Annotated in this window: 106 protein-coding genes, 2 tRNA genes and 3 riboswitches (2 of these 111 running past the window's edge); of the genes, 61 read left to right on the top strand and 47 right to left on the bottom strand. The window is 57.1% G+C overall.

Annotated features, from left to right (window positions below; genetic code table 11):
- The 5 genes from JHC09_RS02660 to JHC09_RS02640 all read right to left on the bottom strand — a co-directional run.
- Positions 1–378: the 5' end (the start) of a PQQ-binding-like beta-propeller repeat protein gene (locus tag JHC09_RS02660; protein ID WP_248308838.1), read on the bottom strand. Its footprint begins 1,377 nt before the window's first position; the window shows 378 of its 1,755 coding nt (coding positions 1–378); its start codon is at positions 376–378; the stop codon falls past the left edge of the window.
- Positions 379–502: 124 nt separating this feature from the next.
- Positions 503–946, bottom strand: coding sequence for a cytochrome c (locus tag JHC09_RS02655; RefSeq protein WP_199530679.1), 444 nt, complete (start codon positions 944–946; stop codon positions 503–505).
- Between the two features lie 576 nt (positions 947–1,522).
- Positions 1,523–8,110, bottom strand: coding sequence for a DUF5801 repeats-in-toxin domain-containing protein (locus JHC09_RS02650; protein WP_199530678.1), 6,588 nt, complete (start codon positions 8,108–8,110; stop codon positions 1,523–1,525).
- A gap of 382 nt (positions 8,111–8,492) precedes the next feature.
- Entirely contained in the window at positions 8,493–10,406 is a 1,914-nt protein-coding gene (locus JHC09_RS02645; protein WP_199530677.1) for a TonB-dependent receptor, read from the bottom strand.
- A 36-nt stretch (positions 10,407–10,442) separates the two neighbouring features.
- Positions 10,443–10,632, bottom strand: a riboswitch (cobalamin riboswitch).
- A gap of 136 nt (positions 10,633–10,768) precedes the next feature.
- Entirely contained in the window at positions 10,769–10,984 is a 216-nt protein-coding gene (locus tag JHC09_RS02640; protein WP_169196044.1) for a cold-shock protein, read from the bottom strand.
- A 445-nt stretch (positions 10,985–11,429) separates the two neighbouring features.
- Here JHC09_RS02640 and JHC09_RS02635 point away from each other — a divergent pair, with 445 nt between their 5' ends.
- A complete protein-coding gene (locus tag JHC09_RS02635) occupies positions 11,430–12,623 on the top strand; it encodes a Zn-dependent hydrolase (RefSeq protein WP_248308837.1) in 1,194 nt (397 codons plus the stop codon).
- Positions 12,624–12,684: 61 nt separating this feature from the next.
- Here the strand turns inward: JHC09_RS02635 and JHC09_RS02630 are convergent, their stop codons facing one another.
- On the bottom strand, positions 12,685–13,077 hold the full coding sequence (locus JHC09_RS02630) for a RidA family protein (protein WP_169196046.1): 393 nt from the start codon (positions 13,075–13,077) through the stop codon (positions 12,685–12,687).
- 135 nt (positions 13,078–13,212) lie between these two features.
- On the opposite strand from JHC09_RS02630, the gene JHC09_RS02625 reads away from it, so the two are divergent.
- Positions 13,213–13,809, top strand: coding sequence for a TetR/AcrR family transcriptional regulator (locus JHC09_RS02625; RefSeq protein ID WP_199530675.1), 597 nt, complete (start codon positions 13,213–13,215; stop codon positions 13,807–13,809).
- A 71-nt stretch (positions 13,810–13,880) separates the two neighbouring features.
- Here JHC09_RS02625 and JHC09_RS02620 read toward each other — a convergent pair whose 3' ends face one another.
- The 6 genes from JHC09_RS02620 to JHC09_RS02595 are packed head-to-tail and all read right to left on the bottom strand — an operon-like array spanning position 13,881 to position 20,360.
- Positions 13,881–14,792 carry a carbohydrate kinase family protein gene (locus JHC09_RS02620; protein ID WP_199530674.1) on the bottom strand — a complete coding sequence of 304 codons (912 nt, stop codon included), beginning with the start codon at positions 14,790–14,792 and terminating at the stop codon, positions 13,881–13,883.
- 2 nt (positions 14,793–14,794) lie between these two features.
- Entirely contained in the window at positions 14,795–15,796 is a 1,002-nt protein-coding gene (locus JHC09_RS02615; RefSeq protein WP_199530673.1) for an ABC transporter permease, read from the bottom strand.
- Positions 15,793–16,911: an ABC transporter permease gene (locus tag JHC09_RS02610; RefSeq protein ID WP_199530672.1), complete on the bottom strand. Its 1,119-nt coding sequence runs from the start codon at positions 16,909–16,911 to the stop codon at positions 15,793–15,795. The genes JHC09_RS02615 and JHC09_RS02610 overlap by 4 nt, the downstream gene beginning before the upstream one ends.
- Positions 16,908–18,515, bottom strand: a complete 1,608-nt coding sequence (locus JHC09_RS02605; protein WP_199530671.1) for an ABC transporter ATP-binding protein — start codon at positions 18,513–18,515, stop codon at positions 16,908–16,910. Before JHC09_RS02605 ends, JHC09_RS02610 begins: the two co-directional genes overlap by 4 nt.
- Positions 18,516–18,541: 26 nt before the next feature.
- Positions 18,542–19,597, bottom strand: a complete 1,056-nt coding sequence (locus JHC09_RS02600) for a BMP family ABC transporter substrate-binding protein (RefSeq protein ID WP_169196052.1) — start codon at positions 19,595–19,597, stop codon at positions 18,542–18,544.
- A gap of 13 nt (positions 19,598–19,610) precedes the next feature.
- Positions 19,611–20,360, bottom strand: coding sequence for a GntR family transcriptional regulator (locus JHC09_RS02595; protein WP_199530670.1), 750 nt, complete (start codon positions 20,358–20,360; stop codon positions 19,611–19,613).
- A 154-nt stretch (positions 20,361–20,514) separates the two neighbouring features.
- Here JHC09_RS02595 and JHC09_RS02590 point away from each other — a divergent pair, with 154 nt between their 5' ends.
- Complete coding sequence (locus JHC09_RS02590; protein ID WP_199530669.1) at positions 20,515–21,165, top strand: phosphoribosylanthranilate isomerase; 651 nt, start codon at positions 20,515–20,517, stop codon at positions 21,163–21,165.
- Between the two features lie 60 nt (positions 21,166–21,225).
- Here JHC09_RS02590 and JHC09_RS02585 read toward each other — a convergent pair whose 3' ends face one another.
- The 5 genes from JHC09_RS02585 to JHC09_RS02565 all read right to left on the bottom strand — a co-directional run bounded on the left by JHC09_RS02585 (position 21,226) and on the right by JHC09_RS02565 (position 28,068).
- The gene (locus JHC09_RS02585; RefSeq protein ID WP_199530668.1) at positions 21,226–24,309 is read right to left on the bottom strand and encodes an efflux RND transporter permease subunit; all 3,084 of its coding nucleotides are present in this window, start codon (positions 24,307–24,309) and stop codon (positions 21,226–21,228) included.
- A complete protein-coding gene (locus JHC09_RS02580) occupies positions 24,306–25,394 on the bottom strand; it encodes an efflux RND transporter periplasmic adaptor subunit (protein WP_199530667.1) in 1,089 nt (362 codons plus the stop codon). Before JHC09_RS02580 ends, JHC09_RS02585 begins: the two co-directional genes overlap by 4 nt.
- Complete coding sequence (locus tag JHC09_RS02575) at positions 25,391–26,464, bottom strand: efflux RND transporter periplasmic adaptor subunit (RefSeq protein ID WP_210338080.1); 1,074 nt, start codon at positions 26,462–26,464, stop codon at positions 25,391–25,393. Before JHC09_RS02575 ends, JHC09_RS02580 begins: the two co-directional genes overlap by 4 nt.
- A 5-nt stretch (positions 26,465–26,469) precedes the next feature.
- Entirely contained in the window at positions 26,470–27,081 is a 612-nt protein-coding gene (locus JHC09_RS02570) for a TetR/AcrR family transcriptional regulator C-terminal domain-containing protein (RefSeq protein ID WP_199530665.1), read from the bottom strand.
- 75 nt (positions 27,082–27,156) lie between these two features.
- Positions 27,157–28,068 (bottom strand): N-acetylmuramic acid 6-phosphate etherase, encoded by a 912-nt coding sequence (locus JHC09_RS02565; protein ID WP_282567642.1) that lies wholly within the window; start codon positions 28,066–28,068, stop codon positions 27,157–27,159.
- Between the two features lie 114 nt (positions 28,069–28,182).
- Here JHC09_RS02565 and JHC09_RS02560 point away from each other — a divergent pair, with 114 nt between their 5' ends.
- From JHC09_RS02560 to JHC09_RS17150, 5 genes are all read left to right on the top strand, one after another.
- The gene (locus JHC09_RS02560; protein ID WP_199530663.1) at positions 28,183–28,944 is read left to right on the top strand and encodes a GntR family transcriptional regulator; all 762 of its coding nucleotides are present in this window, start codon (positions 28,183–28,185) and stop codon (positions 28,942–28,944) included.
- Between the two features lie 59 nt (positions 28,945–29,003).
- The gene (nagA, locus tag JHC09_RS02555) at positions 29,004–30,164 is read left to right on the top strand and encodes an N-acetylglucosamine-6-phosphate deacetylase (protein WP_199530662.1); all 1,161 of its coding nucleotides are present in this window, start codon (positions 29,004–29,006) and stop codon (positions 30,162–30,164) included.
- A 379-nt stretch (positions 30,165–30,543) separates the two neighbouring features.
- Positions 30,544–31,938 (top strand): hypothetical protein, encoded by a 1,395-nt coding sequence (locus JHC09_RS02550; RefSeq protein WP_199530661.1) that lies wholly within the window; start codon positions 30,544–30,546, stop codon positions 31,936–31,938.
- A 606-nt stretch (positions 31,939–32,544) separates the two neighbouring features.
- Positions 32,545–33,915 (top strand): hypothetical protein, encoded by a 1,371-nt coding sequence (locus JHC09_RS02545; RefSeq protein WP_199530660.1) that lies wholly within the window; start codon positions 32,545–32,547, stop codon positions 33,913–33,915.
- Between the two features lie 166 nt (positions 33,916–34,081).
- Complete coding sequence (locus JHC09_RS17150) at positions 34,082–34,870, top strand: OmpA family protein (protein WP_199530659.1); 789 nt, start codon at positions 34,082–34,084, stop codon at positions 34,868–34,870.
- Between the two features lie 4 nt (positions 34,871–34,874).
- Here the strand turns inward: JHC09_RS17150 and JHC09_RS02535 are convergent, their stop codons facing one another.
- Positions 34,875–35,822, bottom strand: a complete 948-nt coding sequence (locus JHC09_RS02535; RefSeq protein ID WP_248308836.1) for an alpha/beta fold hydrolase — start codon at positions 35,820–35,822, stop codon at positions 34,875–34,877.
- Positions 35,823–35,994: 172 nt separating this feature from the next.
- Here JHC09_RS02535 and dapA point away from each other — a divergent pair, with 172 nt between their 5' ends.
- Positions 35,995–36,870, top strand: a complete 876-nt coding sequence (dapA, locus tag JHC09_RS02530; RefSeq protein WP_199530657.1) for a 4-hydroxy-tetrahydrodipicolinate synthase — start codon at positions 35,995–35,997, stop codon at positions 36,868–36,870.
- 5 nt (positions 36,871–36,875) lie between these two features.
- Positions 36,876–37,376, top strand: a complete 501-nt coding sequence (gene smpB, locus JHC09_RS02525) for an SsrA-binding protein SmpB (protein WP_169196067.1) — start codon at positions 36,876–36,878, stop codon at positions 37,374–37,376.
- 31 nt (positions 37,377–37,407) lie between these two features.
- Here the strand turns inward: smpB and JHC09_RS02520 are convergent, their stop codons facing one another.
- A complete protein-coding gene (locus JHC09_RS02520; RefSeq protein WP_169196068.1) occupies positions 37,408–37,962 on the bottom strand; it encodes an NYN domain-containing protein in 555 nt (184 codons plus the stop codon).
- 202 nt (positions 37,963–38,164) lie between these two features.
- Here JHC09_RS02520 and rpoZ point away from each other — a divergent pair, with 202 nt between their 5' ends.
- From rpoZ to parC, 10 genes are all read left to right on the top strand, one after another.
- Complete coding sequence (gene rpoZ / locus JHC09_RS02515; protein ID WP_169196069.1) at positions 38,165–38,533, top strand: DNA-directed RNA polymerase subunit omega; 369 nt, start codon at positions 38,165–38,167, stop codon at positions 38,531–38,533.
- Between the two features lie 119 nt (positions 38,534–38,652).
- Positions 38,653–40,935, top strand: a complete 2,283-nt coding sequence (locus JHC09_RS02510; protein ID WP_199530656.1) for a bifunctional (p)ppGpp synthetase/guanosine-3',5'-bis(diphosphate) 3'-pyrophosphohydrolase — start codon at positions 38,653–38,655, stop codon at positions 40,933–40,935.
- Positions 40,928–41,518 carry an orotate phosphoribosyltransferase gene (pyrE, locus tag JHC09_RS02505; RefSeq protein WP_199530655.1) on the top strand — a complete coding sequence of 197 codons (591 nt, stop codon included), beginning with the start codon at positions 40,928–40,930 and terminating at the stop codon, positions 41,516–41,518. Before JHC09_RS02510 ends, pyrE begins: the two co-directional genes overlap by 8 nt.
- A gap of 70 nt (positions 41,519–41,588) precedes the next feature.
- Positions 41,589–41,996, top strand: coding sequence for a holo-ACP synthase (gene acpS / locus JHC09_RS02500; RefSeq protein WP_169196072.1), 408 nt, complete (start codon positions 41,589–41,591; stop codon positions 41,994–41,996).
- A 52-nt stretch (positions 41,997–42,048) separates the two neighbouring features.
- Positions 42,049–42,852 (top strand): signal peptidase I, encoded by an 804-nt coding sequence (gene lepB, locus JHC09_RS02495; RefSeq protein WP_169196073.1) that lies wholly within the window; start codon positions 42,049–42,051, stop codon positions 42,850–42,852.
- Positions 42,852–43,559, top strand: coding sequence for a ribonuclease III (gene rnc / locus JHC09_RS02490; protein ID WP_169196074.1), 708 nt, complete (start codon positions 42,852–42,854; stop codon positions 43,557–43,559). Before lepB ends, rnc begins: the two co-directional genes overlap by 1 nt.
- Positions 43,556–44,479 carry a GTPase Era gene (gene era / locus JHC09_RS02485; protein WP_169196075.1) on the top strand — a complete coding sequence of 308 codons (924 nt, stop codon included), beginning with the start codon at positions 43,556–43,558 and terminating at the stop codon, positions 44,477–44,479. The genes rnc and era overlap by 4 nt, the downstream gene beginning before the upstream one ends.
- A gap of 20 nt (positions 44,480–44,499) precedes the next feature.
- Positions 44,500–45,204 (top strand): DNA repair protein RecO, encoded by a 705-nt coding sequence (gene recO, locus JHC09_RS02480; protein ID WP_199530654.1) that lies wholly within the window; start codon positions 44,500–44,502, stop codon positions 45,202–45,204.
- Positions 45,205–45,265: 61 nt separating this feature from the next.
- On the top strand, positions 45,266–45,661 hold the full coding sequence (locus tag JHC09_RS02475; protein WP_169196077.1) for a DoxX family protein: 396 nt from the start codon (positions 45,266–45,268) through the stop codon (positions 45,659–45,661).
- Positions 45,662–45,826: 165 nt separating this feature from the next.
- Positions 45,827–48,124, top strand: a complete 2,298-nt coding sequence (parC, locus tag JHC09_RS02470; RefSeq protein ID WP_199530653.1) for a DNA topoisomerase IV subunit A — start codon at positions 45,827–45,829, stop codon at positions 48,122–48,124.
- Positions 48,125–48,176: 52 nt separating this feature from the next.
- Here parC and JHC09_RS02465 read toward each other — a convergent pair whose 3' ends face one another.
- The 4 genes from JHC09_RS02465 to JHC09_RS02450 form a co-directional block, all read right to left on the bottom strand.
- Positions 48,177–49,694 carry a hypothetical protein gene (locus tag JHC09_RS02465; RefSeq protein ID WP_199530652.1) on the bottom strand — a complete coding sequence of 506 codons (1,518 nt, stop codon included), beginning with the start codon at positions 49,692–49,694 and terminating at the stop codon, positions 48,177–48,179.
- A gap of 7 nt (positions 49,695–49,701) precedes the next feature.
- A complete protein-coding gene (locus JHC09_RS02460) occupies positions 49,702–50,727 on the bottom strand; it encodes a glycosyltransferase family 2 protein (protein ID WP_199530651.1) in 1,026 nt (341 codons plus the stop codon).
- 61 nt (positions 50,728–50,788) lie between these two features.
- Complete coding sequence (locus JHC09_RS02455; protein ID WP_199530650.1) at positions 50,789–51,544, bottom strand: arginyltransferase; 756 nt, start codon at positions 51,542–51,544, stop codon at positions 50,789–50,791.
- 61 nt (positions 51,545–51,605) lie between these two features.
- Positions 51,606–52,118, bottom strand: coding sequence for an RDD family protein (locus tag JHC09_RS02450; protein ID WP_169196083.1), 513 nt, complete (start codon positions 52,116–52,118; stop codon positions 51,606–51,608).
- A 161-nt stretch (positions 52,119–52,279) separates the two neighbouring features.
- Here JHC09_RS02450 and JHC09_RS02445 point away from each other — a divergent pair, with 161 nt between their 5' ends.
- Positions 52,280–53,218: a DMT family transporter gene (locus tag JHC09_RS02445; protein ID WP_199530649.1), complete on the top strand. Its 939-nt coding sequence runs from the start codon at positions 52,280–52,282 to the stop codon at positions 53,216–53,218.
- Positions 53,219–53,238: 20 nt separating this feature from the next.
- Here JHC09_RS02445 and JHC09_RS02440 read toward each other — a convergent pair whose 3' ends face one another.
- Positions 53,239–54,663 (bottom strand): MFS transporter, encoded by a 1,425-nt coding sequence (locus tag JHC09_RS02440; RefSeq protein ID WP_199530648.1) that lies wholly within the window; start codon positions 54,661–54,663, stop codon positions 53,239–53,241.
- 212 nt (positions 54,664–54,875) lie between these two features.
- On the bottom strand, positions 54,876–55,886 hold the full coding sequence (hemB, locus tag JHC09_RS02435; RefSeq protein WP_199530647.1) for a porphobilinogen synthase: 1,011 nt from the start codon (positions 55,884–55,886) through the stop codon (positions 54,876–54,878).
- A gap of 180 nt (positions 55,887–56,066) precedes the next feature.
- Here hemB and JHC09_RS02430 point away from each other — a divergent pair, with 180 nt between their 5' ends.
- From JHC09_RS02430 to JHC09_RS02395, 8 genes are all read left to right on the top strand, one after another.
- Positions 56,067–56,453 (top strand): hypothetical protein, encoded by a 387-nt coding sequence (locus JHC09_RS02430; protein ID WP_199530646.1) that lies wholly within the window; start codon positions 56,067–56,069, stop codon positions 56,451–56,453.
- 242 nt (positions 56,454–56,695) lie between these two features.
- On the top strand, positions 56,696–57,208 hold the full coding sequence (locus tag JHC09_RS02425) for a MarR family transcriptional regulator (protein ID WP_169196086.1): 513 nt from the start codon (positions 56,696–56,698) through the stop codon (positions 57,206–57,208).
- Positions 57,209–57,478: 270 nt separating this feature from the next.
- The gene (locus tag JHC09_RS02420; RefSeq protein WP_199530645.1) at positions 57,479–58,717 is read left to right on the top strand and encodes a L,D-transpeptidase family protein; all 1,239 of its coding nucleotides are present in this window, start codon (positions 57,479–57,481) and stop codon (positions 58,715–58,717) included.
- Between the two features lie 192 nt (positions 58,718–58,909).
- Positions 58,910–59,122: a hypothetical protein gene (locus JHC09_RS02415; protein ID WP_199530644.1), complete on the top strand. Its 213-nt coding sequence runs from the start codon at positions 58,910–58,912 to the stop codon at positions 59,120–59,122.
- A gap of 41 nt (positions 59,123–59,163) precedes the next feature.
- A riboswitch (ZMP/ZTP riboswitch) is annotated at positions 59,164–59,246 on the top strand.
- A gap of 119 nt (positions 59,247–59,365) precedes the next feature.
- Entirely contained in the window at positions 59,366–60,655 is a 1,290-nt protein-coding gene (gene glyA / locus JHC09_RS02410; protein WP_199530643.1) for a serine hydroxymethyltransferase, read from the top strand.
- A gap of 15 nt (positions 60,656–60,670) precedes the next feature.
- The gene (gene nrdR, locus JHC09_RS02405; RefSeq protein ID WP_169196091.1) at positions 60,671–61,147 is read left to right on the top strand and encodes a transcriptional regulator NrdR; all 477 of its coding nucleotides are present in this window, start codon (positions 60,671–60,673) and stop codon (positions 61,145–61,147) included.
- Between the two features lie 20 nt (positions 61,148–61,167).
- Complete coding sequence (nusB, locus tag JHC09_RS02400; protein ID WP_169196092.1) at positions 61,168–61,650, top strand: transcription antitermination factor NusB; 483 nt, start codon at positions 61,168–61,170, stop codon at positions 61,648–61,650.
- 93 nt (positions 61,651–61,743) lie between these two features.
- On the top strand, positions 61,744–62,730 hold the full coding sequence (locus JHC09_RS02395; RefSeq protein WP_199530642.1) for an acyltransferase: 987 nt from the start codon (positions 61,744–61,746) through the stop codon (positions 62,728–62,730).
- 20 nt (positions 62,731–62,750) lie between these two features.
- Here the strand turns inward: JHC09_RS02395 and bamE are convergent, their stop codons facing one another.
- Entirely contained in the window at positions 62,751–63,188 is a 438-nt protein-coding gene (gene bamE, locus JHC09_RS02390; protein ID WP_169196094.1) for an outer membrane protein assembly factor BamE, read from the bottom strand.
- 167 nt (positions 63,189–63,355) lie between these two features.
- Between bamE and JHC09_RS02385 the strand changes: the two genes are divergently transcribed.
- From JHC09_RS02385 to JHC09_RS02360, 6 genes are all read left to right on the top strand, one after another.
- The gene (locus tag JHC09_RS02385; RefSeq protein WP_199530641.1) at positions 63,356–63,877 is read left to right on the top strand and encodes a ubiquinol-cytochrome C chaperone family protein; all 522 of its coding nucleotides are present in this window, start codon (positions 63,356–63,358) and stop codon (positions 63,875–63,877) included.
- 3 nt (positions 63,878–63,880) lie between these two features.
- Complete coding sequence (locus JHC09_RS02380) at positions 63,881–64,426, top strand: YceD family protein (protein WP_199530640.1); 546 nt, start codon at positions 63,881–63,883, stop codon at positions 64,424–64,426.
- A gap of 74 nt (positions 64,427–64,500) precedes the next feature.
- Positions 64,501–65,562, top strand: a complete 1,062-nt coding sequence (gene plsX, locus JHC09_RS02375) for a phosphate acyltransferase PlsX (RefSeq protein WP_199530639.1) — start codon at positions 64,501–64,503, stop codon at positions 65,560–65,562.
- 5 nt (positions 65,563–65,567) lie between these two features.
- The gene (locus JHC09_RS02370; protein ID WP_199530638.1) at positions 65,568–66,545 is read left to right on the top strand and encodes a beta-ketoacyl-ACP synthase III; all 978 of its coding nucleotides are present in this window, start codon (positions 65,568–65,570) and stop codon (positions 66,543–66,545) included.
- Between the two features lie 212 nt (positions 66,546–66,757).
- Positions 66,758–67,069, top strand: coding sequence for an integration host factor subunit alpha (locus JHC09_RS02365; protein WP_169196099.1), 312 nt, complete (start codon positions 66,758–66,760; stop codon positions 67,067–67,069).
- 27 nt (positions 67,070–67,096) lie between these two features.
- The gene (locus tag JHC09_RS02360; RefSeq protein WP_169196100.1) at positions 67,097–67,552 is read left to right on the top strand and encodes a MerR family transcriptional regulator; all 456 of its coding nucleotides are present in this window, start codon (positions 67,097–67,099) and stop codon (positions 67,550–67,552) included.
- A gap of 33 nt (positions 67,553–67,585) precedes the next feature.
- Here JHC09_RS02360 and JHC09_RS02355 read toward each other — a convergent pair whose 3' ends face one another.
- From JHC09_RS02355 to JHC09_RS02345, 3 genes are all read right to left on the bottom strand, one after another.
- Positions 67,586–67,834, bottom strand: a complete 249-nt coding sequence (locus JHC09_RS02355) for a hypothetical protein (RefSeq protein WP_199530637.1) — start codon at positions 67,832–67,834, stop codon at positions 67,586–67,588.
- Positions 67,835–67,910: 76 nt separating this feature from the next.
- On the bottom strand, positions 67,911–68,873 hold the full coding sequence (locus JHC09_RS02350; RefSeq protein ID WP_199530636.1) for a DMT family transporter: 963 nt from the start codon (positions 68,871–68,873) through the stop codon (positions 67,911–67,913).
- 94 nt (positions 68,874–68,967) lie between these two features.
- Positions 68,968–69,109, bottom strand: a riboswitch (FMN riboswitch).
- Between the two features lie 191 nt (positions 69,110–69,300).
- Positions 69,301–69,504: a YMGG-like glycine zipper-containing protein gene (locus JHC09_RS02345; protein ID WP_169196103.1), complete on the bottom strand. Its 204-nt coding sequence runs from the start codon at positions 69,502–69,504 to the stop codon at positions 69,301–69,303.
- A 234-nt stretch (positions 69,505–69,738) separates the two neighbouring features.
- Here JHC09_RS02345 and JHC09_RS02340 point away from each other — a divergent pair.
- Positions 69,739–69,815, top strand: a tRNA-Pro gene (locus tag JHC09_RS02340).
- A 266-nt stretch (positions 69,816–70,081) separates the two neighbouring features.
- Here JHC09_RS02340 and JHC09_RS02335 read toward each other — a convergent pair.
- From JHC09_RS02335 to JHC09_RS02325, 3 genes are all read right to left on the bottom strand, one after another.
- Entirely contained in the window at positions 70,082–71,593 is a 1,512-nt protein-coding gene (locus tag JHC09_RS02335; RefSeq protein WP_199530635.1) for an undecaprenyl-phosphate glucose phosphotransferase, read from the bottom strand.
- Between the two features lie 74 nt (positions 71,594–71,667).
- Complete coding sequence (locus JHC09_RS02330) at positions 71,668–72,759, bottom strand: glycosyltransferase family 4 protein (RefSeq protein ID WP_349236506.1); 1,092 nt, start codon at positions 72,757–72,759, stop codon at positions 71,668–71,670.
- 44 nt (positions 72,760–72,803) lie between these two features.
- The gene (locus tag JHC09_RS02325) at positions 72,804–73,316 is read right to left on the bottom strand and encodes a polysaccharide biosynthesis/export family protein (protein WP_248308866.1); all 513 of its coding nucleotides are present in this window, start codon (positions 73,314–73,316) and stop codon (positions 72,804–72,806) included.
- Positions 73,317–73,505: 189 nt separating this feature from the next.
- Here JHC09_RS02325 and JHC09_RS02320 point away from each other — a divergent pair, with 189 nt between their 5' ends.
- Positions 73,506–75,782: a GumC family protein gene (locus JHC09_RS02320; RefSeq protein WP_199530632.1), complete on the top strand. Its 2,277-nt coding sequence runs from the start codon at positions 73,506–73,508 to the stop codon at positions 75,780–75,782.
- Between the two features lie 11 nt (positions 75,783–75,793).
- A complete protein-coding gene (locus tag JHC09_RS02315; RefSeq protein WP_199530631.1) occupies positions 75,794–76,834 on the top strand; it encodes a polysaccharide deacetylase family protein in 1,041 nt (346 codons plus the stop codon).
- Here JHC09_RS02315 and JHC09_RS02310 read toward each other — a convergent pair.
- Positions 76,831–77,049, bottom strand: coding sequence for a DUF2842 domain-containing protein (locus JHC09_RS02310; protein ID WP_169196109.1), 219 nt, complete (start codon positions 77,047–77,049; stop codon positions 76,831–76,833). The genes JHC09_RS02315 and JHC09_RS02310 overlap by 4 nt on opposite strands.
- 89 nt (positions 77,050–77,138) lie before the next feature.
- Here JHC09_RS02310 and JHC09_RS02305 point away from each other — a divergent pair, with 89 nt between their 5' ends.
- From JHC09_RS02305 to JHC09_RS02285, 5 genes are all read left to right on the top strand, one after another.
- Complete coding sequence (locus JHC09_RS02305) at positions 77,139–78,191, top strand: COX15/CtaA family protein (RefSeq protein ID WP_199530763.1); 1,053 nt, start codon at positions 77,139–77,141, stop codon at positions 78,189–78,191.
- 159 nt (positions 78,192–78,350) lie between these two features.
- On the top strand, positions 78,351–78,815 hold the full coding sequence (gene rplM, locus JHC09_RS02300) for a 50S ribosomal protein L13 (RefSeq protein WP_169196110.1): 465 nt from the start codon (positions 78,351–78,353) through the stop codon (positions 78,813–78,815).
- A gap of 1 nt (position 78,816) precedes the next feature.
- The gene (gene rpsI, locus JHC09_RS02295; RefSeq protein ID WP_169196111.1) at positions 78,817–79,299 is read left to right on the top strand and encodes a 30S ribosomal protein S9; all 483 of its coding nucleotides are present in this window, start codon (positions 78,817–78,819) and stop codon (positions 79,297–79,299) included.
- 163 nt (positions 79,300–79,462) lie between these two features.
- On the top strand, positions 79,463–80,071 hold the full coding sequence (locus tag JHC09_RS02290) for a hypothetical protein (RefSeq protein ID WP_199530630.1): 609 nt from the start codon (positions 79,463–79,465) through the stop codon (positions 80,069–80,071).
- Between the two features lie 166 nt (positions 80,072–80,237).
- Positions 80,238–81,605: a dicarboxylate/amino acid:cation symporter gene (locus JHC09_RS02285; RefSeq protein WP_199530629.1), complete on the top strand. Its 1,368-nt coding sequence runs from the start codon at positions 80,238–80,240 to the stop codon at positions 81,603–81,605.
- A gap of 94 nt (positions 81,606–81,699) precedes the next feature.
- Here the strand turns inward: JHC09_RS02285 and JHC09_RS02280 are convergent, their stop codons facing one another.
- Positions 81,700–82,959, bottom strand: coding sequence for a cytochrome P450 (locus JHC09_RS02280; protein WP_199530628.1), 1,260 nt, complete (start codon positions 82,957–82,959; stop codon positions 81,700–81,702).
- 184 nt (positions 82,960–83,143) lie between these two features.
- Here JHC09_RS02280 and JHC09_RS02275 point away from each other — a divergent pair, with 184 nt between their 5' ends.
- The 3 genes from JHC09_RS02275 (at position 83,144) to clpX (ending at position 85,681) form a co-directional block, all read left to right on the top strand.
- Complete coding sequence (locus tag JHC09_RS02275; RefSeq protein ID WP_169196115.1) at positions 83,144–83,371, top strand: hypothetical protein; 228 nt, start codon at positions 83,144–83,146, stop codon at positions 83,369–83,371.
- Between the two features lie 228 nt (positions 83,372–83,599).
- Positions 83,600–84,229 carry an ATP-dependent Clp protease proteolytic subunit gene (locus JHC09_RS02270; RefSeq protein WP_169196116.1) on the top strand — a complete coding sequence of 210 codons (630 nt, stop codon included), beginning with the start codon at positions 83,600–83,602 and terminating at the stop codon, positions 84,227–84,229.
- Between the two features lie 174 nt (positions 84,230–84,403).
- On the top strand, positions 84,404–85,681 hold the full coding sequence (gene clpX, locus JHC09_RS02265; RefSeq protein ID WP_169196117.1) for an ATP-dependent Clp protease ATP-binding subunit ClpX: 1,278 nt from the start codon (positions 84,404–84,406) through the stop codon (positions 85,679–85,681).
- A 210-nt stretch (positions 85,682–85,891) separates the two neighbouring features.
- Here the strand turns inward: clpX and rocF are convergent, their stop codons facing one another.
- A complete protein-coding gene (gene rocF / locus JHC09_RS02260; protein ID WP_199530627.1) occupies positions 85,892–86,872 on the bottom strand; it encodes an arginase in 981 nt (326 codons plus the stop codon).
- Positions 86,873–87,123: 251 nt separating this feature from the next.
- Here rocF and lon point away from each other — a divergent pair, with 251 nt between their 5' ends.
- Positions 87,124–89,547, top strand: a complete 2,424-nt coding sequence (gene lon, locus JHC09_RS02255) for an endopeptidase La (RefSeq protein WP_199530626.1) — start codon at positions 87,124–87,126, stop codon at positions 89,545–89,547.
- A gap of 165 nt (positions 89,548–89,712) precedes the next feature.
- Here the strand turns inward: lon and JHC09_RS02250 are convergent, their stop codons facing one another.
- Positions 89,713–91,008: a glycosyltransferase gene (locus tag JHC09_RS02250; RefSeq protein ID WP_169196120.1), complete on the bottom strand. Its 1,296-nt coding sequence runs from the start codon at positions 91,006–91,008 to the stop codon at positions 89,713–89,715.
- 420 nt (positions 91,009–91,428) lie between these two features.
- Between JHC09_RS02250 and JHC09_RS02245 the strand changes: the two genes are divergently transcribed.
- From JHC09_RS02245 to JHC09_RS02200, 10 genes are all read left to right on the top strand, one after another.
- Positions 91,429–92,649 (top strand): LL-diaminopimelate aminotransferase, encoded by a 1,221-nt coding sequence (locus JHC09_RS02245; RefSeq protein ID WP_169196121.1) that lies wholly within the window; start codon positions 91,429–91,431, stop codon positions 92,647–92,649.
- Positions 92,650–92,702: 53 nt separating this feature from the next.
- A complete protein-coding gene (rlmC, locus tag JHC09_RS02240) occupies positions 92,703–93,848 on the top strand; it encodes a 23S rRNA (uracil(747)-C(5))-methyltransferase RlmC (protein WP_199530625.1) in 1,146 nt (381 codons plus the stop codon).
- 77 nt (positions 93,849–93,925) lie between these two features.
- A complete protein-coding gene (locus JHC09_RS02235; protein WP_199530624.1) occupies positions 93,926–94,894 on the top strand; it encodes an ABC transporter substrate-binding protein in 969 nt (322 codons plus the stop codon).
- 121 nt (positions 94,895–95,015) lie between these two features.
- The gene (locus JHC09_RS02230; RefSeq protein WP_182395383.1) at positions 95,016–95,852 is read left to right on the top strand and encodes a DMT family transporter; all 837 of its coding nucleotides are present in this window, start codon (positions 95,016–95,018) and stop codon (positions 95,850–95,852) included.
- 222 nt (positions 95,853–96,074) lie between these two features.
- Entirely contained in the window at positions 96,075–97,415 is a 1,341-nt protein-coding gene (locus JHC09_RS02225; RefSeq protein ID WP_248306596.1) for a homoserine dehydrogenase, read from the top strand.
- Positions 97,416–97,453: 38 nt separating this feature from the next.
- Positions 97,454–98,440 carry a class II fructose-bisphosphatase gene (gene glpX, locus JHC09_RS02220; RefSeq protein WP_199530623.1) on the top strand — a complete coding sequence of 329 codons (987 nt, stop codon included), beginning with the start codon at positions 97,454–97,456 and terminating at the stop codon, positions 98,438–98,440.
- Positions 98,441–98,498: 58 nt separating this feature from the next.
- A complete protein-coding gene (gene recJ, locus JHC09_RS02215) occupies positions 98,499–100,289 on the top strand; it encodes a single-stranded-DNA-specific exonuclease RecJ (protein ID WP_199530622.1) in 1,791 nt (596 codons plus the stop codon).
- A gap of 165 nt (positions 100,290–100,454) precedes the next feature.
- The gene (locus tag JHC09_RS02210; RefSeq protein WP_169196127.1) at positions 100,455–101,690 is read left to right on the top strand and encodes a cyclopropane-fatty-acyl-phospholipid synthase family protein; all 1,236 of its coding nucleotides are present in this window, start codon (positions 100,455–100,457) and stop codon (positions 101,688–101,690) included.
- Between the two features lie 207 nt (positions 101,691–101,897).
- Positions 101,898–102,161, top strand: coding sequence for a hypothetical protein (locus tag JHC09_RS02205; protein ID WP_248306572.1), 264 nt, complete (start codon positions 101,898–101,900; stop codon positions 102,159–102,161).
- A 179-nt stretch (positions 102,162–102,340) separates the two neighbouring features.
- A complete protein-coding gene (locus JHC09_RS02200; RefSeq protein ID WP_199530621.1) occupies positions 102,341–102,793 on the top strand; it encodes a GreA/GreB family elongation factor in 453 nt (150 codons plus the stop codon).
- Between the two features lie 133 nt (positions 102,794–102,926).
- Here JHC09_RS02200 and JHC09_RS02195 read toward each other — a convergent pair.
- The 3 genes from JHC09_RS02195 to JHC09_RS02185 all read right to left on the bottom strand — a co-directional run bounded on the left by JHC09_RS02195 (position 102,927) and on the right by JHC09_RS02185 (position 104,116).
- Positions 102,927–103,001: transfer RNA gene (locus JHC09_RS02195), tRNA-Glu, on the bottom strand.
- 82 nt (positions 103,002–103,083) lie between these two features.
- A complete protein-coding gene (locus JHC09_RS02190; protein WP_199530620.1) occupies positions 103,084–103,560 on the bottom strand; it encodes a D-Ala-D-Ala carboxypeptidase family metallohydrolase in 477 nt (158 codons plus the stop codon).
- 139 nt (positions 103,561–103,699) lie between these two features.
- Complete coding sequence (locus tag JHC09_RS02185) at positions 103,700–104,116, bottom strand: VOC family protein (protein ID WP_169196130.1); 417 nt, start codon at positions 104,114–104,116, stop codon at positions 103,700–103,702.
- Between the two features lie 200 nt (positions 104,117–104,316).
- Between JHC09_RS02185 and JHC09_RS02180 the strand changes: the two genes are divergently transcribed.
- On the top strand, positions 104,317–104,925 hold the full coding sequence (locus JHC09_RS02180) for a cold-shock protein (protein ID WP_248306052.1): 609 nt from the start codon (positions 104,317–104,319) through the stop codon (positions 104,923–104,925).
- 26 nt (positions 104,926–104,951) lie between these two features.
- Positions 104,952–105,404 (top strand): DUF192 domain-containing protein, encoded by a 453-nt coding sequence (locus JHC09_RS02175; protein ID WP_248308835.1) that lies wholly within the window; start codon positions 104,952–104,954, stop codon positions 105,402–105,404.
- Between the two features lie 3 nt (positions 105,405–105,407).
- Here the strand turns inward: JHC09_RS02175 and JHC09_RS02170 are convergent, their stop codons facing one another.
- A complete protein-coding gene (locus JHC09_RS02170; RefSeq protein ID WP_199530619.1) occupies positions 105,408–106,094 on the bottom strand; it encodes a hemolysin III family protein in 687 nt (228 codons plus the stop codon).
- Between the two features lie 166 nt (positions 106,095–106,260).
- Between JHC09_RS02170 and JHC09_RS02165 the strand changes: the two genes are divergently transcribed.
- Positions 106,261–107,310, top strand: a complete 1,050-nt coding sequence (locus JHC09_RS02165; RefSeq protein WP_199530618.1) for a metalloregulator ArsR/SmtB family transcription factor — start codon at positions 106,261–106,263, stop codon at positions 107,308–107,310.
- 12 nt (positions 107,311–107,322) lie between these two features.
- Here JHC09_RS02165 and JHC09_RS02160 read toward each other — a convergent pair whose 3' ends face one another.
- Positions 107,323–108,156 (bottom strand): HAD hydrolase-like protein, encoded by an 834-nt coding sequence (locus JHC09_RS02160; protein WP_282567623.1) that lies wholly within the window; start codon positions 108,154–108,156, stop codon positions 107,323–107,325.
- A 387-nt stretch (positions 108,157–108,543) separates the two neighbouring features.
- On the opposite strand from JHC09_RS02160, the gene JHC09_RS02155 reads away from it, so the two are divergent.
- Positions 108,544–109,389, top strand: coding sequence for a division plane positioning ATPase MipZ (locus JHC09_RS02155; protein WP_248308834.1), 846 nt, complete (start codon positions 108,544–108,546; stop codon positions 109,387–109,389).
- Positions 109,390–109,428: 39 nt separating this feature from the next.
- Here JHC09_RS02155 and JHC09_RS02150 read toward each other — a convergent pair whose 3' ends face one another.
- The 6 genes from JHC09_RS02150 to JHC09_RS02125 form a co-directional block, all read right to left on the bottom strand.
- Complete coding sequence (locus tag JHC09_RS02150) at positions 109,429–110,148, bottom strand: LrgB family protein (protein WP_199530616.1); 720 nt, start codon at positions 110,146–110,148, stop codon at positions 109,429–109,431.
- The gene (locus JHC09_RS17035; RefSeq protein ID WP_349236498.1) at positions 110,145–110,552 is read right to left on the bottom strand and encodes a CidA/LrgA family protein; all 408 of its coding nucleotides are present in this window, start codon (positions 110,550–110,552) and stop codon (positions 110,145–110,147) included. Before JHC09_RS17035 ends, JHC09_RS02150 begins: the two co-directional genes overlap by 4 nt.
- A gap of 331 nt (positions 110,553–110,883) precedes the next feature.
- On the bottom strand, positions 110,884–111,669 hold the full coding sequence (locus JHC09_RS02140) for a DUF1684 domain-containing protein (protein WP_199530615.1): 786 nt from the start codon (positions 111,667–111,669) through the stop codon (positions 110,884–110,886).
- On the bottom strand, positions 111,666–112,427 hold the full coding sequence (locus JHC09_RS02135; protein ID WP_199530614.1) for an ATP-binding cassette domain-containing protein: 762 nt from the start codon (positions 112,425–112,427) through the stop codon (positions 111,666–111,668). The genes JHC09_RS02140 and JHC09_RS02135 overlap by 4 nt, the downstream gene beginning before the upstream one ends.
- Positions 112,424–113,224, bottom strand: coding sequence for an ABC transporter ATP-binding protein (locus JHC09_RS02130; protein ID WP_199530613.1), 801 nt, complete (start codon positions 113,222–113,224; stop codon positions 112,424–112,426). The genes JHC09_RS02135 and JHC09_RS02130 overlap by 4 nt, the downstream gene beginning before the upstream one ends.
- Positions 113,221–113,666 carry the 3' portion of an ABC transporter permease gene (locus JHC09_RS02125; RefSeq protein ID WP_199530612.1) on the bottom strand. The gene runs 403 nt beyond the window's last position, so only the last 446 of its 849 coding nucleotides appear in the window; the start codon falls outside the window, past its right edge — the gene reads right to left on this strand; it ends in the stop codon at positions 113,221–113,223. Before JHC09_RS02125 ends, JHC09_RS02130 begins: the two co-directional genes overlap by 4 nt.

Genomic DNA, 113,666 nt, shown 5'->3' with positions numbered 1-113,666 from the left:
TGGCTCAGCTTCAATGCGGTGACGGTATTCCCAGAGGAGGTCGCCGGTGACAGCATCGAGCGCCTGGAGCACTTCGTTGGTTGCGGCGAGGAACATCACGCCGTCATAAACCAGTGGAGCGGTCTGGGTGTTACCCACGTCGATACCACGAGCCCAAACCTGCTGAAGGCCGCTGACGTTTTCAGCGTTGACCTGGTCGAGCGGGCTGTAGCCGAAGTTATAAACGTCGCGGCCGTATGCCATCCAGTTGCCTGGAGCAACATTCTGCAGGTCCGCATCAGTGACAGGCTTCAGGTCTGCAAGCTTGTCAGCAAAAGCCGGTGCGCTGGCGAGAGCCATCGACGCGACCGTGAGCATAAGCAGGCGATTGATCTTCATAGAATTCATCCTCTTTTGAAGACACTGGGGTGCACTTAACCGGTCGCTGGCGCCGTGGGGCGCCAGTCGTGGTTATGTGTGGTAATCTTGTGAGCAGCTGTTCTGTTAGGCCGGACGCGAGGACTTACTCGGCAGACGTCTCGACGATTTCGAACTCAGCGAGGTCCTTGATCTTGCGTGGCAGTTCGGTTTCGCCAGCTTCCGCGCCATGGAGTTCGAGCAGATAGGCTGTAATATCGACGTACTCAGCTGTGCGCAGCTTGCCGGGGGCTTCTGGCGGCATCGCCATGATCATGTAGTCGACGAGGTCGGACAGCATCATGCCGGCCTTCAGATCGAGAACACTGCCAATCAGGCCTGGTGCAGCGGAACCACCACCAGCGGTTGGGCCGTGGCATGCTGCGCAATTGTCAACATAGAGCTGACGACCGCGTAAAGCCTGGTCGGCGGTGTAGACGCCTTCGAAGATGTTCTTCGGGCCAACGGTGTAAACGGTGTCCGCCAGTGCGGCAGAGGTTGAGAGTGCCGCGATTAGGCCTGCGACTGCGACAATTTTGGTTCTGGTCATGAGGAGGACCTTCTTGATATTCAAAGGGAATTGCCAAAGCGCAAACCGGTAGTCGTGCCCTCTCCAAAGTGCATAGCGGCTAACCGAAAGTTGCGCCGTAGACCGATCTCTGCCCGTTAGGCAAAGAAACTTCGTTCTCCATGTCCGAAGGATGTGGAGGTGAAGTGGTGCAGCACTTTTCGTGATGTATTACTGGCGAGACAAAATGTTCAGTTCGGCGTCACTCCGATCCGTGCAGAAAGACTTGGCGTACGCGTGGCGAGGTGTTTTGTCGCTGTGTACTTGTATGCCATTACGTCGCACTTATAACTTAAGTCAATGATCGACTTTAGCTTTGCCTATAAGCGCCGTGGTCACAATTTGCGCATGCGGATGCCGTGAAAATGCCGCAACCATGCGGATGTGGTCATTTGATGCAGGGTCAAATAGAGATATCAGGCAAAAAGTTTTCCACAGTAGTCTATTCAATTTGCGACGTTTTTCTGTCGCAGGGTGGAACCAAACTCAGCTGACAGCGACCGCCACGGCGAAAAAAAACGGCCCACCGAAGTGGGCCGCGTTGATCATGAGTTTTGCTTAGATCGTCTGGTTGTGAAGGTTGACGTCATACTCCTGACCTTCAATCACCACTGTCACGGTTGGACCAGTATCTATGAGCTTGTCCAAATCGGCACTGTTGACCTCAATGATCGTGCCATTGTTATCAGCGCTGCTTGAGGCTTCAGTCTGGCCAGTGGCTCGATCGAGGAGCTCTGTGATGTCGAGAGTGTCGTCTGCCATGTACTCGTCTAGGCTCGCGGACGCATCCATATCTGAGCGTGCTTCGGCGGCTTTCTCACCATCGGTCCACGCCTGTGTCGCGGCTAGGCTGGAAGCGAGATCATCTTCAGCCTGGGTGTAGTCATCCGCGTCGCCATCGCCAAACTCGGTATCGAGTTCCACTTCGACATAGGTGCCTGTGGTGCCGTCGTCGCGCGTGAACGTTCCTGTGCCAACGACGGTTTGGCCATCGATCTCTTGGCCCGTCGAGCTTGTCGACGCATCGATACTGGTGATGCCGTGCTCAACCAGCGTCTTCAACTCGCCGGCGTCCGTAAACCCGTCGCCATTATCGTCTTGCCAGATGCGTAGCTTGGAGAAGGCCTCATCTTCAGGCGAAATTATGCCATCGCCATTGCTATCGAGGGAGGCGAGAGCGTCTGCCCCGCTGACGAAACTTCCGCCTTGGAACCAAGGTGTGAACAGCTCTGTACCATCGTCGGCAATACCGTTTTCGTTGCCGTCATAAACTAGAATGCCATCACTGGTGTTGCTCCAGGCAAGTTTGTCTTTGGCCCCGTCACCATTGAGGTCGAAGACGACACCATGGGAAAGGCTGCTAAAGCCAACACCATTGCCATCGAGATCGAGAATAATGGGGTCGTTTGCATCGGAGTAGACGACGAAGTTTGATGCAGTGAGGGCGGATACTTCGGCAGCCGAAATTACGTTTTCGAGCGTCGCAATCAGCGTACGGGTTGAGGGGACGCTCCAGTTTGTTGCGAACCAAATCTCGCCGTGCTCCGAGGTGCTATTGTAGACAATGACATAGCTGTTGTTTGCGCTCGTTACGCTGCCGGTTTTAATCGTGGCCTCAGACTGGGCGGTCGATATGACGATGACCCTTTGATCGTCGGAGTTGTCGATATTGCTCATCGACGATCTGGCGACGAAGTCATTGCGGTTAAGCACTGCCCCGGCAGATGTGCCCGTCGTGTTGGCAAAGTTGACACTGCCACTTGCACTGGTGCCTGTATCCAAGAAGCCAATCTTGTCGCTTTGGAAGCGATTGAAGTCTCGCAGGACATCAGTGCCTGAATTGGACGACAGCCGGAACTGATCGGCTCCCGTGCCGCCGGTGACGATATCGTTACCGGCTCCACCAGCAAGGATGTCATTGCCCGATCCGCCAATGATCACATCATTGCCAGAGCCGCCAAGGATCTTGTCGTTGCCACTGGAGCCGGTGATGCGGAGGCTTTCAGTTTGGTTGGTTAGATCCGCGATTGTGCGGTTGCCTGATGTCGGCGCGGCGAGTTCGACCCGTTCAAAGTTGACAAGTTGTGCATTGCTGGCGGTCCGGAATGTGCCCGACACGCGCAATGTGTCGATGCCTGAACCACCATCGATGAGGGTGTCGTTACTATCGGCAATTATGATGTCGTTGCCGTCGCCAGCATTGGTCGTGTCGCTACCAGCTTTGCCATCGATGATGTCATTGCCGACGGTACCGGTGAGCGTTTCAGGCCCTGCCGTGCCGTTGATCGTTTGACCGGCAGTGATGATCTGACCGTTGCTATCAACCTTAGAGATGTCGAGCGTGAATGTGGCTTCATCGGTGTCCCCGTCACCATCGGTGATGCGATAGATAAAGACCTCCTTGGCTCCTGTCGGAACTTCGCTCGCATCCTTGGTGAGGGTGTATTTGTATTCACCCGCACGATTGACGGTCAGCGTGCCGTATAGACCTTGCACCTGATAGACGCCATTCTCGAGCGTTGTATCAGCCGCGCCGGTGCCGATGAGGGCAACGACTGCCAGGCCACCATCCGCGCCCGCAGTGTCCGCATTGCTGAGCAAATTGCCATTCGCCGTAATGTTGGTGGTGTCAGATGAGACCAAACGTACGGCCAGCTGATAGGTATTGCTCTGTCCTTCATAGGTCCGGACAGTGTTGACGATCTGATTATTCTCATCAACGAAACCGGTGACGTCCAAGGTGTACTTCTGGCCGGCAATGGTAATGGTCGTGGTTGACGTCGCAATCGAGATGATGTCTCGGCTGGCCTCTGGGTCGGTAGAGTTTGGCGTCTCGTTGTGGGTAAACGTTATCACCACAGGGCCGACGTTTACGGTCTGCCCATTGATGATGACTTGGAAATTCACTGTCAGCTGAGCCTGAGTGATGGCTGTACCAGACGTGACAGGCAAGTTCCTGTGCGTGAACTCGCCCAGATAGAAAGTCTGGTTTGTGAGCAGATTTTGGAGGTCTGCCGCTGGGGCATCAACAAAACCATAGCCCGAGCGACCACTGCTGTCGCCCCAGGTGACGTGGTCACTGAGCCCGTCTCCATCCTGGTCCGTATAAACGAGATTTTGACCGCCGCCAGTGATTTTCCATGCGGCATTAATCGCGCCCACGCCAAGCTTGTCATAGACGATCTCAAGAGTGCCGGTGTCGTCTTTGGCTATAGGCATGTCGTCGACAATCTTGGCAGTGAAGTTGCCGGTGGCAACATCTCCGTCCTGATCAACAAGGCGTACAGCGAGTGTTTCCGTTATCGCATCGTTGCCTTGGCTCGTGTGTGCCTCGTTGTTCGTCAGCGTGTACTTGTAGGTCACAACGCCAGTTGTGGGATTGTAGCCCGTGATGGCCATGGTGTTGCCCATGGGGGTCGTAAAGCTTGTCGAGGTAAAGACACCATTGGTGATGATGGCGTTGCCGTCGATCGTCAGGGTAGCGAAGCCATCGGGCGAGTTGATGGTGAAACTGCCCGTTGCCGCCTCTCCGTCGCTCGATGGATTGGTCCCTTTAGATAGCGCCTCTTCGTAGACGGTGACGCTGGTCGTTTCTTGGGAAGGAACCAAATTGGTGATTGTCGGAGTGGCATCGCCAATCTTGATGGTGAGGGTCGTGCTTGCGAGGTCGCCGTCACCGTCCTTGACGGTATAGGTGAAGACGTCGCTCACGCCGCCTTCGGAGCCTGCGTTGCGGTCGTAGGTGTAGGTGCCGTCGGCATTCAGCGTGAGCTTGCCGTGATTGCCGTCAATAGCAAACTGGGTCGGTGGGTTGTCAGCGGGAGCGGAGGCAGTGCTGCCTTTAACGACGCCGACCACCGTGCCGCCGTCAGCGCCGAGATTGTCCTTGCCACCATCGCCTTCAGCGTCGGTGAGGACGTTGCCGGTTGCCGGGGCGTAGCTGCCATTGGCAATGCTGTCCGTGTCGGCAGCCAGGATCGGCGCGTCATCAACGACTTTAATGACGAGATTTCCCGCAGGAGCGGCATCGCCGTCAAGATCGGTGATCACAACCGGGAAACTGGCCGCTGTGTTGTCGCCACTGGTGTTGTCAGTGAGAGTGTAGCTGTAGTGGATTGTACCCGAGCCGGTTGACGCGTTGAACTCGTAGCGCGCGGTGAGTGTGCCTTGGACGCCGTCGACGGTGGTGTTGAAGGTCTGATCTGACGTCGTGAGTGGGTTGCCGCCGAGGCTGATCGTGCGCAGCCCGTCTGGCGACGTGAAGGTGATCGTTCCGGAGACAGCTTCGCGAGGATCGCCGTTGGCTCCAGCGGCAATGGCTTCGCCCGTGCCTTCGGTTTCGCCATTACGCGCTGGCAGACCAGCTTCATAGACAGTTGTCGTCTTCTCGCCAGCCTGCGGAATGGACACTGTTGGAGTGCCATCGCCGATGGTGATGGTGAGGGTGGTGTTGGCGAGATCGCCGTCACCGTCCTTGACGGTATAGGTGAAGACGTCGCTCACGCCCCCTGGCGTGCCTGCGTTACGGTCGTAGGTGTAGGTGCCGTCGGCATTGAGCGTGAGCTTGCCGTGATTGCCGTCAATAGCAAACTGGGTCGGTGGGTTGTCAGCGGGAGCGGAGGCAGTGCTGCCTTTAACGACGCCGACCACCGTGCCGCCGTCAGCGCCGAGATTGTCCTTGCCACCATCGCCTTCAGCGTCAGTGAGAACGTTGCCGGTTGCCGGGGCGTAGCTGCCATTGGCAATGCTGTCCGTGTCGGCAGCCAGGATCGGCGCGTCATCAACGACTTTAATGACGAGATTTCCCGCAGGAGCGGCATCGCCGTCTAGGTCCGTTATCACGACAGGGAAGGTCGCCGCCGTGTTGTCGCCACTGGTGTTGTCGGTGAGGGTGTAGGTGTAGTGGATCGTACCCGCACCGGTTGCAGCATTGAACTCGTAGCGCGCGGTGAGCGTGCCTTGGACGCCGCCGACGTCGGTGTTGAACGTCTGGTCTGACGTTGTGAGTGGCTTGCCGCCGAGGCTGATCGTGCGCAGCCCGTCTGGCGAGGTGAAGGTGATCGTTCCGGAGACAGCTTCGCGAGGATCGCCGTTGGCTCCAGTGGCAATGGCTTCGCCCGTGCCTTCGGTTTCGCCATCACGCGCTGGCAGCCCGGCTTCATAGACAGTTGTCGTCTTCCCGCCAGCCTGCGGAATGGACACTGTTGGAGTGCCATCGCCGATGGTGATGGTGAGGGTAGTGCTGGCGAGATCGCCGTCACCGTCCTTGACGGTATAGGTGAAGACGTCGCTCACGCCGCCCTTGGAGCCTGCGTTACGGTCGTAGGTGTAGGTGCCGTCGGCATTCAGCGTGAGCTTGCCGTGATTGCCGTCAATAGCAAACTGGGTCGGTGGGTTGTCAGCGGGAGCGGAGGCAGTGCTGCCTTTAACGACGCCGACCACCGTGCCGCCGTCAGCGCCGAGATTGTCCTTGCCACCATCGCCTTCAGCGTCGGTGAGGACGTTGCCGGTTGCCGGGGCGTAGCTGCCACTGGCAATGGAGTCCGTGTCAGCAACAACAAGCGGACCATCGTCCTTAAAGGCAAAAGTGTCTTTGCTCAGATCGAGGCTGTGGGAGGCTTTGTCGCCGTCTCGGTCTGTGGCCGTTGCGATGATGGATATCGCTTCTGGGGCGGCAGACAGAGTCTGGGTGTCATCGGGATTGGTTGTGTCGGCGTGCCAAAGGGCGTTTTTCTGGACGAGGGTGACGGTACCCGTGTCCGGATTGATCGTGATTTCGAAATATGTGACGTCGCCCACCTTGCCGGAAATGACATTGCCGCTCTGGCTCAGGAGAATTTCGGCACCTTTGCCGTTATCCGCGCTAGCGTCGAGGGCATAGAGACCGGAGCCGAAGCTAGGGCCTGAGAGCTTTAGTGCGTAGTTTAGGGAGGCTTTGCCATCAGCGCCGAACTCTACGGCGTCTTCGAAGGCGCTGGCAAAGTTGGCTGTGTGCTCGGTGTTGAGATGGGTTTCGTCGGCAGCCAGCGGCTTGACCGCGAGAAGGCGCTCAGCGTCAAAACTTGGCATGTCGTCGGCAATTTCAAAGGTCAGCGTGCTGCTGGCCTGATCGCCCAAACCATCGGTGACGCGGAATGCAATATTGGCCAGGATGTCGAGATCCTCGCCCTGGGTGGCGTGCTGAATTGGGCCGAGCAATTGCGCTTCGAGCGTATAGGTGACCGCGCCGTTTCCGCCGCGCGTGGCTCCACTGAGCGAGATGGTGAGGAGGGGCTCGCCAGTCGAGGAGCGTCCGACGATGGCGCCGCCTTCCACTGCGAATGTTAGCAGCAGGCCATCAAGACCTTGCAGCTGACCGTTGAGGTTTGCGGAGCCAAGGAGTTCAAAGGAGCCCATCAGGTCGGTAGGGGCGTCGTTGCCATACTGAACAAGGATGTTAATCTGTTGCGAGGACGCTCCGGAGGATGCGGTTTCGCCGGCGCGGAGAGGTGAACTGTCGGCAGCGGCCTGCGGCAGACCATCTTCATCGAGCATGCCGACGCGGCCGCCAACACCATAGACAATGCTTTCAATGGTTGGCTTGTCATTGTCGGGCGCGATGCCGCGACGCAGTACGCTAGGATAGAGTTCACGCAGTTCGGGGAGGGTGAATGCCAGCGCGGTCGGCGGCAAGAGATCACCGAGTGGGAAGGCATCGCCAATGCCACCGACCGGAACCTCAAAATTACCGCCGGAGCTTTGCGCGGTTATGCGACCCGGGCCAGCTGCGATGTCGATGTCATTGGCTGCGAAGAGCAGCGCAACGGTCTGCGATGGAATTTCGACCGTGCCCAAGATGATCCGGATGCCATCAACGGCACCGTTCTCCACGACCAAAATCGTGCCGTCGGGTTGAACAAACTCGAGGTTGGCGCCGTTTACGCGGACTTGGTCAAGATTAGCGTCTGCCGGGAGTCGAACCGTCTCAGCGTTGTCGAGTTCGAATACGACCTGTTTGCCCTCAGTAGCTGGACTGAAGTCCTCCGTAAGTGGAGTGTCAGTTGCTGCTTCCGCGACCACTTTTACATCATTGAGGTCGAGGCGTGTCGCGCCGTTGCTCACGTGCTCAAGAGAAGGGGTGTGATCGTTTGTAAAGCGCGCGGCCATAATAGTCTCCGGCAGAAAAATTGCGTCCTGCTGAAGTAACTACGTAAAAATACTGATGTGACAATTCCGTAAGGAGCTGGCCTTTATACTCCCGTATGTACGGAGTGATCACGTTTTTCGATAAAGATTTAGAGGCGCATAACTCCGTATAAGTCAGGATAAGTATCCTAGAGATTCTGGAAGTTGCTGGTGGTAATTTTCGCGAAGATGATGGAGATTTACGGATGTTACCTTGAAATGTTGAAGATTCTAGTAACGTCGCAATCGCCGAAATGGCGATATTATACGGTTATTATTTCGCAGTAAGAGGCGTTTGCTGGTGCGTCACACGTTTCGAGATGATGCTCGGTAACACGCATCGCTTGTCACCGAGCTTGATTGATTAGAAGCTGGCCTTAGCGCCGACGTAGAAGGTGCGGCCGGGAGAGTTGAACCCGTAAACGGTTTGATTGGCCGTGTTGAGAATGTTCGTCACGCGGCCATAGACTTCGACGTTCTCATTGACCTTGTAGTTGAGGCCTGCGCTGAGGTCAGTGAAGGCGGGGATTGTGGCGAGTCCGCCGTTTGACCAATCGCTGTCTTTGGCTTCGCCGACAAAGCTTGCACTGGTGTGCAAAGTTAGGGGTGTGTTTTCGAGCGTGTATCGCAGGTTGACGACGCCGACGTGGGCCGGACGACGAACTTCGATTTCACCATCAGCTGTTCGGGCGTGCGTATAGGTGTAGCTGGCGGAGGCGACAAAGCCATTGAGGAAATCGAGCGTGCCGGTCAGTTCCAGCCCTTGGCGTGTGCTGATACCGGGAAGATTTATGACGGTCGATATCCCGGCGGAGCTGGCCGTTTTGATCAGATTTTCTAGTCTTTGATTGAAGTAGGTCGCATCGACAATCATTTGGCCACCGAAGAGGGACTGCTCAACGCCGATGTCCCAGGCAAAGCTCTGTTCAGGGCGCAGATTTGGGTTCGGTGTGAACGTGCTGCTGCCGCCGTAGAACTGCTCGTAGAATGAGGGGTTAGAAGAGCCCGTGCCAAGGGAGGCGTGAAGACGCGTTCCAGCCTCGGGGATTTGCCAGGCAGAGCTAAGGCTGTAGCTGGTAAAATCCTCAAATCGATCATTGAGGTCGTGGCGCAGCGCAGCGGTGAGATAGAATTGGTTTGCGAACCGCCCGCGATACTCCCCGGCGAAAGCATGGGTCGAGCGCGTGAACATGTCAGCGTCATAGGAAGACTTGTAGGTCTCTTGGGTCAGGTCGTAGCCGCCAGTGATGGTGTGTTCGGCGTTGAGAAGGTCCGGCGTATAGAAACGATGGCCGAGCTGATAGCTGCCCTTGTAACGGCGCGTTATCGCGTCGGAGTCGCCCCATGCGCCGCCCTGAAACAGCTGGTCGACCTGATTTGCGCTGAAGCGCGCGGTTTGGAACCAGCTCGCGTCCTCATTCGTCCAACGGCCGCCGAGCGAGCCGAGGAGTTCGCTCGTTCTGGTTGTGTCGCCGCTGTCGTTCAATACGCCAAAGCTAGCCTCATTGTCGCCTTCGGCGAGGGTATTGGCGTAGCGCAGATTGCCGTCGAGGGTGACGGACGGAGAAATGTCAGCGCGGAATTTGAAATTGGCATCAAAATGCTGAGCACCGTCTTTTTCATCGCCGATGCTGGAGATGTTAAAGCCGTCGGTCTGGCGGCTGGTAACACTGCCGGACCACGTGAAATTGTCCTGACCATATTGCAGCAGGGCCGAGCCCATCTTGGTGCCGTCACTGCCAAATTCGGTGCCGAGCGTGGTGCGCAACCCGCTGCGAATGCCGGGTTTGGTGACGATATTGATGACGCCTGAAATGGCATTGCTGCCCCAGAATGCGCCCTGCGGGCCGCGCAGAACTTCAATGCGCTCGACCTCGGCGATTTGCAGGCGGCCAAAGTCGAAATCGCCATCGGATGCCGAATTGGCAATGACGCCGTCGATCATGACGAGCGTGTGGTTGGCTTCACCGCCGCGAATGCGGACTTGAGACAAGGAGCCAACCGAGCCGCTGCTCGATACGGCCAGACCGGGCACTTGGCGCAGCACATCGGCGATATAAGGAGCTTTGCTGATTTCGAGCTGCTTGGCGTCGATGACGGTGAGAGAGCGGCCCATCTGTTCGCGCTGCATGGGCGAGCGGTCGGCCTGAATAATGATGGTGCCGAGCACGGCATGCTGAGCAAGCGCGGGGGTGGCGCTGACAATGCAAGCGCTGGCGACAGTGGCCAGCAGTGCTCGTGACAGTGGGGAGATTGGAAACTGACGAAGCGTCGCCATGGCAAGTCCTCTTGCCGATCCGCCCGATCAGCACCCAGTGGATATCAGTTCCATGGCAGGTCTCCTGGCTTGCGGGTCAACCGAGCGCTCGCCTTCCCAGCTTTCGCCAGTGGCATGAGTAGCGCACGTCGCCGCTTACAGTTGCGGGGGCAGCTCCGGACTAAGGGCACGCCTTTACCGGATTCCCTATTATCCCCTCGCGGGGACCGTGGACCGCCTATCAATGCGTTTCTGGGGGAGGGGTGTCAATGTGGGCGAGGAGGAAGTTGCTGCGGCGAACCGCGCGGGCCTTGCAAACCACTCTACAGGCATAAAAAAAGGCCGCCAAAGGCGACCTTTCGTATTCTGATCGTAGCGTCGAATTACGACTGCAGCGACAGGTTGATTGCCGATTCACGACCGTCACGGCCGGTTTCGACTTCGTAGGTGACCTTGTCGTTTTCGTACAGGCCATCAACGCCCGAACGCTGAACAGCAGAAATGTGTACGAAGTGGTCCTTGCCGCCGTTGTCTGGGGTGATGAAACCAAAACCCTTAGTGGCGTTGAAGAACTTGACGGTACCGGTGATGGAAGCCATTTTTATTTCCTTAAAGCTCGGAGCCGAAGCTAAACGAGCAACACTCCAAAGCGACATGCCTAGGAGCCTAACACGTTTGCAAGGTGCATCAGAAAGCCAAGGACCGGTAGAACCGGCAGAAAGGCAGCCGACTTAGGCTGAAAACGTATGAGCACTTTATGCCTGAATTTCATGGTCACAACAAGGCGAAACAGAAGAAATTCTCACTAATGCTGCTAACGCCCTGTATGAATTCGCTTTTTCGGAGGTTTCAGGCGCCTGTTCTCGTCCTGAATGCGACCTTGAGCCGCTCGGATATCTTGCGAAATTTCCCCAGCGGAATAGCGCTGTCGATTGGTGAAATGGCCGGAAAAGAGGGACGCTGTGCTAGAGTTAGCGCTTATTGATCCCCGTTTTGAGTGGCTAAGCCCAAATGAATTCTCCCCGTGTGGACACGCGAATCCTGATGTCGCGCCTAACCCGATTGGGTGAGATTGGGCGCGATGAGCGTGGTGTTCTTGCACGTTTGGCGTGCTCTGTCGCGGATCGGCAAGGGCGCGATCTACTTTTGTCTTGGGCGCGCGAGTCGGGTTTTGAGACGCGCTGCGACGCGATCGGCAATCTTTTCATTGTCTACAATCCGATTGGGTCGGACGAATCACCGGTTTTGATCGGGTCGCATATCGACAGCGTCATCAACGCGGGAATTTACGACGGCTGCTATGGCGTTTTGGCCGGGCTGGGCGTGTTGGAGACAATCAAAACCGAGGGTGTGGCGCTCAAGCGGCCGCTCGCACTGGTTGCTTTCACCAATGAAGAGGGGGTGCGGTTTACGCCCTCGCTGTTTGGTGCACGGGTTTTTACCGGCGTTATGCCGCTCGAGGCTGCCTATGCAACGGCGGATCGGGATGGCGTTACTGTTGGAGAAGAACTCCGGCGCATCGGCTATGTGGGCGCTGACAGTTTCCCGACTCCTGCTGCTTATGTGGAACTGCACATAGAGCAGGGACCAGTGTTGGAGGCTGATAAGCGCGACATTGGCGTTGTGACCGGTGTGAACGGGGCCTTCTCGATCCGCGTAACTTTTGATGGTGTTGCCAATCACGCCGGGACAACGCCAATGCGATTGCGACGGGATGCGGGGCAGGGCGCAGCGCGGTTCATGCGCTTTGTCGATGAACTGGCGCGTGCACATACGCCCGATCTGGTGGCGACTGTAGGGACATTCTCACTTGAGCCGGGCGCGATTAACGTCATTCCATCGCGCGCGGTGATGACTGTAGATTGCCGGAGCTCGAAGTCGGAGCTTTTGCGCATGGCGCGTGAGGCGATGGCAGCTGAGTTGGCGGCGATCTCTGAAGAGACTGCGCTGGACACACACATGGAGGTGTTGGGAACCAGCGCGCCGGTCGATTTTGCACCAGATCTCATCGATTGCGTGGAAGAGACTGCCGAGGATCTCGGCTATTCCCATCTGCGTCTGCCCTCGGGAGCGGGACATGATGCGCAGATGATGGCGGCGGTTTGTCCCGCCACCATGATCTTTGTTCCGAGCCTTGGCGGCATCAGCCACAATCCTCTTGAGCATTCTTCTGAGGACGAATTGGCGAAGGGGGCTGCGGTGTTGCTCGGCGTCGTTGAGGAATTGGTGACGCGTTAAGGCGTCGCCACCCCCTTAGTGCGGACGAGGGTTTGGAGCAGTGCCTGTACGCCGCTCGGCTCTAGGACGGTATGCGGGCGATGACTTTGATTTCGAAGTCGAAACCAGAGAGCCAGTTCACGCCGACCGCTGTCCAATTCGGGTAGGGCGCCTCTGGGAAAAATTCTGCGCGGACGGCCATGATATCACCGACCTGATTTTCAGGGTCGGTGTGAAATGTCGTTACGTCGATGATGTCTTCCAGACCCGCTCCAGCTGCGGCGAGAACCGCCTGAAGATTTTGGTAAGCGCGTCGAACTTGATCTGCGAATACGGGCTCTGGCGTGCCATCCTCGCGACCGCCAACTTGGCCGGAGACAAAGAGCAAATCGCCCGATCGCGTGGCGGCAGAGTAGCGGTGCGCCTCATAAAGGGCGTGACGGTTCGCCGGGAAAACCGGTGTGCTTGTGGGCATAAGAATTCTCGCATGTGTTGATCGTCCGCTATGGGACGGCGCGCCTCGATGTGATATACGGCGCGTATGTGAATAGATACAGATACGCGCCGTATGTCAACTGGCATACGCAGTGTATGTGAGTTGGTATTTGAAATGGCCCGCAAAACCCGCGCTGAAATGATGGTAGAGACACGCGCCAAATTGCTGGCGGCGGGGCGCAAGGCCTTTGCCGAGCACGGCTATGCTGACGCGTCGATGGATACGCTGACGGCTGATGTGGGGCTAACGCGGGGCGCGCTCTATCATAATTTTGGCGACAAACGCGGGTTGTTGGCTGCAGTCGTCAATGCAGTCGACACCGAAATGGCGGCGCGTGCCCACGACGCCGTTCGCGCGAGCAATCCTGCCAATCTTTGGGAGCAATTGGTGGCCGAGGGCATCGCCTATATGGAGCTGGCAACGGACCCGGAAATCCGCCGAATTGTGCTGCTTGACGGGCCTGCGGTTTTGGGTGACCCGTCGCAGTGGGAAAGCCAGAGCGCTTGCCTCGTTGGTACGCGTTCGATCTTGGTGACGTTAATGGAAGAGGGCGTGGTCAAGCGGATGGATATCGAAGCGGCGGCGCGTTTGATGAACGGCGCAGCTCTCAATGCGGCGCTTTGGGTGGCGGCAAGTTCCGATCCCGATGTGACCCTGCCGAAAGCGCGAGACGCCTTCCGGCATCTGATGAGTGGATTTTTGGCGCAGTGATTTGTGCCGCCACCGAACCTGCGCCTGACTAAGGGGGAGGGATCGGGGCGGTGTTTGAGTAGCGCTGTAAACTAGGCCGAGAGCTTGGCTTGCACTTGCGCGATGTCCGGCAGGGCGGTGCGGGCGCCGACAGCCGAGACGCTAATCGCGGCGGCGGCACAGGCAAAGCGCAAGGTTTCAGCCAGAGATGCTCCGGCGAGATGAGCCGCGAGGAATGCGCCATTAAAGCAATCGCCTGCGCCGGTGGCGTCAATCAAGCTGGTTGGGAAGCTGGATTGGGTGAGGGCTTCGTCGCAGGATACCGAAATTGCGCCTTCGGCGGCGCGGGTGACGGTGATCAGCTGCGGGCCGAAATCGAGGAGCTTTTCGACAGCGTCTGGCGTGAGGGGTTCGGCGGAGGTTGCCAGAAAACCGGGCTCATTCATGAAGACGATGTCGGACAGTTTTAGGAGCGCTTCGAGGCGCTCGCGATTGGGTGCAACAGCGGCTTCAATATCGATAGCGACAAGGCAGCCATCGGCGCGGGCGAGCCGAGAAATCGCGGTGAACTCTTCGATGTCATAGGGCATCGCATAGACAACGCGGGACTGCTGGACGGCTTTGGTGAGGCTGGCCTCATCGAAGGCAATGCCCGGCATGGGCGCGTAGACCAAAGCCTTTTCGCCGTCCGCATTGACGATGATCATTGCGGAGGCGGTTGGGTCGTCCGAGACCGTCATATAGTCGTTGGAGATGCCGAGTTTGGCATTCTCTGCGAGCAGCATGGTGCCGTCAGCATCGGCGCCGACACGTCCGAACGCGGCAGTCTTGAGGCCGAGGCGGGCTGCGGCGCAAGCAACGTTTGCCGCTGTGCCGCCCCCAAATACGCCGAGCTTGCGACCCAAGAGCTTCTCGTCGGCCAGAGGTACCCGGTCGGCGAGATAGATATGGTCGGCGTTTGGATCGCCGTAAGCGAGCAGATCGATGGCGCGCGGGCTTGCCATGCTTAAGCGGCCTTCAACTGCGCTGCGGCTTGCTTGATCTTCCGGCGGGCGACGCGCTCCTGACGAATGTTGAACCCAACGAGGGCAATCAGGGTCAGGGTTGGCGGGATCATGAAGATGATTTGCGAGGGAACGTCAAACGCGCCGAGGCGTGCCGCAAAGACGGTCGATGCGCCAAAGACAAGCGCGGCAACGAGTGTGCCCCAAGGATTACGGGCACCGAGGAACACTGCCGCAAGGGCAAGGAAACCGCGACCGCCGGTCATGTCTGCCTGGAACAGGTTGAGGTAACCCATCGAGAGGAAGACACCGCCGAGGGAAGCCAGAAGGCCGGAGAGCAGAAGAGCCGAATACTGGATTTTGCGGACCGAAATGCCCGAGGCGAGGGCGGCTTCGCGGTTTTCGCCGACAGCACGCAGGCGCAGTCCAAAGCGTGTGCGGTAGAGCAGGACGGCCAGCAAAGGCGCGGCGATCAGGGCGATGTAGACGATCATATTGTGGCCGTTGCCACCATCGCCATTAAAGATCGGATCCAACCAAGGCACGCCGTCAAGGAAAGGCATGGAGATATTGGGCAGCATAAAGGTCGTGAGCTGCGCCGTCGAACCCTTGTCGCCCGTGAGGCTAAACAGCAGGAAGACGGTCAGGCCAGCGGCGAGAATGTTGACGCCGATGCCTGCAACGATGATGTCGGCACCCAACTCAAGATGGAACACAGCCAAAAGGCCGGAAACGAGAACGCCAGCTCCAACGCCACACACGAGGCCAAAGAGGGCGTAGAACCAGATCGGCGAGCCGGGGAACCAGATGGCGGCATATCCCGAAGCGATTGCGCCAAAGAAGGCCGCAATCAGCATAATGCCTTCAAGCGCCACATTGGTGGAGCCCGCAAGGTCGGAAATCAGGCCGCCCATGGCAGCCAGAATGATCGGGGCGGCTGCGCGCAGGACGGCGGCGAGCAGGGTGCCGAAGGTGACACCCCATGCGGCGAGTTCGAAAGTCATGCGCTGACCTCGGTGGTAGAAGACTTAGCCTTGCTCTGGAACAGCTTGGCGAAAAGGGCAGGGCCAAAGCGTTCAGCAACGACGAAGATGATGATGAAGGCCTGAATGATCATGACCATTTCACGGGTCACGTCAGTCGAGCGTTCCATGATCTGAGCGCCCACACGTAGATAGGCGTAGAGCAGCGCCACCAGCGGCACCGCCAAGGGATTATTGCGAGCCAGAAGCGCCACAACCATGCCTTCAAAACCAATGCCGGGGGCCAAATCCATCGGCAGGTTCTTGAGAAGGCCGTTGGCCGTGTGGAAACCCGCGAGGCCGGCAAAAATGCCCCCGATGCCCATGGAGAGTGCAGTGGCCCAGCGCACCGGCACGCCAGCATATTTTGCAAAGCGTGGGTTTTCGCCGATCAGGTTGATTTCGAAGCCGGTTTTGGTCCGGCGCATGATCAGCCAGACGATGATCGCGGCTGCGATAGCGAGGAAAATAACCGGGGTGACATTGGTGCGGTTGATCAGGATCGGCATCAGGGCTTCTTCCGGGAACGGCCCGGTTGTGATGAAGCCTGCTGTCGGATCGCGCAGCAGATAGGTGATGCAGAAGCGGTAGAATTGGAGCGCGATGACATTGAGCATCAGCGTCGCCACGATTTCATTGGTGCCGAAGCGGGCCTTAAGAGCGCCGGGGATCAGGCCCCAGATAAAGCCCGAAGTCATGGCGGCAAGGCAAGCGGCCGGCAGCACAACCCAGGACGGGCCTTGCAGCGTCATGCTGACAGCACCGGCGGCGAGAGCGCCGAAGAACAGCTGCCCGTCTGCGCCCATGGTGAACTGCTTGGCGCGGAAGGGGATCGCAACCGCTAGGCCCAGCAGGGTCAGCGTGGTGGCGTCTTCGAGCAGCGAGCCGACGCGGGTCAGGCGCTTGATGGACAGCTCACCATCTTCAAACGAGATTTCTGGCCATGCGCCGGTGAGCAGCACCTTGAACGCACCGACCGGGTCTTCGCTAGCGAAGGTGGTCATGATGAAACCGCAGAGCAAAGCTGCTGCGATAACGAAAACGAGGCGTCCGACGCGGGAGATCATGGAGCCTTTGGCAGAAGCTGGCGCGCTCATGAAGCTGTACTCTGAAGTTCGGTAGCAAAGGGGGCGCTGAGCTGGGCAGAGGCGTCTGGCTGACGCTTGAGGCCGGTCATGTAGAGCCCGATTTCGCGCTGATCGACGGTGTCGGCGCGGAAGTGTGCGGTAATCTCGCCCTTGAACAGGACCGCGATGCGATCCGAGAGGGCAAGCACTTCTTCAAGGTCGGCGGAGATCAAGAGAACTGCGCAACCACGGTCGCGCGCAGCAATGACTTCGTCGCGAAGGCCTTGGGCCGCGCCAATGTCGACGCCACGGGTGGGCTGGGCGGCGATGAAAAAGCGGGGCTGCGACGACAGCTCGCGCGCCATAACCACTTTTTGCATATTGCCACCAGACAGCGCAGCAACCGGGGTTTTGCCCGATGATGTTTTGACGCCGAACTTCTTGATCAGCTCAACGCCGCGCTGCTTGATATAGCTCGTGTTCAGCCAGCCAAACTTGGAGGTTGGGGCCTGATAATATGAGGTGGCGGCAAGGTTTTCGTCGATGGACAGCGTTGCAGCGACGCCATCGGTGAGGCGATCTTCAGGGACCGCCGCCATGCCCATTTCGCGGGCCTTGCGTACGCCCAGGCCGACAAAGCTGTCGCCACCGATTTCGGCAGTGCCGGAATGCGGATCGGCGAGACCGGAGAGAACGCGGGCCAAGAAATCCTGACCATTGCCTTCAACGCCAGCGATGCCGAGGATTTCGCCCGGCGCGACGTCGAGGGTAACGTTGGAAAGTTCGATGGTGCCCTGATTGTTGATGTGACCGAGATTGCGGACCACAACGAGTGGGGGCTTGTCGCGTGCATCAACGCGCGGCACAGGGGGGATCGAGAGGGGGCGACCAACCATCATTTCAGCGATGGTTTTATGATCGATATCGACGGTATCGGCTGCGCCAGTCACCTTGCCATCGCGCAGGACGGTGAGGCGATTGGAGATTGCTTTCACTTCCGCAAGCTTATGGGTGATGATGACGACAGTCACGCCGGAGGCGACGAGGCGCTGGATCGCGGCAAACAGTTCGTCGCATTCTTGCGGGGTCAGCACTGCGGTGGGTTCATCCATGAGGATGATGCGGGCGCCGCGGTAGAGCGTCTTTAAAATTTCAACGCGCTGCTGGGTGCCGATAGAACAATCGGCAACTTTGGCAGCGGGGTTCACGTCGAGACCATAGGTCGACGCGAGATCGGCGACCGCCTTTTCAGCGGCAGCGCGGTCCAGCAGTCCATTGGACTGGCGCGGTTCTTGGCCCAGCACGATATTTTCGGCAATGGTCAGTGAAGGCACCAGATTAAGGTGCTGCGCCACCATGCCAACGCCAGCCGCAATCGCCTGGCTTGGGTGGGTGAAGCGCGCGGGCTGACCGTTGATCAGAATCTGACCGGAGGTTGGGGTTTCAAGGCCATAGATCATTTTCATGATCGTGGACTTGCCAGCGCCATTCTCGCCGCAGATCGCGTGGATTTCTCCAGCGCGAATGGTCAGCGAGACATGTTCATTGGCGAGCGTGCCATTGGGATAGCGCTTGGTGACGTCGCGCAACTCAATAGCAGGGGCGCCCTCGGAAATCGAAGGGGCGATGTGCATCTAAAAATCTCCGAGGGCAGATAGGCTTAGAGAGTTGTTGGGACGTCGATAGAGCCGTCGATGATCTTGGCTTCGATGGCCTTGATCTCTTCCATCACATCAGCTGGAACGACAGCATCGGTGTACTTGTTGACGGCGATCGCGATCGCGCCTTCCTTCAGGCCAAGCGATTCAGCCGAGCCGAGCTTGAGCTCGCCCTTCTGGAGCTGCTCGAAAGCGTAGACGACAGAATTGTCGACCTGCTTGAGGACCGAGGTGAAGATGCGCTCTGCGGTTTCCGGACGGGATTCTTCGAAGAGAAGAGCCTGATCGGAATCGACGCCGATGACATAGCGGCCAGCTTCAACAGCGGCTTCAATGGTGCCCTGACCCGAAGCGCCTGCGACCTGGAACACAATGCTTGCGCCCTGATCGTACATGGCCTTGCCGATTTCCTTGCCAACGGCAGGATCAGCGAAGGAGTTCGAGTACTGCTTGAGGACTTCGATTTCCGGGATGATCGACTTTGCGCCAGCTTCGTAGCCAACGAGGAAGTCATCGATAACCGGGATCGGCATTGCGCCGACAACACCGAGCTTGGAGCCTTCGGCAATGTCTTCAACGCCAGCCGTGGTGAGACGAGCCGACAGAGCGCCAGCAACGTATGCGCCTTCGTTCTGACGGAAGAGGATGGAATAGACGTTTTCACAGCCGCAAACGGCGTAGTCCACGGTGCCGTCAAAGACGACGAAGCGGATTTCTGGGAATTCTACCGCGATCTTTTCGATCAGCGGGACCATGGTGAAGGTGCCTGCAACGATGGTGTCGTAGTCGCCGCTTTCAGCGATATCGAACAGCGCTGCTTCCCAACGGGTTGGGTCGTAACCGCCTTCGACGGTCTTGGTTTCGATGCCCATTTCAGCATTGATGCGCTGAATGCCGCGTTCCGCGGAGTCGAAGAACGACTTGTCGCCGAGAGTGCCGTTGATGAAGTAAACGACACTTTCCGGGGCGCGCTGCAGATCTTCCGCCATCGCGCCACCCGCAGTCGCCAGCGTCAGTGCGCTAACAGCAAGACCTGCGGCCTTCAAAACCTTCAACATGAGCTCTCCTAAGCTACTTCGTGAGTTGGCTGAACTGGTTAATCCTGGTCGTGTAGCGATACGTCGATACGTAGCGCATCACGCAGTATTCGATGGGCTGGCGGCGATCGGACAAGGTGACCCGCTCACACAGCAGCAGGGGCGAGCCCTGCTCAACATTAAGATGGGACGCGTCTTCAGGCCCTGCGGCAATTGCGCCGAGGCTCTCAAGTGCTTCTGCCAGCGAGATATTAAATCGAGCGCGGAGCAGCTTATAGAGGGAACCAACCTCAGCAAGCTCGCTTAGCGTGAAAGAGCTGTTTTGCGGCAGGTTTAGATAGGCTTCCTGCAAACCAACGGGCCGGTCGTCGACCGTTCGAATGCGGACGACTTTGGTGATGAGGCGCTTGGGCTCAATCTCAAGTACACCAGCGATAGCAATGCTGGCCGGAATTTGTTCGACAGAAAGAACGGTTTGACCTGCGGTTTCGCCACGCTTGCTGGTGTCGACGGAGAAGCCATCGATGAACCGCGACATCTGCTGGACGGCCGGTGGGGAGACAAAGGTCCCGCGCCCATGATCGCCGTAGACGACGCCGATCGTCTCAAGAAGTTTTAGTGATTTACGGACGGTGTCACGACTGACTTGGTAGCGCAGGGCGAGATCGCGCTCGGCGGGCAACGGCCCATCGGCGGCAAATTCACCTGTTTCGATCGCCGCGCGCAATTGTTCTGCGAGGCGGCGGTAGATCGGTCCATCTGTGTTCAGTGCAGAAGAGGTCATGAGAGATCCCTGTCGGACGGGGGCGTGCTAAGTGGCACGTACCAATAAGTCAACTTCACGGATTAGTGATTAAATATCAGGCAGGGCTGCGCAAAATTTGACTTCGGTGGTACGTACCAATAGAAGCCGGGTGATATTTTAGGGAGTCTTTTGTATGGCTGAGCTGCCAAGCTTTATTGCGTTTACGGGTTTGGATAACCCAGCGCAGATCGGTGATTTGCGGGCGCTTTCAGCGCGTTACCCGATTGAATGGGGCGTCTTGGTGGATGATGCGCAGACAGAAAAACCGCTCTTTCCAGATGCAGAAAAACGCAAAGCTTTTGTGACAGCGGGTGGGCTGCGCTTGGCAGCGCATGTGTGCGGAGAACAGGCACGCCGCATCGCCAACGAGCCAGACAGCGTGGACGTAGAACTATTTGGTTATTCCCGCGTCCAAGTTAATCACAGCTTTACCGGGAGTTCGGCCGCCCACATTGAGAACACCGTCTATTTCGGGCGAAAGATCGGGGTTCGCTCGATGCTGCAGTTCAGCAAAGAGACGCCTAGCGATTCTCGGCTCGATTGGTTGTTCGATGTGTCCTTTGGCACAGGCGTAGCGCCAACCGCGTGGCCAACGCTGGCGAAGAACGGTCCCTTCGTGGGCTTCTCGGGCGGGATCGGGCCAGACACGGTCCAGGATGTGCTCAAGGCAATCGATGCGCCCGAGGGCGTACAGTACTGGATCGATATGGAGTCCCGTATCCGGACCGATGGCTATCTCGACCTCAATAAGTGCGAAGCGGTGTGCCGCGCCGTCTACGGATAATCGCGAAGCGGAGTGCAGATGTGAAAAGGGGCGGTATAGACCGCCCCTTTCTTGTGCCAATTACGGGTGTGGTGCTGGTGCAACGGCCAGCTCGGCTTCAGGCGTTTCCTCTGGATGGATACGGAACCACGCCACGTAAAGCGCGGGCAGGAATACGAGCGTGAGGATGGTGCCCACCAAAATTCCGCCGATCATGGCGTAGGCCATCGGTTCCCAGAACACTTCCGTCGCAATCGGAATAAGACCCAAGCTGGCAGCGAGCGCAGTGAGGATGATCGGGCGCACACGGTGTTCCGTGGCGTCGACGACGGCGTTCCATGCATGCATCCCCTCAGAGCGCAGATGCTCGATCTGCACGATCAGGATCACCGAATTTCGGATGAGGATGCCGACAAGCGCCAAGACGCCGAGAATTGCGACAAAGCCCAGAGGTTTGCCGAAGGGCAAGAGCGCCGCGACGACGCCAATGACCGCGAGCGGGGCCACTGCGAAGACGAGGATGAGGCGCGAGAAGCTCTGCAGCTGGATCATGAGCACGGTGGCCATGATGAAGAGCATCAGCGGCACCACCGCAACGATCGGCGTGATCGATTGCTCGCTGCTTTCCACCTCACCACCGGTGACGACAGAGTAACCCGCGGGAAGCGATTGGGCGAAGTCAGCGACCAATGGGGCCAATGCGCTGGCAACGCTGGCGGGCTGGATCGTGCCGACAACATCAGCATTGAGCGTGATGGTTGGCGCACGGTCGCGGCGGTTTATGACCGGTTGTTCCTGCTCATAGCGCAGAGTAGCAATCGAAGAGAGCGGGATGGAGCGACCATCGCCCGTTGCCAACTGCATGTCTTGCAGGGGTTCTATAGACCCACGATCAGTGGCTTCAGAGCGTCCGGTGACAGTGACGAGGTAGATATTGTCTCTAATCTGCGTAATCGGCTGACCAGAGGTGACGCCATTGAGGGCCGTAGAGATGTCGCTGTTGGAAATGCCCAGCTGACGGGCCTTATCCTCAAGCACATCGACCTGCACAACTTGCATGCTTTCCATCCAATCATAGCGAACCGGACCGAGGTCTGGATTCTGGCTGATGACGGCGGCGAGACGCTGCGCTTGAGTGCGGAGGGTTTGGATGTCCGGGCCGCTCACACGGTACTGGATCGGGCGGGTGACAGGCGGGCCGAGTGCCAGACGGCGCACATAGGTATCAGTGCCGGGGAAGGTCTGCTGCAGATAGGCCTCGATATCCGCCTTCACCCCGTCACGGACTTTAAGCCCTTTTGTGACAATGACTGTCTGGGCGATGTTGGGCATAGCCACGGGCACATCAAGGGTCAGAACGAAGCGTGGCGCGCCTTCCCCTATGTGGCTCGAGTAGTGATCGATATTCGGGTTTTGAGCGAGGAGATCGGATTCGAACTTGGTGACCTGCCGTTCAGTTTCGGCGATCGAGGCGTTTTGCGGCAACGTCCATTCCACGATCAACTCTGGGCGATCCGACGATGGGAAGAACTGCTGCGGAACAAGGGTCATGCCGAAGAGGGAGGCGCCAAAGAGCGCAATGGTGACGACAATCGTGAGCCATCGATGGCGCATCGCCCCTTGAATGAGGGCGGAGAAGGCACGCATCGCGCGGCTCTTTTTGCCAGCCTTGTGCTTCATCTGCTTTGGCAGAATGGAAACGCCAATGAGCGGGGTGAACAGCACGGCCACCACCCATGACACCAAGAGGGCTATCGCCAACACCACGAAGAGCGTGAAAGTGAATTCGCCAGCCTGGGATGAGTTTAGGCCGATAGGGACGAAGCCTGCCACAGTGACGATGGTGCCGGTGAGCATGGGGAAGGCGGTGGAGGTGTAAACGGCCACGGCAGCCTTCTTGAGAGAGTCTCCAGCCTCGAGGCGCGACACCATCATTTCCACGGCGATCATGGCATCGTCGACCAGAAGCCCGAGCGAGATGATGAGAGCGCCGAGCGACACACGCTGAAGCGAAATGTCGAGATAGCTCATGAAGAGGAAGGTGATTGCGAGCACGAGCGGAATGGAGAGGGCGACGACCATGCCGGCACGCAAGCCGAGGCTGACAAAACAAACCACGAGAACAATGCCAACAGCCTCAAACAAGGCTTTGGTGAAACCGTTGACGGCTTCTTCAACCACGTGCGGCTGATCAGAAACGCGATGGATCTCGACGCCATAGGGCAGTTCGCCAACGATGCGTTCGACTTCGGCAGTAAGCTCTTCGCCGAAATGCAAAAGATTGCCACCAGCACGCATGCCAATGGCGAGGCCAATTGCTGGCTCCCCATTGTAGTGGAAGAGAGCCGTTGGCGGATCGGTGTATCCGCGCTGAACGCTGGCTACGTCGACCAGACGGAAGAACTGGTCGCCGATCCGCAGATTGACGCGCTCAAGGCTTTCTTCGGATGAGAATTGTCCACCCACCCTAACCGCGACGCGTTGTGCGCCTGCCTGGATGACACCTGATGGGCTAATCGCGTTCTGATCCTGCAGGGTCGCAATGACCTCGGCCGCGCTGACACCCATTGCAGCAAGCTTACGGGAGGAGAATTCGAGGTAGACCTGCTCACTTTGCGCGCCGATGAGTTCGACAGTGCCAGCTTCTTTGAGAGTTAAAATCTTGGACCGTGCGTCTTCGACATAGTCGCGCAACTGACGATGGGTTAGGCCATCGGCCGTGAAGGCGTAAATATTGCCATAGACGTCGCCGAAGCGGTCGTTGAAGAAGGGGCCTTGTACGCCTTGGGGGAAGGTACGGGCAATGTCGCTGACCATGGCGCGCACTTCGAGCCAAGTCTGGCGAACAGTCGCCGCCGCGGTCTCATTGCGCAGATTGACAAAAATCGTCGTTGAGCCTGCGGTGGTCGTCGAGCGGGTGAAATCGAGCGTCTGCAAATCCTGCAGTTCGCGCTCTATGCGCTCCGTAACCTGCGTCGCCATTTCTTCGGGTGCAGCGCCGGGCCATGCAGCGGCAATCACCATGGTGCGGATGGCAAAGGCAGGATCTTCTTCACGGCCAAGGCTCAAATAGGAAAATACGCCCGCCAGCATGGCGACGATCATGAAGTACCAGACCATAGAGCGGTGCTGGAGGGCCCATTCGGAGAGGTTGAAGGACTTCATTTTGTGCTCTCCAGAATGAGTTTGACGGACTGGCCGTCGGTCAGGCTGTTGACGCCCGCGACGACGACGCGCTCGCCGGCCTGTAAGCCGACACTGACGACTGCACGCCCTGACGTGTGCGCACCGCGGAGGACGACTTCTCGATAGTGAACGGTGGCGTTGGCTTCATCGACAATCCAGACGCCGGTTTTGCCGTCGTCGAATTTGACAGCACTGGCGGGAATGGTGAGTTGCTGCTTGCTGGATGCCACCAAGGCAGCGCTCGCCGTTGACCCCAACCAAAAGGCTTCCACTTCGGTCTCGATGCCGATTTTGATGCGCCAAGCCCGCGTTATCGGGTCTGCTTGGGGGGCAATCTCGCGTACCGTTCCCGGAACGCTCGTTTCAGGTGTTAGCTGAGGCCAGATCTGAAACTCTGTGCCGACCGAGACTTCACCCATGAGGCTATCGGGGAGGTCGAGGACGAGATCACGCGTTGTTGGGTCGGCTAGGGTGATGATGGATTGCCCTGCTGCGACGACCGAGCCTGCTTCGGTGTTTACGGCAGTGACAATGCCGTCAAATGGGGCGAGCAGAGTTGTGTAGGAAAGCTGTTCTTTCGTTTGGCGCAAGCGAGACTCAGCTTGGACGAGCATCGCCTTTGCCCCAGACGTCTGCTGTTCGGCAAGCTCGAGATTGGCAATGGAGACGACGTCCGTTTGCGTGAGCGTGCGCAGGCGCCCTTCGGCGGCGGCTGCATTGGCATATTGCGCCTCGGCCGAAGCGAGATCGGCGCGTGCGGTTTGAACCGCAAGGTGTTGAGTGGTGGCGTCGAGATTGGCGAGAGGTGTTCCCTCACTCACTTGCGCACCCAGATCGACCTGGCGTGTGACTAAGGTTCCACCGACGCGAAAAGCAAACGAAGCCGATACGCGCGGGGAAACCACACCAACAAATTGCGGGGCAGACGCGTGCTGTTCTGTAACGAGTTGGGTGAGTACGGGGCGCACGGTTGCGATGTCGCCCGGCGCAGCGTCTTCCGCCCATGATGGTATCGACAGGCACAGCGCAAGCGCCGAGGCGGTCAGAAAAGTGACGGACTTCATGGCTGGGCTACCTCTCGGGTATCGACAACGAGGCCGGGGGACAGGAACTGACCGCCGGAGACGACCACCTTCTCGTTATCCTCAAGTCCATCGGCAAGGATCGCGACGCCGCTCTCATAGCGCTCGACGGTGACTGCTCGCAGAGAGACTGTGTTGTCACCGGCGACGAGCCAAACGGCCGCTTGGCCATTGTCCAGCGTCAGTGCCTGCATCGGTAGGGTAACGTGGTCGTCTTGCCGGACGTGCAACCGGACGGAGACGGGCACGCCTAGGGGCAGGCTTGGGTCGACTTCAACTTTCACGGGGACAGTGCCTGTCGCGTCCAAAGCTGGAGCAATCTCCGCTATGCGTCCGGTGGTAATGGCGGCTGGATTTGAAATGGGGGAAACCGAGACCTGCTGGTTGATGTCCCAGCCAGATATTGCGGCTTCTTGCACATTAATCCGGGCGTTGCGCGGGCCATTTTCTGCGATGAGAAAGACAGGCGCTCCTGCTTGGACGACTTCGTCGACATTGGCGAGTTTGCGGATAACCACACCATCGGCACGTGCCTTGAGTGTTGTATAGCTGAGAGCTTCTTGGGCGAGTTCGAGCTGCGCCTGCGCACTCTCAGCTGTGCCGGAAGCCGTTTCCCAAGCCGTCTTCGCCCCATCGAGCGCGCTTCGCGTCGTCAGTCCCTGATCCCAGAGTGATGTCTGTCGATCGAGCGCTGTCTTGGTCTGCGTCAGACGTGATTGCGCTGCCGTGACACCCGCTTGTGCAGCGTCAACATCTGCTTGGTATTCTGCAGGGCTCATGCGCGCTAAAACTTGCCCCGCCTGTACGCGCTGGCCAACGTCTACAGTGAGCGTCGAAAGTCTGCCGCTGATCAGAAAGGCGGCAGACGCTTGAGCTTTGGCTTCGACCGACCCTGTGAGGGTTTGTGAAAGCGTCCGGAGCTGATGGGTGACCGTTACGACCTCGACGAGTGGGGTTGCTTTGGTCGCAGTATTCGCCGGGGCGCCACACGCGGCGAGGCCGACAATGCTGGCCAATGCGGCAAGTTTGAGTAGGGACATGGTGTGGGGCATCGGCTTTAGCGTCCTTCAGCCGGGAGGAATTGAGCGAGGTAGAGGAGGCGAGCAGTATCTGCCATGCGCGCCGCGAGATCGGCAGGTGTGCCCTGCAGGTCCCCGCGGATCCAACGCACGACGAGCCACATCGACCCTCCCGCGATAACGTCAGAGAGTTGGCTCAGCTTTTCACTGGCTAGCGGACTGAGATCGTCCGTCGTGCGGGTGAGCATGCGCTGGCTGACGAATTGAACGAGTTCTTCGAAGAAGGCGGCGGTGGCTGTGCCTTCGATGGATCGCAAATAGAATGCGCGATGTGCGTCGATGTGAATGAGTGCGGGCAGGGCGTGTTGGGTAACGGTCTGCTCGATGGTCTCTGGTGTGCAAACCCCAGCGAACGGCGGCAATACGGTGGCGACGCGTTCAAGTGCTGCGCGCTGCAGAGCTGAGGAAACGTCCGGGAAATGCTGATAGAACGTCGGGCGCGTAACCCCAGCTGTCTCCACGAGCTTGGTGATGGAAATGGGCTGTGACGGGTCTGCGTCGACTAAGGCGACAACTGCGTCCAACAGGGCACGTCGTGTCCTGAGGAGGCGAGGATCGTCGTCTTTATTGCGCGGCTGCGGCTCTGACATGGCTGATCGTGTTTTTTACAAACGTAAAATACATCTACAGCAAGCCGCGCGTCTGTCAATCGTCTTTGCGTGGCACTAGGGGTGGGCGAGTGCACGTAGGGCCGGACGGAGTTGGCCGGAATGGGTGTTCAGGAGCGCCTCTGCGCTGGCGAGATCTGGAACGCCTGCTGCCAACAGAATGGCTGGTTTGACAGCGAGTTGGGCCCGATCAAGCGCCGCTTGCGCTTCTGGAAATGAGACGCCTGTGATCTCGGTAATCATGGTCTGAGCGCGCGTGACCAATTTCGCATTGTCGGCGACAACATTGACCATATAGCCATCATAGATGTGCCCAAGCCGCAGCGCGGCCAGTGTGGAGATCATGTTGAGCGCGATCTTTTGTGCGGTGCCTGCGCCCATGCGGGTTGAGCCCGCTATAGTTTCCGGCGGCGTGCTGAGAACAATGTTTGCATCACCCAAACTTCCCAGAGGGCTGTCTGAATTGTTGGCGATGGCAATCACCTGCGCGCCACGGGATTTGGCAACCTGCGCCGCGGCAACGGCATAGGGGGTGCTGCCACTGGCGGAAATTGCGATGACGCAATCAGCATCGGTCAAATGGAGAGCTTCCGCTTCCGCTGCGCCCGCGGTGGCATCGTCCTCAGGGCCGCCGCGCAGGTGGCGCAGCATATCCGATCCTCCGGCGAACAAGACGATGATGCGTTCTTGGGGGATGCCAAATGTGCCCGGCAATTCAAGGGCGTCGGCCAAGGCCATGAGCGCGGAGCTGCCAGCGGCTGCAGAAATTAGACGCCCGCCACTATGCAGGGTGTTGGCGACAATGGTGGCTGCTGCGTCAATTGAGGGGATCGCGGCTGACACGCACTGTGCTGCCGCAACCTGACCATCAGCAAACAGCGTCAGAATCTCTGCGTTTGAACGAAGGTCTAACGCATTGGCGTTTTTGTTCTTTTGCTCGGTACGGGGTTGGGGCATTGCGGTCTCCAAACGTTTGGTAGAGATAAAAGCGCCGGCCGCGCCAAGTCGCAAAAGTCGATGACGAGCTCAGCTGGTATGTGATTGGTATTGATTAGCAGTAAACGCATGGTACAAGATGGTCTCATGAGCACTGCGCCTGAAGGTCTTTTTGGCAATAGTCCTGTTGTCCTGCCTCGCGGGGGGCCACTCTATCTGCAATTGAAACGCTGGATAGAGGGCGTAATTTTGGCGGGTGAAGTCGTCCCCGGTCATGCCCTGCCGTCAGAGCGTGATCTGGCGATCCGCGCCAACGTGTCTCGTGTGACGGTCCGCAAGGCGGTGCAGCAACTGGTCGGGGAAGGCGTTCTCGTACAGCGCCATGGCTCGGGCACATTCGTCGCGCCGCACACTGAACGGGTTGAGCAATCCCTGTCGCAGCTCACCTCGTTTACCGATGATATGGCTCGGCGTGGGATGATCGTGCGGTCGGAATGGTTGGAACGGGGCGTGTTCCTGCCGTCGCCTGAAGAAACCATGTCGCTCGGGCTTTCAGCAGGCGAAAAAGTAGCTCGTATCAATCGCCTCAGGTTACACCAAGATCTGCCGCTGGCTATCGAGCGGGCGAGTGTTTCGGCGGAACTCATTGCCGATCCGAACAAGATCGGCGACTCGCTTTACAAATTTCTCGAAACTCGCGATGCGCGCCCGGTGCGTGCAGTGCAGCGCATCCGCGCGGCCAATATCGGCGAGATTGATGCAGCGCTCTTGCACGTGCCGATCGGCTCAGCTGGTCTGCAGATTGAGCGGCTTTCCTATCTAAAAACGGGGCGTGTGGTTGAGTTCACGCGCTCGATCTATCGCGGGGACGCTTATGACTTTGTCGCTGAGTTGCGACTGAGCGCGTAAACCTCCCTAATCGACTTATTTCCCGACGAGCTGATGGCTCAAGCAAGTGACGTATGAGAATGAGTGATATCCAAGCCTTCACCTGTGATCGCATTTTTGATGGTCATGCCTGGCACGAGAAGGCCGCATTGCTGGTCGAATTTGGTTATGTCGCGGGCATTGTCGACCAAGCTGCTGTCCCGTCCAACGCACAGGTGACTGACTTGGGTGCTGGCATGGTTGTGCCTGGCTTCATCGACCTTCAAGTCAATGGCGGCGGTGGCATTCTCTTTAATAACGCGCCAACGCTTGAGTCTATCCGCACGATTTGCGCGGCACACCATCAGTTTGGCACGACGGCGCTGATGCCGACGCTGATCACTGATACGGCGCAGGTCAATGAGCAGGCGATTGCTGCTGGCGTTGCAGCGGACGCTGCACGCGTACCCGGCTTTATCGGGCTGCATCTTGAGGGGCCGCATTTGGCCGTAGCGCGTAAAGGGACCCATGATCCAGCGCTCATCCGCCCCATGGATAGCGAAGATGAGGAGCGACTGGTCAACGCGGCGCAGACTTTACCGAACCTTATTTGCACCGTTGCGGCTGAAACAGTGCCGCCGGAGCAGATCGAACGGCTCGTTGCGGCTGGGGCTATCGTCAGTATCGGTCACTCAGACGCCAGCTTTGACTTGGCAAAGCAGGCGTTCTCAGCTGGCGCTTCCATGGCAACGCACTTGTTTAATGCCATGAGCCAAATGGGAAGCCGCGAGCCTGGTGTTGTAGGGGCCGTCTTGGACAGCGAAGGCGTTACCGCAGGGCTGATCGCCGACGGTATTCATGCCCATCCAGCTTCGATCGGCGTGGCGCTTCGCTCCAAACGCGGTTCGGGCAAGGTATTTCTTGTTACGGACGCCATGTCGCAAACGGGCACGGATTTGCAGGAAATCATTTTGAACGGTCGCACGATCACCCGTGCAGATGGCGCATTGCGTCTGGCCAATGGAACCTTGGCTGGTGCCGATCTCGATATGATCGATGCGGTGACCTATGTGATCGATGTCGTTGGTGTGGATGCGGAAGAGGTGTTCCGGATGGCCTCGCTCTATGCGGCGCAAGCGCTTGGCATCGACAATGAGCATGGCCATTTGGGCGCTAAGGCCGTCGGCAACTTCGTTCATTTAGATGACCAGAGAGCTGTCCAGTCGACGTGGATTAATGGAAGTTGCGTCTACGCAGCTTAACCAGTTTGGGGAGCGTGCAGGATACCTGCCGCGCCCTCATTGTTTCTAAATCCTGGTTTTCTCGCGCCAATAATCGTGGTGCCGTCATCTACTAAAGTGCCGAGTTAAGGTAAAATTAACCGCAGTTAACAGTTCGTCACTGAGTGTGTGCTGAATCTGCAACAACCTCTCCGCTACGAACCCCACCTCGCACCAAAACCGCTTCTGAACGATTGCGTACGCCTCCGGGTTGCGTAGAGTGGGTCTTGCGAATCCATGCATGGGATCGTTTGTCGGTCGCGACGCGACGACAACACACTGCACCACGAATAGTGTGGTCGCGTTACGACAAACCGCTGGGTAACCGGCACAAAAATATGACTGACTTTGGAGGTCAATAATGAAACTCAAGAGCCTTATCCTCGGTTCCGTTGCTGCTGCTGGTCTCTCGACTGCTGGTTACGCTGCTGATCTCGGCGTTCTCACCTCGCTCGACGTTTGCGACTCGCTCGGCATCTCGGGCCTGACCCTCTCGTCTTCGGACAACTGCCTCCAGATCACCGGCGGCGTTTCGTACGAATTCGGCATCGGCCAGTTCCGTGATGAAGGTATCGTTGCTTCGACCATCGACTCGCGCAAGGTTGCAGTTGGCCGTACGTCGGGTGAAGATTGGGATAGCCGCGTTATCTCGTGGGTTAAGTTTGTAGGTACTGCTGCTTCGGACTTTGGTCCAGCTTCGGCGACCATCAAGCTCAAGAGCGATGCTCGTCAGCGTCATCATGGTGCTGCATCGGGCACAACTTCGACTTGGGATGGCGACAAGGATGGCCGCTTCTTCGCTGACGAAGCTTTCGTTCAGGTCGGCGACACCACCACCATCATGGCTGGTAAGAAGGGTTCGATCGCGAACCTGGGCGATGATGCTCCATTCAACTATCTCGGCCTTTTCAACTCCGCGTCGATCGACGGTGCTGGTGTTGGCCTTGACGGCGACTCCGATTTGCTCGGCGGTCATGTTATCCAGGTTGTCTCTGAAGTTGCAGATGGCGTAAAGGTTGGCGTTGGTCTTGAAGCTCTTCAGCGCGAAGCTAAGAACTTCGGTGCAACTGGTCCGGGCACCCTCGTTGGCGTTGTTGAATACGCTGGTGAAGGCATCACCGCACACCTCACCGCTGCAGCATTCGAAATCCTGAACAATAAGGTTGACTCGTGGATGCTCCACGCTGGCGTAACCGGTCAGTTCGATGCGTTCAAGGTTCGTGCTGCTGCATCTTACTTCAACAAGTCGCTCATCGGCGGTGAAGTTCGTGGTGGTGCAAAGCCATACAACGGCGCGAACGTTCTGAACGCTCTCGTCTCGGTTGAAGGCAAGTTTGACCTGTTCACCCTCGCTGCTTCGGCAGAAGTGCAGAACGTCACGAACCGTCCTGCTGGCGCAGCTGACTTCACCGACTACGGTCTGGGCGCATCGGCTGGCTTCGCGGTTACCGAAGGTGTTTCGATCAACCTCGGTGCACGTTACTTCCACTCTGGCTTCCTCAGCGAAGGTTCGACCCAGGTTTCCGCTCAGCTCGTTGCTGCTTTGACCGAAACCATCAAGGCAACCGCTGAAATCGGTGGTTACTTCGGCGACGCGATCAAGAACAACGCTGCGTTCAAGAACGACTCGATCGTTTACGGTACCGTTGGTCTTGCTTGGGCACCAGGCGGTGGTTTCACCTCCTCGCTCGAAGGTACCGTTAACAGCGAAGACGCTTACAAGGTTACCTTCAAGGCTGCGAAGAACTTCCAGTAAGTTCTGTCTCAGAATTGATATGGGAAAGGCCCGGCTCACGCCGGGCCTTTTCTTTTTATATTCGGTTCCGAACCGGCCGAGCGTGGAACTTATATCGTTCCGGACGGCGGGTTTCAGTTGATGGGCGTTACTGGGATTGGTGGCTTCTTAGCGTAAACTGCCGAGTTCCTGCCAAAGCCGTTCCTGGTGATGGCGCTTTAACTCGGGTAGACATGCGCACAATCAGTCGGAGCTTGAGTGAGCGGTTTTTGTCTGTGAAGGGTTCTACTCGGGATGGCTTCTCAATGGACGTGCGAGTACTCGCTAGTTTGTTTTAGAATTGTCGGTCTGCGTGAGTGAGGCTTTCATATCCCATTAGTAGTGCGAATGAGTGTTAGCGCTCCGAGCAATTGGAGAACGGTCAATTAGACGTTCAGGCGGACGGTGCCTCGCCCTGCTGGTTCGCAAATCATCGTGACCGCTCAAGAATTGTGAACTGTTTCCAACCTTCTGCGTTATGGTTTATGACCCGTTAATGCGTGTGAGCTAAGGCTGGCTGAGCTGTAATCACACTGGCTATTGGGCTGCGGCGTTACAGTTTGCTAGACTACGTCTTGGGGCAAAACTTTGATAAATCAGCGACTTTTCCTTCTTGCCTGTGCTCTGGTTGCGCCAGCGCCGTTCGTTGCGGCGCAGGAGTTTGGTGTTGTGCAGGCGCAGGGATTGGGCGTGTTGCAAGAGTTGAACACCTGCGATTACCTCGGCGTGCCCGGCATGACTTTGGCCTCAGATACTCACTGTCTGCAGTTGCGGGGTGGTGTGTCCTATGAGCTGGAGTTGGGGCAGTTTCGGGATGAAGTTGTTATCGCGCGGACGTCTCACGACACTAAATTGCCTGTCGGGCTTTATGGCGTCGATTGGAATACCAAGGTCAAGACTTGGCTAAAGTTGGTCGATGTTTCTGAGACGGATTTTGGCCCTTCTCGTGCGGTTATTCAGATTGGCACCGAGGAAGAGCAGAAGTTCTGGGGCAGTGCAGTTGGCTACACCACTGACGGCCCAATGGCGTCGTCGCGCGGAAGCAATGAGCTAAAGATTGACGAGGCTTTTGTTGAGATTGGTGATGCGACCAAGTTGATGATTGGGAAGAAGGGTTCGGTTGCTATATTTGGCAATGACAGGCCGTTTAACTATCTCGGCTTGTTCAATACCTCTTCGTATGAAGGCGGTGGCGTCGGCATTGACAATGACAGCGAGAAGATTGGCGGGCATGTCGTGCATGCGACCTCTCGCTTGAACAATCAGTGGACCATTTCTGGCGGTATCGAGGCGATTGGGTCTGACACCGGCGGCACTGGCGTTGCTTCCATCGCCTATAATCGCGATGGTCTCTCGGGGCATTTAACTGGCCTGTTATTCGACCTCAGCAGTGCGGATCGTTCTTGGATGCTCCATAGTGGTGCTTCCGCATATTTCGATGGTTTTAGCCTCAGATCCGCAGTCGCATACCATGCGAACGCAAAGCATGACGGCATTGATCGCATTGACGCTATGGCCTCCGCCGAAGGGCGCTTTAGAAGTTTGACCTTCGCCGTGTCGTCCGAACTTATTCATGATGGTACGCTGTTCGCGACGAACTTCATAGACTACGGCTTTGGTGCGTCGGTTGGCTTCCCGCTACATAGGTATGTTTCTGGCAATGTCGGTACGCGCGCTTTTATCGACGGTCGCACGGGCCTGGTGACGGGGCAGGTTGCTGGGCAGGTGAACGCTGTCATGACGGAAGTTTTCGCGGTCGGCGCTGAGGCTGGTGTCTATTTTGGCTCGAAGATCGCTGAGCAGAAAGTCGCTGGTGCCTTCCACAATGATGTTGTGGGATACGTTGGCGCCCATGTGAACGTGACGCCAGGTGGCGGCGTCACTGGCCACTTGAAAGGCGAGTTCAACACCGAGGGCGGATATAAGCTAACAGTCCGCGCCGGGAAGGAATTCAAGTAAGCACTCGATGCTTGAGCGAAGCCTCAGTGACGAAGTCGTGCTTGGTATGTCCCCTCGGCTTTGGTAGGTTCAGGTGTTGCGGCGATAATCTGGAAATAAGTTGATGATCACGGACATGCTCAAGCGAGCGGCCCCTGGTGTTGTTTTTGTTTGTATTGCAGGTTTTGTGAGTACGGTTCACGGGCAAGCGGGCACAGCCACCACTCCATCCGGCGCTGCCGAAACGGCGACGCCAAGCCCTACCACTCTCGTTTCTGCACCGGACAGTTTCAGTTTCGTGGCCGTCAAAGTGCCTGGCGGTGCCTTGTCGTTTCGAGGGCAGGTGCCGTCGGAGGCGACGTTGCGCTATTTGAGCAATCTGTCAGGCGTCGTTGTCGATCGCTTAGCTGTATCGGGCAATGCACCCGACGACTTTGGTGCGAAGCTTCAATCCGGCATGCAGTCCCTTATGGAACTTGATCAAGGCCGCTTAGAGTTACGCGATGGTAGCTGGACGTTGACCGGCGAAGTCGAGTCGGATGACGTCGCGCGGCGCCTGGGAGCGGAGCTGGGTAGCGACAGTGCCGTTAGCTTGACGGTGACAATGGCACGCGACGAGTGTGTGGCGCGCTTGGCGGAGCTTTCTGCGCACAACGCCATACTTTTCCGGTCTGGTTCGTCGGTGATTGCTGAATCGGCTTCAGCTGAGTTGGACCTCTTTGCTCAAGCTTTGAAGGGATGCGGAAACGCGGCCGTAGAGGTTGAGGGCCATACAGACAGCGATGGCGACGATCAGAAAAATCTTATCCTATCAGTGATGCGCGCCGAATCCGTTGTTAAGGCACTTGTGGGACGCGGCATTTCTGAAGAGCGGTTTTACGCGATTGGCTACGGTGAGACTGTACCGGTAGCGGCCAACGATACGCAAGCTGGGAAATCGGCGAACCGCCGGATCGTCATTAAGCTGCGCGACTAGATATCTAGCGGCGCGTGCGGGTCGACGGCGGCTGGGTGATCTGGCTGATGAAGCTGACAATGGTTTCTACCTCTTCGAAGTGTTCGAAAAGGGCAGGGGAGCCTTGCCCCGAAATGGTAAGTGCGGTCGCGTCAGGGCGGCGGCGCACCATTTCCTCGTAGATTTCCCGACGCAGAAGATCCGTCAGTTGCGTCCGGAAAATCAACAGCGGCGCGCATTGAAGGGTGTCAAACAGCTGCCATTGAGGCACGAGAATATCGTCAAAATCAAATTGGTCGAGGCGTTTGATGAGGCGCTCATCGAATATCGGGAGGGCCCGACCTTTTTTGCCGGTGCTATGCGTGCGCTTGGCGAGACTATCGAGCGCAATTTCGCTGAGCTCGGGGTAGTCGCCCCCAAGGATGCGGCGGAAGCCGGAACTCACAGCTTGCCCCTGCCACGAGGCAATATGGGCAATATTGCTACGCAAACGCACTAAGCCACGCGAATCGGTCACCGGACCGGCGTCGACCAGAACTGTGCCTGCGATCAGGGTTGGATGACGGCCGGCATAGAGCATGGCGATTTGGCCACCGTGCCCTTGTCCAAAAAATATGGCGCGCCCGATTCCTAAACTGGCCAGAACATCCTCGAGGTCGCGAACGTCATTGAGCGAGTTGTAATCCTCGATCTTCGAACGGTCGTCGGCTCGCCCGCGGCCGGGAAAGTCCACTAATATCAATGGCCAATCAGCCAGCTTGGTCTTTTGGAGAATGTCCAGAAACCCGGAGAAATCCGCCATGTTGCGATGGTAGCCTGCCAGGCAAACTAAAGGTGGCCGTCCGGGTTCGAACTTTCCCCTGATGTGGACTGCTGCGTGGGTCTTTCCATCGTGTAATGGGACGCGTGTGACATCCAGCCCAGCGAAGGCTGGGTGATCGGCGGGCGTGGTTCGGTGGCGTCGCAGCAACATGTCCATGCTTCTTGTTTATCGATCTGCGGACAGGACCCACAAGCACCATTTGCTTGTCTTGTGGCGACGCACTGTTGAAAGTATGGTGCAGCGCATCCTGCGCCGCGCGTGTGCAGGCAAGATTGGAATCACGCCAGCAAAGGGCTGGCGATAATTAGGGAATATCGGCAAAATGCTGCGAGGTTCGATTACGGCACTCATCACTCCCATGCGCGATGGGGTAGTGGATGAGAAAGCCTTCGCTAGCTTTGTCGAATGGCAGATTTCGCAGGGGACGCGCGGTCTGGTGCCGGTTGGCACGACCGGCGAAAGCCCGACGGTTAGCCACGAAGAGCACAACCGCATTATCGACATCTGTATCGAAGTCGCCAACAAGCGCGTACCGGTCTTGGCTGGTGCAGGCTCGAATGCAACGGCCGAGGCTGTGGCTCTGGCTCAGCACGCCGAAAAGTCAGGCGCTGACGCGGTTTTGTCGGTTGTTCCATATTACAACAAGCCGAACCAAGAAGGCCTGTTCCAGCATTTCTCGGCTGTCGCAAAGTCCATCGGTATCCCGGTCATTCTCTACTCGGTGCCGGGCCGTACTGTCGTTGATCTCTTCGTCGACACCATTGCGCGTCTCCACGAAGCGCACAGCAATATCATTGGTGTGAAGGATGCGACGGGTAATCTCGAACGCGCGTCCATCCAGCGCCAGAAGCTGGGCAAAGACTTCATTTTGCTGTCCGGCGACGATAGCACCGCTTTGGGTTTCAATGCACATGGCGGCATGGGCTGTATCTCGGTAACAGCAAACGTTGCTCCAGCTCTGTGCTCGCAAATGCAGGAGTTGTCGCTGGCGGGTGACTTCATTGCGGCGCGCGAAATCAACGATAAGTTGGCTTACCTGCACCGAGATCTTTTCATGGAGCCGAATCCGGCGCCTGCGAAGTATGTCGGTAATCGTCTTAATCTGTGTGCGAATGAAATGCGGCTGCCACTTGTGCCTGTGAGCCAAGCAACGCAGGACGCAATGGACTTTGCAATGCGTCACGCAGGCCTTATCTAAGGTCTATGGCACAGGCAAAGAACGACAAGAGCAAGAACGGTTGGATCAGCCACGGTCTCGTGGCTGAAAACCGTCGTGCTCGATTTGATTATGAAATCGGCGATACCATTGAAGCCGGTGTGGTTTTAACCGGCACCGAGGTGAAGTCTCTTCGGCTAGGTAAGGCTCAAATCACCGAATCCTACGCCTCTCCAGAGATGGGGGAGCTGTGGCTGATCAACGCGCATATCCCCGAATATCTGCAGGCAAACCGTTTCAACCATCTTGAGCGCCGTCCGCGCAAATTGCTGGTGAGCAAGAAGCAGTTGGCCAAACTGGATCAGGATGTGGCGCGGGCAGGGCACACGATTGTGCCTCTGAAGCTGTTCTTCAATGACCAAGGTCGCGCCAAGCTGCTGCTGGGCGTTGGCAAGGGCAAGAAGAACTATGACAAGCGCGCGACGGCCCGTGATCGGGATTGGAATCGCGATAAGGCCCGCATCATGAAAGAAGGCGGACGAGGATAAAAAAAAGGCCCGGAGCGATCCGGGCTTTTTGTTATTCTTCATGCGGGCGTGGTGCCTGTGGTGGGCGGCCCACTGTTTTCGCCAAATCGGCCACATCCATAAAGAAGTCGGCCTGACGACGCAGATCGTCCGAAATCATGGGCGTCTGGCTCGACAGGGTCGAGACCACTGTGACGCGTTTTCCGCGGCGTTGAAGTGAAGCCACAAGGGCCGTGAAATCACCGTCGCCCGAGAACAAGATCATGTGATCGTAGAATGGAGCTTGCTCTAGCGCATCAACGGTGAGCTCGATGTCCATGCTGCCCTTTACTTTGCGGCGGCCGGTAGCATCTGTGAACTCTTTTGCTGGCTTGGTGACTACGGTGTAGCCGTTATAATCAAGCCAATCGATGAGCGGGCGAATAGAGGAATATTCCTGATCCTCAATTAGAGCCGTGTAATAGTTTGCGCGCAATAGATAAGCTTTGCCGCTGAACTCAGTAAGTAGCTTGCGATAGTCGATGTCGATACCGACAGCTTTTGATGTGGCATAAAGATTTGCACCGTCAATGAAGAGGGCAATCTTCTCACGTGGATCAATAGCCATTATAAACCCCTCAAAGAGTGCCTAGGACTTGCCAGGCGAAATCAATATACTGTGTGGATAACTTAAGTTCGGTATTCGCACGTTTTTGATCGGCGAGCAACGGTGAGATCGCCGCATCTGGTGTTTTCGCTTCCGCTTGTCAAGCAGCCGCCCTTGGTGTATTCCGGCCCTTCATTCCCTTTAATAAAAAGTGGAGACGTTCGTGGCACGCGTCACCGTTGAAGACTGCATTGAAAAGGTCGAGAATCGCTTCGACCTCGTCCTCATGGCCGCTCACCGCGCGCGCATGATTTCCTCAGGCGCACAGATCACCGTTCCTCGCGATAACGACAAGAATCCTGTCGTTGCATTGCGTGAAATTGGCGACGGCATGATCTCGCCAGACGACCTGCACGAGGATCTGATTCACTCGCTGCAGAAGTATGTTGAAGTCGACGAGCCGGAAGATAGCGCCGCTCCGATGATCGAAAGCGCCGGCGACGACGATTCGATCAACTTCGACACCATTTCGGAAGAAGAACTTCTGCGCGGTATCGAGAGCCTTGCTCCGCCGGAGCGTCGCGACGACTGATCCCGCTTGCGGGCTAGCCAGTTCAAGCTATATCTGGAGCGTCCGGTTTTCGAACTGGGCGCTCTTTTCATTTCTAGTGCAGGCGCTAAGCTCTCCTCCCCAGAGCCGCGGCTACTTTCATGATGCGACAGTATGAGCTCGTCGAACGCGTTCAGGCGTATAACCCTGACGTCGACGAGAATTTGTTGAATAAGGCCTACGTTTACGCCATGCAGAAGCATGGTTCGCAAAAGCGCGCGTCTGGCGACCCCTATTTCCATCATCCGCTAGAAGTCGCCGCCATTCTCACAGAGTTGAAGCTGGACGACGCTTCGGTGGCCGTTGGCCTCCTGCACGACACTATCGAAGACACCGACGCGACACGCGCGGAGATCGATCAACTCTTTGGCGCGGAAATTGCGGCCATTGTTGATGGTTTGACCAAGATTGAGCGCCTCAATCTCGTCTCGCGTGAAGAAGCTCAGGCGGAGAACCTGCGTAAGCTGCTGCTGGCGATTAGCCAGGACGTCCGCGTGTTGCTGGTGAAGCTGGCTGACCGGCTGCACAACATGCGTACGCTCGACTTCATGCGCGAGGACAAGCAGAAGCGCATCGCCCAAGAAACCATGGATATTTACGCGCCTCTCGCGGGGCGTATGGGTATGCAGGATATGCGTAACGAGTTGGAGGATCTCTCGTTCAAGATCCTGCAGCCCGATCATTACGCTGCCATCAAATCCCGCCTCAAGGAACTTGAGGACGAGAACCGCGAGATTATCGCTTCCATTTCCAATGAACTGACCGATCGTCTCGCCGACGCCGGAATCGTGGCGCGGGTAAAGGCGCGGGTGAAGGCCCCGTATTCGATTTTTTCCAAGATCGAACGGAAGTCGATTGCCCTTGAGCAGCTCTCGGACATCATTGGTTTCCGCGTGGTAGTTGGTTCGGTCGAAGAATGCTATCGGACCATGGGTCTGGTGCACACGACCTGGAAGGTCGTGCCGAACCGGTTCAAGGACTATATCTCTGTTCCGAAGAACAACGACTACCAGTCCATCCACACCACCATTGTTGGGCCGGGCCGGCAGCGTGTTGAGCTGCAAATTCGCACCGAAGAGATGGATCGGATCGCTGAGTTCGGTATCGCGGCTCACGCGCTCTATAAGGACGGTGCTTCCGCGAGCCTATCGCGCATTGAAATGGAATCGGCGGCCTATGGTTCTCTGCGTCAGACAATCAGCCATCTGACCTCGGGCATTCCGACCGAAGAATTCCTCGAATATACCAAGCTGGAGTTGTTCCAGGATCAGGTGTTCTGCTTTACCCCGCGCGGCCGTCTGATTGCTTTGCCTCGCGGCGCCACGCCAATCGATTTCGCTTATGCGTTGCATACCGATATCGGTGATACCTGCGTCGGGGCTAAGATCAACGGGCTTATTCTGCCACTCGTCACTCAGCTCCGGTCGGGCGATGAAGTGGAAATTATGCGCGACCACAATCATCGCCCGCCAAGCAACTGGAGCAGTATTGCTGCGACCGGCAAGGCGCGTGCTGCAATCCGTCGTGCTGTGCGTCAGCAAGCAACCCAGCGTGCCTTGGCGCTTGGCGAGCAAGTGCTGAGCCTGCTGCTCGACCGTGAAGGCGTGATGCTGGAAGACAGCGAAGCGCAGGCATTGGCCGAGGCTTTGCACCAGCCCAATAAGCGTGAATTGCTGATCGCTCTGGGTGAAGGCAAGATTGGCTCCGAAGAGCTGGGTACTGCGCTTGAGCAGGTTAAGGGCATTCGCAAGCGTCGCCGGAAGTTGGAGCTTCCTGTGGCTGATACGGCTGATGGCTGGTTTGCGCTGCGCGCCACCGATCATTTCCGCTTCCGCGTTGCGGGTGGGCACCTCGAGGGTTCCGAAGCTTGGCGTGCGCTCAAACAGCTCGACTTCCACACCGCTGTTGTGGTGTCAGGGGAGGGGGTTGTTCCGGGAGATCGCCTGATTGGCATTCTGCAGCCCGAAAAACCGCTTATGATCTATCCGGCACATTCCGAAGCGCTCATCGCTATGCATGATAGCGATGTGGCCTGGGTTGATGTGCGCTGGAACATTGCCGCGGACGCACCAGATAAGCTCTACGCGCTGGTGATTTCGATGGAATCGGTCAACCGCCCGGGTTCTCTGGCGCAGATCTCGACCGCCATCGCGTCATGCGATGCGAACATCAATAACCTCGTCATGCGGATGATTTCGCCTGACTTCCACCAGATGATCTTTGAAATCGAGGTGCGCGACCTTGCGCAGCTCACCGATGTTCTGGCAACGCTCAAGCGTAGCCCAGGTCTCTCTGCCGTCCAGAGGGCTGGCCTGCGTGAAGCGGGAATGATCTCTACGCTAGAATGGGACGGTAAAGTCGACAGGAGTGCGCGTGATGAATAGGGACGAAGTTCTGGATATCTTCCGGGAATGCGGTGCGATGCTGGAAGGACACTTCATTCTGTCCTCAGGCTTGCGCTCGCCGGTTTTCCTGCAGAAGGCCAAGGTCTTCCAATACGCGCATCAGACGGAAAAGCTCTGCAAGGCTCTGGCCGAACGCATCAAGGCTGAAGTGCCGGGCGTGACCAAGGTCGTGTCGCCAGCAATTGGCGGCATAATTCCCGGTTACGAAACCTCGCGTCAGCTCAACCTGCCAGCGCTCTATACAGAGCGCGTGGACGGCAAGTTTGAACTCCGTCGTGGCTTTGAAATCTCGCCTGATGACAAGGTCATCGTTGTTGAAGATATCGTTTCGACTGGCCTTTCCATCCGTGAATGCGTGGAAGCACTGCGCGGCATCGGTGCCAATGTGGTGGCTGCTGCGTGCCTGATTGACCGGTCGGGTGGCGAGGCCGATGTTGGCGTGCCGCTGATCTCGTTGATTGAATTTAAGGTCCCTGCCTATCCGGCGGACAATCTCCCGCCAGAATTGGCCGCTATTCCAGCTGTTAAGCCGGGGTCGCGTGGGATTCAGGGCGTAAAATAATCGGACGACGGAACGCTTGTGGCTCGGGCTTCTTGTTCGGGTCACAGGCGATCACACAAAGGGAAAGAGTATGATCATCGGCCTCGGCTCTGACCTTATTGAAATTCACCGCGTGCAGGCGACGTTGGACCGGCACGGCGAGCGGTTCACCAATCGCGTGTTTACAGACATTGAGCGCGCCAAGTCGGACAGACGGGCTGAACGTGCGGCTTCTTACGCAAAACGCTTTGCGGCGAAAGAAGCCATGTCCAAAGCCTTGGGAACCGGCATCAGTCGTGGGGTTTATTGGCGCGATATGGGCGTCGTGAACCTTCCGAGTGGCAAGCCCACCATGAAGCTCACCAATGGTGCAGCGAAAGCGCTGGCCCGGATGATGCCAGAGGGGCACGAGCCCCACATTCACATAACCATCACCGACGACGCAGGTTTAGCGCAGGCTTTCGTTATCATTGAAGCTCTCCCGGTCGCTCAAGGTTGACCAGAACAGCGCAAACGCCTAACCCTTCGGCAGCGCTTTATCGGATGAAAACATGAACCAGCTTGCGGACAAGCCCCAAAAAACGCTCAAGCCTAAGTCGGCAAAGAACGAATGGCTCGATACCATCATTGTGGTTGTCGAAGCGCTGGCGATTGCGATCTTCCTGCGGTTCTTCCTCTATCAGCCGTTCTCGATCCCGACCGCTTCGATGCAGCAGACGCTGATGATTGGCGACTACTTCGTCGCTAACAAGTTCGTCTGGGGCTACGGCAAGCACTCGTTCTCGCTTGGCCGCTATGGCAATTTCGCAGCGCTCGATTTCGAATTGCCAATCGGCAATCGTATCCTGGGTCGTGATCCGAACCGTGGCGATGTTGCTGTGTTCCGTCCCGTTCCGCAGAACATGGAATACATCAAGCGTATTGTCGGCATGCCGGGCGACCGTATTCAGGTTAAGGAAGGGCGTCTGTACATCAACGGCACCATGGTTGAGCGCGAAGAGATCGGCAAAGCCATGGATACCGACTCCAATTTCGACACCCGCGAAGTCACGGTTTACCGCGAGACTTTCCCGGAAGGCACGAGCCACATCATTCAGGAAATCAGCGACAATCAGCAGCTCGATAACACGCCTGAGTATGTTGTGCCGGCGAACCACTATTTCATGATGGGTGACAACCGTGACCGCTCGGCCGACAGCCGCGTGCTCAGCCAGGTTGGCTATGTCCCATCGGTCAACCTTATCGCAAAGGCGGAAGCACGCTTCTTCTCCATAAAGGACAACCTGCCGCCGTGGCAGATTTGGCAGTGGCCTGCCAATGTTCGTTGGGATCGCATGTTCCAGTCCATTCACTAATGACATCACGTATTAAATCGCGGACCGCGCTGCAGGACCGGCTAGGCTATGATTTTGCCGACCCGGACCTGCTCGAGCGGGCCCTTACCCATTCCAGCGCTTTGTCTCCGGCAAAGCGCATTGACCGTTCTTACCAGCGGTTGGAATTTCTCGGCGACCGTGTGCTCGGGCTCGTCGTTGCTGACATGCTCTATCAACGCTATGAAAAGTCAAACGAAGGCGAGTTGAGCCGGACGCTCAACACGCTCGTGCGCAAGGAAACTTGCGCGGACATCGCGCGTCGTCTTGGCTTAGGCAAAGAGATGGTGCTCGGCGACAGCGAAGCGCGCTCCGGCGGCGCTGAAAAGGACGCTATTCTCGGCGACGTAACGGAAGCCATTATCGGGGCGATCTATCTCGATGGCGGTCTCGACCCAGCTGCGCATTTCATCCAGCGCAATTTCGAAGGCGTTCTGGATGGTGGTCAGGCAAACCGTGCTGACGCGAAAACCACCCTACAAGAATGGGCGCAGGCGCGAGGACTTGAAGTCCCGGCCTATACGCTAGTCGAGCGCACTGGTCCCGACCACGCCCCTGAATTTACGATCGCCGTTGATCTTTCCGGCTTTGAACGCATTTCAGCTACAGGCCCTTCCAAGAAGATCGCCGAGCATCGCGTCGCCGAACAATTCCTGATCCTGCAGAAGGTCTGGAAGGAAACAAAATGACACAGAATATCGAAATGACCGACACCGCTTGCGGCTTTATCGCGCTGGTTGGCGCGCCCAACGCCGGTAAGTCGACCCTGTTGAACTCTCTGGTTGGCACGAAGGTGTCCATCGTGACCCACAAGGCGCAGACCACCCGTAGCCAAGTGCGCGGTGTGCTGACGCTTGAACAGACCCAGCTTGTTTTCGTTGACACGCCCGGTGTGTTCCAGCCAAAGCGCCGTCTAGACCGCGCTATGGTCGATAGCGCTTGGGGCGGGGCAGGTGACGCTGATATCGTCGCCTTCATCGTCGACGCAGAGCGCGGCATCACGAGCGACATCGAAGCGCTCATCGAGGGCTTGAAGAACATCAACCACCCAAAGGTGCTGATCCTCAACAAGATCGACCAGGTACAGCGCGAAAAGCTGTTGCACCTCGCGCATGATCTCAACGAGCATCTTCGCTTTGAGGCGACCTTTATGCTGTCCGCGCTCAAGGGCGACGGCGTCAAGGACTTCATCGATTGGGCTGCAAAGCATGTTCCACCCGGTCCATGGCACTTCCCAGAAGATCACCTGACCGATCTGACCATGGCGATCACGGCGGCTGAAGTAACGCGCGAGAAGCTATTCCTGCGCGTCCATGATGAGATCCCATACAACTCCACGGTCGAAACCGAGAGCTTTAAGATCCAGAAGGATGGCTCGTACAAGATCGACCAGGTGATCTACCTGTCGCGTGAGAGCCATAAGAAGATCGTGCTCGGTGCAGGTGGCCAGACCATCAAGGCGATTGGCGCGGACAGCCGTCGTGAACTGATGGACATGTACGAAGTGCCGATTCATCTCTTCCTCTTCGTCAAGGTCCGCGAAAAGTGGGCTGAAGATCCAGAACGCTATCAGGAAATGGGCCTCGAATTCCCCTCTGATAAGAAGTAGGGCGCTGTCCCGAGTACACGATGGAATGGACCGGTGAAGGCCTGCTGATAGGCGCTAAACGCCAAGGTGAAACCAGCCTCATTGCTGAGGTGATGGTGGCCGGGCGCGGGCGTCAGCTGGGCATGATCCGGGGAGGGCGGTCGCCAAAACTGGCGGCCGCATTGCAGCCGGGCAATGTGCTCCAAGTGACGTGGCGTTCGCGGCTTGAAAGTCAGCTTGGCTTTTTCACGGTAGAGCTACTCCATGCTCGTGCCGCAGAGCTGATTGCCGATCGCGATAGGCTCTATCTGGCGCAGACTGTTTTTGAGCATCTCCATCTCCTGCCAGAGCGTGAAGCGGCCGATCGGCTGTTGGGCATGGCCCTGCGTTTGATCGATGCGAAACCCGATGCGATTGCATTGGTGCGGTTTGAGCTCGCGCTGCTGGATGAATTGGGTTTCGGGCTAGATCTCACCCAATGCGGAGCCACTGGGGCTACACACGACCTTACCCACGTTTCTCCTCGAACGGGCAGAGCCGTATGCCGCGAGGCGGCGGAACCCTATCGTGATAGGCTCCTGAAATTGCCGAGTTTTCTGTTTGAACGTGGGAATGCGTCGCCAGACGACATCCGCGATGCGTTCACATTGACAGAGCATTTTCTCAAGGCCCATTTCTGGTCTACCGGTCAGGCCCATGCGCCAGCCACTCGTGCGCCACTCGTCGAAAACCTAACAAAGCATTGATTCACTTGCTGTAAATCTGACCTTGCTACCCTTGCTCTACAGCTTAGAGCAGGAGGCTCGATTGGTTGGTAAAATCATATACTGGGTCAGCACCGCGATGTTTCTCGCCATTTATCTGGTGAGCACGTTTGCCTACATCACTGACACGGCTGGTGCGCAGGCAGGTTATGTTGCGATCGGCTATCCTGCCTATCTCGTGCCGCTGATGATGATTGTGAAGCCCCTAGGCGTTTTGGCCGTTCTGGTCCGTAAACCTGTGTGGCTGGCGCAGCTTGCTTATGCGGGCTTTTTCTACCACCTCCTCATCGCTGCGAGCGCTCATATTTCCGCGGGCATACCCGGTGTTGAAATCGCGGTAGCCCTCTTTGTTTTGATGCTGTTGTCCTATTTCACGCAGAACGTAGCGCGCGCTGAAAAGGCGGCTTATGTGCCTGATTGGTTTAACCGTTTCGCATAACACGCTGTTCTGACTCTTAGATTGACTGCCGCACGGAGTGTTCGTGGGTAGCGGCAAAAGTGCTCTCGGGTCCGGGAAACTGGGCAAAACGAAAGGTGAGTACATGCGCGAAACGTACTTGCGCTGTATTCTGCTCCCGATTCGTTCTCATGGACTGAAGCACTCATGTCAGATGCAGATACCACCCCGCCGCCGGATGACCTCCGGATCGTCGACCTTAAGCAGGCGCTTGAGGAGAGGTATCTAAGCTACGCCCTCTCCACCATTACGCAACGTGCGTTGCCAGACGCGCGTGACGGGCTCAAGCCTGTGCACCGCCGTATTCTGCACGCAATGCGACTGCTCAAGCTCGATCCGAGCCAGGGCTATAAAAAGTCCGCGCGTGTGGTCGGCGACGTGATCGGTAAATTCCACCCACACGGCGACTCTTCGATTTACGACGCCTTGGTGCGTTTGGCGCAGGACTTCTCGCTGCGCTATCCGCTGGTCGACGGGCAGGGCAACTTCGGCAATATCGACGGCGATAGCGCTGCGGCGATGCGTTATACGGAAAGCCGTATGACCGAGGTTGCTACGCGTCTGCTCGAAGGCATCACCGAAAACGCCATCGATTTTAAGCCGACCTATGACGGGGAAGACGACGAGCCGATCGTGCTGCCGTCTAACTTCCCGAACCTGCTTGCCAATGGTTCCATGGGTATTGCTGTGGGCATGGCGACCTCGGTCCCGCCCCATAACATTGTTGAGCTGTGTAACGCATCGCTCAAGCTCATCCAGAATCCCAATGCGACGGTTGAAGAACTCATCCAGCAAGATCTGTCCGCGCCGCCAAGCATGGATGACCTTGTGCGCGGGCCGGACTATCCAACCGGTGGCCAACTGGTCGAAAGCCGCTCGGCGATTGTTCATGCCTATGAGACTGGGCGTGGCTCGTTCCGTACGCGCGCGACGTGGGACAAGGAAGACAAGGGACGCGGCGTCTATCAGATCGTCGTCACCCAGATTCCTTACGGCGTACAGAAATCGCGCCTCGTCGAGAAAATCGCTGAACTGCTGTTGGCGAAAAAACTGCCGCTGCTTAAGGACGTGCGTGACGAGAGTGCCGACGACATTCGTCTTATCCTCGAACCGAAGAATGGTCAGGTCGACGCTGTCATTCTGATGGAGCAGCTGTTCAAGCTGACCGAGCTCGAAGTGCGCTTCGGCCTCAACCTCAATGTGCTTGATCGGGGCACAATGCCCCGCGTGATGAGCCTCGCCGATGCACTGCGCGCTTGGCTTGAGCATCGCAAAGAAGTTTTGGTTCGCCGCTCGCAGTTCCGCGTTGACCAGATCACGGCCCGTCTTGAGGTGCTTGATGGTTACATCATCGCCTATCTCAACCTCGATGAAGTGATCCGGATCATTCGTGAGGATGACGATCCCAAAGCCAGTTTGATTGCGACGTTCAAACTGACGGACAATCAGGCCGAAGCTATTCTCAACATGCGCCTGCGCTCTTTGCGCAAGCTCGAAGAGATGGAACTGCGGACTGAGCACTCGAACCTGTCCGAAGAGCGCACCAAGCTTGAGGCATTGCTGGGGTCTGAAAAGCGTCAGTGGGGCGAAATCGCCAAGCAGGTGGAAGCTCTCAAGAAGTCCTATCCCTTGTTCTCCAAGGACGGCGTGCCGCATCCGCTGGGCGCTCGACGCACTATTCTGGGTGTTGCACCGAAAGCCGACCTCGCGGAGATCACTGAAGCCTTTATCGAACGCGAACCGATTACCGTGGTGCTCTCCGAAAAGGGTTGGATCCGTGCGCCAAAGGGGCACAATGCCACTGTGGACGATAAGGCGTTCAAAAGCGGCGACCGCTTGCGGCTGTCGTTCAACTGCGAAACCACCGACAAGCTGCTCATGCTGACCACGGATGGTCGTGTGTACACCATTGGTGCGGACAAATTGCCCGGCGGGCGAGGGCAGGGCGAGCCGGTGCGCCTGTTGGTGGATATGGAAGAGGGTGCCGACATTGTCGCGCTCTTTGTCCATAAGCCAGGCCAGAAGCGCATCATCGCCTCGTCGGCAGGGTATGGTTTCATTGTGTCCGAAGACGACATCATCGCCAACACCCGCAAGGGCAAGCAGGTGCTGAATGTCAGTGCGCCGGAAGAAGCGAAATTGATCGTACCTAGCGACGGCGATCGGGTGGCGATCATCGGACAAAATCGCAAGCTGCTGGTTTTCCCAATGACACAGCTGGCGCAGATGACGCGCGGCAAGGGCGTTCGGCTCCAGCGCTATAAGGATGGCGGTGTTTCCGACATCAAGACCTTCTTCGCCGCTGACGGCCTCACTTGGCAGGATAGCTCAGGACGGACCTATTCCAAGCCCACCGAGGAACTGGTGGATTGGGCCGGGGACCGTGCGGCAGCAGGGCGCCAACCCCCAACCGGGTTCCCGAAGAATAACAAGTTTGTTGGGTAACCGACGGGAAGTTGAAATGATTAGGGCGCTTTCGGCGCCCCTTCTTTTTGCCTTAACGCGCCACTGCGTAGCATTCGAGGTCGGGTGTTGGGGCGGGTAGCGGGGCCACTCGGTCGTAGCGTGCTAGATGTTGGAGCGTGGGACCCTCGATATAGGCGCTAATCACTGGTTCCAGACGTGGATCTTGCTTGAGAAAATCAACGACGGGCCATTGGCCTCCGAGCGCGCCAGGGGTGACAAGCAGCACATCCGGCGGATTGCAGAGCAAGTCATTGGCAAGGTCCGATCGGATATCATCAGCAATCGCCTGTAGCTTTGGTGAGAGGTCCTCCCCGCTCCGCAGGGTGCTGTTTATCTTCACCAGCATCCAGTGATGGTAGTAGCGAGAGACGTTGATGAGGCCATTCCGTTCGAGAAGGGGCCAGGTTTGAGTTGGGTCAATGAGCACGGTCGCCACTTTTGTGCCGGGCGCTAAGTCGCTGACCAGTGGAGCTGCATACTGTTGGTACGGACGCTCATTCTGAACGAAGGGCGATAAGGCAAATCCGACCATAGCCACCAGTAGGGTGCGCTTGCGCAAAGTGATTGGGCCCTCCCTCAACACGATGTTGAAGAGAACAGCCATCAGCATCGCCGAGGCGACGGGGTCGCCGTGGTAGAGAAAGCCCTTAAATTGGACCAGCATGGAGCCGGTAAAGCCAACACCCATAGCGAGAAATGCTTGGGCAGTTGGAGGTATAGACCCCCGAAAACTCCAGAAGTAGAGCGCTACAATCGGCAGCATGAGAGCGGCACGGCTCAGGAAGACTCTGATTTTATGGCCACCGAACTCGCCATAGGCTGCCGTGACGGCAGGAATGATGTCGGTGAAATAGGCAGGTGCAAAGATCGCAATGCTGGCGATGTAAACAACAGCGCCGATGGCAAGACACAGGCATTCGGGGCGGAATGGCTTAAAGCTGCGCCTTTTGTAAATCAGCCAAAGTTCAAGCGCGATTGGGTCCAAGGCAATGTGAGGCTTGAGTGCGATCATCAGCGCGGCGAAGGAGCCAATGGCGAGCGCTAGGGCCAATGAAACGGCTTTGCCCTCTGCGCGCCAAGCGATGAGTAGTACATAGGGCGGGAGGGCGATCAGCGCCATGTGGTCGCGTTGCCCAAACTCGATGTAATGCGGGCCAATCATGCAGAACAGCAGCCCGGCTAGGATAAGCGTTTGCCGAGACGGCGTCAGGTGTCGCAAGAATATCCAACACAGGGACAGCGACAGAGCGATCTGGAGCATAATGCCCGTGACCATGAGATTGGGCTGGGGCAGGCCTGTGAACGCTGAGAGATAGGCAACCGGCCGCGCCATCCAGAACCAGAGCGGCGGATTGGTCTCGTTGATCCACTCGTAGAGGGGGATGCCAGCGTTCATTTGGCGCGCGATCCACATTTGCCACCAGCTGTCGCTGGAGAGCGGCGCAAATTGAACGAGGATGAGGGCTATAAGCCAGAGGCTGGCGGTTACGGTCGCAGGCGATAGGGCGTGGTTGGCGCGGCTGCGCCATTGTGCAGTATCCAACGTCATATTGGTCTCAACGCTGCGCTGCGATTGCTTGGGTCAGCTTTTCTTGAAGGTCGCGTGCGTCCTGCGGCTGAGCGTTTTCCGCGCCTCTGCGGATTTCATTGACGATGTAGAGCGGGCGACGCTTAGCTTCCATATACATGCGCCCGAGATATTCGCCGAAAATGCCCAAGACGAGAAACTGACCAGACCCGATTACAAGCATGATTGAGGCAAGGCTCGTCCAACCTTCAACGGCGCGGCCGGTGACGAACGACCAGCCGGTATAGAGCAGCATCAGGAGGCCGGCGATGCCCATGAAGAAACCAAGATGGGACGCAAGCCGCAGTGGAACGATAGAGAAGCTGGTTATCCCATCCATGGCCAAGGCGATCATCTTTGGAAAGTTGTATTTGGTTTCGCCAATGAAGCGCTTGTCGCGGTCGTAGGTGACAGCGTCTTGGCGTAGGCCGACCCAGCTGATCATGCCGCGGACAAAGCGATAGCGCTCCGGCATGGAAAGAACATGGTCTAATGCACGGCGACTGATGAGGCGGAACTCCCCAGCGTCGAGAGGCATGTCAATGTCGACGAGACGACGCCAGAAGCGATAGAAAACATGAGCGGTTGCCAGCTTCATCCGGCCTTCGCCATCGCGGCGGCGGCGTTGGCCATAGGCAACGTCCGCGCCTTGGTCGAGGCGTTCCATAAGTTGGGGCAGTAGTTCTGGGGGGTCCTGCAAATCGGCGTCGAGGATGAGGACGCGCGCGCCGCGCGTTGCCTCAAGCCCGGCGCTGAGCGCGATTTGTTGGCCGTAATTGCGGGCGAGATCAACGACGACCAAGTGGTCATCGGTTGCGGCCAAGCGATAGAGGGTTTCGAGGGTTGCGTCTTTCGAGCCGTCGTTGACCAGAACTATTTCGTAATCGTTCCCGACGGTGGACTGGCAGATAGAGCTTACGCGGCGGTGGAACTCATCAAGACCACTCTCTTCATTGTAGCACGGCGCGACAACTGAAAGAGCGACTGAATGAATATTGTGAAATTGCCGCTGCACCGTTGCCTCCACCGGTTTTGTGAAGGCATTGTTACGAGTATCTTCCTAATGCGGCGTAAAATTACTGCTGAGGAACAGTATTTCCATTGAGGTGTAGAGGCACCCAACCGAGATTGCCCTTTTGAACTTCAAGCGGCTGGTAATGCGCTTTGTAAGCCATCTTGGGAGAGCTTTCGACGAAATAGCCGAGGTAGACGTAGTCCAGCGCTGCAGCGCGAACTTGGGCGATATGATCGAGAATGATGAATGTCCCCAAACTCCGATGGCTCATGTCGGGGTCGAAGAAACTATAGACCATCGATAGCCCGTCTGGCAGCACATCAGTAAGCGCAACGGCGATCAAAGGCTGATCGGGATGATTAGCGAGCCGATACTCAACCAGAATGGACTGAACTGGTGTGTCTTCGACCATATATTCGTAATCTTGCCAGTCCATCTGCGTCATGCCGCCGGTTTCATGGCGCGCATGGAGATAGCGCTTGAACAGGTCAAACTGTTCGAGTGTTGCGACGGCCGGACGTACTTGGACGGCGATATCAGCGTTCTGCCGCGACGTGCGTCGGAACCGCTTGTTCGGTACAAAGTCTTTGGTGATGATGCGCGCCGATTGGCAGGCGTTACAGCCATCGCATGCGGGGCGGTAAATCAGGTTCTGACTGCGACGAAAACCGTTGTCGCTGAGCATGTGATGCAATGACGTGGCTCGACGGCCGGAAAGATGCGTGAATAGCTTCCGCTCCATTCGGTCCGGCAAGTACGGACACGGCATGGCTGCTGTTAGGAAGAGCTGAGTGGTTTCAGGCGTCTGATCGGTCATCTACATAGCAACTGAGCACAGAACGCATAGGATACTCCTGTGCTCGCTCGGCTGCAATCTCTCAGTACGTATCGTGACCAGTCGTCCGACGCCAATGGCGCACCATAGGAGAACGGCGTACCATCAAGCCACCGACGACCAGATCATGCAGCATCTGGCGACGTGGCATGAACAGCGGGAAAAGCACAGCAATTGGCCATGCGATCCAGAATGTCGCCCAGAACAGTGCGGCGTGGAGAATGGCCATCCAGCCATCGAGAGGCTGTCCCCGTGCTGGCGTGAGGACAATATCCATCATTTGCATGCCCCAAGTCGCCCGGCGATGCGAACCCAGTGTCACTGCGTAGTAAATCAGTACTGAGGCCGGGACGACCAACGCCAGTGCGGCCCACGCCAACCCGAAAGTGAAAAAGCCCAAAATCAGGCCCGCGAATCCGAGGATCAGGGTGATGACCCCGATCAACGCAAGGTCGATAAGGTAAGCGACCACGCGCCGGGTCAAAACGCCCTCGAAAAGTTCTGGGGCAGTTGTTGGGTTCGGCAGTTCAGGGCGAGCGGCGAAGTCTGGGTTCATGCGTAAAACATGGGAAGTGGGGCCGTGTTTGCAAGTGGCGGGTAAACTAACTTTTCAACGCAGTTTGAGCCTCGCTCTTGGGCTAGGCTCGACATATGGTCCGCAGAAGTCGTTTCAGCGGCATGAGTCGTTACGCTGAAGACCCTAGCCGGTATTGGTCAATGTCCACTTCTTCACCGCCCGCAGAGTTAAGTCACAGGCCTTTACGTGGGTTTGTGCTCATCGTCGCGGCGACGCTGCTTTTCGCCTATAATGACACCACCAATAAGCTTCTGCTCGAAGACTATAATGTGCCCATGGTTACGGCGCTGCGCTACATAGGGCATTGCTTGCTGATGATGGCCTTGGTTGCGCCTTTCCGTGGCAAGGAGATGGTCAAAACCGTAAGAACCGGCTGGGTTTTGGTGCGCGCTGGCAGTCTTGCGCTTGGTTCGCTGCTCGTGAGCCTTGCATTCCAGCGAATGCCGGTGGCGGAAACCACTGCTATTGTTTATCTCGCGCCCGTGCTCGTGGTAGCGCTATCTGGCCCGATTTTGAGCGAAAAAGTTGGCCTGAACGCCTGGATCGCCGCTGGTATCGGTTTTGCTGGCGTGCTGCTGATCGCGCGCCCGGGCGGCGGGCTGGACCCGTGGGGCGTGATTTTCGTTCTCGGCAACGTCATCGTTTCAGTTTCTTACAACCTGCTCTCGCGCGTGCTGGCCAGGACGGAGCGCACGACAGCCATGCTGTTTTATTCGGCCTTGGTGGGCGCTATTGGTTTCGGCATTTTCTTGCCCTGGACCATGCATGGCGTATCACCGACGCCGTTCCAAATGCTGCTGTTCTTCGGTTTGGGCGTGTCTGCGTGGCTGGGGCATTATTGCTTTACCCAATCCTATCGCTATGCCCCCGCCGCATTCATCGCGCCGATGAGCTATATGCATCTGCTCTGGGCGGGCATTTTGGGTTGGGTGATTTTCGGCCATGCGCCAGAACCCATTGCTCTTGTTGGCATGGGCCTTGTCGCTGTTGCGGGTGTGGTTAGTGCACTTCGCCCGCGTCGGGGCAAGCGGCCAGCACAATTCGCCTCAGAAGATGGGCTGACCGACAAGGCAGGGTAGGGCGGTTAACCGCCACCGGCTCAAGCCGTTTCGGGCGAATTTGCGGTCTCGGTGTAGCTTGGGATGCGCCTAACGAGCGCCAGTGCTGTGGCGCCGCAGATCAATGCAATACCTGTTGCTGCAATATACAGCGGGACGATGGAGCTCAAAACGCCCTCATTGCTGGTCGCGACGGCATAGCCCGCCATGTTCGCCACCACCCCGCCCAGGGCTGCGCCGATGGCATTGCCGGCCGATTGTGTGGTCGGGATGAGTGTCGACGTTTTGTCCCGTTCCGCGGCGCTGCTCGACTCGATCAGGCTGATCATGGTGTAGCCTGTGCTTGTGCCAAAGCCCAAGCCGATGAAGATTTGCGCAATGGCCACAATCGGTGGCGAGGTTAGCTGCAGTCCGATCAGAACCGTTATCAGCCCAATAGCGACCAGCAGAGGGCCGATGCAGATGAATATCTTTCGTGTTGAGCGCTTCTTGATATTGGCGACGGCGATAGAAGACGCGCTCCATGCCATCGACATAAACGCTGCAAATGCGCCAGCCAGCGTCGGGCCAAAGTCCCACAACTGTTGCAGGAGCATGACAACGTAGACAGCTGACATTGTGCCCGCAATTGGCAGAAGGAGAATAGTCCAGAAGCCGGGGCCTAATGTCGTGTTCGACCAGAATGCGCCCTTGGGTGTCATTGGGGTCGGGTGGCGGCGATCAAGCCAAATCGCAGCCGTTACGAGGAGTGTTCCCAGTGCCACGAGACCGGCGGCCTCCAACCAAGGCATGACTGCAGCGAGGGCTATCAGGAGGACGCCGACGCCAATTCCAAAGAGTCGAATGCCGGGGAACGCCATCTTCTCGGCACTGCTGCGTGTATTGGGAACGACAGCGAGGACCATCACACAGAAAATCAGCGCCAAGGGCACATTGACCAAGAATGCGGCGCGCCATGAAATGAACTCTGTCAAAGCACCTGCGCCAGCGGGGCCACCAAAGCCAGCAATCGCCCATATCATCGCATGGGTACCGAACACTTTTGGCACCAAACGATTGGGAAAGAGCTCGGGGATAAGCGCAAAGCACAACGCGGCAACTGCGCCTTCACCCAATCCCTGAATGGCGCGGCCAATGAGAACCTGCGTCATCGAATTGGCAAAACCGGCGATGAGGGTGCCGATTATGAAAACGCCTGCGGTGGCGATAAGAGCCCAACGCGCGCCGAGCTGTTGTTTGACGAGTACGGCCCCAGCGCCACCTACAATGGCAAACACCAAAAATAGTGTCGTCGCCCAAGCGATAACTTCAACACCGTCCAATTCGCGCACTGCAGTCGGCAGGGTCGTCGTGGAGAGGAAGGAGTTGAACGCTAGTAATGCCACGCCAAGGCAAATGATTGCGGTCGCTCGGAGATAGGAGGGGCCGAAGATTTCGGCCCAACGGCCCTCAACACGATCTGACATTTGCGGCTCGTAGTTTTCCAAGTAAAAACTTGGTAAATCGCTTGGGTGCGGAAAGCAAGTGCGTGGTATGGAAGTGGCGCGATGCGAGCTTTGGCAAAAGGTCTCGCGAAATCATGGCCTTGGCTCGAAAAGCGGAATCAGACTGAGAGAAGGGCATACATAAAAATCCCCGCCGGAGCGGGGATTTCAAAGGTACTTTGCTAGGCCGGGCCTTATTTGGCCAGCGTGCGAGCCATTTCGAGGGCATAATAGGTGAGGATGCCATTGGCCCCAGCACGCTTGAAACTCCACAGGCTCTCAAGCACGGCAGCATCGCGATTGATCGCGCCAGCCCGGCCCGCGAACTCGATCATCGCGTATTCGCCACTCACTTGGTAGGCGTAGATCGGCACGTTGAACGCATCCTTGGCGCGACGGATGACGTCGAGATACGGCAGGCCCGGCTTGACCATAATGCTGTCCGCGCCTTCAGCGATGTCCTGCTCGATCTCACGCAGAGCTTCATCGGAATTGGCGTAGTCCATCTGATATGTGCGCTTGTCACCTTGCAGACGCGAGCCCGAACCAACCGCCTCACGGAAGGGGCCATAGAAGCACGAAGCGTATTTTGCCGAGTAGGACATGATCTGGACCTGATCAAAGCCTTCATCGTCCAGCGCGGAACGGATAGCAGCAACGCGACCGTCCATCATGTCAGATGGCGCAATAATGTCGGCGCCAGCACGCGCCTGAACGATTGCAGACCTGACCATAGCGTCTACGGTTTCGTCGTTTAGGATTGCGCCGTCGCGGACAAGGCCATCTTGGCCGTTTGCCGAGTATTCATCCAAGGCCACGTCGGCAATCAGTCCGATCTCTGGAACCGCGTCCTTGATGGCAGCGAGAACCCGGCACATGAGATTGTTTGGGTTATAGGCCTCTTCTGCGCTTTCGCTGCGAAGCTCGCCCGGTGTATTCGGGAAAATAGCGAGGGCAGGGATGCCAGCATCGCGCGCCTGCTTGGCGGCTTCGACCATAAGATCGATAGACAGGCGTTCGACGCCCGGCATCGTCTTGATCTCAGTGCGCTCGTTCTGCCCCTCGATAACAAAGAGCGGCCAAATCAGATCGCGGGGAAGCAGTTCGGTTTCGCGAACCATGTCCCGGCTCCATGCCGATTGGCGGGTGCGTCGCAGGCGACGGCCACCCAGGAAGCTCATGTCATGCTTGGGCCAGTTGCTCATCACTATGCTCCAGAGGAAAATGCTTTGGTGCGCTTATCCTCCCCTTGCGAGGGGCAAACAAGAAAATGCTGAATAAGGCACGCAGTGTTGAAAGGGTTATCCAGTGCTCTTATCAAACCTAAGCAAAAGCTCACAAGGCGCGGCTTGTCCCAATAAAGCGAGCCAGCTATCAATCATGCCATGTTGTTCCCTGCGCCCAATCACGGCCTTTACATTCGCATCGTCGCTCTCTTCACCCTGGCTCTTGGCCTGAGTGATGCTGCGCGCCTCTTGGGCGTGAGCACGGGCGGGGTCAGCCCAATGGAGCATATGGGAGCAACGGCTTTCACCTATCTCGGTGGTTTTTGCATCGCGCGCCTGTTTGCGGCGGTAGGGCTTTGGCTAAAATCCAGTTGGGGCGCGGTGTTAGTTGTCGCTGCGACAGTATTTGAGCTTGCGCTTTACCTTTCCGGTAACCCTGATGTGCGGATGTCGATGGCCGGTTTCTTCGTTCGCATCCTGCTTTTGCTCGCAATTGTGCTGATTTTTGCACTAACTTTGCGATTAAAACGCGCGGCGGCTGACTAAAAACTCCAGCAAAACTTGCCTTTCATTTGCATCAAAGCACGGGTGTGGCGCAATTTTATGTGTTTACACCTGAGAAAGGTTACGAGTTTCTGACTAGGTGTAAGGCTCAATTAAGCTAAATTGTCATTGCATTCCAGTAAGATAGTTTTAAGCCTGTCAGTTAGTTCGATGTTTATGGGAGACGCCTAGTTTCATCCTCACGAGATGCGAAAAATCGCACAAGCAAAACAGTGAGGCACACTATGGCAATCAAATCGAACGCGGCTGAGGCGCTAACCCCTGAACGCTCTAGCGCAGGCCTGAAGCCACTCTACCTCGAAGCAGTATCCCGTGTTGAACGTCTCCACCGTCGTTTGCTCGACCTGATCAAGGATGAGTTCGACCGTATGGGTTGGGACGACATCAACCCGGTTCAGGCGCTGCTGATGTTCAACATCGGCGACGCAGAGCTCACTGCAGGTGAACTGCGCTCTCGCGGTTATTACCTCGGCTCGAACGTCTCCTATAACCTCAAGAAGCTGGTCGAAACTGGCTACATCTTCCAGGAACGTTCGCGCACTGACCGTCGTTCGGTTCGCATCAAGCTGACCCCTAAGGGTGAAGAAGTGGCGGAAGTGATCGACGAGCTCTATGATCGTCACCTCAAGTCCATCGATAAGGTCGGTGGTCTGGGCGATGACGAGTTCGATGGTCTGAACAAGGCTCTCGCTCGACTTGAACGCTTCTGGGTCGACCAGATCCTCTACAAGCTCTAAACCCGCAACGATTAGAGCGGACACAAATCTTCGGCAGATGGTGGCGTGTGTTGCCTCCGTGCCACGACTCCGAAACAAGCGCCGGCCAGTTGGTCGGCGTTTCTTATTTATGCCGCAAAATTGCGCTTTTCAGTCCGTTACAGGGTTTGAAACCATTAACCGTTAGGTCTATGTCGTTTTCGTTCCTGCGTGACTGTTTTGGGGCATCCATCCTTTGATCGTTATGAGGATGGTAGGGGCCTGCGGGCAAAGAATTTTCTGGGTGGCTAGATGCTTTTGAATCGTCGCAAGTTTTTGGGAGGCTGCGCCTATCTTGGGGCAACTCTAACTCTCCCGAGCGCTCATGCTCAGGGGTGGTTCGGTGGCAATCGCGTTGTTAAGGTCGATCAGGCGGGCAACACTGCCGCTGCAGAGGCGCTCATTGCGACTCGCGAGCCTATCCTTTCCTTCGACACCCTGTACAATCTGCAGCTGGCGATCTCGCAATACGAGCCTTTCGTCGCCGCTGGTGGTTGGGAAGAGATTCCGCAGCAGGCATTCCGCCTCGCTCTCGGCGCGAATTCTCCGGCCGTTGTTGCTGTGAAGCGCCGTCTGATTTCGTCTGGCGACATGCCATTGGTTGAATACGCGGACGACAGTTTTGATGCCGACACGGATCGCGGTGTGCGTGCTTTCCAAGCGCGTCACGGCCTTGTTGTGAACGGACAGATCGACGAAGCCACCTGGTATGCAATGAATGTGTCTGCAGCGCAGCGCATGCAGCAGCTTTATCTGAACTACACCCGGGTTCAGAACATGGCTGCCAAGCTGAACGCGCGCTATGTCGTCGTGAATATTCCGGCGGCAACCATTGAAGCGGTGAACGAAGGTGCGGTGGAACAACGCCACACCGCCGTCGTCGGTCGTGCCGACCGCGCTACGCCGATCATGGCGTCTAACATTCACCAGATCAATTTTAACCCATATTGGCATGTGCCCAAGTCATTGATCCGTCAGGATCTGACCAAGTACATGATGGAAAATCCAAACTACCTCGCAGAGCAGAATATTTTCATCTACGACGGTAGCACCAAGATCGATCCGCAGACGATCAACTGGGCAAATATCTCCGATCGTGAAGTGAACTATATGTACCGTCAGGAGCCGGGCGCGGCGAACTCGATGGGGCACTGCAAGATCAATTTCTACAACCCTTACGATTGTTATCTGCACGACACCCCCGGCAAGGAATTGTTCGGCGAGAACGCGCGTTTCCACTCTTCGGGCTGCGTGCGCGTTAACAACGTCAACCAGATGGTCAATTGGCTGCTGCGCGACAATGGCGACTGGGATCAGAACAAGGTCGACTCGACCTTTGAAGCGCTGACCCGTCTTGACGTTGAAGTAAAGGCGCGTGTTCCAATCCACACCACCTACATCACCGCTTGGGCCAATCGTCAGGGCACAGTCAGCTTCCGTGATGACGTCTACAAGTTTGACGAACAGGGCAAAGTCAGCTTCCAGGCGTAAACGCTCTGGCTTTGCAGGTTTTAAGGCTCCGCTTCGGCGGGGCCTTTTTGCTTTGGGGGGGGTAGGCGTGGCGTTGCTCGGGCCAAGACAGACAAACAAAGCGGGGAAGGGGAGTCTGCTGGTCAGCGCCCCATGTTACGACACTCGCAAATGTGCTAACATGGCGATAGAGCGCTGTTTTTGGAGGCCAATATGGAAGGCGAGGTGTTTTTCGAGTTCGTTCAGCTTGGTCAGCAGATGCGCGTCGCCGCGATTGACGTCGACAGCGGCACTGAGGTGATCGTCATCGCTCCAGTCAATACGGCGCGCGGACATATGCAGCAGCTCGCCCTAGCAAAGCTGCGTAAAAAGCTAGCCGAGACCCAGCCTACGCCGCCTTCCGGCACATTGGGTAAATACGCCTGATTATTGGGCCTTTTCTCGCGCCCCATTTTGCGGCATAAGGCTCTGGTTCGTGCGACTGGCGAGGAAAGATGGGGAACCATCGGGGAGCGCGGACCTTGTTGAGCCGCTCGCCTGGGCACCCATTCGCAAATAGGGGAGCCCTATGGACCCTTTGCACATCGTCCGGCCTTGGAATCGCGCTCTTTCGCGTGATAAAGCCATCGCCAATTCGTCCACTTCGAACTCTTGCGAGGGAACCCTCCGATGAGCGCTGCAAATCTGTTTCCAAACTTCTTCACCAATTCCGTTGCCGAGACCGATCCGGAACTCGCCGCAGCAATGGGTCAGGAACTCGGCCGTCAACAGCATGAAATCGAACTGATTGCGTCCGAGAACATTGTCTCGCGCGCTGTGCTCGAAGCACAGGGTTCGGTTCTGACCAACAAGTATGCCGAAGGCTATCCCGGCAAGCGCTACTACGGCGGTTGCGAATATGTGGACGTGGCGGAAAGCCTTGCCATCGAACGCGCTAAGCAGCTGTTCGGTGTTGAATACGCCAACGTTCAGCCGAACTCCGGTTCGCAGGCGAACCAGGGCGTCTATCAGGCGCTGGTACAGCCAGGCGATACCATTCTGGGCATGTCGCTCGACGCTGGTGGTCACCTGACCCACGGTGCCAAGCCAAACCAGTCTGGCAAGTGGTTCAACGCTATTCAGTACGGCCTGCGTCAGCAGGACGGCTATGTAGACATGGATCAGGTGCGTGCGCTGGCTCGCGAGCACAAGCCAAAGATGATTGTCGCAGGCTTCTCGGCCTATTCGCGCGTCATGGACTGGGCTGAATTCCGCGCAATCGCTGACGAAGTCGGCGCGCTGCTCTTCGTCGATATGGCGCACGTTGCAGGCCTTGTGGCGGGCGGCCAGTACCCAAGCCCATTCCCACATGCACACGTCGCGACCACCACCACCCACAAGACCCTGCGTGGTCCACGCGGTGGTCTGATCCTGACCAATGACGAAGCGATCGCGAAGAAGATCAATTCGGCCATTTTCCCAGGCATTCAGGGCGGCCCGCTGATGCATGTGATTGCTGGTAAGGCAGTTGCGTTCAAGGAAGCTCTGCAGCCTGAATTCAAGCAGTACGCGGCGCAAGTTGTTGCTAACGCTAAGGTGCTCGCTGATACCCTCGTAAAGGGTGGTGTTGAGATCGTCTCCGGCGGTACGGACAACCACTTGATGCTGGTTGACCTTCGTCCGAAGGGCCTGACCGGTAAGGCAACAGAAGCTGCCCTCGGTCGCGCTTACATCACCTGCAATAAGAACGCTGTGCCGTTCGATCCTGAAAAGCCAGCGATCACCTCCGGTATTCGTCTCGGCACTCCAGCGGGCACGACCCGTGGTTTCGGTGAGGCTGAATTCCGCGAAGTTGGTGAGCTGATCATTGAAGTGCTCGATGGTCTTAAGGCCAACGGCGAAGACAACAACGGCGCTGTAGAAGCGGCTGTGCGCGAGAAGGTGAAAGCCCTGACCGCACGCTTCCCGATCTACAGCTAATAAAGGTTTCGGCCTATGCGCTGCCCCTATTGCAGCAATGACGACACGCAGGTGAAGGATAGCCGCCCGACGGAAGATTCGGGCGCTATTCGGCGTCGCCGCGTGTGCAACGCTTGCGGGGGGCGTTTTACGACCTTCGAGCGCGTGCAGCTTCGTGACCTGACCGTCGTGAAAAAGAGCGGACGAAAAGTCCCGTTTGATCGGGATAAACTCGCCCGCTCTGTTAACACGGCCTTGCGTAAGCGCGCTGTAGAACCAGAGCGCGCAGAGCGCATGATCTCCGGTATCGTCCGGCAGCTGGAAAGCTTGGGCGATATGGAGGTCACCTCTGACCAAATTGGCGAATATGTGATGGAAGGCCTCAAAGGGCTCGACGATGTCGCATTTGTTCGCTTCGCGAGTGTGTATAAGAACTTCTCTGCGGCGGACGACTTCCGTAACTTCCTAGCCGAACTTGCTCAGGACAAAACCGTCCTGAGTGAAGATGACTGATAGAACCGATTGAACAGCCGATGACCGACCATCCAAAACGTGATCCCGGCGCTGTGCGCCCCGCTAATCAGCGTGGTGCTGCGCGCCTTGCCGCCGTCCAGGCGCTCTATCAGATGGATATTGGCCGCGCGACGCTGGAAGACACGCTCGCACAGTTCGGTGCCTTCCATCTCGGCCGTGAAATCGAAGGCGAGCAGTATCTGCCCGCTGACGCCGATTTCTTCCGCCAGATCGTGTCCGGCGTTGCTAAGCACCAGCTCCAAGTTGACCCGACGGTTGACAAGGCGCTAGCAGAAGGCTGGCCGATTGGGCGTGTAGACGCGACACTGCGCGCTATTTTGCGCGCCGCTGCCTTTGAGTTGCTGTTCCGCAAGGACATTCCGGCACGCGTCGTTATCACTGAATATGTTGATGTTGCACGTGCGTTCTATGAGGACGATGCAGCGGGCCTGGTGAATGGCGCTCTCGACAAAATCGCCCGCGACGCAGGTTCCGAGCTTTAAAAGAGCCAAATTCAAGAATTCAAAATGCCCGGAGAAATCCGGGTATTTTTTTGTTCTGCCATCGCCCTATCCTGACCGTTGGGAGGGTAGAGGATGGGACAGACAACCGCAGACAGACATGCGGGGGCGGATTTACTGCGCCTCGTCGCCTTCTGCGCGGTTGTTTGCATTCACGCCTATGGGGCTTTTCCCGAAGGCGATCCGATGCGCGACAGCCTGCGCGACCTGTCGCGCTTCGCCGTGCCAAGCTTTTTCATCCTTGCTGGATACTTCAGCGCCAAGATCGCCCCTGTTCGCAAGGTCGGGCAGCGCGTGGCATGGCCGCTCGTGTTCTGGCTCGCGTTCTATAACTTGCGCCCCAGTGCCTTTGTGGGCGACCCCGTCACGCTCGTGGAGCGACTTCTGCTCGTCGCGTGGACCGGAGGGGCGGGATATCATCTGTGGTACTTGCCGGCCTTGCTCGTCGGCGGGACGATCGTATTCGCTGGTCTGTCGAGCGTGGGCTTTGTCGCAACCGCGGTACTAACGACTGTTTTATACGCAACGGGCATGTCGCTGGGCGTATACAGTGAGCTGCTGACCGGCGAAGTTTTTCCGACCTATTGGATGCGCAGCGGGTTGTTCTTCACGCCGATATTCTTCCTGATTGGTGTGAGCCTAAAGCGCGATCCAAGATGGATGCTTCTCTCGACGCGCTGGTGGCTTCTGGTGAGTCTTATGGGGCTCGTGATGCACTTGATCGAGAAATACGGGCTGCGAGGGGTAAACTTATCGGACAACGAGTACTCAATTGGCACGCTGTTCTGGGCCGTAGGCGCAGGCGCTATATTCCTACGCATGAAAAGTCCGACTTCGCCCATTCTGTCGGCACTCGCGCAAGCCAGTTTTGGAGCCTATCTGGTCCACGTCTTCATCCTGAGGCGGGTTGAGGACTACTTCTCATACTGGGATCCATACACGCAGATCATTGTGGTGATCGTGGTGTCGTTAGGCCTTGCAATTGCCTATCGACATGGCCTGAACTGGGCACAATCACAACGGCTAAGAAAACAAAAAAGCCTCGGAAAATCCGAGGCTTAAATTCGTTTCTGGAATCAGAATTAGAACGAGGAGAGGATCGAGTCGATGAAGGTCGCATCCTGACCGAAAGATGGGGTGCGGCGGGTTTCGATGTCGACCGCGCGGCCATCCTGTAACGAGTAGACAGCGCGCTCGCTGACTTTCTTGCTCTTGTCGAAATAGACCGCCAGAACCGTACGTTCCTTGATCTGTGTGAAGCCAAACGAGGTTTGGTTCACCTTGGTCTCGACATAGTACCAAGCGGTCTGGTCACCGAATGTGTTGGTCGACTGTGGCGACCCCAGAACCAACTGGACCGTCTGCTGACTTTGACCCGGACGGATCTGCTGCAGCGCAGTGCTTGGGATGACGTACCCTTGGGTGCGCTGTGTCACCAGAGCAGTGCTGCTACTGCAACCAGCTAGCGCAACGGCCAGAATGGTCGCGACAACGGAGGCTTTTGCAAGACGCAGGCTCATAGTTTGACTTTCCCAATGGCTCTCGACTATAGGCGGTTGTAACGAGGCGCGTGCCTTTTGTGGCCGCCGGAATGTGTAGCTGTCAACTTAGCTTTCTGGCAAGCTGACAGTGGTCCGGCACCCCAATCTGCCTGTGTTTGACCCATACCGACGCCGAGCGCAATCCCATGATTATGTCCTTGTTTCGCAAGAACTCCGCTACAGAGCCAGTTTATGCGATTTATAACGCCATTGTGGCGCAATCCCGGCAGCCTGTTTTCTATGCCGAATGGGGTGTAGCTGACACAGTTACTGGCCGTTTCGACATGATCAGCCTGCACATGGCCCTGCTTTTCCGCCGTCTGCGCGCGGGCGGAGAATCTGACAAGGCGTTTAGCCAAGCCGTATTCGATCTCTTCTTTAAGGATATGGATCGCTCGCTGCGCGAAATGGGCGTGACGGATATCGGTATTCCGAAAAAAATTCAGAAGATGGGGAACATCTTCTTTGGGCTCTTGGCAGCCCTTAATACCGCCATCGATAGCGGCGATAAGGAAGCCTTAAAGGCCGTTCTTGCCCGCAACGTTTATGACCAGCCGACCGACGAACATGTCTCGGCTCTTGCGACTTATGTGTTGGCAGAAGACCAAGCACTGGTGGCGCAGAGCACCTCAGACATAACCGGCGGTAAGCTGACTTTTGGAGCCTAAATTATGACTATCCAAGACGAGCCAATTTTCGACGCCATTGTGCGTCTCGATAAACTCCCAGCGTCTGGTCGTTCCGTTAACGTCAACGCCGACGAAGCGCAGCGCGCTGCAATTGCTGAGTCGCTAAAAATACTCGCCGTTGATCGTTTTGTTGCCGAGCTGACCGTTGTGCCATTGCGCGGCGGGTTACGCGCGCAGGGTTTTGTGGAGGCAGTAGTCCAGCAAGCCTCGATCATCAGCCAGGATCCGGTTGAAGAAAAGCTGCGTGAGCCTATCGATCGTGTGTTTTTGCCTGCAGCTAAGGGTGAAAAACCTGCTGCACCAGGCTCGGAAGTCTTCATTGACCTTGAAGATGACGAATTTCCAGATCACATCGATGGCTCTGAGGTCGATTTGAGCGCTTTGATGCTTGAAACTCTTGCACTTGCGCTCGATCCCTATCCGCGTCTCCCGGGTGAAACCGTCGAGAGCTTAAACTTGCAGAACGAAGGGGAAGAAAATCCCTTTGCTAAGCTCGCAGCCTTGAAGAAGGACGCAGACAAGTCCTAGGGTGAAGGGCTTGCGTCGACCCCATCTTGGGATATGTTTGCTCGCCCCACCGGCGGGCCAGATAACAGGCTGAAATGAACGATACTATAACTATTTCCGTGGACGCTATGGGCGGCGATAACGCGCCCCGCGCGGTCCTCCACGGTGCCTATCTGGCGCTGAAAGAGCGCAAGAACACGCGTTTTATTTTCCACGGCATTGAGGAGCAGGTTGCTCCGCTCCTTGAAGAATTTCCTGCGCTTAAAGCCGCGTCGACACTCGTTCCGTGCGAAACTGTAATCGCGATGGACGAAAAGCCAAGCCAGGCTCTCCGCAAGGGTCGCGGTACGTCGTCCATGTGGAAGGCAATTCAGTCTGTTAAGGACGGCGAAGCCCATGTTGCCATTTCAGGTGGTAACACCGGTGCTCTTATGGCCATGTCGACCTTCTGCTTGCGTCCGATGGAAGGGATTTCCCGTCCTGGTATCGCAGCTATTTGGCCGACTGTGCGCTCGGACATCATCGTACTCGACATGGGCGCGACCATCGGCGCTGACGCTCAGCAGCTGGTAGACTACGCCATTCTGGGTTCGGCACTAGCGCGTGCGCTGTTTGATTCCGAAAATCCGACCGTGGGCCTGCTCAACGTTGGCACTGAAGAGGTGAAGGGCCTGGATTCTATCAAGGATGCTGGCAAAATCCTCGCTCAGGCGAGCGGCAATGGCTTCACCTATCATGGCTTCGTTGAAGGTGATGATATCGGCAAGGGCACCGTCGACGTCGTCGTCACCGAAGGCTTTGTTGGCAATATCGCGCTGAAAACTGCTGAAGGTACCGCCCGTCAGGTCGCTGCCTATCTCAAGCAGTCTCTGACCGCCAATTTGATGAGCAAGATTGGTGCGCTATTCGCGTCCTCTGCCTTGCGCGCTCTCAAGCGCAAAATGGATCCACGTACCGTCAATGGTGGCGTGTTCCTCGGTCTGAACGGCGTGGTCATCAAATCGCACGGCGGCACTGACGAAGTCGGCTACAAGAGTGCTCTCGGCCTTGCCTATGACATGGCGCGCAATCGCCTGATGGACAAGGTTGGCGATACCTTGCAGCGCTTCCCCATTAACAAGACAGAGACTTCTCTGCCTACAGAAACCGAGGCATAATCGGCGTGACCAGAGTACGATCCATCATCCGCGGTGTCGGCAGCTATCTGCCTGCAAACGCTGTCACGAACGAAGATCTCGCTAAGCGTGTGGACACTTCGGACGAGTGGATTCAGCAGCGCGTTGGTATCAAGAAGCGCCACATTGCAGCGGAAGGTGAGTTTACATCTGACCTCGCCACCGCGGCAGCACGTGCGGCGCTCGACAATGCAGGGCTCACGCCTGACGATATCGACCTGATCATCGTCGCGACCACCACGCCTGACTATACGTTTCCATCGGCGGCCTCGCTGGTGCAGATGAAGCTGGGCATGAGCCACGGCTTTTCATTCGATATCCAGGCCGTGTGTTCGGGCTTTGTCTATGCGGTGACAACCGCTGACACCTATATCAAGTCGGGCATGGCCAAGCGTGTTCTGGTTATTGGCGCGGAAACCTTCTCCCGCCTCCTCGACTGGAATGATCGCACCACCTGCGTCCTTTTCGGGGATGGGGCAGGAGCTATCGTACTGGAGCGCGTCGAATTGGCTGAGGGCGAGCCAGATCGTGGTATCCTAGCCTCTGCTCTGCGTTCGGATGGCAAGCACTGGGACAAGCTCTACGTCGACGGTGGGCCGTCGACGACAGGCACCACTGGCCACGTGCGCATGCAGGGTCCGGAAGTGTTCCGCCATGCCGTGGGCAAGATCACCGACGTTGTGTACGCAACATTGGAACAGGCCGGCTACACGACTGACGATCTGGATTGGTTTGTGCCGCACCAGGCCAACAAACGGATCATCGACGGTGCTGGGGCCAAGCTTGGTCTGGCGCCAGAGAAGGTCGTGACCACTGTTGATCAACACGCCAATACTTCTGCGGCTTCTGTGCCGCTCGCATTGAGTGTCGCTGTCGCAGACGGCCGTATTAAGCCGGGTGATCTGGTGATGCTCGAAGCAATGGGTGGCGGATTTACTTGGGGCGCTTCGCTCATTCGCTGGTAAATATCTGACGTGCATTGACGTTAAGCTGTTCAAGGCATTACTGTCTCCCTCGGGGAGAAAGATCCAATGCCTTGAGCGTGCTTATGCCGCGAAATGGGCAGTATTGGGATGTGTTCCTGACTGGGCAGTATTCGTTGTGCCAAAGGGCGCAGCAGTCTCGTCGCTTTCGATACTGGGTACGGACATTCAGTCCGTTGGATTTTGGGGGTGCTATGTCGCAGAAGACTATTACGCGCGCCGATTTGGCCGAAGCAGTTTATGGTTCTGTGGGTCTATCTCGGACGGAATCTGCTGAGCTTGTCGAACGAGTGCTTGAGCTGGTCTCAGACGCTTTGGTCGTCGGTTCTCACGTCAAACTATCGTCCTTTGGGTCGTTCCACGTGCGTTCGAAGAACGAGCGTATCGGACGTAATCCTAAGACGGGCGAGGAGGTTCCGATTTTGCCTCGGCAGGTTCTTGTGTTCAAACCGAGCAACGTGTTGAAGTCCAAGATCAACAAGTCTATGGTTTCCTCTGCAGAGTAAGGCTTTCTTACGAGGGGACCGGCTGTTTTGGATAAGTCGCCCGACGCGTTCCGCACGATTTCGGAGGCAGCTGAAGAGCTGGATCTACCGCAACACGTACTGCGGTTCTGGGAAACTCGGTTTGCTACCATCAAGCCTCTAAAGCGAGGTGGTGGCAGGCGATACTACCGGCCGGAAGATGTGATGCTTTTACGCGGCATCCGCCATTTGCTCTACGATCAAGGGTTTACCATCAAAGGCGTCCAAAAGATCCTAAAGGATCAAGGACCGCGCTATGTCATCGCCGTAGGCGAAGGCAAAGGCCTTGATGAGATACTGCCACTGATTGAAGAGGCGGAAGCTGCGGGAGATGCGGCTGAGCTTGAAGAGGCCGTGCTGTCGGCTAGCCCTGAGCTCGATGAAGATTCGCGCAATAAGCTTTCAGAGGTTCTGCGCGAACTGCTCGAGTGCAAGCGTATCCTAGAGCGGGCTCGCGAACACTAAATCAGTCACGCAATGAATACGGAAGAGCCGCGCTTAGCGCGGCTCTTCGTCGTTTTGAGTGGTCTCTGTCGGTGCCGCCTCTGGGGGCGAAGCGTCGTTCTTTGGGAATTTGACGAAGAAATTCCATACGAAGTAAACCAGAACTACGCCGACGATAGAGGCCCAGAACATGTCGCCTGTATAGAGCAGTTCCCAGCCTAGCCAAATCGCAAGGAACACGGAGATACCGCCGCGTATCCACATCGGTCTAAAAAAGCTGACGTCGTTTTCTTTCAGCGCCATCTGGCCCCCTCACAAAAACATTGAGGGCCTTAGTACAAGGCCCTCAACCAATGCTCCAGCATTTATTACGCAAGTGTTACGCTGTTTGTAGTCTGTTTGGGGTGCTGTCGCGTTCGACCCAATAGATAAACACCGATGCGCCAACAATCAAAAGGGCGCCAATCCAGAAGTAGCCAGACGGCACTTGTCCTAGAGCGATCCAGCCGATCAATCCGCCAAGCGGCACCTTGAGGTCTCCAAAAGGCTGCAGATAGGTAGCGTCTGCATTGCGATAGGCAAAGGCTAGCAGATAGTTCGCTGCCGCGGTGAGTGCGCCGAGCAGCAAAAGCAGGACCAGGCCAAAACCTTCAGGCAATGCAAAGGGGAAGCCATTGGCAAGTCCCGCAGGCAGCACTGTCGGGGCAAGCCAGCCGAGAGCATTGACGATCAGTAAGATCGCCAGATGGTTGGGCGTCACCAGCAGCAGAAGCGAAATGGTAAGCGTTTCGGGGCTCTCCTCGCGGGCGAGGTGTTTGGTGATAATATCTGTGCCGGCCCACAGGGCTGCAGCGAGAATGGGTATCAGTGTTTGTGCGGAGAAGCCTTCGCTGCCAACGCCCGAGACGATGACCGCGCCGACAAAGCCCACGATTGCCGCGCCAAGGCGGGCAGCAGAGACGCGCTCTCCGAGAAAGATGTACGAGCCCATAATGATAAAGAGGGGGCCGGTTGCGAGCAGCGTCACCATTTGCCAGATCGGTACGCCGGAGGCGAAGCCGTAAACGAACACGTGCACGCCCAGTGCCGACACAAAGGCGCGAAGCTCGTGCAACATCGGGTGCCGTGTTCTGAGGTTTTGGAGGCTAATGCGCATGATCAGCGGTAAGGCGAGCAGCGAGGCAATGACATATTGCCAGAAGGCCATGCCTGTGGAGCTCATGTTAAACTGCCATGGTAGCACAGACTGAAGCGTGTTTGATCCTGCGAAAGCGAGCGAGGCAGCGAGCATAAACATAGCGCCGAGGGCTGCATTTCGGGTCGGGGAGGAAATCTGGTTCATTGTCGTCCTTTCCGTAACCAGTTTCCTCAGGGTTACGGGCGGCGACAGCAGGTATGCGCGCGCAAAGGCATGCATACCCAATCTGGGTACCAAATCCCGTTCTCTATCATCCGGACTATGACCGTCGGCTCCGGAATCACACCGGATCTGCTGACCTTCCCGAAAGAAGCGCTCGCGGGCTTGGCTTTGTTAGCCTTACCGCCGGTGGGGACTTTCACCCCGCCCTGAGAACTATGCGGCTAATCCCGCATGCCTCAGACCTAGGGTAGGGCGCCAGAGAATGCAAGAGAGCACAAAAGTGTAACTGGCGCAGGAGGGCGACGCGGCTGCTTTGGCTTCTAAAAAGTCTACTCAATCCGAATACCTCAGCACCCGGATCGAGCCTAGCACGCTAGCTTAGGGTAGGGCCCTAAGAAAAGATCGACGATTAGCGGTTGGCGACCAGCGCGCCGACAGCCGCACCGCCAGCGCCACCAACGACAGCGCCGGTGTAGCCGCCAAGGGCGCCGCCAACTAACGCGCCGCCAGCGCCGCCTACAGCTGCGCCGGTCACAGTGCGCTCTGTGGTTGTGCATGCGGTCATTGTCAGAGCTGCGAAAGCGACAAGCGCGATTGGTGCGAACTTCTTCATTATAGTCCTCCGGATAGGTGTGGGGCGTCTATCATATTCGATCTGGCAGGCGAGCAAAACACTTATCCCGCACCCGCAATGTGGCTGTTGAACCGCCGACTTTGCGGGGCGGTGAGCTATTGCCGTCATTGGTGCCCGAGATGTGTAAAACCTCCCGATACTCGGCAAATGGTCGATGCGCCGACTTTTTAGGGGTTGCGCCAAAACCCCTGTTTCCTTATGAGATTTTCTAGTCGGGGCGTAGCGCAGCCTGGTAGCGCATTTGTCTGGGGGACAAAGGGTCGTGGGTTCGAATCCCGCCGCTCCGACCATTTTGTGATGACCGTTCATACGCCGCTTGGCCTCGCTGAGCGGTTTTTTGTTTCCCATAACCGCTATTCTTGACAGCTTTTTGCCTGAGGCACGGGTCCTGTGGGACTGAGAGGCTATCAGCGGCCAAGAGGCCGCTCGGTCGTCTCCTGAGCTGCCTCAATATCCTTGCCTTTATGGGAGTCGGCTGTCCCCAAGGCCGGGGAAGACTAGCGCCAGGGCGTGTGCTGGTTCTACCTTGGGAAAGCTAATCGCAGCACGACGGGACTTAATACGCATTCCCGGACGAGAAGAGGCGGAACGGCGTTAGTGCAAGAATCTTGAGGTCGAACAGGATCGACCAGTTTTCAATGTAATAGAGGTCGTGGTTCACGCGCTGTTCGATCTTATCGAGCGTATCAGTTTCGCCGCGCCAGCCGCTAATTTGAGCCCATCCGGTTATGCCAGGTTTGACCTTGTGGCGAGCAAAATACCCTTCCACGGCTTCGTAATACAGCGTGTTCGCCGCTTTAGCCTGTAGAGCATGGGGGCGAGGGCCGACGATCGACAGCTCACCTTTGAGCACATTGAAAAGCTGCGGCAGCTCATCAATTGAGGTCCGGCGGATAAACTTACCAACCTTGGTGACGCGCGGATCGTCCTTAGTCACCAGTCTTGTAGCATTGGCGTCGAGCATGTCTGTTCGCATGGAGCGGAATTTGTAGATTCGGATCAGCTCGTTGTTGAAGCCGTGTCGATCTTGAACGAAAAATATCGGACCTTTGCTCTCTAGCTTAATCGCAAGGGCGGTGATGAGCATGATGGGCGAAAGCGCGATAAGCGCCAGGATCGCGACAGTTTTGTCAAAAGCCCATTTGAATACAAGATTCCAGTCTGAAATCGGTCTGTCAGCCATGTCGAGCACGGGCAGGTCGCCGACATAAGAATATGCCTTATTGGTGAAACGCAGTTTGCTCATATGCGCTGAGAGTCGGATGTCGACAGGCAAAACCCAGAGCTGGGTCAGCATGTCGAGAACGCGCTTCTCTGCGGACAGTGGCATGGAGACGAGCACGAGGTCGACACGCGTGCGACGGGCAAATTCCACCAGATCAGAAACACGGCCGAGCTTATAAAATCCACTCACTTCATCTGGTGAGCGATCGTCAACGCGATCATCAAAAAGGCCGATAAGCTCAATGTCGGACTTGGCGCTAGTTTGGATCTGGTTGATCAGCTGAGCAGCGTCTTGTCCGCCACCGACGATAACAGTCCGACGCTTGAGTTGTCCGGCGTCGCTCCAATGTTGAACCAACGAACGCAGACTAAGTCGATAGACTACGAGGGTAATGCCACCGAGGGCCCACCAGCTCATCAGCCAGACGCGGCTAACCTGATCGCCCGCTTTGAAGAAGAAGAACCCGATAGCCAAGATTGCGATGACACTGGACCAGCCTGCTAACACGCGCCCCAGTTGCCAAAATCGCGATCTATAGGCGCGGATACGATGGGTTCGCGCAATGTTGAAGAACAAGTTTGCCACAAGGCCACTTGCCAAAATGACCGGCAGATAGAAATTCTCTTGTCCCGTGCCGACGTAGCTCCAGTAGATCGCACAGCCAATTGTGATCAGTAGGATCGCTTCAACGATCTGCGCGATACCCGTAATAACAGCGCTTGAATATCCCACGTCAGCAGGTGCGCTTATGAGTTCCTCTGCGCGCGGCGATAATGTGCCACCAGATGGTGCTCTCTGGCTTACCTGATTTTGTAATACTGACTGCGTGTCGATCTGAAACATATCGAATTAATACCCGCTCTATGGGTACTATTGACCACAAACATCAGCGAATGTGTGAATCGATATGGTCGAAGTTATTTGCTTGGTTGATAGATGTTTAATATCGACGTTGTCATTGAATCTAACGTAAAGAATTCAGAGACATAGCTGCGACGGGCGTGTATCGCATTGATTTCGTTCGTCGGGTTAGAAAGGTGCGCCTGCATTGCCTTGGTCAGGGCGGTTGTATCACCGGCTGGAATTAGCCGCTCCTGAGTGGGGCCGAATATTTCAGCGATTCCGCCAACACGGGTGCTGATCACCGGGAGACCTGCGGCGGTTGCTTCCATCACTACATAGGGTAGGGATTCAGCGAGGGACGGGAGCACTGCGCACTCGCCCAGCGCAAAAGCCTCGCGCGCCGGACGAGATCCTAAAAACCGGACTTGATCAGTCAGTCCGAGGGTTGAGATCATTTTCTCTAGCTCTGGTCGAGATGGACCATCGCCGGCCACGACGAGGGTCGGTCGGCTACCATCGGCTCGCTTGATTTGGGCCAGCGCTTCTACAAGGTGGAAGATGCCTTTGAGCTCGCGTAGCTCGCCCACAAAGACAAAATCCGACAGCGGCTGGATATGTTCGAGGGGCTCGAATTCGGCAGGGCGGAGCCCGTTATAGATAACACTCGTCGGGCAGGTGGGTGCTCCGATCAACGCGCTGTAGGTTTTGAGCGCGAAATGGCTTTCGAAAATTATCGCATCTGTTTTGCGCATGAGTGCGCGTTCCAACTTGTGGAATATCTGCCCAGAGCGTGAGGTGGACGGAAAATGCAAGACGCCACCGTGAGGCGTGTAGACCGTGCGGGCCTTATTGCCGCCCAGCCGGGCGAGACGAGCGTAGAATCCGCCTTTTGCACCGTGTCCGTGAATAACATCCACGTTTAGGCGTTTGGCCAATTTGTTGACCGCGAACGGTGTCTTGAGGTCGCCCAGGCCGAAAACTCGGGGCATTGGATGGCGGTAGACGCCCAGACTCGTGAACTGTTCTATCGCTTTGAGCTTGGTTTCGGTCTGAGCATCGCTTGCGAGGGCGTCAACGACTATGCCAATCTCGTGGCCACGCGCAGAAAGCTCTTCGGTTAGGTCGCAGACATGGCGGAAAAGGCCGCCAACCGGAGCGCGCAGCACCTGCAAAATACGCATTGGCACGCTCCTTATGCGCGAATACTTGTTTAGAACCAGCGCTCTGAAATCACCAGCGTGTCGCCGGGAGCAATCGGGAAATCCAGAGGGACCGGGCTACGGCCCATTTTGTCGGCCTGGCGGCGATAGACGATCACTTGGTTTCGGTCTGCGGTGGGGGTGAAGCCACCTGCTGTGGCAATCGCGGCGCGCGCTGTCATGCCGTAGACATATGGAAACTGGCCGGAGGTTTTCACCTCGCCGGCAATATAGAACGGGCGATATTGCTCGATCTCAACTGCCACATCCGGGCTGCGCATGTAGCCATTGGCGAGCGCCGAGGCGAGACGCTTTGACGCCTGTTCTGTTGTGGTGCCCCGGACCTGAACCGCGCCGACAAGCGGGAAGGCAATGGCGCCCTTGTCGTCCACACGGTAGCTTTTGGATATTTCGGGGTCGCCGTAAACCGACACTCGAACAGTATCACCCGTGTCTAGTTGGTAAGGGCCACGTGTTTCAACAGAATAGGCTGTTGGGCGCGTTGTGGTGCATGCGCCCAACATAACCGGCAAAACCAACGCAATAATGAGAGCGCAGCGCATCTTAACCCTACTTATTCTGTCTTTGAACTTATGTTCTGTCGTGGTTAAGAAAGTGATAGCGTCGAGTAGGTGTTAGTAAAAACGCGAGAAGATTAACTGAATTTTGATCGTAACGGCGCTCTATTCCAACAAGGAATTTGGGGTCCACTAATGGTTTACGAGTCACCAGTCATCGATGATGGGCGAATTAACGTTGCTGGTTTGCTCTCTGCAGTAGGCCGGAAGTTACCGCGAATTATCGCGGTGACACTTGCATTGCTCTCGGTGACATTCGTAATTTTGATGTTTGTTCCAAGGACTTACGAAGGTACTGCGGCTGTTCTTGTTGAGCCGCGCCAGAGTGCCTCCGGACAGAATTCGGGTGATGCGCGGCTTAGTATGTTTGCCACGAACCCGGCCGGTGTGGTGGCAAGTCAAATACAGCTCATCAAATCACCTGACACTCTGATGCGGGTGATTGATGAGTTGAATTTGCGCTCGGTGCCCGAATTTAGTGGCGCTGAAGAAGGTGGCTTTGACCTCGGTGCCTTGCTGCCGCAGCTCGGTCGCCGCGCGGAAACACCACAAAGCGTCGACTCACAGGTTTTATCAGCTCTTTCTGCTAGCTTATCGGTGTCGCAGCAGCCTCAGTCCGCCGTGATCGCGATAACGGTCTCGTCGCGTGAGCCGCAGTTGGCCGCCCAAATCGCCAATGCCATCGCGAAGGCGCATGTTGAGCGTCGTGCGGGATTGAGCCTCTCCGATAATGTCGAGACGTCCGGTTGGCTACTCGAGGAAATCGATCGCCTGCGGGTGTCCGTCGGTGAAGCCGAGCGTGCGGTCGCTGACTTCAAAGTCGCGAATGATCTTTATATCGGACAGGGTAACACCAGCCTGCTGGATCAGCGTTTGTCGACCATCGCGTCGCAGATCAGCGCAGTACAAGAGCAGCGTGGCAATGCTGAAAAACGCGCTGCCCTAATCCGTGACGTTGTTGGTCGTAACCAGCCGGTTGAGAGCTTGGTCGACGTTCAGTCATCCCTCGTCGTGCAGCAGCTGTCACAAGAGAAGGCGCGCATTCAGAGTGAACTGGCCCAGCGTTCCGCAACGCTCCTCAGTAGCCATCCCACGATGCGTGCCCTCAATGCTCAGATCGGCGAACTCAATGCGCAGGTCCGTGCTGAAGCGCAGCGGATGGCCGTCGCGCTAGAGGCCGAAGCGCAGATTTACACCGACCAAGAAGCCTCGCTGCGTGCTGACTTTGAAGCGGCCAAGAACACCGCGTCGACGGCAACCATCGATACCGTGACCCTTGATAGCTTGCAGCGTGAGGCTAAGTCGCAACGCGACCTGCTGGAAGCGTATTTGTTGCGCTACAACGCCTCGTCAACACGGGTCGACATCAACTCGGAATTGCCTGACGTCCGTGTCGTAACTGCTGCTGCTGCTGCTTCTTCCCCGTCAGCGCCGAAGACCGCTCTCATTATGTCTGCGGTCGCGTTTGTGTCGATTTTCTGCCAAATCGGCGGGGCAATTTTTGGGGAGCTGATGTCCGGTCGTGCGGTCGTGTCGTCCCGGACGGCTGCAGAGCATTGGGGCCAACAAGGCCGTCCGTCGGACGCGCCTGGTAACAATACCGCGGGCGATCTCGCAGAGCATATCGCTACGCTTCAACAGCCAATTCTCGCTGGGGCCGCTTCTGACGATGAGACCATCGTAACTGCGGAACAACCTCAGTCCGGCGGTGTGGATCTGGCAAATGTCAAAGAAATGGTGCGCAAGATTCTTGCCGAGACAGACCAGAACAGGGCTCCAGATGCTTCGCCTGCTCCTGTAGAGGATGCGTCTGTTGAGCGGTTTGGTTTCAATGCGGCTGAGCCTGTTGTTGAGCCCGTCGACAAGGGGCTGATCCGTTATAACGAACTCGTTGCTGACCTGGTTTTGGGGCGCACCAATCTCCTGCTGCTGACCGATCACGGAGCCGAGGAGGGTGGTGAACATCTTGCTGAAATTCTCGTCGCGGATGCGCTTTCCAAAGGCCTAAGTGTGGCCTTGGTTGATGCGGGGTCTGGCAAGGTTACGGCCGCGCCGGGACTGTCCGATCTCACTCTGGGCGAAGCGCGTTTCGGAGATGTGGTCCAGAAGTCTGCCGACAACAGCTTTGCAGAAGTGTCTTGGGGTCGCCACGCTGGTCTCGATCGCACCTCACCGCGTCCTGTGACATTGATTGAAGCCCTGACGGATATCTACGAGGTCGTCGTCGTCCTGACTGGGGAGACGAAGACGCAGTCCTTGCTTGCTGATTTTGCGCAAGTGGGGGGGCGTGTGGTTCTGGTTGTTGGTAGCAATAGCGAATTGACGTCAGCCTTTGTGGCCCGACAAAAGCTGCTTGAGGCCGGATACGCTTCAGTGGACGTCGCTGCGGTCACCAAGCCTGTCGCAGCCTAGGCAGTTTGACTATGGCGCTGAAATACACCCTGATCCGTGCCGCTTTTGAGGCACTTTGGCTCGCGAACGCACCGAGGTTGTTCGAGCAGTTTTCAGACGCGCGGGGCGTCATTTGGACACTGCATCGCGTGCTGCCTCAGCCCCCAAAGGCTTTTGCGCCAAACGGCATATTGCAGGTGCAGCCGGAATTCCTCGCCTACTGCCTCGAGCGTCTGGCCGATCGCAAAATACCGGTTGTAAACTTGGACGAGGCGCTGGATCGCCTCACGATGCCGAGGGCCAAATCGACATTTGTCGTGCTGACCTTTGACGATGGCTACAAGGACAATCTGAGCCACGCCCTTCCTGTGCTGGAAGCGGCCCGCACCCCATTCACGCTTTATGTGCCGACCGCCTTTCCTTCGGGCGGCGGGCAGCTCTGGTGGCAAGCTATTGAGGACATAATCGGCAAGGCAGGGGAGGTTCGGTTCCAAGGCTCCTCGGGTACCGTCGTTCTCCCTTCTCGCTCGACAAAAGAAAAGCACACCGCCTTCAATCAGCTCTATTGGCATATGCGCAAAATGCCGGAAACGGAGCGACTGGCGCTGCTGGCGGAATTCACTGCCAATTACGGCTATGACCTCTCAGCTCAATGTCGCGCGGAAATCATGGATTGGGACGAGATCAAGCAGGTGGCCAATCACCCACTGGCAACGATCGGGGCGCATACCGTCAACCACTATGAATTGGCTAAACTGCCGTTGGATCAAGCACGAGCTGAAATTGTGGAGTCGGTGACGGCACTAGAGCAACGCCTCGGCCAACGACCGAAACACTTCTCTTATCCCCTCGGCGGGCCGCTTTCTTGCGGGGAGCGGGAGTTTGAACTTGTCGCGCAACTGGGGTTCACCTCGGGCGTGACGACGCGACCCGGTGGTCTTTATCCTCACCATCGCAAAACACCTGCGGCGCTGCCGCGAGTGTCGCTCAATGGGCTGTTCCAACAAAAGCGCTACGCCGACATCTTTGCCAGTGGCGGGCTCTTCACTCAGTTGGGCCGGATATCGGGTTAGCGTTGGGGCAGGGGATTGGGCTTGGCCATCCAGCGAATGAGAATCATCGCTGGGATCGTCCAACCCATGCCCGCGAAAATAAAATAGATGATCAGCACCAGCCCCGGCAGCCCTTCAGGCAAGAGTAGATAGCCCCAAGTGCCCAAAACGGCCCATCCAGCGATGGAAATGACCAGCAAAAATGCGCCAATCAACTTGCGGTTACGCTGACTCATATGCGGCATCCGGTCTGTTGCGATAATGTCGCGGGGGGATTACCACTCCCGCACCTTAACTGATACTGGAAATTAGCGTCGTGACCTTCATGCAAGATGCGGCCCCGGGCAAAGTGAGCTTTGCGGCCGACCGCCTCCGCCCGGTGCGTATTTGGCTTTATGGCATGGCGGCATTCGTGCTGCTGATTGTCGTTGTGGGCGGCATCACCCGCCTCACCGAGTCTGGTCTGTCGATCACAAGCTGGAATGTCGTCGCGGGTGTAATTCCTCCATTGACCCAAGCCGATTGGGAAGCGGAGTTCGAAGCGTATAAGCAGATCCCGCAATACACGGTCATCAATCATTGGATGAGCTTGGATGATTTCAAGCTGATCTTTTTCTGGGAATGGTTCCACCGTCTTTTGGCGCGCGCGCTCGGGTTCGTCTTCCTGATCCCATTTGTTGTGTTCTTGGCTCAGAAGCGCTTTTCCAAAGACCTCGCTCTGCCCCTTTTTGGTCTGTTCCTTTTGGGCGGTTTCCAGGGCTTCCTTGGCTGGTGGATGGTGTCCTCGGGCCTATCTGAGCTGACATCGGTATCTCAGTATCGCTTGGCGGCGCACTTGTCCGCCGCTGGCGTGCTGCTCTACGCCTTGCTCTATGTTGCACGGACGATCACACCCGGACGTACACTTGGGCACGTCAGCAGCTTTAATTGGGTGACGACGATTGCTCTGCTGGTCGTCCTTATCTTGCAGATCGCTGCGGGTGCGTTTGTAGCCGGTATGGATGCGGGGAAGGGCTATCAGACTTGGCCACTCATGGATGGCTCGGTCATTCCGAACGGCCTCTTCGTGATGGATCCGGTTTGGAAGAACTTCTTTGAGAACGCGCTGACTGTTCAGTTCAATCACCGCAACATCGCCTATCTGATCACAGCCTTCGTTGGTTTCCTGATCTGGCGTCGCGCTAAGGATGGTGGTTTTGCTGGCGTGCACACCTGGCTAATCCGCATTGGCGTGCTCGTTCTCGCTCAAGTCGTCCTCGGTATTGCGACACTCCTGTCGGACATTCAGATCGATCTGGCTGTCGCGCACCAGGGTCTCGCCTTTATTCTGGCAGGCGCTATCGTGCTCTATTTGGCTGATATGCGTCGCGCCCGATAACAACACAAAGAACTGCGGTAATATAATACCGCAGTTCTAACCTGTTGTTTTTATTGAGCTTTTTAAAGGCTCTTGACGGGTGAGGGAATCCCTCTTAAACCCGCCACGAAACGGCCATCCGTGCGCGGATTTGGCCTCCTGAATCTAGGGAATTCGATTATGACAACGTTCTCGGCAAAACCGAGCGATATCGAAAAGCAGTGGATCCTGATCGACGCCGAAGGCCTCGTCGTGGGTCGCCTTGCTTCGATCATTGCATCGCGCCTGCGCGGCAAGCACAAGCCAACCTTTACCCCACACATGGACATGGGTGACAATATCATCGTCATCAATGCCGACAAGGTAAAGCTCACTGGCCGCAAGCTCGACCAGCACCGCTTCTACTGGCACACCGGCTTTGCTGGTGGCATCAAGGACCGCACTGCACGTCAGCTGCTCGAAGGTCGCTTCCCGAACCGCGTTCTTGAAAACGCTGTTCGCCGCATGATGCCAGGTGGCCCGCTCACCCGCGCTCAGCTCAAGAACCTCCGCGTTTACGCTGGTTCCGAGCACCCACACGTCGCACAGAACCCAGCTACGCTGGATGTTGCTGCGATGAACCCCAAGAATGCACGGGTGAAGTAACATGGCCGAAACCATCAATTCTCTCGAAGATCTCGGCACTGCAGCAGTCGCTCCGGCTGTTAACACTGCTCCGGTTCACGTTCAGAAGCTCGACAGCCTCGGCCGCGCATATGCAACCGGCAAGCGTAAGAACGCTGTCGCTCGCGTATGGATCAAGCCAGGCAAGGGCACTCTGACCATCAACGGTCGTGAGTTCTCCAAGTACTTCGCTCGTCCAGTTCTCCAGCTCATCGTCAAGCAGCCAATCGTTGCGACCGAGCGCCTGGACCAGTACGACGTGAACGTCACCGTTGCTGGTGGTGGTCTGTCCGGTCAGGCTGGTGCTGTTCGTCACGGCATCTCCAAGGCTCTCACCTACTTCGAACCTACCCTGCGTAGCGTTCTGAAGAAGGGTGGCTTCCTGACCCGTGATAGCCGTGTTGTTGAACGTAAGAAGTACGGTAAGGCGAAAGCCCGTAAGTCCTTCCAGTTCTCCAAGCGTTAATCGCTACGGATTCTGTATTTTGGAAAGGGCCGGGAAACCGGCCCTTTTCTTTTGCGCAGTTGGCGGTAGAGGACAGCGCATTATTCTTCGTGCGCCCCTCCTAATTGCGCGGGGCATCGCTATATAGCCCATCATGCAGTCTCTTATTACTCGCTTCCATCTCTTGGTTTTTGGCGTCACGGTCGCGATAGCGGGGGTCGGCTATCTGCAGATTCCTGAAACGTTTCTATTCCCCGCGCATTTCACACGCAGCACCGCCGATTGGCTGTGGCCGCGCAATCTTGCACTGCTCACTCCGCCGGCGATCCAACTCGTCATTATGCTGGGGTTCTTTCTCCTTGGTCGCGCGTTTACGAAAAACCATTTTGCCAAAACTCAGCATATTTTAGAGCCTGCTATCCGGTTGATCTTGATGGTCATCGCGGGATGTCAGCTTGGCTTGTTGCTCATGGGGATAGGGTCAGACCTTGATTTCTTTCGTGTAACTGCGGGCTTGTGTGCAGCAGCACTTATGGTGCTGGCGGCAATGCTGTTTGAAGCAGAGCGTCACAGCTACGGCGGCTTGCGAATGCCGTGGCGCGTCGTTTCGGATCGTGCGTGGGTGATTGTGCATCGTGGTTCCGCACTCGTCAGTGCGCTCGGCGCTGTGAGCCTCGGCTATGCGGCGTGGTCAAATCCGGGGCCGGGCGCCTTAATCCTGACTATCTCGGCAGTTTTCGTCGTCCTGCCATTGGTGGCGGGTATACTGACTTTGCTCACGCGCCGCTCTTGATACTGTTTTCGGCGCGATCGCATTAAGCGAGTAGAAAAAACTTCTCTCCCCGAAGGAAATGAAACGCCATTCGCTGCGTTTTGTAACTCACAGGCGTAGAGTCTGGCCAATTACTAGGCAAGTTGCTCACAGCTCGGGCGATGCCGTTCTTTGGGGAAGAAAGAAAATGCCCACCTCATTATCGTCAGGCGTCACCTCTCGCGCGCCAAAGCCTTGGTACACCAATTTTGGTGTTCAGGTCCTCATCTCCATGGTCATTGGCCTCATCCTGGGCTTTATCGCCCGCAACATGGGGCCAGACGCCGCTGGCGGCGCGAACTGGCTCACTGTTACACTGTCCACCGTCGGCTCTTCCTTTGTGTCGCTGCTGCGCGCTCTGGTGCCTGTTCTGGTGTTCACCGCCATTGTGGCCTCCATTGCCAATCTGCGTGAGCTCAACAACGCTGCTAAGCTCGTCTGGCAGACGCTTCTGTGGTTCGCCATTACGGCGCTCATTGCTGTCGCCATCGGCATTGCGCTTGGTCTGATCATTCAGCCGGGTGTGAACACTGCAGTCGCCGCAGAAGCGGCTCGCGCGCCTTCGTCGACGGGTTCCTGGCTCGATTTCTTGAAGGGCCTCATCCCGTCCAACTTCATCGGCTTGCAGGCATCAACGCGCGTCACCGACGCTGGGGCGACGACGAGTCTCAACTTTAACGTTCTGCAGATACTCATTGTCTCGATCGTTGTCGGTATTGCAGCCCTGCGCGTTGGCCCCGCCGCTGATGCGTTCCTTGCGTTCAATCGCTCTTTCCTCAAGATCATCCACAAGGTTCTGTGGTGGGTCATTCGCCTGACCCCAATCGGCACCATTGGCCTTCTGGGCAATGCTGTGGCGGTCTATGGCTGGGACGCCCTGGCGCAACTCGGCTGGTACGCTGCTGCCATCTACATCGGCCTCTTCCTTGTCCTCTTCGTCGTCTATCCGGTTCTGTTGCAGGTCAATGGCCTCAACCCTATCCGGTACTTCCAGAGCGCTTGGCCTGCCATTCAGCTTGCCTTCGTGTCACGTTCGTCCATCGGCACATTGCCCGTCACTGAGCGTGTTACGGAAAAAAGCCTCGGCGTGCCGCGTGAGTATGCCTCCTTCGCTGTGCCTCTAGGCGCGACCACAAAGATGGATGGGTGCGCTGCGATTTATCCGGCGATCTCCGCAATATTTGTCGCGCAGTTCTTCGGCATCTCGCTTGGTCTGGAACACTACCTGCTGATCGTGTTCGTGTCGGTTATTGGTTCGGCGGCTACGGCAGGCCTGACCGGCGCGACCGTCATGCTGACGCTTACTCTATCGACCCTTGGTCTGCCGCTGGAAGGCGTTGGTCTGTTGCTGGCGATTGACCCGATCCTCGACATGGGCCGCACAGCGGTCAACGTGGCTGGGCAGGCTTTGGTCCCGACCATCGTTGCTAAGCGTCAGGGCATTCTCAATCAGTCTGTCTACGACAACGGCAAAACCATCGGAGACCTCGATGCAGACGCGGTTGCAGCAGAATAAGCGCAACACATCATCCTGAATCAGAAGGGGAGGCTTTCGGGCCTTCCCTTTGTTTTTTCATGTGTTTCGACGTCTGGTGCTATTAGCGCTAGAATTACTTCCAGCGCACCATGAGCTTCGTCAGTCCGTGGAAGTGGTAGACGTCGCCATACTTTGGCTCTTCCGCTATCCGCAAATTCGGCAGGCGCTCAAAAAGCACGCTCATGGCTTCCTGCAACTCGATACGGGCGAGCGGCGCGCCAATGCAGAAGTGAATGCCCGCGCCAAAAGACACGTTCGCGCCATCAGTCCGGAAGGGATCAAATGTGTTCGGGTTAGCGAAACGCACTGGATCGCGGTTGGCGGCGCCCAACATCATGCCGACCACATCACCCTTGCGCAGGGGGATGCCGTTTAGCTCCGTGTCGTCGCCGAGCGTATAGCGGGTGAACAAATGCAGCGGCGCGTCATAGCGCAGGCATTCTTCCACCGTCTTTTCCGTCTGCTCTGGTGTTGCGAATAGCGTCTTCGGATCAAGACCGCTCTCGAGGATGGATTTTACTCCATTGCCCGTCGTGTGCACGGTCGCTTCGTGACCGGCATTGAGCAGAAGAATGGCGGTCGACATGACCTCATCTTCGATCAGAACGTCGCCATCCCGGTCTGACGTCAGCATGTGGCTGAGGAGGTCCGCCTTGGGCTCCTTACGTCGTTCAGCGATGACCCCGCGCAAATACTCGGTAAATTCCTTAGCCGCCTGATTGGCGTCGAGCTCGGTGTCCATGGTCACATTGTACATGTACATGGTCACCATGCGGTTGGACCATTCGAGCAGTTTGGGTGCCATTTCCGCAGGCAGGCCAATCATCTCGGCGATGATGATTGCCGGAATAGGGGCGGCAAAAGCTTTAATCAGGTCAACGCTGTCTTGGCCCTCAAACTTATCGATCATGTCGTTGGCCAGCTGGCGAATGCGCGGACGCAAGGCTTCTACCTGGCGGGATACGAACGCGCGGTTCACCAGCGTGCGCAGGCGCGTGTGCGCTTGGGCTTCGAGATTGAGCAGCGAGTATTTTTCGGTCAGATCGAAGTCTGCAGTGTGCGCTTTTGGCGGTTCGAGGCCAATTTCTTCGCGCGTTGCCACATGCAGAATGTCGCGGCCAAAGCGTTTATCGCGCATGAGCAGGCTGACGGTTTTAAAGTCCGCAAAGCACCAGTGGCCATATTCCTCCCAAAAGAACGACGGGCTCGTGGCGTGTCGTTCAGCATAGAACGGGTAGGGGTTCTGGAAGAATGCGGGGTCTTGTGGCTTGGCACTCGCCCGCAAATGGGCGGGGGCATCGGTGACTGGTCGAACTTGAAGAATGGAGGCCATGGGTCGGGACTTTCATACGATGGCCCAGCTTAAGGCGCTCTTGCAACAAAGCAAATCCACTTCTTGCATGCTAGTTTGCCCGCAAACACCGAGCCTTTCAAAAGCCACTGTGAACATAGAGGGCTTGGCATTTGCCTCGCAATCATGTCTTGAAGGAGCAAATACGACTGAGGATTCTGGACAAGTGAGCGATATCACCGTCTCTGCCGCAATTGACGCCGTACTGGCATCGATCAAGAACGACAACGAAGACCTGGACCTGCAGATTGCAGCGCTCAAGGCCGCTATGGCCCATGAAGGCGTCAAGGAAGCAGTGTTTGAAACAGCAAAGCTTCCCCAGCCGAACCGTCAGGGTCGCAAGCTGATGCAGTCCTACTTCAAAAAGAAGGGCGTAGCTGTCAGCTTCAGCTGATAAATTTGCGCCTATTTACCGTTCTGCATCATAGGGCGTGCTTCCTATTGAAGCTTGCCCTATTGGTGCCTATCTCTGCCTTTACCGCGCGTTAAGGGCAAATCGAATGCAATCGGCTTCAAACGCGCCGATTCGTTTCTTTCTCACGTTATGGTCCTGTCCGGTGCGCGTAAGGGACTAGAGGTGAACTAAAACCGCTCACCCATTCGGGGAGCCAAGGGGCTACACATGCGGGATCCGCACGATATTCTGACCAACACGCTCGTTCCGATGGTCGTCGAGCAATCCAATCGTGGCGAACGCGCGTTCGACATTTACTCGCGCCTGCTGCGCGAGCGCATCATTTTCGTGACCGGTCCGGTCGAGGACAACATGGCCTCGCTGATCGTCGCGCAGCTGCTTTTCCTTGAATCGGAAAACCCGAAGAAGGAAATCGCGCTCTACATCAATTCCCCGGGCGGTGTTGTGACCTCGGGCCTGTCGATCTACGACACCATGCAGTTCATCCGCCCTGCGGTTGCGACCATGGTTATGGGTCAGGCATGCTCCATGGGTTCGCTCCTGCTCGCAGCGGGTGAGGCTGGCATGCGTACAGCGCTGCCAAACTCGCGCATCATGGTTCACCAGCCATCCGGTGGTTTCCAGGGTCAGGTCACTGACATCATGATCCACGCCAAGGAAGTTGAAGGCCTGAAGCGTCGCCTGAATCAGATTTACGAAAAACACACTGGTCAGACCTACGACCAGATCGAAAAGGCTCTCGAACGCGACAACTTCTTGTCGCCAGAAGAAGCCAAGGCAATGGGTTTGATCGACACCGTGCTTGAAAAGCGCGTTGTTCCAGACGCTGCCATCTAAGGTTTGGTGCGTTAAGCACTAAACCAATGCGCCGTGGAGTGTGATCCTGGTGCAATTGCGCATAGCCGAAGCGACCTTTAAGGTTGTTTCGGCTTAGACTTTCTTTATGCCTTGAGCGTTAGCCTTAAAGGCGAATGCTTGATTTTGGGGGCGATGAGTCTCCGGGAGTGACTGATGTCCAAAGAGACAACAAACGGCGAAACGTCCAAGAACACGCTTTACTGCTCGTTCTGCGGAAAGTCGCAGCACGAAGTTCGGAAGCTAATCGCCGGTCCGACCGTGTTCATCTGCGATGAATGCGTCGAGCTGTGCATGGACATCATCCGCGAAGAGAACAAGACCTCTATGGTCAAGTCCTCCGAGGGCGTGCCGACCCCTGCAGAAATCTGCAAGGTGCTCGATGATTACGTCATCGGCCAGTACCGCGCTAAGCGCGTGCTCTCCGTGGCTGTCCACAACCACTACAAGCGCCTGCATCACGCGCAGAAGAATCAGGATGTTGAGCTTTCCAAGTCCAACATCATGCTGATCGGCCCGACGGGTTCGGGTAAGACTCTGCTCGCGCAGACAATGGCTCGTATTCTCGACGTGCCGTTCACCATGGCTGACGCCACCACGTTGACCGAAGCCGGTTACGTTGGTGAAGACGTTGAAAACATCATCCTGAAGCTGCTTCAGGCTGCTGACTACAACGTTGAAAAGGCGCAGCGCGGCATCGTCTACATCGACGAAGTCGACAAGATTTCCCGCAAGTCGGACAATCCTTCGATCACCCGCGACGTGTCGGGCGAAGGCGTGCAGCAGGCTCTTCTCAAGATCATGGAAGGCACCGTTGCCTCCGTGCCTCCGCAGGGCGGCCGTAAGCACCCGCAGCAGGAATTCCTACAGGTCGACACCACGAACATTCTGTTCATCTGTGGTGGTGCGTTTGCTGGCCTCGAAAAGATCATCTCTGCTCGCGGTGAAGGTTCCGGCATCGGCTTTAACGCTGTCGTCAAGGATCCAAACGATCGTCGTGTCGGCAAGATCCTCGCAGATGTTGAGCCAGAAGATCTGGTTCGCTTCGGCCTGATCCCAGAGTTCATCGGTCGTCTGCCAGTTCTGGCAACGCTCGAAGATCTCGACGTTCCGGCTCTGCTCGAAATCCTGACGGCTCCGAAGAACGCACTCGTTCGTCAGTATCAGCGCCTCTTCCAGATGGAAGAAGTTGAGCTGACCTTCCACGAAGACGCTCTCAAGGCGATCGCGGAGAAGGCAATCGAACGCAAGACCGGTGCTCGTGGCCTGCGCTCGATCATGGAAGGCATTCTGCTCGATACCATGTACGACCTGCCAAGCCTCGAAGGCGTCCAGGAAATCGTCATCTCGGAAGAAGTGGTCAAGGGCAAGGACGTTCGTCCGCTCTACATCTACTCCGACAAGGCCAAGGAAGAAGCGCCGGCAACCGCCTAAGCTTCCCTGCCGACGAATTAGAAAAGGCCTCCCTTAGGGGAGGCCTTTTTGTTTTTGGGTATAGATCCCCGCCGCTTCCTGCGCCTATCTCCTCCACCGTCATTGCGCGGCTCGACCGGGCAATCCAGTGCGATGGCGCGTCAGTCTCGATCCCCCTAGACAAGCCCGGGGATGACGCCTTGGAGAGGGCAGTGGGTGAGCGTGTGGTGCCTAGCCCTCTTCCCCTGTCACAAATTCCATCGGCCCCGGCTCTTCGCCCATAATGGACCGCCCGAAGAGGCTGGCGACCAAATCCACGAGAACCGTCGCGCTTTTTCCGCCTTCATCGAGGAACGGGTTCAGCTCCACAACATCGAACGACCCCATAACCCCGCTGTCGTGGATCATTTCCATCATCAAATGCGCCTCACGATAGGTGAGGCCGCCAGGCACCAGCGTGCCACCACCCGGAGCAACCGAGGGGTCGAGACTGTCGACGTCAAAGCTGACGTGCAGATGCGCTCCCGCAATTTTGGCTTTGTCGATAACTTTTTGCATAGCAGCAACGATACCAAGCTGATCGAGCCGGCGCATGTCGACCACATCGACACCGCGCGCTTGCACCAGTCGGCGCTCATCGCGATCCACAGACCGCGCACCAAAAATCGTCACATTGCGGGGCTCAATCCGACCGAGCCAGTCGCCCTTAAAACTCTCGTCAAACTCTGGCTCGCCACAGAGCAGCGCCAGCGGCATGCCGTGCAGATTGCCAGTAGGGGAGGTTACGGGCGTGTTGTAGTCCGCGTGGGCGTCAATCCACAACACATGCACAGGTCGGCCCGTTGTCGCGCAGTGGCGGGCGACGGCCGACACCGTTCCGATTGCGATCGAGTGGTCGCCACCTAAAAAGACCGGGGTATTCCCAGCCTGCAAAATTGCAAAGCCAGCGTCGCTGGTGCGAGCCGCCAAATCCAGCACATCTGCCTTTCGCACTTCGGGCAGGCGCGTGCTGGATGGATTGGTGGAGACTTCTGGCTGAGAACGCCTCAGGTCGCCATAATCTGCAACCTCGTGATCAAGGTCGATGAGGGCTTCCACAAGGCCCGCAACACGCAGAGCTTCTGGGCCCATGCCGCATCCTCTCACTGAGGCGCCAGACGCGGTTGCGATCCCTAGAATGTCGATGCGCTTGGGTCGGAATAGGCCAGTCATGGGGCGCTCCTTGTGCTCAGGTTCAGAAACTATACACCCGGCCTGAATGCAAGGCACATCAGTGTTCCCTGTGCTCGGACATATCTCCTGTGCGTAGGGCATAGATGTGATAGAAAAGCGTCATTGGTCACTTGCGACAGCGTTCCTTAAACCTATTTATTAATGGAAATCGCCCAACCTAGTTTGGTTGAGTTGTCGCAATACGGGTGCGTCATTTGCCTGCCTCAGGCGCACCTCGGAAAGGAAATGTGATGTCGGAAGTTACTTCCACCGGCGAAACCAGCCGGGACCGGGTTTATCCGGTTCTCCCTCTGCGCGACATCGTCGTCTTCCCAGGCATGATTGTGCCGCTGTTCGTTGGCCGTGAGAAATCGGTCAAGGCGCTGGAAGAAGTTATGCGCGACGACAAGCATATCCTTGTCGTGACGCAGAAGAACGCGCAGGACGACGATCCGGCGCCAGACCAGATTTATCCTACTGGCACGATTGCCACTGTGCTGCAGTTGCTCAAGCTCCCCGATGGTACCGTTAAGGTACTGGTGGAAGGGCTCAGCCGCGCCAGCATCGACCAGTATTTGCAGACCGAAGACTATTTCGAAGCCGAAGCGTCTGTGCTGGAAGAGCCAGTCGAAGACGCCACCGAAATTGAAGCGCTGTCCCGTTCGGCTCAGTCCGAGTTCGAAAACTACGTCAAGCTGAACAAGAAGATTTCAGCTGAAGTCGTTGCCGCTGTTGGTCAGATCGAAAACGCCAGCAAGCTGGCCGATACAATTGCGAGCCACCTCGTAATCAAGATTCCTGAGAAGGAAGAGCTTCTGCAAATGGTCAGCGTTATCGAACGCTTGCAGAAGATCATCGTTCTCATGGAAGGCGAAATCGGCGTCCTTCAGGTCGAAAAGCGCATCCGCTCGCGTGTAAAACGCCAGATGGAAAAGACCCAGCGCGAGTACTACCTGAACGAGCAGATGAAGGCGATCCAGCGCGAGCTGGGCGATGGCGAAGAAGGTGCCAACGAAGTCGCTGAGCTCGAAGACCGCGTTGCCAATACAAAGCTTTCCAAGGAAGCCAAGGCTAAGGCCGAAGGCGAAATCAAGAAGCTTAAGGCGATGAGCCCGATGTCGGCGGAAGCCTCAGTCGTGCGCAACTATCTCGATACGCTGCTCGGCTTGCCTTGGGGCAAGAAGAGCAAGGTCAAGCGCGACTTGGCTATTGCCGAGAAGGTTCTCGACGCGGATCACTATGGCCTCGAAAAGGTCAAGGAACGCATTCTCGAGTATCTGGCCGTTCAGGCGCGCACAGGCACGTTGAAGGGGCCGATCCTCTGCCTCGTTGGTCCTCCGGGCGTCGGTAAAACGTCGCTGGGCAAGTCGATTGCCAAGGCTACGGGCCGTGAATTCGTCCGTATGGCCCTAGGCGGCGTGCGCGATGAAGCGGAAATCCGTGGGCACCGTCGTACCTATATCGGCTCCATGCCGGGCAAGATCATCCAGTCGCTCAAGAAGGTGGGTAAGAACAACCCACTGTTCCTGCTCGATGAAATCGACAAGATGGGCCAGGACTTCCGGGGCGACCCGTCTTCGGCTTTGCTTGAAGTGCTCGATCCAGAACAGAACAACTCATTCTCGGACCACTATCTGGAAGTCGATTTCGACCTTTCGGACGTGATGTTCGTGACGACGTCGAACACGCTCAACATTCCAGGTCCTTTGATGGACCGCATGGAGATCATCCGCCTCTCCGGCTACACCGAAGAGGAAAAGCACGCGATTGCTAAGCAGCACCTGCTTCCAGAGGCTGCTAAGGAAAATGGCGTGGCGCACGGTGAGTTCATTCTCTCCGATGAGATGCTGATGAAGGTTATTCGCGGTTACACCCGTGAAGCCGGCGTCCGTAACCTCAAGCGTGAAATCTCCAAGCTGATGCGTAAGGCTGTCACCGACATCGTGCGCAAGAAGGTCAAGTCGATCACCATCGATGATGAAAAGCTGACCGAATATCTCGGCCCGCTGGTCTTCAAGCACGGCGAAATCGAAGCGGAAGCACAGGTTGGTCTGGTGACTGGCCTGGCGTGGACTTCGGTTGGTGGCGAAATGCTGACAATTGAAGGCGTGATGACGCCGGGTAAGGGCCGCATGTCGGTCACCGGTAACATCAAGGAAGTGATGAAGGAATCGCTGACTGCGGCACAGGCCTATGTGAAGTCCCGCTGCATCGACTTCGGCATTAAGCCGCCGATGTTCGACACGCGCGATATCCACGTCCACCTACCAGAAGGGGCAACCCCGAAGGATGGTCCATCGGCTGGTATCGGTCTGGCAACGGCAATCGTTTCGGTCATGACCGGTATTCCGGTTCGCAACGACGTTGCCATGACTGGCGAAATCACGCTGCGTGGTCGCGTGCTTCCAATCGGCGGGCTCAAGGAAAAGCTCCTTGCGGCACTCCGTGGTGGCATCAAGACCGTGCTGATCCCAGAAGAGAACGTTCGCGATCTCGTCGAGATTCCGGACATCGTCAAGCAGGGCATGGAAATCATTCCTGTGAGCCGGATGGATCAAGTCATCGAGCATGCTCTGGTGCGCAAGCCTGAGGCAATCGAGTGGAACTTCGACGAACAGCCAGTGGTCAAGACCACTGACACTTCTGACGAAGCAGCGCTCGGGGTGACCCACTAATCGTGCCGCAGACCAAACGTTGGAAATGGCGACCTTCGGGTCGCCATTTTTGTTTCTGGTTCGGAATCAATGCCTGAGAGACAATCGCTAGTGCGTTGTTTCAAAACGAAAACAGCGCCGTCCCGAAGGAGGCGCTGTTAGCAATTTCAGAGATAGGTTCTTAGCTCAGAGCTTGCTGGGCCGTGGGAACCGACGGGCACCCGCAGCTGCGGCAGCGATCGTCGCCTCGATAAAGGTTACCGAGGTTTCTAGCCCGTTTTCCTGGTTCAATGCTTCGCCGATGTTGCGTGCGTTAATGGCCATTTGCTTATTGCTCGTGACCTCATGCAGCGCGTCAGCGAGTTTTTCTTGGGTCATCTCGCGTTGACGGATCGGGGCAGGGCCACAGCCCAAGGCGCGCACGCGACGGCCCCAATAGCGCTGGTCATACGCCTGCGGCACAGTGAAGGTCGGACGACCTGCGCGCAGCCCCACAGCTGTGGTTCCGGCGCCACCGTGGTGCACGACGGCCGAGCAAAGGGGGAAGAGCTTGTCGTGCGGGGCTTCATCCACCGCGAAGACGGTATCCGGCAAATTGTCGGTGTTGATGCCGCCCCAGCCGCGCGAAACAATCGCTCGACCGCCCCAGAGGTTGATCGCGCCACGCAGAATTTCCGTATTGCGATCCGACCCAAACGGCATTGAACCAAAGCCGATATAAACCGGGGCAGGGCCTGCATCGAGGAACGCCTGCAGCTCTGCTGAGGGTTTCCAGCCTGTGCGGTCGTCGAGGAACCAGAACCCGGTCACAACCGCCGTCTGCGGCCAATCCCGCGGGCGCGGAGAAACCAGCGAGGAATAAGTGTAAAGGGTCGGCAGATTATTGCCGAGGCTGTCTTTGAACAGCCCGCCCTTCTTGCGCGGTCCGAGACCCATGAGTTCCTTGCGCAAACGATCGCGCGGCAGGTCAAAATAGGCCTGCTGGAAGTTCATCGAGATATAGGAGAGCTTGTTGAACGTCGCCCCGAGATCAGGAATTTCGTAGGCGCTAATTGGGAATTCGCGCGTTGGGTTCAGCGGCTGCATCGCCGTCATGATGACGGGGATGTTCAGCGCTTCGGCGATATCGATCCCAAAGCTGGTGTTGATGTTGACCACTATCGCGTCGGCGCCCTGCGCCATGGTCCAGGCATTGCGGGCAGCAGTTTCGACCAGCGCCTGACCCTTGCGCAGGATCTGAGGGAATTGATGAATCTTCATCTTGCTGACCGCGTCGTCGAAGCGGCTGTCGTTCAACCAGTCCTGAATACGCGTTCCAAGATTGCAGAATTCGATGCCGTGGCTTTCCACAAGGTGCTGAAAGTCGGCGTTAGTGCCCAGAATCACATCATGGCCGGCTTGCTTCAATTCCAGCGCAAGCGCGAGATAAGGGCGAACGTCGCCCGAGGTGCCTATGGTTGCGATAGCGATACGCTTCTTCATGCACCTACCTGAATAATTCCGGCCGATAACCCTTGGGTCAGACATAATTGTAGCGCCTCTACGGCATTTACAAGCACGGTCGGACAACTTATGAAAGCTTGGTCACGCGTCGACGTGGTACCAGAAGTCGTTTCCGAAGGGCAAGAGACATGGCGTCTCCGTTCACTGTTGCATGGTTTGGAGCTGCGCTCACCGGCAATATTGTGGCGGCCGTTGCGGTCGCTAAGGCGAGCGCCCGATAGCTCTTCCCAATGGCCACGAGCTGGCCGGGAAGAGCCGAATAGAATTTGTCGAGGTCCGCCGAGCGGACTCTTAACCCATTCAGAACCACAATTCCGCGATAATTGATCTCCTATACCGAGGTCTGCTGCCTGTGAGCGCGTCGCGACCTGTTTCGGTCGAAAAGACCACGAGGACCCCATGAGCGAAGTATTCCATCGCATCCGTCGTCTCCCGCCCTACGTTTTTGCTCACATTGACCCGATTAAGGCCAAGCTGCGCGCCGATGGCGTAGACATCATCGATCTGGGCATGGGCAATCCAGATATGCCGACCCCTGAGCGTATTGTTAATAAGCTCAAGGAAACGGTCAACGATCCGCGCACCCACCGCTATTCCACTTCGCGTGGCATTCCCGGCCTGCGCCGCGCTCAGGCAAACTACTATGAGCGTCGCTTTGGCGTGAAGCTGAACCCGGACACTCAGGTTGTGGCAACCTTGGGTTCGAAGGAAGGCTTTGCAAATATGGCGTCGGCCATCACCGCTCCGGGTGACGTGGTTCTGGTGCCAAACCCGACCTATCCGATCCACTCGTTCGGTTTCATTATGGCTGGCGGCGTTGTCCGCTCCATGCCGGCTGATCCCAATGAAGATTTCATGCGCTCGCTCGATCGCGCTGTTCGCCACTCGATCCCTAAGCCGATCGCATTGGTTCTGAACTACCCAGCGAACCCGACCGCGTACACAGCGACGCTCGATTTTTACGCTGAAGTCGTCAAGTACTGCAAAGAGCACGACATCTTCATCCTGTCGGATTTGGCCTATTCGGAAATCTTCTTCGACGAAAGCGAACCACCTCCGTCGGTTCTGCAGGTTCCGGGCGCGATAGACATCACCGCTGAATTCACCTCGATGTCGAAGACTTATTCGATGCCAGGTTGGCGCGTTGGCTTTGCCGTCGGTAACGAACGCCTCATCGCCGCTCTTGCCCGCGTAAAATCCTACCTCGACTACGGTGCATTCACGCCGATCCAGGTGGCAGCAGTCGCTGCGCTCAATGGTTCGGACGATGTCATTGAAGACGTGCGTAAGATCTACAAGAGCCGCCGCGACGTTATGGTCGAGAGCTTTGGCCGTGCTGGTTGGGATATTCCTGTGCCAAAGGCGACCATGTTCGCTTGGGCACCAATTCCAGAAAAATATGCGCACCTCGGTTCGCTCGAGTTTGCAAAGCTTCTGGTTCGTGAGACCGGCGTTGCCGTGGCTCCAGGCGTTGGCTTCGGTGAATACGGCGACCAGTACATTCGTCTGGCCTTCGTTGAAAACGAACAGCGCATTCGTCAGGCGGCTCGCAACATCAAGGCTTTCCTTGGCGGCAAGTCTGATGAGAGCAACACCGCTCCAGTCGCTGAAGTAAAGTAATTTCAAGCTTAGGGAGGCGGGGTCCGCCTCCCTATTTGCCGTGAGGTAAACGGGTGAATTCATCTCTGAGCACCGTTATGCAATGCGGCTACTACGACAATGGCGTCTGCCGCTCGTGTACGCTCATGGGGACACCCTATGATGCGCAGATTTCCTCAAAAGATGCGCATGCCCGCGCGTTGCTCGCCGCATACCCTTCGGCGCAATGGCTACCAGCCATGCTCAGTCGCCCTGAGGCTTTTCGCAATAAGGCCAAAATGGTTGTGGGCGGCACGATAGAAGCGCCGACACTCGGCATTCTCGACGCAACCCAGCACGGCGTCGATCTCTCAGCCTGTGGCATTCTCGAAACTGGTCTGCGTGCCGCTTTCGACCCAATCAAAGCCTTCATCACCGCCGCGCGAATTCCGCCCTACGATGTTGCCAATCGTCGTGGCGAACTCAAGAACGTCCTCCTCACGCAATCCGCCACCGGCGAATTGATGGTGCGCTTCGTTCTGCGTTCCACCGAAGCGCTGAGCCGGATGCAAAAACATCTGCCGAACCTGCTTCCCGCGCTCCCTCAGCTGGCTGTCGTCACTGCAAACCTGCTGCCCGAGCATAAAGCCGTGGTGGAAGGGGATGAGGAGGTTCTTCTGGCGGGCGATGAAACGCTTGCTATGCGTTTGGGCGAGCATGTGCTGCACCTGCGTCCGGCGAGCTTCTTCCAGACCAACACCGATATTGCCAAGGCTCTATACGATCAGGCGCGCGAGTGGATCGACGAAGCCGAAGCGCATAACGTTTGGGACCTGTATTGCGGAGTAGGGGGCTTTGCCCTTCACGTCGCTGCGCCGGGACGGAAAGTGCATGGCGTCGAGGTAAGTCAACCTGCCGTCGAGTCTGCGCGTCTGAGCGCCGCTGAAGCGGGCCTCGCCGATGTCACCTTCGCTGTCGGAGACGCGACAGGGCTCAATGCCGAAACAACGATTGACGCCATTATCGTCAATCCACCTCGTCGTGGGCTTGGTGATAAGCTTTGTGCCACGCTCGAAGCGACTAAGGCCGAGACCATCGTTTATTCCAGCTGCAATGCCGTCACCTTGGCGCGCGACTTGGAAATGCTGCCATCCTATGCAGCCGAACGTATCCGCCTCTTCGACATGTTCCCGCAAACCGATCACTACGAAATCATGGTTTTGCTCACCCGTCGAAACTGACCACGCGGGCATCCAATAATTTCCATGACAATGATTGTCATCTTTTGTAGGTTTCTCTAAACCGCAAAAGGTGCGCAATGCTGACGAAGTCAATTGTATACGCCGTTCCGCTGTTCCTGCTCGCTGGCGCCAGTTTCGCCCAAGAGTTCCCCCTCACAATGCAGCACACCTACGGGGAGACAATCATTCCCGAAAAACCAGAGCGCATTGTCACCTGGGGCTGGGCCGTTCAGGACGCTGTCGTTGCCTTGGGCGAAGCGCCTGTCGGGATTCCGCATTTTACCTACGGTGGCGACGACAATGGGGCTCTGACCTGGACCAAAGACGCGATTGCTGCGCTTGGCGCCGATTTTCCAACAATTCTCTCTCAATCCGGTGGCGTGCCCTATGAGGCCATTGCAGCGCTTACGCCCGATGTGATCATCGCCGTGTATTCCGGCATCACCGAAGAGGAATACACCCGCCTCAGCCAAATCGCGCCCGTTGTTGCCTTCCCGGACAAGCCGTGGAGCACCACTTGGCAGGACACGATTACCTTGACCGGGACGGCTATGGGCAAAGCCGCAGAGGCCGAGGCATTGGTCGCTGAATTGGAGCAGTTCATCGCTGACCAAACGGCAAAATATCCGCAGGTACAGGGTGCCACCTTCGCCGGTATTGGCGGTTATGATGGCGCCGTGTCGGTCTATACGGCGGTCGATCCGCGCATGACCTTCCTCGAAGATGCTGGCCTCACCCTCGCGCCCAGTGTTGCGCAATTGGGTGACGTGAACAGCTTCTATTACAGCCTCAGTTTCGAGCGTGCGAACGAGCTGACCAGCGACATCTATATCACTTATGCTGACACCGACGCCGATGCGGAGGCGTTTTTTAGTCACCCAGCCATGGCACGAACCCCTCAAGTGCGCTCCGGCGCTATTGCCAGCATGGTAGGTCCCGAGTTGATCAATTCAGTATCGCCCCCTAGCGCTCTTTCGCTCAAATGGGGCTATCCAGAATACATTCGGCGCATCAGCGAAGCCGTGGATAAGTCTAAAGCGCAGTAATATCGGGGCGAAACGCCTTGGCGTTAAATTGACATCCCCTTAGGCGCTGATAGCCTGCCTGGGGGGATATTGTCGGGGCGTGGTGCTGCTGCCCCTGTTTGTGGGCGGCTGGACTGCACTTATGTCGACGACTGTAATCCTGCTGGCTTTAACCGCAGCAATTTTTCACGCCACGTGGAATGCCTTCTTGCGCTCCGGTGCCGATCGCCTCTGGGTGCTGACGGTCATGAGCTTTGCCGGCACCCTGATCTCTATTCCGCTTGTGATCGCCTTGCCGATGCCGAGCGCAGAGGCGTGGCCTTACATTCTTCTTTCGGCACTCTTCCAGACGGCCTATGGCTTCTTCCTTGTGGCGGCCTATCGCTATGGCCAACTGGGGCAGGTCTATCCCATTGTTCGCGGCACTGCTCCGCTGCTGGTTATGCTGGGCGCATTCCTGCTCACCGGAATAGTGCCATCGCAACTTCAGATTATTGGCGTCGCGATCATCGCCGTCGGCATCATGAGCCTCGCTTTTTCGCGGGGCAGGGCCAACACCAGTTCCATACTCTTTGCCTTCGCCACAGGTCTGTTCGTTGCCAGCTATCAAACCGCCGACGCCATCGGCGTGCGATTTGCCGAGAATGCCATTGCCTATTCGGCCTGGGGCAATATCTGCTTTGGCATTCTGCTGCCGGTCTGCGTGCTGGCCGTTCGTAGGCGGTTCACTGTCGATTGGAAAAGCCGAGAAACCCACAAGGCTCTTCTTGGCGGCGCGATCTCTATGGTGAGCTATACGCTCGTCATTGTTGCATTCTCCATCGGTTCGGCTGGGCCCGTATCTGCCTTGCGTGAAACCTCAGTTGTGTTTGCGGTGATCATCGGTTGGCTGTTCTTGGGCGAAAAACTCAACGCATGGCGCATCGTCTCGGCGGTCATCGTCGCTATAGGCGCGATTTGCTTGGGTCTCGCTCGATAATCGACCAAACTCCTATTGACCTCTAGGCGATTTCCTATGCAGATGGCGCCCACTATGAGTGACATTCAGTCTTTCCGCCAAACCGTCGAATCCTTCATCTCTGCTCGTGGGTGGACACCCACCCGTTTCGGCAGAATTGTTGCAGGGGATCCGCTGTTCGTTTTCGATCTGCGCGATGGCCGTGAGCCACGCACCGAAACGCGCGCGCGTATTCTCAAGGCGATGGCGGAATTCGGCGAAGCTGACCGCCAAGCACCACTACGCATTGGCGTAGCTGGCCTTGGCAATGTGGGTGCGACCTTGGTTCGTATCCTGCAAAAAGACGGCACCGAACTCACGCGAAAACTTGGTCGACAGCTCGAAGTTGTTGCTGTTGCCGCGCGCTCGCGTTCCCGAGATCGCGGCATTGATATTTCTAACATAGAGTGGTTCGACGATCCGGTCGCCTTGGCGAAATGGGATGGCATCGATCTCTTTGTAGAACTCATCGGCGGCGAAGATGGCCCCGCCTATGCAGCCGTTAAAGCTGCTCTCGAAATCGGCCGTCCGGTCGTCACTGCAAACAAGGCCCTTCTTGCCAAGCATGGCGTGGGCCTTGCTAAGATCGCAGAAGAATCCGGCGCTCAACTCGGTTTTGAAGCAGCCGTTGCTGGTGGCATTCCGGTCATCAAAACCCTGCGTGAAGGTCTGGGCTCCGCTCGTATTGCCAAGGTTTTTGGCATTATGAACGGCACCTGCAATTACATCCTAACCCGCATGGGCAATGAAGGCATCTCCTTCGCCGATTGCTTGAAGGATGCTCAGGCTCTCGGCTATGCCGAGTCTGACCCGACCTTCGACGTCGAAGGTTTCGACACGGCGCACAAGCTCTCCATCCTCGCGACCCTTTGCTTCGGCTATGAGATCGCGCCGGACAAAATGCGCATCGAAGGCATTTCCAACATCACCCAGCACGACATTCAGGTCGCGCAGGACCTTGGTTACAAAATCAAGCTCCTCGGCATTGCTGAGCGCACCGAGAACGGCGTCGAACAGCGCGTTCACCCGACTTTTGTGCCTAAGGGCAGCGCCATTGCTGGTGTTGATGGCGTGATGAACGCTGTCGCGCTCGAAACCGACCACGTGCACGAACTGCTCCTCGCAGGTCCGGGCGCAGGTGGTCCTCCGACTGCGTCTTCGGTTCTTTCGGATATTCTCGATATTGCCCGTGGCACCCGCGTGCCGCCTCTGGGCGTGCCAAGCGACGAACTTCTGCCCTATGTTGAGGCGCCATCGCTTCCTCATGCAGGTGGGTTCTACGTTCGCCTTGCCGCTAAGGATGTTGCTGGGGCTTTGGCGGCCATTACCGCACGCATGGGTGAAAAGGGAATTTCTATCGATTCTGTCATCCAGCGGTCTGATCTTGGTGCTAAGGCAGTCGCGCCGGATGGGTCTCCAACCCGTACCGTTGTGATGATTACCCAACAGACTTTGGAATCATCCGTGCGAGAAGCGCTTGCGCTCATCGCAGCAGATGGGTTCATAGTCGGGAAAGCACAACTGATCCGCATCGAAAAGCTCTGACCTTGCCGGTCCGGGCTTAGTGCTCGGAGGGGGAAGGCATGAAGCTGAGTAAAGTCGACCAAGACAGAAACGCAACCAAGCTGCATCGCTGGCTGACGCTGGAAATGGTCCGCGTCACCGAGCGGGCAGCAATTGCCGCCGCTGAATGGCGCGGCAAGGGCAATGAGAAAGCCGCTGACGAAGCGGCTGTCACAGCCATGGTGACCGAACTCAACCGCGTCCAAATTTCCGGTAGCATCGTTATTGGCGAAGGCGAACAGTTCGAATGTGACGATCTCTACGTCGGTCAGACAGTCGGCTTGGGCGAGGGGCCCGAAGTCGATATTGCTGTCGATCCGCTCGAAGGCGTCACCCTCTGCGCCAAGAACCAGCCTGACTCGATCGTCGTATTGGCCATGGCTGAACGAGGTGGTCTGCTCAACGTTGCTCGCAACGTCTACATGCACAAAATTGCTATTGGTGCTGGCTATCCGGCCGGAACGGTCCACATTGATTGGACCGCCACTGAAAACGTCACTTCGCTCGCGAAGGCCAAAGGCGTTCCTGTCAGTGAAATCACCGCTATCGTGCTCGATCGCCCCCGTCACGCTGCTCTCATCGAAGAGCTGCGCAGCGCTGGCGTTTCCGTAAAACTCCTCAGTGACGGCGACATCGCTGGCGTTATCCACGCGGTGAACACTGAAGACACCGGCGTCGACATCTACCTCGGCTCCGGCGGCGCGCCTGAGGGCGTTCTGGCGGCCGCAGCACTGCGCTGCATTGGCGGGCAGATGCAGGGCAAGCTTATTCTCGACACGCCCGACAAGCGCAAGCGCGCGCATGAAATGGGTATTACCGATCCAAACCGTGTCTACGATGTTTCCGAGCTCGCCTCTGGGGATGTTTTGTTTTCGGCAACTGGGGTGACCGATGGTTCGCTCGTCGATGGCGTCCGCCTGCGCCGCACGACAATCGAAACCTCCACCGTTGTCATGCGCTCTTGGAGCCAAACCACTCGCTGGATTAAAGCGCGTCACGCACGCTAGGGCCGGGGGGGCTTTATCGCCTCTCGACCGCGCGTTCAAAATCGCCTAACCCTGCCTCATGCAAGAAGCTCCGCGCCATTTCCTCGACGTCACATCTTCCATCACCAGTCGTGCATGGGTGGATCGTTTGGATACGGCGAGCGCGCGCACAGCTGCGGCGATCTCCCAGCGCGCCAATCTGCCCGATATCTTGGCCCGGATTATTGCCGGGCGCGGCATCGGCATTGAGGAGGCGGTCACCTATCTCGAGCCGACAATCCGCAATCTCATGCCCGATCCGTCCACCCTCACGGCGATGGACGAACTGGCAGAGCGTATCGCCAAGGCCGTCACCGACAATGAGAGTGTCGCCCTATTTGGCGACTATGACGTGGACGGCGCTTGCTCTTGCGCACTGATGGCGCGGTTCCTGCACCATTTCGGCCTCGATCCGCAGGTCCATATTCCTGACCGCATCTTTGAAGGCTATGGCCCAAACATTGGCGCGATGGATAAGCTCATCGATGGTGGGGCAAGCCTCATCATCACGCTAGACTGTGGCACCACCAGTGAAAAGCCAATCGCGCACGCACGCGAGCGCGGCGCCGATGTACTGGTCATCGACCACCACTTGGCCGATCACGCGCTGCCCAACGCCAATGCCTTGGTGAACCCAAATCGTCCTGACGATATCTCCGGCCTTGGCCACCTCTGCGCAGCAGGCGTAACCTTTATGGTTCTGGTCGCAGTCAACCGTGTGTTGCGCAATCGCGGCGACACGGGCCTGCCTGATCTAATGAAATTGCTCGACCTTGTGGCGCTGGCGACAGTTTGTGACGTCGTGCCATTGGTTGGTCTTAACCGTGCCTTTGTGCTGCGCGGGCTGGAAGTCGCGCGCAAGGGCGAAAAGCCCGGCATGCAGGCGCTTAGCTTAGCCGCTCGCCTCAATGGCCCCCTTAACCCGTATCACCTTGGTTTCCTTTTGGGGCCGCGCATCAACGCTGGCGGTCGCATTGGCGACGCCGCTTTGGGCACCAAGCTCCTCACCATTGATGATGAGCAGCAGGCGATGGTCATTGCGGCCAAGCTCGATGAACTCAATACCGAGCGTCAGCGCATTGAAGTTGAGGCCGTCGAAGAAGCCTACGCCACTGCCGAGCTTGAAATCGCCGGTGGTGAAGGGCCTCCGCTTCTGGTTCTGGCTTCGTCAAAGTGGCACCCCGGCGTTGTCGGCCTCGTCGCTGCGCGCCTCAAAGAGCGTTTTGATCGGCCCGCCTTTGCCATTGCCATCAATCCGGATGGGACCGGTACGGGCTCCGGCCGTTCGGTTCCGGGCGTGGATCTCGGCAGCGCCGTTATCGCTGCCGTGGACGCTGGCATTTTGCCCAAGGGTGGTGGCCATGCGATGGCGGCTGGCATTACCATCAAGGAAGGCGACCTCGGCGTCTTCCGCGCCTTCATGGCTGATCGTCTTGAGGCCAGCGTGCGCACGGCGCGAGCTGCGTCTGCGCTCAAAATAGACGCTGCGCTCACGGCCCGCGGTGCAACGGTTGATCTTCTGCACAAAATTGAAAAAGCCGGGCCGTATGGTTCCGGCAACCCAAATCCGGTCTTCGTTTTCCCGGCGCATCGCGCGCGCTATCCGCAAGTTGTGGGGAAGGGCGGTCACGTCAGTTTCACCCTCACCTCCGACGACGGTGCCAAGCTCAAAGCCATCGCCTTCCGCGCCGCTGGCACACCAATTGGCGACACGCTTTTGCGTGAAGCCGACCAACCGTTCCACTTCGCTGGCAGCCTCTCGCTAGATCATTACCAAGGCCGCGAGCAAGCTCAGCTCCGCCTGACAGATATTGCGCGTCCCAGCCGCTAAAGCGGTGATCTGGGAACTGCCCGCTTGCGTATCCATTTGCAGTGAATAAACTAAGCGCTGACCTGCAGTGCGCCCAAGGGCGAGCAACACTGCTGGTGCCTGCGCTTAGATATCTCGGCGACGGTAATGAGCCATCGCCTTTTTGGATGGTAGGACGACACGGCAATGAGCAAGACAGCTGTCAATAATTCCAACGGCGGCGCGTCTTTGTGGGCGCATTTTTCGTCTTGGTTGGTCGCGCAGATTGGCGTTTCTCTAATCGGCAATCCGCGCCATGGTTCCCTAACGGTTGTGTTTCCCGATGGTCGCAGTCGGACTGTCGGGCAGGGGAATGCTGGTGGCCATGCCACGCTTCGCCTGAACAATTTTAAGGTCCTTAAAGAAGCCAGTCAGCGCGGCACTGTTGGGTTTGCAGCCGCCTATATGAATGGCGATATCGAAGCGGATGACCTCACTCAGGTGTTCCGTTTCTTTCTGCAAAACCGCGACATGTTCGATAATGCCAACAAGGGGTTCTTTAAGAAGGCCGCTGGCGATCTGCACTATCACCTTTCGCGTCGGAACACGCTTGAGGGCTCCAAGAAAAACATCTCCGAGCACTACGATCTCGGCAATGACTTCTACGGGCAGTGGCTCGACCCTTCGATGACATACTCGTCAGCGCTCTTCAGTTCCGGAGACCAAAGCCTTGAAGAGGCGCAGCTGGCAAAATATCGCCGCGTTGCCGACATGGCAGGCGTCACTGAGGGGAGTAGCATTCTCGAGATCGGTTGCGGCTGGGGTGGGTTCGCTGAAACGGTCACGCGGGACTATAAGGCCCATCTGCGCGGCATCACCCTGTCTGCGGAACAGCTCAAATTCGCCAAAGAACGCCTCGCACGCCAAGGGCTGGATGATCTCGGCACTCTCGTCTTTGAGGACTATCGCCATACGCAGGGGCAGTTTGATCACATCTGTTCCATCGAAATGATCGAAGCCGTCGGCGAAGACAATTGGCCAAGCTATTTCAAAACCCTGAATGACCGTCTCAAGCCCGGCGGCACCGCCGCCATCCAAGCGATCACGATCCGGGAAGAGGATTTTGAGGCCTATAGAAGTGGCCCTGATTTCATTCAGCGTTACATCTTCCCGGGCGGCATGCTGCTGACCAAGTCGGCGATGAAGGAATTTGGCGAGCGCCACGGCCTCGTGCTCGAAAACACATCGCTCTTCGGGCTGTCCTATGCGCGCACGCTAAAACTCTGGCGTGAGCGCTTCCTGGAGCGTTGGCCCATGATCGCGCCGCTAGGCTATGACGAGCACTTCAAGCGCAAATGGGTCTATTATCTGAGCTATTGCGAAGCGGGTTTTGCTGAGGGCGCTATCGACGTCGGTATCTATCAATACAGAAAGCCCGAGTAATTTCGGGCTTTTCGCCAACGGTTTGACAAAGCTGTCTAAATGGCCATGATGGGGCCATGAACGGGACGATCTGCATAACCCGATTGTTGGGACACGGTCTTCGCCAGGCACTTTAGTAGCCTGGTGTTGCTACCTGCCGTAATGGCAAGAGCGGCACCAGGATAACCTCAGTGTTCCCCTCTCTCACATTTTGAACGCTTTAGCCGGATGCTTTCTGCATCGGGTCTATTTGCGCATGAGATCCTGTCGATGACCTATAAGTATTCCGTCACCCTCCCTATCCTTGGCAGCCACAAGCTGAGCCGTTTCAAAGCTTGGGCCGATGCTCACATGCCGGAGCTCGATTACAATCTTCCACCACAAACGCCGATCAAGACCGAGACGATGACCATCCGTCTGCGCTCGCTGGAAGACCGTCAGACACTGTTGCAGAACATCTCGCGAAGGTCGCTCGACGGCTCGGAGAAATGAATGCAGGTTCTCCGCTATTGTCGATCCTGTTCAGGACCGAGGCCACGGGCAGCTAATCGCTGCCCGTGGTGCCTGCGCGATTTCGATAAGCCCCCTGCGGCACCAGAACACTTATTTACCACCTTTGACCGAGCATCGAAAATTCCATCGACCGCCTTGTCCCTCAAGGAGACCGGAAAATGACGACCATTTCTTTGTCTGATTGGATGCCTTCGCCAGAGCTCCTCATTGGCGAGCAGGATCATAAGCGCCTGACGGTGGCAGCTCTGACCGAAGTTGGACAAACCGCCGAGCGCATGGACTTTCTACTCTATGAGCTTGATCGGGCAAGCATTATTGCCGATGCGTTCTTGCCGCGAGATGTCGTGCGGATAGGCAGTTTGGTCAAATATGTTCTGCTGCCGGGCGAAGAGCGTTGCGCCAAGCTGGTCATGCCGGAAGAGGCGCAATTGGGCGGTACATACCGCCTATCGGTGACTTCGGCAGAGGGCGCGGCCCTTCTCGGCTTGCGGCCGGGCCATGTCATGAGCTGGGTTGAAGGGCCGGATCAGTCCGTGCGGCGCATTAAGGTGCTTAGTGTGTCAAACCCAGACACCACCGATACAGATCCATCTGGTCCCACGGCAGCCTAAAAGCCAGTGGCAGTCTCTGTTCGCAGAGGCTGCCAATTCGAGCAGAAAACGTCGAGCCGACTTACGTCTGCTTGATCTATAACAGTGTGGGGAGGAGAGATCGTCCACCGTTACGAAGAAAACAGGTGGAAAGTGGTACGCCCTAGGGGAATCGAACCCCTCTCTGCACCGTGAAAGGGTGCCGTCCTAACCGATAGACGAAGGGCGCATCAGTTCGATGACGCTCGTATAGATGGAGGTTGCGGCTTGCGCAACCCCGAGCGCGAAGAAAAATGCAAACCTGTTAGTTTTCAACAGCCTGAGAAGGTAACAGGGCCGCGATAACCGCGTGGACGATCGCGAACGTCGACGTGGATGAAGTTCCGGCCCGGATAGCAGCCCAAGCCGCCAACACTGGGAAGATTGCGCGCGAAGGCGATGAGTTGGTCCTTCGGAACACCCGGTATGTAGAAGTCCGCCGCCATGCACTTGGTGTGGAACGAGTTGGAGGCGCCGCCAGCCGCATTGTTATGCGCTGTATCGCGATAGCCCGACTGCATAACCACCTTCTTGCCAAAGCGACCTTCAAACTCCCAGATAACAAATCGGAGTTTTGGAGAAATGCAAAAGGCATTCACCTGCTTTGACGCGACGTAGGTGCCCCAGTCTTGGCGCACACCACTGTAGCCAGATCCTGAGCCGCTCGCGAACAGAGCCATTGGCAAGCAGCCCGCCAAAACAGTAGCGGTGGTGATGATAGCGGCGAGTGAGCGTGCGATAGGGAGCATGAGCGATTTCCACGGGGCCGGTGTCGTCATTGCGCAACAGGCAAGTGGCCGGTGAGATAATCGCTAAAATTAGAGATGTTTCGCTAACCACCCGCTAACTGGAAAGGTTAGCGAAACATGAATTCGCTCTAAACGCTGTTTACCAGCTGCCGGTGTTCGGCATCGAGAGCCATGGCTCTTGTGGTTCAAGGGTGCCGTCTTGGATCAGTTCAACGGAAATGCCGTCTGGCGACCGAACGAAGGCCATGTGCCCGTCGCGTGGTGGGCGGTTGATGACGACGCCCATGTCCTGCAAATGCTGGCACAGGGCATAGATGTCCTTAACGCGGTAGGCGAGGTGGCCGAAGTTGCGCCCGCCGGTGTACTCTTCGGGGTCCCAATTATAGGTGAGTTCGACTTCGCCGCCCTCATCGCCCGGAGCGCGGAGGAAGATCAGTGTGAATCGACCTTTTTCGCTCTCGCGGCGGCGCACCTCTTCAAGGCCGAGGCCTTCACAGTAAAACCGCAGGCTTTCTTCGATATTGGTGACGCGCACCATCGTGTGTAGATACTTCAAGACATCCTCCAATCGGACGAAATTCCCTCTGGGCTACCAAGTCACTGGCAATTCGACAATGCGTTCACGGCATATGTCGACAAATCAGCAAGAACTTCTTAACTTCTGACACTGAATCGGACAGACTGATTTGGTCTAGTGGTTGAGTACCCGCGTAAGCGGATGTGTAAAAGGGCTGAGGGGTCATGGGGGCCAAGGGCATGGGCGACAGCGACGGCACTATCGATCTGTCCAGTGAGGCAGCGGTGACGAAACGGGTTGACGAAACTGCCCTGTCTCCACAGGGCGCTTTAGACACCATAGAAGTTACCGGTACCATTAAGTGGTTTGACGCAGGCAAAGGTTTTGGCTTCATCATTCCTGATAATGGCACCGCAGATATCTTGCTGCACGTCACCTGCCTCCGACGAGACGGCTATCAGACCGCATATGAAGGCGCGCGCATCGTTGTCGAAGCGCTGAACCGCCCCGGTGGTCTACAGGCCTTCCGCATTGTTTCCATGGACGAGTCGACGGCTCGCCATCCTTCTCAAATGCCGGCAGCGCGCACCCATGTGGTGGTTGAGCCAACCTCCGGCATGGTTCGCCTTGAAGTGAAGTGGTTCAATCGTATCCGCGGGTTCGGCTTCCTCTCGGAAGGCGAGGGCGCTCCGGATGTGTTTGTTCACATGGAAACCCTGCGCCGCTTCGGCATTACAGAACTGCGTCCCGGCCAATATGTGTTGGTTCGTTATGGTAACGGCCCGAAAGGCCTTATGGTCGCCGAAATTCGGCCTGACGGTTGGGGCGACGCGCCGTCGTCACACTGACGGCTGCCCTACCTGACGAGGACCTCATGATGCACAGCGTAACCCGTACTCTCGCCGCCGCTGCGACGGCTCTTGTCGTTGCGCTGCCCTTGGCTGCGTATAGCCAGGAAGAGACCCTGACCATTAAGTCCTCGACTGGTGATCATGTGTTTACGGTTGAGGTTGTCGATACGCCTGAAACCCGTGCCAAGGGCCTGATGAATGTCCATGAGCTCGCACCAGACGCTGGCATGCTCTTTGACTTCAAAGAAGAGCGTCCCGTCGCTTTCTGGATGATGAACACCTTCATCCCGCTCGACATGCTGTTCATCACCTCGGATGGCACCATCAAGAACATTCACGTCAACGCCGTCCCGCATGACAAGACCTCAATCCCTTCGGATGGTCCCGTGCAGTATGTGCTTGAAGTGCCCGGCGGACGCACCGTCGAATTGCGCGTCGAGGCTGGCGACAGCGTCGTTCATTCGCGCATTCAGTAACCGCTACATCCGCGCAACGATCATACAGTCAATGACGGCCCAAAGGTGCAGGCTTGCCCCTGCCACCACAAACACGTGCCAAAGCGCGTTTTGGAAGCGAAGCTTTTCCCACACGTGGAAGATGATCCCCGCCGAATAAGCGACTCCGCCTGCCAGCAACAGCCATAGGGTTGTTGGGGGCAGGGCGGTGGCAAGGGCGTTGAACACGAAGATGCCGCTCCAGCCAATCCCGAGATATAGCGGTATGGCAACGCGCCCAAACCGCTCTGGCACGATCAGTTTTAGCGCAACCCCAATGAGCGACGCGCCCCACACCATCGCCATCATCGTAATCCCGAGTGTGGAATTTCCGAGCACTGCCAAGAAGGGCGTGTAACTTCCCGCGATGAAGAGAAATATGGCCGCCTGATCAAGACGCGCCCACACGTGTTTCCAGGAATTGTGGGGCCATAGATTATAAGCGAGCGATACGCCTAAGACGAAGATCAACGTGCCAACGTAAATCGACAATGCGGGCACCGCTTCCGGTGCGGTCTCGAAGGCCGTGAGCGTCAGCAGAGCTGAACCAGCGGCAATCGCCACTATCAGGCCCAGGACATGCACCACCGCGTCGGCCACCATTTCGCCAACCGAATATCGGCGGCGCGGGTCGAACTGCATGGCATTGGTGCTGTAACTGGTCTGTTTCATGTTTGGCCTTTTCCAGCATCCTGTGGGACGGGAATGACCGAAACCTTTCTTCAGTTCCGCAAAATACGGCCATGGTCTAGAATGCTCTAACAATCTCAGTGAACAAACTCTGAGGAAGTTGCGTGCTCACTTGACGGGTAACTCTGATGTTACTTTAAACCAGAGTATGAAGCGCAAGACCAAAGCCCCCATCGCAGTTTATTCCGCACTCGGCGACGCTACGCGCTGCCGCATTATCGAGATCCTCATGCAGGGGCCCATTCCCGTGCATAAGCTCGCGGACGCCTTCACCATCAGCCGCCCGGCCATTTCGCGCCATTTGCGCGTGCTAAAGACGGCGGGGCTCGTGGTCGAGGTGAAGAAGGGGCGCGAAAATCTCTACACCCTTAAAACCAAGCCGCTGGTGAAAGCCACCGATTGGGTCGAGCTTCTGCTCAGCAAAGCGGTCGTGGATGACGAAGCCGATGTGCTCGTCTCAGCCGACGAACAGGTAACCGTGTCGGCTCCGGTCGCTGAAAGGTTTGAGGCCACTGAACAAGCCCACAGCGCGCCAGTGTTGCCTGCCGAAACGGAAGACCCGCAGCGCGTTGAGCTGAGCGAATATATTGCGCCGGTGTTTGACGAAGAGGCGCTTGCATCTGAACAGCCAGATGAGATGACTTCCGAAGCCGAAGCCGAAGCCGAAGCCGAAGCCGAAGCCGAAGCCGAAGCCGAAGCCGAAGCCGAAGCCGAAGCCGAAGCCGAAGCCGAAGCCGAAGCCGAAGCCGAAGCCGAAGCCGAAGCCGAAGCCGAAGCCGTATTTGCGGCCATGGATACTTTGGAAGACGCTGAGGTCTTTAGCGCGCCCGCTTATGCCTCTACCGACGATACGCCGTTCTTCGACGGGGAGGAGCTCGCTGCTGCCGCTGAGGACTTCGTTGTCGAGGATGAAAGCGTCCTGCAGAGCACGGATTTGGAAGAGACCGCTTCTGAAGCTGTTGAGGCCGGAGTCGCACATCCTGTGTCGAGCGATGCCAGTGCCGCTGACGCAAAGCCCGTGGACGACCTAGAGTCGATCTTCGTCATTCAGTCCGAGGCGGATCTCGCTGCTGAAGCGGCAGCACTAGCTGCGGCCGAAGAGGCCGCAAAGGCCAAGCAGAAGCCAAAGAAGAAAGACAAAAAAGTCGAAGCCGAAGAGATTGAGCTTTCGATCAACCAAATGGGCTTCGACTTCTAAAGAGCTCGTCTGTTAGACGACAGGCGCAGCGACAGGACCATACATCGGCAGCGAGTAATCATCGCTGTCGAAGGCGTTATGGACCGCGCGTTCAAAATCAGCTGCACACCACATAATCTGCGAATTCGGGATGCGCTGTTCGATCGCGCCAAGTGCTGCTCTTGCGCCCAAGGCGATCGGGCGAATGGTGTGGCCGATAATTTCCGAAGCCGCTTGCGCAGCGGCAATGTCTTTACGCTGGTCGCCAATGTACCAGATCACGTCGGTCCGGCGGAGGTCGCGACCAATATTGGACAGCGCTTCCAGGATCGAATCTGGCCACGGCTTGCCGCGGCGTACGTCCTCACGGAACACGGCCGTAGAGAAATACTTCCGCAGATCGAAAGCTTCCAGCACATCATGGCCATAGCCACGGCCAAGGCCGTTGCTGACGACGCCAGTGGCAACACCTTCGGCGTGGAGGCGCTCGAGGACGCAACGCATGTTCTCGCATGGCGAAAGCATCTCGTTGACCGTCTTACGACGCACTTTGTGGATCGCGCGGTGAACCAATAACCGCGGTGGGCGTTGTTCTTTTAAGCGCTGACGACGCTGCAGACGGAATCGTGCTGCGAGCCGTCCACCCTTATGGGAACAGTCGTCCAAGAATTCGAGCATTTGCAGCACGCGTGGATTGACGTGGTGCACCAGGGTCCCATCAAGATCGAAGAGGACGATGGTTGGTCGGTTCGCTTGGTTAGCCAGAGGTTCAGCTCCCGTTAGACGATAGTTAAAATGGCCTAAATTTGTCCGCCGTACAACCCTGCAGGGCCAACCCCGCGCCCACTTGCCGCGGAGAAGCCACAATATCGGGCGCTCAAATCCGATCTTTCCACTGCTCTGAGCCCGAACAAATTCCCAAAAAGCTCAGGGTTATCGACCAGTTGAGCGCTCTATTAAGTCTCTGACCTGAGCTGGAAATTTATTCCCGAACGCTGTGGCGGGTCCCAGAGAGACGCCTCTCGGCCTTGTCACTCCAGAAAATGCCCTTGGAGGTTTTCCAGAGGCTTCGCGGCCGATGCCTCCGGCTGGGTCATGCAAGGTGCGTGTGCAGCGCCTTTTACCAGACTCACCATGTGCCGAAGCGCAAAACCACGCGGCATAAGCGGAGTGATTTGGGGTGCTCTTAAATCCTTATTAACCATGCGAGCCGTTGATGGCATTAAGGGTAACTCCTGTGATTTGGAGGCGGAATTGGGCCAGCAACGCGCGCACGTCATTGTGGTGGGAAATGAGAAGGGTGGCTCCGGCAAGTCGACCTTGTCGCTGCACCTAGCTGTCTATTTGCTGCATCAAGGTTTTCGCGTTGCCACGGTCGACGTCGATAGCCGCCAGCAGACACTGACCCGCTACATCCGCAATCGCCGCAATACGCTCGACACCACGGGCCGTGACATTCCTATGCCCAAGCACGCCCATGTGCCCACTGGCTGGAGCGACTCGATCAAGGAAAACCAAAAGGCCGAGCTCGAGCTCTTTTCGCGCTCGATGGATAAGCTTTACGAGGAAGTCGATTTCATCGTCATCGACACGCCGGGATTTGACGCCCATCTCGCGCGCCTCGCGCACAGTGCAGCCGACACGCTTGTGACCCCCGTCAACGACAGCATGATCGACCTCGACGTGCTGGCAAAAATTGACGTGCGCACCGGCGATCCGGAAAGTCTCTCGCCTTATTCCAAAAACGTGCAGCGCGCCCGCGCCGAGCGCCAAATCGCCACCGGCGCGCCAAGCGATTGGGTCATCGTCCGTAACCGCATCTCGGCCCTCTCCAATCGCAATGGCGCGAGCGTGCATGATAGCGTGGTGAAAATTGCCGATGCACTGACGTGCCGCGTCGCCGATGGTATTGCCGAGCGCGTGATCTTCCGCTCGCTCTTCCCCATCGGCATGACCGTGTTTGATCCACTGGACGCCAAGCTCTTGGGCGCGGCGCCGTCCATGTCCCACGTCAATGCGCGGCAGGAATACCGCGATCTGGTCGCCATGCTGCATTTACCAGACCCGCGTCTCGCGCAGGACGAACGCCTCTCAGCATAAAAGAAAGCGGCGCCGAAACGCCGCTTTTTGTTTGTCTGGCTACGCGTTGAACAACACTTGTAAGCCCACCACGATCAGCGCTGTGAACGCGCCATTGAGCGCCATGCCAATGCCCGAAAACGCGCCCCCCACGTCGCTCACCTGCAAGGCGCGGGCCGTGCCGATCCCATGCGATGTTACGCCGACAGCAAAGCCGCGCGCCGCATAGTTCTTGATCTTGAGTGCGTTCATCAGAGGCGTAACCAAAATAGCCCCGGTAATGCCCGTGGAGATCCCCAAGACGGCGGCCAGCGATGGAATGCCGCCAAGGCTCTTGGCCAGCTCCATCGCAATCGGCGCACTCACAGATTTCGGGGTAATCGACGCGATCACCTCAGCCGGCGCGCCAAAGAGATAGACAATGCCCACGGCGCTCGCCATGGCCACGATAGCTCCCACCACCAGCGATACCGCAATTGGCACCACCGAGCGCTTCACCGCGTCGATATTCCGGAACAAGGGGATCGACAGCGCAACCGTTGCGGGCCCCAGCAGGAAGTGCACGAATTGCGCGCCCTCAAAATAGGTCGGGTAGCTCGTTCCGGAGATCAGCAGGATCGGAATGATAATCGCCGCGCTGATCAGCACATTGTTGGCAAAAGGCGAGCCTTTGAAAAATGCCCCGATCTTGAGCGAGGTGGCATAGGCCACCAGTGTCACTGCCAGCCAGGTGAGGGGGGAGGCTGCGAGATATACCCAAACGCCCGTCAGCCCAGTCATGGCTTGCCTCGGTTCATTAGCTTTTCCGTCAGCAGGAACGTGCCAACCGTCGCGAGCAGTGTCAGCACCGTTGAAACAACCAGCGCCAACACAAGGGGAATGCCCCAAGCCAGCACGAGATCGCCATACTGCATCACGCCCACTGCCGCAGGCACGAACAGCATCGCCAAAATACCGAGGAGGGCGTTGCCGACAGCCATCACCGAGCGCCGCTGCTTTGGAAGTCGGGGCAGCAGTGCGAGCAGGAGCAGCATTCCCGCCACAGGGCCGGGGAAGGCAAAACTGGGCAGCACAATGCGGATCGCATGCACCAGCACTTCCCCCACTAATTGACAGAGGATGAGAATGGCAAACCCGGCGACATAATCACCGGGCTTTAGCGGCTGTTCTTCGATTGGGGGCACCGAAATCTCCGTTGTGAAGCGTGCATGGGGCTGCCGCTTCGCTGAGCTATTGCGCCCGACATATGCCGCTCCCCGCCAAGACGCAATCACCCGCCCGAATTGCCCCAGAACCTTTCTTCACCTCTCCCTTAGGGGGCGAGGTCGGCCGCAGGCCGGGTGAGGGGGCCTTCCAATCTCGTGAGGCTTGAACACGCCACCCTCAATGCCTCTCCCCTTTGTGGGTAGTGCCGGGGTGGGGGCTCCCAAAACACATACAAAAAGGGTGGCGAGCCGATAACTCACCACCCCCGTTACCCCCGCGAACGCGGAGGTCTCACTTCCTAAAACGCCCTTAGTGCGCGAGACGCTTCTCGCCCGCCTCAATGCGGATCGGTAGCACGTTTTCGGCTGGCGGCAGCGGGCACACAGCGAAATCGGTAAACGCACACGGCGGATTCAATGCCTTATTGAAATCCAGTACAATGCTGTTTTCGCTCACGTTTTCACCAAACACAAAGCGGCAGGCGCCATAGGTGCTGTCGCGGCTGGTCAGGTCACGAATGACGAACTGCGGGCTTTCCTTGGTGCCGTGTGTTGCCAGCAACTCATAGGTCACGCCGTCCTTGTCGAACACGGCCTTATGGGTTGCCTGAACTTCGGTGGGGATCGCCTTCGAGGTCGAGATGGAGAGGTTCTTGGCCTCTTCGAGCGCCACCCACTTGGCTTCAATGCGCCAGCTTGGGTCCAGATCGAAATACTCGATCTCGCCGAGCTCCTCGCCAGCCTTAGACGCGGTGTCGCGCACGCGAACAGCGTTCTCGCCGTTCAGCGTTGTCACTTCCAGCAGCAGGTTCTCAGCCGTGAAGCGCGGTGGCTTATACTTGTTCAATTCGAGCTTGATCGGGGCCGAACCATCAGCCGCGGCATAAGTCACGCCACCTTCTGCGTCCTGTGTCAGCGTGCCAACATAAGCCGGGCCGGTCGGCAAGATAATGTCGTTATCGTCTGCCGCGCCAATTTTGACCGTGCCTTCACTCAGCCAGTCGCGCGCAATGATATTGAGCCAGCCATCTGGAGCCTTCAGCGCCTCAAGGCGGCGGATTTTCCAGGCGGCAAATTCAGTTGGATAGTCAGTCATAGCTCTTCATCCTTGAACGAGAGGCGCGGCACGCTGGCGAGCAGCCGCTGCGTATAGGCATGTTGCGGATTGGCGAGAACTTCAGCAGTCTTACCCTGCTCGACGATCACGCCCTTTTCCAAAATGATAATGTGTTCGCACAGCGCTGCGACGACCGCGATGTCATGCGAAACGAAGAGTAGGGCCATATCGCGGCTCAGTGTGCGGAGCAGTTCAACAACGCGCACCTTGGTCGTCAGATCCAGCGCGCTCACGGCTTCGTCGGCAAGCAGCAGCTTGGGCTTTGCCACAATAGCGCGAGCAATAGCGATGCGTTGACGCTGGCCGCCCGAGAACTGGTGCGGATAGCGATTGGCACTATCGGCCTCAAGGCCAACGGCCTCCAGCGCAGCCATCACCATAGCCTTGTGGTCGCCTGCGATGCGCAGTGACTTTAACGGCTCGGCGATAATGGAAAACACTTTTTGGCGCGGATCGAGCGAGGAGTAGGGGTCTTGGAACACCACCTGCGCCTGCCGACGATAATCGCGCATAAATGCCCGATTGCTCGGGTCGAGCACCTGCCCATCAAACCGAACGGTCCCGCCCTGCGGCTTGGTCAGGCCCAGCAGCAGGCGGAGCAGTGTGGTTTTGCCCGAGCCGGATTCACCTACAAGGCCAACGGTAGCGCCCGGTGCGATTTCAGTGGAGACGCCAGCTAAAATCTGCCGCTCGCTTGTATAAGCGAAGCTGACATTGTCGATGCTAACGAGGCTCATGCTTGGCCCCCGATCGCGTTGTCAAAGGCCTTCGCCGCCGCCAGCAGGCTCTTGGTGTAATCATGCTGAGGAGAACGGAATACCTCGCCCACAGCTCCGGCTTCCACGGCTACCCCGTGCCGCATCACCACCACCCGGTCCACCGTGTTGGCCACCACCGGCAGATCGTGGCTGATAAAGAGAAGTGCCATGTTACGTTCCGCCACGAGCCGTTTGATAAGACTCATGATTTCGGCCTGCGTCGTGACGTCGAGGGCAGTCGTTGGCTCATCGGCGATAAGAAGGTCAGGCTTGCAGGCGAGCGCCATAGCAATGGCTATGCGTTGCCGCTGGCCCCCCGACATCTCATGCGGGTATTTGCTGGCGAGGGAGGCGGGGAGATTTACCTCATCCATGAGTGCCGCCACTTCCGCGTCCATCTCACCACGCGTCACCCGATCGCCGTCACGCTTGGCGCGGCGATTGACCACCTCGCTAATCTGCTGGCCAACGCGCATCAGCGGATCGAGCGCTGTCAGCGGTTCTTGGAAGACAATGGCGACTGCAGTGCCGCGTAGAGCATTGAGGTCACGGTCTTTCGCGCCAATGATCGGCGTTCCTTTGAGCGTCACAACGCCCTCAGCCTGCAACTGCCTTGCCAAAAGGCCTGTCACGGCCAGTGAGGTCAGAGATTTGCCCGAACCGGATTCCCCGATTAGCCCCAGCCGCTCGCCCTTGTCGAGGGTAAAGCTCAGGTCTGAGACCAGCGCCTTTGCGCCAGCCTTCACAGTGAGATTGTTGACAGTAAGAAGGCTCATCGTCCCTGCCTCGTCGGATCAATGACGTCGCGGAGACCGTCTGCAAGAAGATTGACGCCAATTGCCAGCGTCACCAGCGCCACACCCGGCGCGATGGCCCCAAGGGGGGCGTTATAAACTGTAGCCTGCGCTTCCTGCAGCATCCGCCCCCAAGAGGCGTTTGGCGGCGGCGCACCCAGACCCAGATAAGAGAGAGACGCTTCCGCAATGACCGCGAGGCCAAACTGCAGGGCAAAATTCACCGATAGCGTTGGCCAGATATTGGGGATGATGTGGACGAAGACAATTTTTAGCCAGCTCGAGCCCGAGGTGCGCGCGGCCGTTATGTAGTCCATCACAAGAACGCGCTTCACCAGAATACGCGTCAATCGTGCCACGATAGCCGAAAGCGCGATCCCCAGCGCGAGGATGGCCGAGCCTAGCGACGCCGTCTCACTCGCTG

The sequence above is a fragment of the Devosia sp. MC532 genome, from assembly GCF_016461625.1.
Taxonomy (GTDB): Bacteria; Pseudomonadota; Alphaproteobacteria; order Rhizobiales; family Devosiaceae; genus Devosia.
The sequence above is the reverse complement of the archived record's forward strand: the minus strand, read 5'-3'. Positions and strand labels throughout refer to the sequence as shown.

What these genes read in the sequence shown, in the direction of transcription:
- dapA (WP_199530657.1), top strand. Translation starts at nt 35,995, where the DNA reads ATGCTGCGAGGTTCGATTACGGCACTCATCACTCCCATGCGCGATGGG.
- JHC09_RS02150 (WP_199530616.1), bottom strand. Translation starts at nt 110,148, where the DNA reads ATGACTGGGCTGACGGGCGTTTGGGTATATCTCGCAGCCTCCCCCCTC.
- JHC09_RS02595 (WP_199530670.1), bottom strand. Translation starts at nt 20,360, where the DNA reads ATGACCTCTTCTGCACTGAACACAGATGGACCGATCTACCGCCGCCTC.
- rocF (WP_199530627.1), bottom strand. Translation starts at nt 86,872, where the DNA reads ATGACTGGCCTATTCCGACCCAAGCGCATCGACATTCTAGGGATCGCA.
- JHC09_RS02640 (WP_169196044.1), bottom strand. Translation starts at nt 10,984, where the DNA reads ATGGCTTCCATCACCGGTACCGTCAAGTTCTTCAACGCCACTAAGGGT.
- JHC09_RS02395 (WP_199530642.1), top strand. Translation starts at nt 61,744, where the DNA reads ATGGGACAGACAACCGCAGACAGACATGCGGGGGCGGATTTACTGCGC.
- JHC09_RS02175 (WP_248308835.1), top strand. Translation starts at nt 104,952, where the DNA reads ATGATGCACAGCGTAACCCGTACTCTCGCCGCCGCTGCGACGGCTCTT.
- JHC09_RS02190 (WP_199530620.1), bottom strand. Translation starts at nt 103,560, where the DNA reads ATGCTCCCTATCGCACGCTCACTCGCCGCTATCATCACCACCGCTACT.
- JHC09_RS02585 (WP_199530668.1), bottom strand. Translation starts at nt 24,309, where the DNA reads ATGAAGTCCTTCAACCTCTCCGAATGGGCCCTCCAGCACCGCTCTATG.
- JHC09_RS02625 (WP_199530675.1), top strand. Translation starts at nt 13,213, where the DNA reads ATGGCCCGCAAAACCCGCGCTGAAATGATGGTAGAGACACGCGCCAAA.
- JHC09_RS02385 (WP_199530641.1), top strand. Translation starts at nt 63,356, where the DNA reads ATGATTATGTCCTTGTTTCGCAAGAACTCCGCTACAGAGCCAGTTTAT.
- JHC09_RS02235 (WP_199530624.1), top strand. Translation starts at nt 93,926, where the DNA reads ATGCTGACGAAGTCAATTGTATACGCCGTTCCGCTGTTCCTGCTCGCT.
- JHC09_RS02225 (WP_248306596.1), top strand. Translation starts at nt 96,075, where the DNA reads ATGGCGGAATTCGGCGAAGCTGACCGCCAAGCACCACTACGCATTGGC.
- JHC09_RS02635 (WP_248308837.1), top strand. Translation starts at nt 11,430, where the DNA reads ATGTCGCGCCTAACCCGATTGGGTGAGATTGGGCGCGATGAGCGTGGT.
- JHC09_RS02535 (WP_248308836.1), bottom strand. Translation starts at nt 35,822, where the DNA reads ATGTTGCTGCGACGCCACCGAACCACGCCCGCCGATCACCCAGCCTTC.
- JHC09_RS02315 (WP_199530631.1), top strand. Translation starts at nt 75,794, where the DNA reads ATGGCGCTGAAATACACCCTGATCCGTGCCGCTTTTGAGGCACTTTGG.
- JHC09_RS02430 (WP_199530646.1), top strand. Translation starts at nt 56,067, where the DNA reads ATGTTGTTCCCTGCGCCCAATCACGGCCTTTACATTCGCATCGTCGCT.
- JHC09_RS02130 (WP_199530613.1), bottom strand. Translation starts at nt 113,224, where the DNA reads ATGAGCCTTCTTACTGTCAACAATCTCACTGTGAAGGCTGGCGCAAAG.
- nusB (WP_169196092.1), top strand. Translation starts at nt 61,168, where the DNA reads ATGACCGACCATCCAAAACGTGATCCCGGCGCTGTGCGCCCCGCTAAT.
- JHC09_RS02615 (WP_199530673.1), bottom strand. Translation starts at nt 15,796, where the DNA reads ATGACTTTCGAACTCGCCGCATGGGGTGTCACCTTCGGCACCCTGCTC.
- JHC09_RS02305 (WP_199530763.1), top strand. Translation starts at nt 77,139, where the DNA reads ATGCAAGATGCGGCCCCGGGCAAAGTGAGCTTTGCGGCCGACCGCCTC.
- acpS (WP_169196072.1), top strand. Translation starts at nt 41,589, where the DNA reads ATGATCATCGGCCTCGGCTCTGACCTTATTGAAATTCACCGCGTGCAG.
- JHC09_RS02550 (WP_199530661.1), top strand. Translation starts at nt 30,544, where the DNA reads ATGAAACTCAAGAGCCTTATCCTCGGTTCCGTTGCTGCTGCTGGTCTC.
- JHC09_RS02285 (WP_199530629.1), top strand. Translation starts at nt 80,238, where the DNA reads ATGCCCACCTCATTATCGTCAGGCGTCACCTCTCGCGCGCCAAAGCCT.
- JHC09_RS02310 (WP_169196109.1), bottom strand. Translation starts at nt 77,049, where the DNA reads ATGAGTCAGCGTAACCGCAAGTTGATTGGCGCATTTTTGCTGGTCATT.
- rnc (WP_169196074.1), top strand. Translation starts at nt 42,852, where the DNA reads ATGACATCACGTATTAAATCGCGGACCGCGCTGCAGGACCGGCTAGGC.
- JHC09_RS02170 (WP_199530619.1), bottom strand. Translation starts at nt 106,094, where the DNA reads ATGAAACAGACCAGTTACAGCACCAATGCCATGCAGTTCGACCCGCGC.
- pyrE (WP_199530655.1), top strand. Translation starts at nt 40,928, where the DNA reads ATGAATAGGGACGAAGTTCTGGATATCTTCCGGGAATGCGGTGCGATG.
- JHC09_RS02415 (WP_199530644.1), top strand. Translation starts at nt 58,910, where the DNA reads ATGGAAGGCGAGGTGTTTTTCGAGTTCGTTCAGCTTGGTCAGCAGATG.
- JHC09_RS02345 (WP_169196103.1), bottom strand. Translation starts at nt 69,504, where the DNA reads ATGAAGAAGTTCGCACCAATCGCGCTTGTCGCTTTCGCAGCTCTGACA.
- JHC09_RS02520 (WP_169196068.1), bottom strand. Translation starts at nt 37,962, where the DNA reads ATGGCTATTGATCCACGTGAGAAGATTGCCCTCTTCATTGACGGTGCA.
- JHC09_RS02620 (WP_199530674.1), bottom strand. Translation starts at nt 14,792, where the DNA reads ATGGCAAGCCCGCGCGCCATCGATCTGCTCGCTTACGGCGATCCAAAC.
- hemB (WP_199530647.1), bottom strand. Translation starts at nt 55,886, where the DNA reads ATGAGCAACTGGCCCAAGCATGACATGAGCTTCCTGGGTGGCCGTCGC.
- JHC09_RS02355 (WP_199530637.1), bottom strand. Translation starts at nt 67,834, where the DNA reads ATGGCGCTGAAAGAAAACGACGTCAGCTTTTTTAGACCGATGTGGATA.
- JHC09_RS02450 (WP_169196083.1), bottom strand. Translation starts at nt 52,118, where the DNA reads ATGAACCCAGACTTCGCCGCTCGCCCTGAACTGCCGAACCCAACAACT.
- recO (WP_199530654.1), top strand. Translation starts at nt 44,500, where the DNA reads ATGGAATGGACCGGTGAAGGCCTGCTGATAGGCGCTAAACGCCAAGGT.
- clpX (WP_169196117.1), top strand. Translation starts at nt 84,404, where the DNA reads ATGTCCAAAGAGACAACAAACGGCGAAACGTCCAAGAACACGCTTTAC.
- JHC09_RS02445 (WP_199530649.1), top strand. Translation starts at nt 52,280, where the DNA reads ATGTCCACTTCTTCACCGCCCGCAGAGTTAAGTCACAGGCCTTTACGT.
- lon (WP_199530626.1), top strand. Translation starts at nt 87,124, where the DNA reads ATGTCGGAAGTTACTTCCACCGGCGAAACCAGCCGGGACCGGGTTTAT.
- JHC09_RS02210 (WP_169196127.1), top strand. Translation starts at nt 100,455, where the DNA reads ATGAGCAAGACAGCTGTCAATAATTCCAACGGCGGCGCGTCTTTGTGG.
- JHC09_RS02650 (WP_199530678.1), bottom strand. Translation starts at nt 8,110, where the DNA reads ATGGCCGCGCGCTTTACAAACGATCACACCCCTTCTCTTGAGCACGTG.
- plsX (WP_199530639.1), top strand. Translation starts at nt 64,501, where the DNA reads ATGAACGATACTATAACTATTTCCGTGGACGCTATGGGCGGCGATAAC.
- JHC09_RS02280 (WP_199530628.1), bottom strand. Translation starts at nt 82,959, where the DNA reads ATGGCCTCCATTCTTCAAGTTCGACCAGTCACCGATGCCCCCGCCCAT.
- JHC09_RS02365 (WP_169196099.1), top strand. Translation starts at nt 66,758, where the DNA reads ATGTCGCAGAAGACTATTACGCGCGCCGATTTGGCCGAAGCAGTTTAT.
- JHC09_RS02320 (WP_199530632.1), top strand. Translation starts at nt 73,506, where the DNA reads ATGGTTTACGAGTCACCAGTCATCGATGATGGGCGAATTAACGTTGCT.
- JHC09_RS02605 (WP_199530671.1), bottom strand. Translation starts at nt 18,515, where the DNA reads ATGCACATCGCCCCTTCGATTTCCGAGGGCGCCCCTGCTATTGAGTTG.
- nrdR (WP_169196091.1), top strand. Translation starts at nt 60,671, where the DNA reads ATGCGCTGCCCCTATTGCAGCAATGACGACACGCAGGTGAAGGATAGC.
- JHC09_RS02325 (WP_248308866.1), bottom strand. Translation starts at nt 73,316, where the DNA reads ATGTTGGGCGCATGCACCACAACGCGCCCAACAGCCTATTCTGTTGAA.
- JHC09_RS02420 (WP_199530645.1), top strand. Translation starts at nt 57,479, where the DNA reads ATGCTTTTGAATCGTCGCAAGTTTTTGGGAGGCTGCGCCTATCTTGGG.
- JHC09_RS02440 (WP_199530648.1), bottom strand. Translation starts at nt 54,663, where the DNA reads ATGTCAGATCGTGTTGAGGGCCGTTGGGCCGAAATCTTCGGCCCCTCC.
- JHC09_RS02180 (WP_248306052.1), top strand. Translation starts at nt 104,317, where the DNA reads ATGGGCGACAGCGACGGCACTATCGATCTGTCCAGTGAGGCAGCGGTG.
- glyA (WP_199530643.1), top strand. Translation starts at nt 59,366, where the DNA reads ATGAGCGCTGCAAATCTGTTTCCAAACTTCTTCACCAATTCCGTTGCC.
- JHC09_RS02455 (WP_199530650.1), bottom strand. Translation starts at nt 51,544, where the DNA reads ATGACCGATCAGACGCCTGAAACCACTCAGCTCTTCCTAACAGCAGCC.
- JHC09_RS02570 (WP_199530665.1), bottom strand. Translation starts at nt 27,081, where the DNA reads ATGTCAGAGCCGCAGCCGCGCAATAAAGACGACGATCCTCGCCTCCTC.
- JHC09_RS02580 (WP_199530667.1), bottom strand. Translation starts at nt 25,394, where the DNA reads ATGAAGTCCGTCACTTTTCTGACCGCCTCGGCGCTTGCGCTGTGCCTG.
- rpsI (WP_169196111.1), top strand. Translation starts at nt 78,817, where the DNA reads ATGGCCGAAACCATCAATTCTCTCGAAGATCTCGGCACTGCAGCAGTC.
- nagA (WP_199530662.1), top strand. Translation starts at nt 29,004, where the DNA reads ATGAGTGATATCCAAGCCTTCACCTGTGATCGCATTTTTGATGGTCAT.
- JHC09_RS02425 (WP_169196086.1), top strand. Translation starts at nt 56,696, where the DNA reads ATGGCAATCAAATCGAACGCGGCTGAGGCGCTAACCCCTGAACGCTCT.
- JHC09_RS02380 (WP_199530640.1), top strand. Translation starts at nt 63,881, where the DNA reads ATGACTATCCAAGACGAGCCAATTTTCGACGCCATTGTGCGTCTCGAT.
- JHC09_RS02575 (WP_210338080.1), bottom strand. Translation starts at nt 26,464, where the DNA reads ATGCCCCACACCATGTCCCTACTCAAACTTGCCGCATTGGCCAGCATT.
- JHC09_RS02510 (WP_199530656.1), top strand. Translation starts at nt 38,653, where the DNA reads ATGATGCGACAGTATGAGCTCGTCGAACGCGTTCAGGCGTATAACCCT.
- JHC09_RS02465 (WP_199530652.1), bottom strand. Translation starts at nt 49,694, where the DNA reads ATGACGTTGGATACTGCACAATGGCGCAGCCGCGCCAACCACGCCCTA.
- JHC09_RS02245 (WP_169196121.1), top strand. Translation starts at nt 91,429, where the DNA reads ATGAGCGAAGTATTCCATCGCATCCGTCGTCTCCCGCCCTACGTTTTT.
- JHC09_RS02270 (WP_169196116.1), top strand. Translation starts at nt 83,600, where the DNA reads ATGCGGGATCCGCACGATATTCTGACCAACACGCTCGTTCCGATGGTC.
- JHC09_RS02200 (WP_199530621.1), top strand. Translation starts at nt 102,341, where the DNA reads ATGACGACCATTTCTTTGTCTGATTGGATGCCTTCGCCAGAGCTCCTC.
- JHC09_RS02600 (WP_169196052.1), bottom strand. Translation starts at nt 19,597, where the DNA reads ATGTTGAAGGTTTTGAAGGCCGCAGGTCTTGCTGTTAGCGCACTGACG.
- era (WP_169196075.1), top strand. Translation starts at nt 43,556, where the DNA reads ATGACACAGAATATCGAAATGACCGACACCGCTTGCGGCTTTATCGCG.
- JHC09_RS02590 (WP_199530669.1), top strand. Translation starts at nt 20,515, where the DNA reads ATGGCTGAGCTGCCAAGCTTTATTGCGTTTACGGGTTTGGATAACCCA.
- JHC09_RS02645 (WP_199530677.1), bottom strand. Translation starts at nt 10,406, where the DNA reads ATGGCGACGCTTCGTCAGTTTCCAATCTCCCCACTGTCACGAGCACTG.
- JHC09_RS02250 (WP_169196120.1), bottom strand. Translation starts at nt 91,008, where the DNA reads ATGAAGAAGCGTATCGCTATCGCAACCATAGGCACCTCGGGCGACGTT.
- JHC09_RS02655 (WP_199530679.1), bottom strand. Translation starts at nt 946, where the DNA reads ATGACCAGAACCAAAATTGTCGCAGTCGCAGGCCTAATCGCGGCACTC.
- JHC09_RS02610 (WP_199530672.1), bottom strand. Translation starts at nt 16,911, where the DNA reads ATGAGCGCGCCAGCTTCTGCCAAAGGCTCCATGATCTCCCGCGTCGGA.
- JHC09_RS02350 (WP_199530636.1), bottom strand. Translation starts at nt 68,873, where the DNA reads ATGAACCAGATTTCCTCCCCGACCCGAAATGCAGCCCTCGGCGCTATG.
- rplM (WP_169196110.1), top strand. Translation starts at nt 78,351, where the DNA reads ATGACAACGTTCTCGGCAAAACCGAGCGATATCGAAAAGCAGTGGATC.
- JHC09_RS02205 (WP_248306572.1), top strand. Translation starts at nt 101,898, where the DNA reads ATGCTTTCTGCATCGGGTCTATTTGCGCATGAGATCCTGTCGATGACC.
- bamE (WP_169196094.1), bottom strand. Translation starts at nt 63,188, where the DNA reads ATGAGCCTGCGTCTTGCAAAAGCCTCCGTTGTCGCGACCATTCTGGCC.
- JHC09_RS02560 (WP_199530663.1), top strand. Translation starts at nt 28,183, where the DNA reads ATGAGCACTGCGCCTGAAGGTCTTTTTGGCAATAGTCCTGTTGTCCTG.
- parC (WP_199530653.1), top strand. Translation starts at nt 45,827, where the DNA reads ATGTCAGATGCAGATACCACCCCGCCGCCGGATGACCTCCGGATCGTC.
- JHC09_RS02140 (WP_199530615.1), bottom strand. Translation starts at nt 111,669, where the DNA reads ATGACTGACTATCCAACTGAATTTGCCGCCTGGAAAATCCGCCGCCTT.
- JHC09_RS02165 (WP_199530618.1), top strand. Translation starts at nt 106,261, where the DNA reads ATGAAGCGCAAGACCAAAGCCCCCATCGCAGTTTATTCCGCACTCGGC.
- recJ (WP_199530622.1), top strand. Translation starts at nt 98,499, where the DNA reads ATGCAAGAAGCTCCGCGCCATTTCCTCGACGTCACATCTTCCATCACC.
- JHC09_RS02335 (WP_199530635.1), bottom strand. Translation starts at nt 71,593, where the DNA reads ATGTTTCAGATCGACACGCAGTCAGTATTACAAAATCAGGTAAGCCAG.
- JHC09_RS02630 (WP_169196046.1), bottom strand. Translation starts at nt 13,077, where the DNA reads ATGCCCACAAGCACACCGGTTTTCCCGGCGAACCGTCACGCCCTTTAT.
- lepB (WP_169196073.1), top strand. Translation starts at nt 42,049, where the DNA reads ATGAACCAGCTTGCGGACAAGCCCCAAAAAACGCTCAAGCCTAAGTCG.
- glpX (WP_199530623.1), top strand. Translation starts at nt 97,454, where the DNA reads ATGAAGCTGAGTAAAGTCGACCAAGACAGAAACGCAACCAAGCTGCAT.
- JHC09_RS02135 (WP_199530614.1), bottom strand. Translation starts at nt 112,427, where the DNA reads ATGAGCCTCGTTAGCATCGACAATGTCAGCTTCGCTTATACAAGCGAG.
- smpB (WP_169196067.1), top strand. Translation starts at nt 36,876, where the DNA reads ATGGCACAGGCAAAGAACGACAAGAGCAAGAACGGTTGGATCAGCCAC.
- JHC09_RS02230 (WP_182395383.1), top strand. Translation starts at nt 95,016, where the DNA reads ATGTCGACGACTGTAATCCTGCTGGCTTTAACCGCAGCAATTTTTCAC.